This is a genomic window from Lactobacillus hominis DSM 23910 = CRBIP 24.179 (assembly GCF_000296835.1).
Classification (GTDB): domain Bacteria; phylum Bacillota; class Bacilli; order Lactobacillales; family Lactobacillaceae; genus Lactobacillus; species Lactobacillus hominis.
In genome coordinates this window covers 1-113974 of the sequence record NZ_CAKE01000004.1, presented here as the reverse complement: position 1 = coordinate 113974, position 113974 = coordinate 1, and the positions used below count along the sequence as shown (strand labels likewise).

142 protein-coding genes, 2 tRNA genes, 3 pseudogenes and 1 riboswitch (1 of these 148 cut by a window edge) are annotated in these 113974 nt (G+C 34.7%); of the genes and pseudogenes, 16 read left to right on the top strand and 131 right to left on the bottom strand.

Going from position 1 to position 113974, the window contains the following annotated elements; translation table 11 throughout:
* The 73 genes and pseudogenes from BN55_RS09565 to BN55_RS03420 all read right to left on the bottom strand — a co-directional run.
* A protein-coding gene (locus BN55_RS09565; RefSeq protein ID WP_008470476.1) for a phage tail spike protein crosses the window boundary here: on the bottom strand, positions 1 to 1304 show its start. The gene continues 1579 nt to the left of window position 1, outside the view; only the first 1304 of its 2883 coding nucleotides appear in the window; its start codon is at positions 1302 to 1304; its stop codon lies beyond the left edge, outside the window.
* A complete protein-coding gene (locus BN55_RS09560; RefSeq protein WP_008470474.1) occupies positions 1305 to 2063 on the bottom strand; it encodes a phage tail domain-containing protein in 759 nt (252 codons plus the stop codon).
* 10 nt (positions 2064 to 2073) lie between these two features.
* Positions 2074 to 9393 (bottom strand): phage tail tape measure protein, encoded by a 7320-nt coding sequence (locus tag BN55_RS03740; protein ID WP_008470473.1) that lies wholly within the window; start codon positions 9391 to 9393, stop codon positions 2074 to 2076.
* Positions 9394 to 9421: 28 nt separating this feature from the next.
* Positions 9422 to 9574 carry a Protein of unknown function gene (locus BN55_RS09720; RefSeq protein WP_008470470.1) on the bottom strand — a complete coding sequence of 51 codons (153 nt, stop codon included), beginning with the start codon at positions 9572 to 9574 and terminating at the stop codon, positions 9422 to 9424.
* A gap of 53 nt (positions 9575 to 9627) precedes the next feature.
* Positions 9628 to 10041 carry a hypothetical protein gene (locus BN55_RS03730; RefSeq protein WP_008470467.1) on the bottom strand — a complete coding sequence of 138 codons (414 nt, stop codon included), beginning with the start codon at positions 10039 to 10041 and terminating at the stop codon, positions 9628 to 9630.
* Positions 10042 to 10113: 72 nt separating this feature from the next.
* A complete protein-coding gene (locus BN55_RS03725; RefSeq protein ID WP_040469212.1) occupies positions 10114 to 10365 on the bottom strand; it encodes a hypothetical protein in 252 nt (83 codons plus the stop codon).
* A complete protein-coding gene (locus BN55_RS03720; protein WP_008470462.1) occupies positions 10334 to 10990 on the bottom strand; it encodes a phage tail protein in 657 nt (218 codons plus the stop codon). Before BN55_RS03720 ends, BN55_RS03725 begins: the two co-directional genes overlap by 32 nt.
* On the bottom strand, positions 10990 to 11373 hold the full coding sequence (locus BN55_RS03715) for a hypothetical protein (RefSeq protein WP_008470461.1): 384 nt from the start codon (positions 11371 to 11373) through the stop codon (positions 10990 to 10992). Before BN55_RS03715 ends, BN55_RS03720 begins: the two co-directional genes overlap by 1 nt.
* Before the next feature lies 1 nt (position 11374).
* Complete coding sequence (locus tag BN55_RS09555) at positions 11375 to 11815, bottom strand: hypothetical protein (RefSeq protein WP_008470459.1); 441 nt, start codon at positions 11813 to 11815, stop codon at positions 11375 to 11377.
* Positions 11808 to 12173: a phage head closure protein gene (locus BN55_RS03705; RefSeq protein WP_008470458.1), complete on the bottom strand. Its 366-nt coding sequence runs from the start codon at positions 12171 to 12173 to the stop codon at positions 11808 to 11810. Before BN55_RS03705 ends, BN55_RS09555 begins: the two co-directional genes overlap by 8 nt.
* 2 nt (positions 12174 to 12175) lie before the next feature.
* The gene (locus BN55_RS03700; RefSeq protein WP_008470457.1) at positions 12176 to 12535 is read right to left on the bottom strand and encodes a head-tail connector protein; all 360 of its coding nucleotides are present in this window, start codon (positions 12533 to 12535) and stop codon (positions 12176 to 12178) included.
* Positions 12536 to 12537: 2 nt separating this feature from the next.
* Positions 12538 to 12630: a hypothetical protein gene (locus BN55_RS10215; protein ID WP_260319454.1), complete on the bottom strand. Its 93-nt coding sequence runs from the start codon at positions 12628 to 12630 to the stop codon at positions 12538 to 12540.
* Between the two features lie 278 nt (positions 12631 to 12908).
* A complete protein-coding gene (locus BN55_RS03695; RefSeq protein WP_008470456.1) occupies positions 12909 to 14057 on the bottom strand; it encodes a phage major capsid protein in 1149 nt (382 codons plus the stop codon).
* Entirely contained in the window at positions 14054 to 14854 is an 801-nt protein-coding gene (locus BN55_RS03690; RefSeq protein WP_008470455.1) for a head maturation protease, ClpP-related, read from the bottom strand. Before BN55_RS03690 ends, BN55_RS03695 begins: the two co-directional genes overlap by 4 nt.
* The gene (locus tag BN55_RS03685) at positions 14787 to 16118 is read right to left on the bottom strand and encodes a phage portal protein (protein WP_008470454.1); all 1332 of its coding nucleotides are present in this window, start codon (positions 16116 to 16118) and stop codon (positions 14787 to 14789) included. Before BN55_RS03685 ends, BN55_RS03690 begins: the two co-directional genes overlap by 68 nt.
* A 24-nt stretch (positions 16119 to 16142) precedes the next feature.
* The gene (locus BN55_RS03680) at positions 16143 to 16448 is read right to left on the bottom strand and encodes a hypothetical protein (protein ID WP_008470453.1); all 306 of its coding nucleotides are present in this window, start codon (positions 16446 to 16448) and stop codon (positions 16143 to 16145) included.
* 101 nt (positions 16449 to 16549) lie between these two features.
* Positions 16550 to 17257, bottom strand: coding sequence for a DNA-methyltransferase (locus tag BN55_RS03675; protein WP_236699144.1), 708 nt, complete (start codon positions 17255 to 17257; stop codon positions 16550 to 16552).
* Positions 17258 to 17310: 53 nt separating this feature from the next.
* Positions 17311 to 19107: a terminase large subunit gene (locus tag BN55_RS03670; RefSeq protein ID WP_008470449.1), complete on the bottom strand. Its 1797-nt coding sequence runs from the start codon at positions 19105 to 19107 to the stop codon at positions 17311 to 17313.
* On the bottom strand, positions 19085 to 19531 hold the full coding sequence (locus BN55_RS03665; RefSeq protein WP_162129588.1) for a phage terminase small subunit P27 family: 447 nt from the start codon (positions 19529 to 19531) through the stop codon (positions 19085 to 19087). The genes BN55_RS03670 and BN55_RS03665 overlap by 23 nt, the downstream gene beginning before the upstream one ends.
* A gap of 241 nt (positions 19532 to 19772) precedes the next feature.
* The gene (locus BN55_RS09715) at positions 19773 to 20108 is read right to left on the bottom strand and encodes an HNH endonuclease (RefSeq protein ID WP_040469210.1); all 336 of its coding nucleotides are present in this window, start codon (positions 20106 to 20108) and stop codon (positions 19773 to 19775) included.
* A gap of 564 nt (positions 20109 to 20672) precedes the next feature.
* Positions 20673 to 20927 carry a hypothetical protein gene (locus BN55_RS03655; protein ID WP_008470447.1) on the bottom strand — a complete coding sequence of 85 codons (255 nt, stop codon included), beginning with the start codon at positions 20925 to 20927 and terminating at the stop codon, positions 20673 to 20675.
* A 19-nt stretch (positions 20928 to 20946) separates the two neighbouring features.
* A complete protein-coding gene (locus BN55_RS03650; RefSeq protein ID WP_008470446.1) occupies positions 20947 to 21693 on the bottom strand; it encodes a hypothetical protein in 747 nt (248 codons plus the stop codon).
* 25 nt (positions 21694 to 21718) lie between these two features.
* On the bottom strand, positions 21719 to 22144 hold the full coding sequence (locus tag BN55_RS03645; RefSeq protein WP_008470445.1) for a hypothetical protein: 426 nt from the start codon (positions 22142 to 22144) through the stop codon (positions 21719 to 21721).
* Between the two features lie 36 nt (positions 22145 to 22180).
* Positions 22181 to 22417: a hypothetical protein gene (locus BN55_RS03640; protein WP_008470444.1), complete on the bottom strand. Its 237-nt coding sequence runs from the start codon at positions 22415 to 22417 to the stop codon at positions 22181 to 22183.
* A 102-nt stretch (positions 22418 to 22519) separates the two neighbouring features.
* Positions 22520 to 22918 carry a hypothetical protein gene (locus tag BN55_RS03635; RefSeq protein WP_008470441.1) on the bottom strand — a complete coding sequence of 133 codons (399 nt, stop codon included), beginning with the start codon at positions 22916 to 22918 and terminating at the stop codon, positions 22520 to 22522.
* A 185-nt stretch (positions 22919 to 23103) separates the two neighbouring features.
* On the bottom strand, positions 23104 to 23322 hold the full coding sequence (locus BN55_RS03630; protein WP_008470440.1) for a hypothetical protein: 219 nt from the start codon (positions 23320 to 23322) through the stop codon (positions 23104 to 23106).
* A 15-nt stretch (positions 23323 to 23337) separates the two neighbouring features.
* On the bottom strand, positions 23338 to 23682 hold the full coding sequence (locus BN55_RS03625; RefSeq protein ID WP_008470439.1) for a DUF8033 domain-containing protein: 345 nt from the start codon (positions 23680 to 23682) through the stop codon (positions 23338 to 23340).
* A 220-nt stretch (positions 23683 to 23902) separates the two neighbouring features.
* Entirely contained in the window at positions 23903 to 24142 is a 240-nt protein-coding gene (locus BN55_RS03620; protein WP_008470438.1) for a Protein of unknown function, read from the bottom strand.
* Between the two features lie 13 nt (positions 24143 to 24155).
* On the bottom strand, positions 24156 to 24527 hold the full coding sequence (locus BN55_RS03615) for a hypothetical protein (protein WP_008470437.1): 372 nt from the start codon (positions 24525 to 24527) through the stop codon (positions 24156 to 24158).
* Positions 24528 to 25105: 578 nt separating this feature from the next.
* A complete protein-coding gene (locus BN55_RS03610) occupies positions 25106 to 25378 on the bottom strand; it encodes a hypothetical protein (protein ID WP_008470435.1) in 273 nt (90 codons plus the stop codon).
* Between the two features lie 3 nt (positions 25379 to 25381).
* Entirely contained in the window at positions 25382 to 25729 is a 348-nt protein-coding gene (locus tag BN55_RS03605) for a hypothetical protein (RefSeq protein WP_147614478.1), read from the bottom strand.
* Positions 25730 to 25766: 37 nt separating this feature from the next.
* The gene (locus BN55_RS03600) at positions 25767 to 26054 is read right to left on the bottom strand and encodes a hypothetical protein (RefSeq protein ID WP_008470433.1); all 288 of its coding nucleotides are present in this window, start codon (positions 26052 to 26054) and stop codon (positions 25767 to 25769) included.
* A 165-nt stretch (positions 26055 to 26219) separates the two neighbouring features.
* Positions 26220 to 26414, bottom strand: coding sequence for a hypothetical protein (locus BN55_RS03595; RefSeq protein ID WP_008470432.1), 195 nt, complete (start codon positions 26412 to 26414; stop codon positions 26220 to 26222).
* Positions 26415 to 26446: 32 nt separating this feature from the next.
* Complete coding sequence (locus BN55_RS03590; RefSeq protein ID WP_040469206.1) at positions 26447 to 26653, bottom strand: hypothetical protein; 207 nt, start codon at positions 26651 to 26653, stop codon at positions 26447 to 26449.
* Positions 26654 to 26956: 303 nt separating this feature from the next.
* Positions 26957 to 27529: a hypothetical protein gene (locus BN55_RS03585; protein ID WP_008470429.1), complete on the bottom strand. Its 573-nt coding sequence runs from the start codon at positions 27527 to 27529 to the stop codon at positions 26957 to 26959.
* Positions 27530 to 27543: 14 nt separating this feature from the next.
* The gene (locus tag BN55_RS03580; protein WP_008470428.1) at positions 27544 to 29250 is read right to left on the bottom strand and encodes a hypothetical protein; all 1707 of its coding nucleotides are present in this window, start codon (positions 29248 to 29250) and stop codon (positions 27544 to 27546) included.
* Between the two features lie 12 nt (positions 29251 to 29262).
* The gene (locus BN55_RS03575; RefSeq protein ID WP_008470426.1) at positions 29263 to 29847 is read right to left on the bottom strand and encodes a hypothetical protein; all 585 of its coding nucleotides are present in this window, start codon (positions 29845 to 29847) and stop codon (positions 29263 to 29265) included.
* The gene (locus BN55_RS03570) at positions 29848 to 30330 is read right to left on the bottom strand and encodes a hypothetical protein (RefSeq protein WP_008470424.1); all 483 of its coding nucleotides are present in this window, start codon (positions 30328 to 30330) and stop codon (positions 29848 to 29850) included.
* 12 nt (positions 30331 to 30342) lie between these two features.
* Complete coding sequence (locus BN55_RS03565; protein ID WP_008470422.1) at positions 30343 to 30774, bottom strand: phage transcriptional regulator, RinA family; 432 nt, start codon at positions 30772 to 30774, stop codon at positions 30343 to 30345.
* An 18-nt stretch (positions 30775 to 30792) separates the two neighbouring features.
* On the bottom strand, positions 30793 to 30927 hold the full coding sequence (locus BN55_RS10315) for a hypothetical protein (protein ID WP_260319448.1): 135 nt from the start codon (positions 30925 to 30927) through the stop codon (positions 30793 to 30795).
* Positions 30928 to 31615: 688 nt separating this feature from the next.
* Positions 31616 to 31697: transfer RNA gene (locus BN55_RS03560), tRNA-Tyr, on the bottom strand.
* Positions 31698 to 32390: 693 nt separating this feature from the next.
* Positions 32391 to 32465 (bottom strand) — tRNA-Asn (locus tag BN55_RS03555).
* Positions 32466 to 32582: 117 nt separating this feature from the next.
* Positions 32583 to 33146 carry a RusA family crossover junction endodeoxyribonuclease gene (locus BN55_RS03550; RefSeq protein ID WP_040469205.1) on the bottom strand — a complete coding sequence of 188 codons (564 nt, stop codon included), beginning with the start codon at positions 33144 to 33146 and terminating at the stop codon, positions 32583 to 32585.
* A complete protein-coding gene (locus BN55_RS03545; RefSeq protein ID WP_008470418.1) occupies positions 33124 to 33501 on the bottom strand; it encodes a hypothetical protein in 378 nt (125 codons plus the stop codon). The genes BN55_RS03550 and BN55_RS03545 overlap by 23 nt, the downstream gene beginning before the upstream one ends.
* A gap of 10 nt (positions 33502 to 33511) precedes the next feature.
* On the bottom strand, positions 33512 to 34249 hold the full coding sequence (locus tag BN55_RS03540) for a hypothetical protein (RefSeq protein ID WP_008470417.1): 738 nt from the start codon (positions 34247 to 34249) through the stop codon (positions 33512 to 33514).
* Positions 34246 to 35383: pseudogene (dcm, locus tag BN55_RS10370) on the bottom strand (DNA (cytosine-5-)-methyltransferase). The gene BN55_RS03540 and the pseudogene dcm overlap by 4 nt, the downstream one beginning before the upstream one ends.
* A gap of 77 nt (positions 35384 to 35460) precedes the next feature.
* A complete protein-coding gene (locus tag BN55_RS03530; protein WP_008470412.1) occupies positions 35461 to 35814 on the bottom strand; it encodes a hypothetical protein in 354 nt (117 codons plus the stop codon).
* Complete coding sequence (locus BN55_RS03525) at positions 35814 to 36077, bottom strand: hypothetical protein (protein WP_008470410.1); 264 nt, start codon at positions 36075 to 36077, stop codon at positions 35814 to 35816. Before BN55_RS03525 ends, BN55_RS03530 begins: the two co-directional genes overlap by 1 nt.
* On the bottom strand, positions 36077 to 36238 hold the full coding sequence (locus BN55_RS09950; protein WP_155817377.1) for a hypothetical protein: 162 nt from the start codon (positions 36236 to 36238) through the stop codon (positions 36077 to 36079). Before BN55_RS09950 ends, BN55_RS03525 begins: the two co-directional genes overlap by 1 nt.
* A 194-nt stretch (positions 36239 to 36432) precedes the next feature.
* Positions 36433 to 36921: a hypothetical protein gene (locus BN55_RS03515; protein ID WP_008470408.1), complete on the bottom strand. Its 489-nt coding sequence runs from the start codon at positions 36919 to 36921 to the stop codon at positions 36433 to 36435.
* A 10-nt stretch (positions 36922 to 36931) separates the two neighbouring features.
* Positions 36932 to 37090, bottom strand: a complete 159-nt coding sequence (locus BN55_RS09945) for a hypothetical protein (RefSeq protein WP_008470407.1) — start codon at positions 37088 to 37090, stop codon at positions 36932 to 36934.
* A gap of 142 nt (positions 37091 to 37232) precedes the next feature.
* Positions 37233 to 37814 carry a hypothetical protein gene (locus BN55_RS03510; protein WP_008470406.1) on the bottom strand — a complete coding sequence of 194 codons (582 nt, stop codon included), beginning with the start codon at positions 37812 to 37814 and terminating at the stop codon, positions 37233 to 37235.
* A gap of 111 nt (positions 37815 to 37925) precedes the next feature.
* Positions 37926 to 38354 (bottom strand): annotated as a pseudogene (locus BN55_RS03505) (phage/plasmid primase, P4 family); the annotation flags it as partial.
* Between the two features lie 12 nt (positions 38355 to 38366).
* The gene (locus tag BN55_RS10210; RefSeq protein ID WP_008470404.1) at positions 38367 to 38603 is read right to left on the bottom strand and encodes a hypothetical protein; all 237 of its coding nucleotides are present in this window, start codon (positions 38601 to 38603) and stop codon (positions 38367 to 38369) included.
* 11 nt (positions 38604 to 38614) lie between these two features.
* Positions 38615 to 39055 (bottom strand): single-stranded DNA-binding protein, encoded by a 441-nt coding sequence (locus tag BN55_RS03495; RefSeq protein ID WP_008470403.1) that lies wholly within the window; start codon positions 39053 to 39055, stop codon positions 38615 to 38617.
* Between the two features lie 5 nt (positions 39056 to 39060).
* Positions 39061 to 39375 carry a hypothetical protein gene (locus tag BN55_RS03490; protein ID WP_040469203.1) on the bottom strand — a complete coding sequence of 105 codons (315 nt, stop codon included), beginning with the start codon at positions 39373 to 39375 and terminating at the stop codon, positions 39061 to 39063.
* A gap of 222 nt (positions 39376 to 39597) precedes the next feature.
* Complete coding sequence (locus BN55_RS09940) at positions 39598 to 39756, bottom strand: hypothetical protein (RefSeq protein WP_008470398.1); 159 nt, start codon at positions 39754 to 39756, stop codon at positions 39598 to 39600.
* Positions 39749 to 39985 carry a hypothetical protein gene (locus BN55_RS03480; RefSeq protein WP_008470397.1) on the bottom strand — a complete coding sequence of 79 codons (237 nt, stop codon included), beginning with the start codon at positions 39983 to 39985 and terminating at the stop codon, positions 39749 to 39751. Before BN55_RS03480 ends, BN55_RS09940 begins: the two co-directional genes overlap by 8 nt.
* 10 nt (positions 39986 to 39995) lie before the next feature.
* Positions 39996 to 40790, bottom strand: coding sequence for a DNA-methyltransferase (locus BN55_RS03475; RefSeq protein WP_008470396.1), 795 nt, complete (start codon positions 40788 to 40790; stop codon positions 39996 to 39998).
* On the bottom strand, positions 40790 to 41605 hold the full coding sequence (locus tag BN55_RS03470) for a DnaA ATPase domain-containing protein (RefSeq protein ID WP_008470394.1): 816 nt from the start codon (positions 41603 to 41605) through the stop codon (positions 40790 to 40792). Before BN55_RS03470 ends, BN55_RS03475 begins: the two co-directional genes overlap by 1 nt.
* A 12-nt stretch (positions 41606 to 41617) precedes the next feature.
* Entirely contained in the window at positions 41618 to 42448 is an 831-nt protein-coding gene (locus tag BN55_RS03465; protein WP_008470393.1) for a hypothetical protein, read from the bottom strand.
* Between the two features lie 3 nt (positions 42449 to 42451).
* Entirely contained in the window at positions 42452 to 43210 is a 759-nt protein-coding gene (locus BN55_RS09550) for an ERF family protein (protein ID WP_008470391.1), read from the bottom strand.
* Complete coding sequence (locus BN55_RS03455) at positions 43207 to 43695, bottom strand: hypothetical protein (protein WP_008470390.1); 489 nt, start codon at positions 43693 to 43695, stop codon at positions 43207 to 43209. The genes BN55_RS09550 and BN55_RS03455 overlap by 4 nt, the downstream gene beginning before the upstream one ends.
* A gap of 120 nt (positions 43696 to 43815) precedes the next feature.
* On the bottom strand, positions 43816 to 44715 hold the full coding sequence (locus tag BN55_RS03450) for a DUF1351 domain-containing protein (RefSeq protein ID WP_008470388.1): 900 nt from the start codon (positions 44713 to 44715) through the stop codon (positions 43816 to 43818).
* The gene (locus tag BN55_RS03445) at positions 44681 to 44998 is read right to left on the bottom strand and encodes a hypothetical protein (protein WP_008470387.1); all 318 of its coding nucleotides are present in this window, start codon (positions 44996 to 44998) and stop codon (positions 44681 to 44683) included. Before BN55_RS03445 ends, BN55_RS03450 begins: the two co-directional genes overlap by 35 nt.
* A 63-nt stretch (positions 44999 to 45061) precedes the next feature.
* Positions 45062 to 45217 carry a hypothetical protein gene (locus BN55_RS09935; RefSeq protein WP_008470386.1) on the bottom strand — a complete coding sequence of 52 codons (156 nt, stop codon included), beginning with the start codon at positions 45215 to 45217 and terminating at the stop codon, positions 45062 to 45064.
* Between the two features lie 16 nt (positions 45218 to 45233).
* Entirely contained in the window at positions 45234 to 45377 is a 144-nt protein-coding gene (locus tag BN55_RS10205) for a hypothetical protein (protein ID WP_156408983.1), read from the bottom strand.
* The gene (locus tag BN55_RS03440; RefSeq protein WP_008470382.1) at positions 45370 to 45708 is read right to left on the bottom strand and encodes a hypothetical protein; all 339 of its coding nucleotides are present in this window, start codon (positions 45706 to 45708) and stop codon (positions 45370 to 45372) included. The genes BN55_RS10205 and BN55_RS03440 overlap by 8 nt, the downstream gene beginning before the upstream one ends.
* Before the next feature lie 2 nt (positions 45709 to 45710).
* A complete protein-coding gene (locus BN55_RS03435; protein WP_040469199.1) occupies positions 45711 to 45911 on the bottom strand; it encodes a hypothetical protein in 201 nt (66 codons plus the stop codon).
* Positions 45905 to 46195, bottom strand: coding sequence for a DUF771 domain-containing protein (locus BN55_RS03430; protein ID WP_008470379.1), 291 nt, complete (start codon positions 46193 to 46195; stop codon positions 45905 to 45907). The genes BN55_RS03435 and BN55_RS03430 overlap by 7 nt, the downstream gene beginning before the upstream one ends.
* Before the next feature lie 177 nt (positions 46196 to 46372).
* Entirely contained in the window at positions 46373 to 46549 is a 177-nt protein-coding gene (locus BN55_RS09930; RefSeq protein WP_008470377.1) for a hypothetical protein, read from the bottom strand.
* A gap of 58 nt (positions 46550 to 46607) precedes the next feature.
* Complete coding sequence (locus BN55_RS03425) at positions 46608 to 47387, bottom strand: phage repressor protein/antirepressor Ant (protein WP_008470376.1); 780 nt, start codon at positions 47385 to 47387, stop codon at positions 46608 to 46610.
* A complete protein-coding gene (locus tag BN55_RS03420) occupies positions 47387 to 47602 on the bottom strand; it encodes a helix-turn-helix domain-containing protein (RefSeq protein WP_008470375.1) in 216 nt (71 codons plus the stop codon). Before BN55_RS03420 ends, BN55_RS03425 begins: the two co-directional genes overlap by 1 nt.
* Positions 47603 to 47870: 268 nt before the next feature.
* Between BN55_RS03420 and BN55_RS09545 the strand changes: the two genes are divergently transcribed.
* The 5 genes from BN55_RS09545 (at position 47871) to BN55_RS03395 (ending at position 50758) form a co-directional block, all read left to right on the top strand.
* Positions 47871 to 48263: a helix-turn-helix domain-containing protein gene (locus BN55_RS09545; RefSeq protein WP_008470373.1), complete on the top strand. Its 393-nt coding sequence runs from the start codon at positions 47871 to 47873 to the stop codon at positions 48261 to 48263.
* Positions 48264 to 48267: 4 nt separating this feature from the next.
* Positions 48268 to 48696: a M48 family metalloprotease gene (locus BN55_RS03410; protein ID WP_008470372.1), complete on the top strand. Its 429-nt coding sequence runs from the start codon at positions 48268 to 48270 to the stop codon at positions 48694 to 48696.
* Positions 48697 to 48891: 195 nt separating this feature from the next.
* Positions 48892 to 49107 carry a hypothetical protein gene (locus BN55_RS03405; protein ID WP_008470371.1) on the top strand — a complete coding sequence of 72 codons (216 nt, stop codon included), beginning with the start codon at positions 48892 to 48894 and terminating at the stop codon, positions 49105 to 49107.
* 136 nt (positions 49108 to 49243) lie between these two features.
* Positions 49244 to 49447, top strand: a complete 204-nt coding sequence (locus BN55_RS03400) for a hypothetical protein (protein WP_008470370.1) — start codon at positions 49244 to 49246, stop codon at positions 49445 to 49447.
* A gap of 150 nt (positions 49448 to 49597) precedes the next feature.
* Entirely contained in the window at positions 49598 to 50758 is a 1161-nt protein-coding gene (locus BN55_RS03395; protein ID WP_008470369.1) for a site-specific integrase, read from the top strand.
* Between the two features lie 164 nt (positions 50759 to 50922).
* Here BN55_RS03395 and BN55_RS03390 read toward each other — a convergent pair.
* From BN55_RS03390 to BN55_RS03365, 6 genes and pseudogenes are all read right to left on the bottom strand, one after another.
* Positions 50923 to 51564: pseudogene (locus BN55_RS03390) on the bottom strand (DNA-processing protein DprA); the annotation flags it as partial.
* A 50-nt stretch (positions 51565 to 51614) separates the two neighbouring features.
* Positions 51615 to 52373, bottom strand: coding sequence for a ribonuclease HII (locus BN55_RS03385; RefSeq protein ID WP_008470365.1), 759 nt, complete (start codon positions 52371 to 52373; stop codon positions 51615 to 51617).
* On the bottom strand, positions 52370 to 53209 hold the full coding sequence (gene ylqF, locus BN55_RS03380; RefSeq protein WP_008470364.1) for a ribosome biogenesis GTPase YlqF: 840 nt from the start codon (positions 53207 to 53209) through the stop codon (positions 52370 to 52372). The genes BN55_RS03385 and ylqF overlap by 4 nt, the downstream gene beginning before the upstream one ends.
* Positions 53210 to 53220: 11 nt before the next feature.
* A complete protein-coding gene (locus tag BN55_RS03375) occupies positions 53221 to 54648 on the bottom strand; it encodes a S41 family peptidase (protein ID WP_008470363.1) in 1428 nt (475 codons plus the stop codon).
* Positions 54649 to 54657: 9 nt separating this feature from the next.
* Positions 54658 to 54888, bottom strand: coding sequence for a YozE family protein (locus BN55_RS03370; RefSeq protein ID WP_008470362.1), 231 nt, complete (start codon positions 54886 to 54888; stop codon positions 54658 to 54660).
* A 6-nt stretch (positions 54889 to 54894) separates the two neighbouring features.
* A complete protein-coding gene (locus BN55_RS03365; RefSeq protein ID WP_008470361.1) occupies positions 54895 to 55746 on the bottom strand; it encodes a DegV family protein in 852 nt (283 codons plus the stop codon).
* 127 nt (positions 55747 to 55873) lie between these two features.
* Here BN55_RS03365 and trhA point away from each other — a divergent pair, with 127 nt between their 5' ends.
* On the top strand, positions 55874 to 56539 hold the full coding sequence (trhA, locus tag BN55_RS03360) for a PAQR family membrane homeostasis protein TrhA (RefSeq protein ID WP_008470359.1): 666 nt from the start codon (positions 55874 to 55876) through the stop codon (positions 56537 to 56539).
* A 33-nt stretch (positions 56540 to 56572) separates the two neighbouring features.
* On the opposite strand, the gene BN55_RS03355 is transcribed toward trhA, so the two are convergent.
* Complete coding sequence (locus BN55_RS03355; protein ID WP_008470358.1) at positions 56573 to 57772, bottom strand: CCA tRNA nucleotidyltransferase; 1200 nt, start codon at positions 57770 to 57772, stop codon at positions 56573 to 56575.
* Positions 57773 to 57856: 84 nt separating this feature from the next.
* Between BN55_RS03355 and BN55_RS03350 the strand changes: the two genes are divergently transcribed.
* A complete protein-coding gene (locus tag BN55_RS03350; RefSeq protein ID WP_008470357.1) occupies positions 57857 to 58750 on the top strand; it encodes a YitT family protein in 894 nt (297 codons plus the stop codon).
* Positions 58751 to 58777: 27 nt separating this feature from the next.
* Here the strand turns inward: BN55_RS03350 and BN55_RS03345 are convergent, their stop codons facing one another.
* The 16 genes from BN55_RS03345 to dnaE form a co-directional block, all read right to left on the bottom strand.
* A complete protein-coding gene (locus tag BN55_RS03345) occupies positions 58778 to 60037 on the bottom strand; it encodes a tetratricopeptide repeat protein (protein WP_008470356.1) in 1260 nt (419 codons plus the stop codon).
* A gap of 93 nt (positions 60038 to 60130) precedes the next feature.
* Complete coding sequence (locus tag BN55_RS03340) at positions 60131 to 60406, bottom strand: HU family DNA-binding protein (RefSeq protein ID WP_008470354.1); 276 nt, start codon at positions 60404 to 60406, stop codon at positions 60131 to 60133.
* Positions 60407 to 60582: 176 nt separating this feature from the next.
* Complete coding sequence (der, locus tag BN55_RS03335; RefSeq protein ID WP_008470352.1) at positions 60583 to 61890, bottom strand: ribosome biogenesis GTPase Der; 1308 nt, start codon at positions 61888 to 61890, stop codon at positions 60583 to 60585.
* A 79-nt stretch (positions 61891 to 61969) separates the two neighbouring features.
* Positions 61970 to 63175, bottom strand: coding sequence for a 30S ribosomal protein S1 (gene rpsA, locus BN55_RS03330; RefSeq protein WP_008470351.1), 1206 nt, complete (start codon positions 63173 to 63175; stop codon positions 61970 to 61972).
* Between the two features lie 62 nt (positions 63176 to 63237).
* Positions 63238 to 63903 carry a (d)CMP kinase gene (cmk, locus tag BN55_RS03325; protein ID WP_008470350.1) on the bottom strand — a complete coding sequence of 222 codons (666 nt, stop codon included), beginning with the start codon at positions 63901 to 63903 and terminating at the stop codon, positions 63238 to 63240.
* Between the two features lie 107 nt (positions 63904 to 64010).
* Complete coding sequence (locus BN55_RS03320; RefSeq protein ID WP_008470349.1) at positions 64011 to 64604, bottom strand: ECF transporter S component; 594 nt, start codon at positions 64602 to 64604, stop codon at positions 64011 to 64013.
* A 76-nt stretch (positions 64605 to 64680) separates the two neighbouring features.
* Positions 64681 to 64795, bottom strand: a riboswitch (FMN riboswitch).
* A gap of 84 nt (positions 64796 to 64879) precedes the next feature.
* The gene (locus BN55_RS03315; protein WP_008470348.1) at positions 64880 to 65554 is read right to left on the bottom strand and encodes a LysM peptidoglycan-binding domain-containing protein; all 675 of its coding nucleotides are present in this window, start codon (positions 65552 to 65554) and stop codon (positions 64880 to 64882) included.
* 81 nt (positions 65555 to 65635) lie between these two features.
* Positions 65636 to 66352 carry a pseudouridine synthase gene (locus BN55_RS03310; protein WP_008470346.1) on the bottom strand — a complete coding sequence of 239 codons (717 nt, stop codon included), beginning with the start codon at positions 66350 to 66352 and terminating at the stop codon, positions 65636 to 65638.
* A 1-nt stretch (position 66353) separates the two neighbouring features.
* Complete coding sequence (scpB, locus tag BN55_RS03305) at positions 66354 to 66959, bottom strand: SMC-Scp complex subunit ScpB (RefSeq protein WP_008470344.1); 606 nt, start codon at positions 66957 to 66959, stop codon at positions 66354 to 66356.
* A gap of 4 nt (positions 66960 to 66963) precedes the next feature.
* Complete coding sequence (locus BN55_RS03300; protein ID WP_040469196.1) at positions 66964 to 67692, bottom strand: segregation and condensation protein A; 729 nt, start codon at positions 67690 to 67692, stop codon at positions 66964 to 66966.
* Entirely contained in the window at positions 67679 to 68047 is a 369-nt protein-coding gene (locus BN55_RS03295; RefSeq protein ID WP_008470342.1) for a hypothetical protein, read from the bottom strand. The genes BN55_RS03300 and BN55_RS03295 overlap by 14 nt, the downstream gene beginning before the upstream one ends.
* A 10-nt stretch (positions 68048 to 68057) precedes the next feature.
* Positions 68058 to 68948, bottom strand: a complete 891-nt coding sequence (xerD, locus tag BN55_RS03290; RefSeq protein WP_187117692.1) for a site-specific tyrosine recombinase XerD — start codon at positions 68946 to 68948, stop codon at positions 68058 to 68060.
* Positions 68938 to 69828, bottom strand: coding sequence for a CvfB family protein (locus BN55_RS03285; RefSeq protein WP_008470340.1), 891 nt, complete (start codon positions 69826 to 69828; stop codon positions 68938 to 68940). Before BN55_RS03285 ends, xerD begins: the two co-directional genes overlap by 11 nt.
* Positions 69829 to 69945: 117 nt before the next feature.
* Positions 69946 to 71715: a pyruvate kinase gene (pyk, locus tag BN55_RS03280; protein ID WP_008470339.1), complete on the bottom strand. Its 1770-nt coding sequence runs from the start codon at positions 71713 to 71715 to the stop codon at positions 69946 to 69948.
* 35 nt (positions 71716 to 71750) lie between these two features.
* Positions 71751 to 72710, bottom strand: a complete 960-nt coding sequence (pfkA, locus tag BN55_RS03275) for a 6-phosphofructokinase (protein ID WP_008470338.1) — start codon at positions 72708 to 72710, stop codon at positions 71751 to 71753.
* A 178-nt stretch (positions 72711 to 72888) separates the two neighbouring features.
* A complete protein-coding gene (dnaE, locus tag BN55_RS03270; RefSeq protein ID WP_008470337.1) occupies positions 72889 to 76008 on the bottom strand; it encodes a DNA polymerase III subunit alpha in 3120 nt (1039 codons plus the stop codon).
* A 102-nt stretch (positions 76009 to 76110) separates the two neighbouring features.
* On the opposite strand from dnaE, the gene BN55_RS03265 reads away from it, so the two are divergent.
* On the top strand, positions 76111 to 76308 hold the full coding sequence (locus tag BN55_RS03265; RefSeq protein ID WP_008470335.1) for a YjzD family protein: 198 nt from the start codon (positions 76111 to 76113) through the stop codon (positions 76306 to 76308).
* 64 nt (positions 76309 to 76372) lie between these two features.
* Here the strand turns inward: BN55_RS03265 and BN55_RS03260 are convergent, their stop codons facing one another.
* The 8 genes from BN55_RS03260 to uvrC form a co-directional block, all read right to left on the bottom strand.
* Positions 76373 to 77938, bottom strand: coding sequence for a bifunctional metallophosphatase/5'-nucleotidase (locus tag BN55_RS03260; RefSeq protein WP_008470333.1), 1566 nt, complete (start codon positions 77936 to 77938; stop codon positions 76373 to 76375).
* A gap of 48 nt (positions 77939 to 77986) precedes the next feature.
* Positions 77987 to 78178, bottom strand: coding sequence for a 50S ribosomal protein L32 (rpmF, locus tag BN55_RS03255; RefSeq protein ID WP_008470331.1), 192 nt, complete (start codon positions 78176 to 78178; stop codon positions 77987 to 77989).
* A gap of 107 nt (positions 78179 to 78285) precedes the next feature.
* Positions 78286 to 78657 (bottom strand): lipopolysaccharide assembly protein LapA domain-containing protein, encoded by a 372-nt coding sequence (locus BN55_RS03250; RefSeq protein ID WP_008470329.1) that lies wholly within the window; start codon positions 78655 to 78657, stop codon positions 78286 to 78288.
* Positions 78658 to 78666: 9 nt separating this feature from the next.
* A complete protein-coding gene (locus tag BN55_RS03245) occupies positions 78667 to 79461 on the bottom strand; it encodes an SDR family NAD(P)-dependent oxidoreductase (RefSeq protein ID WP_008470328.1) in 795 nt (264 codons plus the stop codon).
* The gene (gene rnz / locus BN55_RS03240; RefSeq protein ID WP_008470327.1) at positions 79454 to 80395 is read right to left on the bottom strand and encodes a ribonuclease Z; all 942 of its coding nucleotides are present in this window, start codon (positions 80393 to 80395) and stop codon (positions 79454 to 79456) included. The genes BN55_RS03245 and rnz overlap by 8 nt, the downstream gene beginning before the upstream one ends.
* A gap of 10 nt (positions 80396 to 80405) precedes the next feature.
* The gene (locus BN55_RS03235) at positions 80406 to 82331 is read right to left on the bottom strand and encodes an acyltransferase family protein (RefSeq protein ID WP_008470326.1); all 1926 of its coding nucleotides are present in this window, start codon (positions 82329 to 82331) and stop codon (positions 80406 to 80408) included.
* Positions 82332 to 82350: 19 nt separating this feature from the next.
* Positions 82351 to 83640 carry a GTPase ObgE gene (gene obgE, locus BN55_RS03230; RefSeq protein WP_008470325.1) on the bottom strand — a complete coding sequence of 430 codons (1290 nt, stop codon included), beginning with the start codon at positions 83638 to 83640 and terminating at the stop codon, positions 82351 to 82353.
* 74 nt (positions 83641 to 83714) lie between these two features.
* On the bottom strand, positions 83715 to 85517 hold the full coding sequence (uvrC, locus tag BN55_RS03225) for an excinuclease ABC subunit UvrC (protein WP_008470324.1): 1803 nt from the start codon (positions 85515 to 85517) through the stop codon (positions 83715 to 83717).
* A 144-nt stretch (positions 85518 to 85661) separates the two neighbouring features.
* Here uvrC and BN55_RS03220 point away from each other — a divergent pair, with 144 nt between their 5' ends.
* Positions 85662 to 86588, top strand: a complete 927-nt coding sequence (locus BN55_RS03220) for a nucleoside hydrolase (protein WP_008470322.1) — start codon at positions 85662 to 85664, stop codon at positions 86586 to 86588.
* 24 nt (positions 86589 to 86612) lie between these two features.
* The gene (locus BN55_RS03215) at positions 86613 to 87230 is read left to right on the top strand and encodes a DedA family protein (protein WP_008470321.1); all 618 of its coding nucleotides are present in this window, start codon (positions 86613 to 86615) and stop codon (positions 87228 to 87230) included.
* Between the two features lie 57 nt (positions 87231 to 87287).
* On the opposite strand, the gene BN55_RS03210 is transcribed toward BN55_RS03215, so the two are convergent.
* The gene (locus BN55_RS03210; protein WP_008470320.1) at positions 87288 to 87935 is read right to left on the bottom strand and encodes an SDR family oxidoreductase; all 648 of its coding nucleotides are present in this window, start codon (positions 87933 to 87935) and stop codon (positions 87288 to 87290) included.
* A 247-nt stretch (positions 87936 to 88182) separates the two neighbouring features.
* Here BN55_RS03210 and BN55_RS03205 point away from each other — a divergent pair, with 247 nt between their 5' ends.
* On the top strand, positions 88183 to 89544 hold the full coding sequence (locus BN55_RS03205) for an APC family permease (protein ID WP_008470319.1): 1362 nt from the start codon (positions 88183 to 88185) through the stop codon (positions 89542 to 89544).
* Positions 89545 to 89585: 41 nt separating this feature from the next.
* Here the strand turns inward: BN55_RS03205 and BN55_RS10340 are convergent, their stop codons facing one another.
* Both BN55_RS10340 and BN55_RS10335 read right to left on the bottom strand, forming a co-directional pair.
* The gene (locus BN55_RS10340) at positions 89586 to 90065 is read right to left on the bottom strand and encodes an alpha/beta fold hydrolase (protein WP_008470318.1); all 480 of its coding nucleotides are present in this window, start codon (positions 90063 to 90065) and stop codon (positions 89586 to 89588) included.
* The gene (locus BN55_RS10335) at positions 90046 to 90363 is read right to left on the bottom strand and encodes an alpha/beta fold hydrolase (RefSeq protein WP_008470315.1); all 318 of its coding nucleotides are present in this window, start codon (positions 90361 to 90363) and stop codon (positions 90046 to 90048) included. The genes BN55_RS10340 and BN55_RS10335 overlap by 20 nt, the downstream gene beginning before the upstream one ends.
* A 78-nt stretch (positions 90364 to 90441) precedes the next feature.
* Here BN55_RS10335 and BN55_RS10310 point away from each other — a divergent pair, with 78 nt between their 5' ends.
* Positions 90442 to 90573: an SPJ_0845 family protein gene (locus tag BN55_RS10310; RefSeq protein ID WP_008470314.1), complete on the top strand. Its 132-nt coding sequence runs from the start codon at positions 90442 to 90444 to the stop codon at positions 90571 to 90573.
* Positions 90574 to 90638: 65 nt separating this feature from the next.
* Here BN55_RS10310 and BN55_RS09540 read toward each other — a convergent pair whose 3' ends face one another.
* From BN55_RS09540 to BN55_RS03170, 6 genes are all read right to left on the bottom strand, one after another.
* Positions 90639 to 91373, bottom strand: coding sequence for a Rib/alpha-like domain-containing protein (locus tag BN55_RS09540; protein ID WP_008470313.1), 735 nt, complete (start codon positions 91371 to 91373; stop codon positions 90639 to 90641).
* 293 nt (positions 91374 to 91666) lie between these two features.
* On the bottom strand, positions 91667 to 91939 hold the full coding sequence (locus BN55_RS03190; RefSeq protein ID WP_008470312.1) for a hypothetical protein: 273 nt from the start codon (positions 91937 to 91939) through the stop codon (positions 91667 to 91669).
* A 1-nt stretch (position 91940) separates the two neighbouring features.
* Positions 91941 to 92345 carry a hypothetical protein gene (locus BN55_RS03185; protein ID WP_008470311.1) on the bottom strand — a complete coding sequence of 135 codons (405 nt, stop codon included), beginning with the start codon at positions 92343 to 92345 and terminating at the stop codon, positions 91941 to 91943.
* An 89-nt stretch (positions 92346 to 92434) separates the two neighbouring features.
* Positions 92435 to 92815, bottom strand: a complete 381-nt coding sequence (locus tag BN55_RS03180) for a DUF1828 domain-containing protein (RefSeq protein WP_008470310.1) — start codon at positions 92813 to 92815, stop codon at positions 92435 to 92437.
* Positions 92816 to 92940: 125 nt separating this feature from the next.
* Positions 92941 to 94521 (bottom strand): ATP-binding cassette domain-containing protein, encoded by a 1581-nt coding sequence (locus tag BN55_RS03175; protein ID WP_008470309.1) that lies wholly within the window; start codon positions 94519 to 94521, stop codon positions 92941 to 92943.
* On the bottom strand, positions 94521 to 96098 hold the full coding sequence (locus tag BN55_RS03170) for an ATP-binding cassette domain-containing protein (protein ID WP_008470307.1): 1578 nt from the start codon (positions 96096 to 96098) through the stop codon (positions 94521 to 94523). The genes BN55_RS03175 and BN55_RS03170 overlap by 1 nt, the downstream gene beginning before the upstream one ends.
* Positions 96099 to 96648: 550 nt before the next feature.
* On the opposite strand from BN55_RS03170, the gene BN55_RS03165 reads away from it, so the two are divergent.
* Both BN55_RS03165 and BN55_RS03160 read left to right on the top strand, forming a co-directional pair.
* Positions 96649 to 97479: an AAC(3) family N-acetyltransferase gene (locus BN55_RS03165; RefSeq protein ID WP_008470306.1), complete on the top strand. Its 831-nt coding sequence runs from the start codon at positions 96649 to 96651 to the stop codon at positions 97477 to 97479.
* A 225-nt stretch (positions 97480 to 97704) separates the two neighbouring features.
* Complete coding sequence (locus BN55_RS03160) at positions 97705 to 100326, top strand: cation-translocating P-type ATPase (RefSeq protein WP_008470305.1); 2622 nt, start codon at positions 97705 to 97707, stop codon at positions 100324 to 100326.
* Positions 100327 to 100378: 52 nt separating this feature from the next.
* Here the strand turns inward: BN55_RS03160 and BN55_RS03155 are convergent, their stop codons facing one another.
* From BN55_RS03155 to BN55_RS03125, 7 genes are all read right to left on the bottom strand, one after another.
* Positions 100379 to 100975 carry a histidine phosphatase family protein gene (locus tag BN55_RS03155; protein ID WP_008470304.1) on the bottom strand — a complete coding sequence of 199 codons (597 nt, stop codon included), beginning with the start codon at positions 100973 to 100975 and terminating at the stop codon, positions 100379 to 100381.
* The gene (locus BN55_RS03150) at positions 100975 to 101424 is read right to left on the bottom strand and encodes an ASCH domain-containing protein (protein ID WP_008470303.1); all 450 of its coding nucleotides are present in this window, start codon (positions 101422 to 101424) and stop codon (positions 100975 to 100977) included. The genes BN55_RS03155 and BN55_RS03150 overlap by 1 nt, the downstream gene beginning before the upstream one ends.
* A gap of 46 nt (positions 101425 to 101470) precedes the next feature.
* Positions 101471 to 102685: an ATP-binding protein gene (locus tag BN55_RS03145; RefSeq protein ID WP_008470302.1), complete on the bottom strand. Its 1215-nt coding sequence runs from the start codon at positions 102683 to 102685 to the stop codon at positions 101471 to 101473.
* Positions 102686 to 102811: 126 nt separating this feature from the next.
* Positions 102812 to 103576 carry a nucleoside phosphorylase gene (locus BN55_RS03140; protein WP_008470301.1) on the bottom strand — a complete coding sequence of 255 codons (765 nt, stop codon included), beginning with the start codon at positions 103574 to 103576 and terminating at the stop codon, positions 102812 to 102814.
* A gap of 28 nt (positions 103577 to 103604) precedes the next feature.
* The gene (locus BN55_RS03135; RefSeq protein WP_008470299.1) at positions 103605 to 104366 is read right to left on the bottom strand and encodes a nucleoside phosphorylase; all 762 of its coding nucleotides are present in this window, start codon (positions 104364 to 104366) and stop codon (positions 103605 to 103607) included.
* Positions 104367 to 104468: 102 nt separating this feature from the next.
* On the bottom strand, positions 104469 to 105284 hold the full coding sequence (locus BN55_RS03130; protein ID WP_008470297.1) for a phosphotransferase: 816 nt from the start codon (positions 105282 to 105284) through the stop codon (positions 104469 to 104471).
* Entirely contained in the window at positions 105281 to 105787 is a 507-nt protein-coding gene (locus tag BN55_RS03125) for a kinase (RefSeq protein ID WP_008470296.1), read from the bottom strand. The genes BN55_RS03130 and BN55_RS03125 overlap by 4 nt, the downstream gene beginning before the upstream one ends.
* 84 nt (positions 105788 to 105871) lie before the next feature.
* Here BN55_RS03125 and BN55_RS10200 point away from each other — a divergent pair, with 84 nt between their 5' ends.
* Both BN55_RS10200 and BN55_RS09710 read left to right on the top strand, forming a co-directional pair.
* Positions 105872 to 106141 (top strand): hypothetical protein, encoded by a 270-nt coding sequence (locus BN55_RS10200; RefSeq protein ID WP_008470295.1) that lies wholly within the window; start codon positions 105872 to 105874, stop codon positions 106139 to 106141.
* 40 nt (positions 106142 to 106181) lie between these two features.
* A complete protein-coding gene (locus BN55_RS09710; protein WP_081497837.1) occupies positions 106182 to 106484 on the top strand; it encodes a type II toxin-antitoxin system YafQ family toxin in 303 nt (100 codons plus the stop codon).
* A gap of 46 nt (positions 106485 to 106530) precedes the next feature.
* On the opposite strand, the gene BN55_RS03115 is transcribed toward BN55_RS09710, so the two are convergent.
* From BN55_RS03115 to BN55_RS03060, 11 genes are all read right to left on the bottom strand, one after another.
* A complete protein-coding gene (locus BN55_RS03115; RefSeq protein WP_008470293.1) occupies positions 106531 to 107244 on the bottom strand; it encodes a coenzyme F420-0:L-glutamate ligase in 714 nt (237 codons plus the stop codon).
* 2 nt (positions 107245 to 107246) lie between these two features.
* Positions 107247 to 107642 carry a cytidine deaminase family protein gene (locus tag BN55_RS03110; protein ID WP_008470292.1) on the bottom strand — a complete coding sequence of 132 codons (396 nt, stop codon included), beginning with the start codon at positions 107640 to 107642 and terminating at the stop codon, positions 107247 to 107249.
* Complete coding sequence (locus tag BN55_RS10195; protein ID WP_008470291.1) at positions 107632 to 108825, bottom strand: MFS transporter; 1194 nt, start codon at positions 108823 to 108825, stop codon at positions 107632 to 107634. Before BN55_RS10195 ends, BN55_RS03110 begins: the two co-directional genes overlap by 11 nt.
* 25 nt (positions 108826 to 108850) lie before the next feature.
* Positions 108851 to 109633 carry an alpha/beta hydrolase gene (locus tag BN55_RS03100; protein WP_008470290.1) on the bottom strand — a complete coding sequence of 261 codons (783 nt, stop codon included), beginning with the start codon at positions 109631 to 109633 and terminating at the stop codon, positions 108851 to 108853.
* Between the two features lie 12 nt (positions 109634 to 109645).
* Positions 109646 to 110263 carry an NUDIX hydrolase N-terminal domain-containing protein gene (locus BN55_RS03095; RefSeq protein ID WP_040469216.1) on the bottom strand — a complete coding sequence of 206 codons (618 nt, stop codon included), beginning with the start codon at positions 110261 to 110263 and terminating at the stop codon, positions 109646 to 109648.
* Positions 110264 to 110530: 267 nt separating this feature from the next.
* On the bottom strand, positions 110531 to 111013 hold the full coding sequence (locus tag BN55_RS03085; RefSeq protein ID WP_008470288.1) for a GNAT family N-acetyltransferase: 483 nt from the start codon (positions 111011 to 111013) through the stop codon (positions 110531 to 110533).
* Between the two features lie 2 nt (positions 111014 to 111015).
* Positions 111016 to 111549 (bottom strand): GNAT family N-acetyltransferase, encoded by a 534-nt coding sequence (locus BN55_RS03080; RefSeq protein WP_008470286.1) that lies wholly within the window; start codon positions 111547 to 111549, stop codon positions 111016 to 111018.
* A gap of 292 nt (positions 111550 to 111841) precedes the next feature.
* Positions 111842 to 112630 (bottom strand): tyrosine-protein phosphatase, encoded by a 789-nt coding sequence (locus tag BN55_RS03075; RefSeq protein ID WP_008470285.1) that lies wholly within the window; start codon positions 112628 to 112630, stop codon positions 111842 to 111844.
* Between the two features lie 44 nt (positions 112631 to 112674).
* Complete coding sequence (locus BN55_RS03070; RefSeq protein ID WP_008470284.1) at positions 112675 to 112851, bottom strand: DUF3923 family protein; 177 nt, start codon at positions 112849 to 112851, stop codon at positions 112675 to 112677.
* 22 nt (positions 112852 to 112873) lie between these two features.
* A complete protein-coding gene (locus tag BN55_RS03065) occupies positions 112874 to 113167 on the bottom strand; it encodes a hypothetical protein (protein WP_008470283.1) in 294 nt (97 codons plus the stop codon).
* Between the two features lie 34 nt (positions 113168 to 113201).
* Complete coding sequence (locus tag BN55_RS03060; RefSeq protein ID WP_008470282.1) at positions 113202 to 113921, bottom strand: hypothetical protein; 720 nt, start codon at positions 113919 to 113921, stop codon at positions 113202 to 113204.
* Positions 113922 to 113974 lie beyond the last annotated feature (53 nt).

Here is a 113974-nt window from a genome sequence, read left to right as displayed (position 1 = left end):
TCCTTAGTACCGTTAACAGATAAAATACCGTGCGTACCGTATTGAGAATAGTCAGTAACTTTATCAAGTTTGAGATATTGACCATCTATCCATTGAGTACGACGGTTACCCAAGCAGTACCAAGTTTTGCCGTTGTAATCAACTGCTTTAGCAAATATCTTCCATCGACTACCATTTTTACGATAACCGGTTATGGTGTGTCCTGAAAAAGGACTAGTCCATAAAGCAACTTGTCCTTTTCCAGCATAAGCAATCGTACCAACACCGGCATAATCAACGATTAAACCTTGCCCCTCAGTGCTATCATCAGGTACATAAACAGTACCTTGAGCCTTAACTTTGTTAACGATGTAAGCGCCTGTTTTATCAAAACTGAAAAAGTGTTCATCGATCCATTGCCCATTTCCAATGAGATACCAAGTATCATCATTGACAGTGTTATCTTTTGCCACTTTTTCAACATGATAAAAAGTTCCATTCTTAACGTGTCCATTAACGGTATGACCTTTATATGGACTGTTATAGGTTTCTGCACCTCCAGAACCAACATATTGAACAACGCCTTGCCCGTCAAAGTCTTCGCCGCCTTCTTCTGCTGCTACCGTGTTAGGCGAATAAGTAGAATAAGGGAAGATCGCATTATAGGTATTATCAATGTTGGTATCTTGAGTCAGAGATTTAAGCCGCCTACCATACTTGACTACTAGTCCAGTATCATCTCCGCCATGTTGAACCAAAGAGAGATTATAGTTATCAAATAGCCATTCTCCTTGATACATAGCTTCCATAGTATTAGCAACTGTATCCCCCTCTTGGTCTTCTCCAAGCAAAATACTAGTTACTGATTCAACCGATTTAAACTCCCAACCTAAGTTGGCTACTTTTAAAATATCTGAATAAAATGAAAGCCCTGGCACGGGGTCGGCTAGAGCTTCTTTTATTGCTTCGAATGCTTGTCCTGCTGACGCATTGGCAATACTAATATCTTTAGTGATAACGTTATACGCTAGATCGCCTGCTATATGGTTAGCAGTAATTGATAAAGACTGCAGTTCATCTCCACCAATTTCAGTAATTCTAAATTTTTGTTCTTTCTCATCATTACGCGGGCCCATAGTTGTTACAATGATTCGTCCCTCTTTTATTTGAGGTGCTAATTCATCGTCTTTATCATAGGTCATAGTAAGGACAGGAATTTTGTTTTTATCTCTTTGTACTTGAGCATTAATTACACCTTTCATAGGGCCAAGCCCCATGGTTGAAGTGTCATCCGATGCTCGGTTATACAAGCGTGGATATTTCAACTAAGCTAACCTCCTCCAGTTAGGTTTGTATTCTATCTTTTGAGCAGTTCCAGATTTTAAGTAGATCTTATTTTCTCCTGGCTTTAAACTGGGAAAATCGTTATTTGGAAATACAGCGCATGATGCTCTATTTTCCTTAAAATCATGCTTATAAATCCATTGCTCTTCGCTATCTACAAATATTTCTCCATCAACCCCATTAAGTTTGAAGTCTTGGTCATTTATGGATAAAACAAAATCGCCAGATCCAACAATATGAATTATTGGTTCTGCCGATTCTTGCTGTTTATTAATAACTTTTTGTGATGACGGTAACGGTCTGAATTTCATACTATCTGTACTCCGCATATATGGCTTGCAGTTAAAAGTAACTGTAGCCGTGGCTTCAGAGTCGTTCTGTGGGGTAAAGTTGGCAGGCTGTGAGAGGATTGCCTCCCAGTACCATTCGTGCATTGTATCTAAGTAGAGTGGTTGATACTTATCACTTACTAGCCAATCATTAATAGCCATACTCAATTGAGACCAAGTAGAATACTTGGTACTTTCTCGAGTAGCATATAAAGTAAAGGACTGAGAAATATTTTGAAAGCGATGGTTCTTCGTTAGCAAATCCCCACTATGTCCGGGAATTGCATTGGATGTGACATCAACTTGCGGATGCGTAATTACGATAGGATATTGGATATAGACGCCGAAATCTAAAGTTGACTGTTCATTCACAATCAACTTGGCGACTAATTCTTTAATCATTCCTGCCATTTAAACCTCCTTAAATATTACTAAATCCTAAATTGCCTTTAAATTGAGCTTTAGCATTTTCTCTTCTTGAGTACTTAGATAAACCACGAGCCATCTTACGTCCATCAATATTAATTGAAGTTTCAACGTATTGGTCACCAGTTACTAATTCGGTAAGCAAAGTGATCAATTGATCTAATTTTTCATTGCTTACTTTACGTTGCTTGTTAGCTTCCAATTGTTGAATGGTGGAGTTATTAGTAGCATCGCCTTTCATGTCAGCAATTATTTCTGACATTAATTGGAGAGCGCGTGGACGTTTTTCCAAGCTAAGCGGAATAATTGCTTCAGGATTATTTCCTTCTGAAATTTCAGCAAACTTATGAGTGAATGAGTAGCCACCATTAGCAAATCTTCTGTGACCTTGAGGGCCTGAATGTAACCAATCCATCTTTGGCGTTCCCCAAATAACAGTTGGTCCAATTGAATTTGCCCAGTCAGAGTTATTGAAGAATGCTAGTAATTGATCATAAGCATTCATTCTATTTGTATGTCCCGGCATAGCAAAGGCTCTAAATGTTCCCGGCGTGTATTGTAAGATACCACCAGCTTCATTACCGCCAGAGTTCATGTCATGAATTTGTTGCATAATAGAGCGGTTTCCTGATTCGCTCATGATTACTTGCATTAATTTTCTAGCGAAACCAGCCGGTAATGATACTTTCATTGCTCTAGCAGCACGTTCAATTAAGCCAATAGATGCGGCACCAGCTTTAATATCGCCTAAGCCTGAATCATCAGCTTCTTTCTTGAACTTGTTTTTAATAGATACTAAGAACGCATTCGCCATAGCTCCACCAAAGTCTGCAACAACTTGAGAGCCATTGAATTTAGCCTTACTGTAGAAAGCTTCTTTCAAAACTTTAAGTGGATTCTTGTCGATGCTGTCAAGCATCTTGTCAATCTTCTCAAAGTCTTCTTCAGTACCATCGGCATAAGCATAAATGCCGTGCTTAGACATCAATCTATATGTATCATCCCCGTTTATTACCTTCGTGCCTTTAGGTGCGTTTGGTATAAACGTATCTTTTTGGTCAAACATAGTCCAAGGCTTACCAGGAAACTTAACAAGTTCTTTCCAGTGTGGCTTTTTACTGTCGTTAACCAGCATATGACCACCCGGATGTCCCTTGTCAGTACCGTTAGCATATTTGATGGTAGAAAGCTTCTTATCTCCACCGAATTCGCCAATAACAGCATTAACACCACCGATACCTCGGTTCATCCTGCTAATAACCGAATTCATAGCACTGGATGCATAACCAGGTAGTTTGTTCATACCATTACGGAATAAGTTAAGTACTTGATTAATCCAGTTCTTCCATCCGCTCAAGAAGGTTTTTGAAAAACTTTCGCGTCTACTTTGAATAGATTTAAAGTTGCGGTAAGTATAGGTATCAGCTTTATCCAGCCCTTTTTGGACAGGCTTAGCAATGTTGTCCCACAAGTCTTTCCAGCTCTTGTTAAACGAACGCTTAAAACTAGTAAGTGCCTCTTTAATATCTTTAACCGCATCAGAGAATAATGTAGCAAAATTTCTACCGGATAATGATTTTTCAGCATATTCAGCTTGTTTCTCCATTTCTTTACCAAATGGATATTTCTTCATTGCTAGATATAGATTTCTGACTTCAGTTGTGATATTTGAAATTGAATCTGTTTTCTTACTCTTAAATAAATTAAGGGCACTATCGAATTTCTTTAAACTAATTGACGCTTTTTCTAGTGGCTTGCCTAAGCCTTTGACATAGCTAGCCATCTTCTTAAGTGGTTTATTGATGTCATTTAAAAGATTGTCTAATGATTTAGACTTACTCTTGCCAGTACCGCCTTGTAAAGCTTTAACAAAGTCTTTTATCTTGGTAACAACACTATTTTTACCGCTAGTTTTGAGAGCTTTATCTAAAGTCTTAAAGCCATCAGCTAAATTATCAAGAGGATTATTCTTCTTGGATTTACCACCAAAAGGTTTCATTGCTTTACTGAAAGCAACTACAGGCTTTTGTAATTGCTTAAATGAAGAAGCTACATTTTTAAGTGGTTTGTTTAAATCAGTAAATGCACTAGCAAGTCCAGTCGTTTGTTTTTTACCTTTACCCTTACCACTTGTAGCGCCACCCATAGCTTCAGATAATTCTTTTAATTCATTAGCTAGAGTATTATTTTTTTTGCCACCAAGAGCTGACTTTAGAGCTTTTAATCCATTTGCCATTTCGGTTAAAGGATTCTTCTTTTGTGTTCCTCCGCCAATCTTATTTACCGAAGAAACAAAGCTTGAAAATGGCTTATCCATAGTCTTGAAAGCAGAAGCAACAGAGCCAACATACTTAGAAACCTGCTTTAGACCATCAGCAAATCCCCAGTTCTTTTTACCTTTACCACCAAAAGCAGTAGATAGGGCATCAAGTTGTGATACAAGACCGCCTTTAGACTTTACATCACCTAAAGCAGATTTAAGGCTCTTCAATCCATCAGCAATTGTTGTAAATGGATTAGTTCTTGAATTGGTAAATTGTTTTGTCGATTTAGCTAAGGAATAAAATGAACTAGATACATGATCTAGTGGCTTATCCATAGATTTTAAGTAACTAGTTATATCCTTAAGAGGAGTTTTTAATCCATTTAAGAAAGATGAAAGCTTAGACTTTTTAATTGAGCTTGCTACGCTGTTAAGAAGATTACCAATCGAGTTCTTACCACGAGTAATGTGATAGAACTTCGTTTGCATTTTATCTAGCCCATTACCAATTTTTTCGAAAATTGTACTTTTACCAGATATCAACCTTTTAGCTTGAGTAGCTAGGCTCTTAAATGAGCTTGCAAGAGAAGAAAGAGATTTAGGTAAACCTTTAATTTTGCTTTGAAGCTTACTCAATGCATTTCCAATAGAACTAATGTTACTAATTAGTCCGGATTTACCCTTACCTTTTCCACTAGAAAATGCACTATTTAGCTTTTTAAGACCATCTTTAATCTTGCTTGCATTGTTCTTCAAAGCAGAAGCTAATTTTGGCAGGTCTTTAGTAAGCGCACTAAACCCGTCTTTTTTAGCCATTGAAGCTGTAAATTTGGCTAAAGTACTAAATGCTTTACCAAGCTCCTTGATTGGGCTTATTGCTTTCTTCCAGCCTTTAGTTTGCTTGATAAGTCCAGAATTAATCGCTTCTAGTTCTTTAGTTGGATCACTCTTTTTAATTGCACCCTTAAGTTTTTCAAGAGTTCCAATATAATCTTTAACAGCTTTATTCATTGCTTTAATATTGGCAATGTCTGTCTTAGAATAGTTGTTTCCACCTAAAGATTTAATCTTTTGCGATGAAGGGGTCTTTGACTTGGTGGATTTTGATTCTTTGGGTTTTTTACCACGGAAAGTTTGATCCCACCAATCACCCATTCCGCCCCAGAATTGATTCCAACCTTTTCCAATACTCTTAAAGTCCATACTCCAATCGTGCTTTTTTACACCTTTGTTGAACCAACTTTGAAAGCCTCTGGCAAATTTACCACCAGTTGGACCAGCTACTTCTCCAATTTTTGATCCTAACATACTACCAGCAATTGTCCCGAATGGACCTAAAGTGGTTCCTAAGGCACCGCCAATTAAGCCACCAGCAGAACTACCGATACCTTTCCACTTTTTATCAGGGTTTTTTTCACGTAAGGCAGAAATAAGATCGATGGCTGAAAATGCTACATTAGCAATTCCGCCCATCTTGCCAAACACGCCTTTTGCCATTCCAGTTAGTTTAGGAAACTTAGTTGCGAATTTGCCTATAAGTCCTTTACTCCCCGCTTCACCAGCTTCCGTTGCGGCGGGTGTAACTCCCTTAAACCAGTTTTTAGGATTAAGGGAGTGTGGAATAGCTTTTATCTTCCCTAATACACCAGTGGATGCTTTAGCACCTGCCTCTGCACCAGCTTTACTTGCGCCTTTAAACCAATTCTTAGGATTAAGCCATTTAAATAAGCCTTTGAATTTACTCCAGAATCCTTTACTTGCGTCGGCTCCTGCTTCTTCCGCGGCTTTAGAACTGCCCTTAAACCAATTCTTGGGGTTGATTTTTGATGCTTTCATTTTCTTGGTAAATGAACCATTAAATGTTGAAGCCCATTTATCACCTAAGTTGGCCATAGTTTGGATAGGACTCTTAATGAACTTACCTATACCTTTAATTGGAGCAACGATTGCCTTTACTAAGCCACTACCGATTTTGGCACCGACTTTATAGATTCCTTTGAACCATGTAAGAGGATTGATGTAGTGACCGATTGTCTTAAGAGACCTTAAGAATTTTGCTTTAAATGCTCCTCCGGACTTATCGCCTAGATTTGCCATTTTTTGCATTAAATTGTCGGTAATATTACTTGGAGAAATAATACTTAAGAGTTTCTTACTCCATCCTATAAATTTACCTAGCCAGCCTTTTTGCCAGAAACGGGCATGTTTAGCTCCCATTTCTTCAACATCTTTAGCAATCTTTGCGCCATTACCACCTTTGGCAGAAGCTACGATGTCTACGGTATCAGCAACTTCACTTGCTACATCAGCTGTCTTTTCGGCTTTAGAAGCAGTTTTAACCTCCTTAACTGGTCCATTGCCCGCAACATCAGTTGCAATATCAGCAATATCTCCAGTGGTTGAATTTCCATTGCCACCTGTAGGTTTGGTATTTTGTCGGTCAAGTTCAATCTGTTCTTTGGTAAGCTTAATTGATTGCTCTTGCAGTTCAATCAACTTTTGCATGTAAGCATTACGTTCGTTTACATACTTGTTACCCTTAACCCAGTCTTTGAGTTTGCCTAGGTCTTTACCAATTGCAATTGTTCCTTGGAATGCTTTTTTTAATGCAGCAAGAGGAACAGCTAATACAGCTAATGCGCCTACTGCTATACCTACAAATTTAGCAACAGGATTATCTTTTTTGCCACCACCTAATTTCTTATCTAGCCAGCCGATGAAATTTCTAATTGGAGTCGTAACTGTTTTTAAGAAGTTAAATGCATTCTTAGCGCCATCAACTACTCCGCTAAAGAAGTCCATGATATCTTTGGTATGATTTGCAAGATACTGTGCAAATCCTTTCGCCGCACTAGTCATACCATTGATAGCTTCTTTACCCTCTTTGGAAACCGTCCATTTAGAAAATGCTTCTGTAACAGAGTTAATTGCTGGCAACATTTGTTTACCAACGTTAATAGCCATGTCTTGGAATGTCATCTGCAGCTTCTTCATCTGCATTTGAGTAGTCTGCATGTTCTTTTGGGCTAATTGGTGAACATAACCTTGTCCCTTATTGGCTTTTTTAACTTTTTGAACTAATTCACCTAGATCTTTATTCGATTGAGCTAAAATAGCACCAGCTTGTTGACCAGTTGTACCGAATAAACTATGGAAAATGTCCATTTTTTCAGCTTGAGTAAGCTTTTTCTTATCCATAGCGTTTTCAATCTCTTTGAAGATCTGTGTGACTGGCTTTAATTTACCAGCTTGAGTTCTAAAATCTTTGGTAGAAAGGCCGATACTTTGTAAGGCATCACTCGCTCCCTTAGTAGGACTAATTAAAGAGTTCAATACTTTACGTAACCCAGTACCAGCACGAGTTCCTTCAACACCAGCGTTTGACAATACACCTAAAGCCGCTGATGTTTCTTCAACACTAAGCCCAGCTTGTGAAGCAGTTGAAGATACGAAAGACATCCCTTCGCCTAAGTCCTTGAAGTCTGTCGCCGTCATATCAGCAGCATAAGCCATGGAGTTTAAAACCCTTTTGGTGTTTTTAGACATTTGTGCGACATTATCAGTACGTAATCCAAATGCATCTAATGCACTAGAGGCATTGTTAACAACATCTTCGAAGTCATCACCAGTAGCTCTTGTAGCTTCCAGCTCTGACTTCATAGCACCTAAAGCCGCTTTAGAATCATAACCACGTTTTACTAAGTTGGTATATTGTTCTGCAATTTCTTTTTGAGACAACCCATATTCTTTAGAATATTTGGATGCATCTCTTTCCATCAGCCCAACATTTTGTACGGCTTTTCCTGCGCTTTCGCCACCAGTAACTAATAGGTTTTTTATGTTAACCCATTGAGTCTGCATGTCAGCAGCCATTTTTGTAGCTTTGCCGACACCAGCGCCAACGGCGGTCATTCCTGCACCAGCAGCAACTAAACCACCTTTTAAAGAAGAAGCCCACTCCCTAGTATTGGAAGTGGACTGTTTGAGTCGTTGATTAAATTGTGAAATTGATTGACCAAAGCCTACTACTTGGGCTTTAGCATAACTAAACTTAGTGTGACCTAAAGCATTATCAAGCGTACGTAATTTGGCAGAAGCCGCACTAGCTTTTTGAGCTTGCTCACTGTACTCTTTACTTACGTTAGAAATACGTTCAGGAAAGCCACTAAGAACACGTTTTTGTTTTTCATAAGATTCATTTAAACTATCAAGCTTTGCTTTGGCTTTGGAAGCTTGTTGGCTTTCAGCACCATATTTTTGGGTTGCCTGAGTTAATTCATTTTTTGCTCTTGTGCGAGCAGAGGTCAAGGAGGAAAGTGTGGCTCTCTCTTGTTTGTATTTTGTAAGTAAGCCTGATTGCTTAGTTTCTAATTGACTTAGAACTTCTTTTTCTGCCTTATATTGCTTTGATAAAGCTTCTTGCTCAACTTTAAGTCCCCGAATACCAGTTCTATTAGCTTTAAAATAATTACCACTTTCTCTAAGACTAGTAGTAAATGATTTGTTAGCTTTAGTAATAGCTTCGGTTTCTCTACGATAGTCATATAGACCAGTTTTCATACGCTCTAGCATTTCACGAGCTTTTTCTTGCTGTTGTCGTGTTTGAGCTAAGCCAGCATCGTAGCGGTCAAGTACCATTTTTGCCTGACGGACTTCATTGCTATAATGCTTTAAATCTTTTTGAGCTTGGTCATATGCTTTAGCGGCTTTCTTTACTTGGTCACTATTTTCTTCGTATTTCTTTTTAGCATCTTCAAGATTGGCTTTTTCTTCTCTTACAGAATTTTGAGCTTCATCAAGTTTGGTTTTATAGTCAGAATATCTAGCCGATAATTCATTAATATTATGTTGATATTCTTTGATGATGTTAGCAGACTCTTTTAACTTAAAATTATAAGCTGATAGTGTACCTTCGCTTGCTTGGAATTGTTGAAAACCAGTACGCATTTCGTTTTTAAGAACTTGCATAGCTTGTTTCATACCACGTAAGTTTTTCATAACACCACGGTCTTGCAAATCCATGACGAAAGTATAACCATCAATTACAGGCATATATTTTTACCTCCTTTCTCTTTAGAAATTACAAAGCACCAAGTTGCCGAGCAATATCAAGAGGATTACCTACTCTATCTTGTGGTGACTCGGCTCTTTGTGCTGAAATCCAATTAGACATTGATTGACCATAAAACGCATCAGGCATTACGCCTTTTTCGTTAAGCAATTGTTGTGCCATATAATCAATGTCTTTTATTAATTGTTGTAATTGCCAAACGATTTCTCTTCTAGCTATTTTGGGTCTTGTTCGTTACCTTTTTCACTAACGTCGCGTTCTGGTACTTGACCATTTACACTATTAATGGCTTCCTTAAGACGTTCAGTTGATGGAACAGTCATATCACAGAATTTATCAGCTAATTCTTCATAGAATTTAGTAACATCTGATCTACTCATGTTGTCCAATTTCTTAACTCCTTTTGCATCAAGACCTAAGATACGAGCAACATTTTTCTTAACATATCGATTAATAAGTTCCCCATATTCAATAAAGTTCATATCTGGGTTTTTCTTTTCTTCCTTATCGATAGCATTTAACATATCAATTAAGCTTTGAGCAACAATCTTTACATTGTTGTAAGTATCGATAAGTTCATAGTTTTTGCCTAAAGTATCTTTTGCATCAAAATTAACTTTTATTGCCATGTATTTAAAATCCTCTCTTAAAATTCGTCTCACATTTCTCGTCTCTGTCCGCTATTAAAATGTTTTTATTAATTATTCAGTTGCGTGATCTGAATTGTTAGTTGCTTCTTTTTGGTCAGAAGAAGCTGTAGATTGTGCTTTTGCATCATCATTTTCTTTATGATCTTCTGATTGATCTGGAGTAGTTTCTTTATCAGGATCATTAGATTTGTCAGCTTTATTTTCTGATTTATCTTTATCTCCAGTTGGTATAGTTTCTGTACCACTAGGTGTGGTAGTAGATGGATTAGTATTAGGCTTTACTCGGGGTACCTGATTGACCATCAGTAGTGGTTCCACTATCAGTTACCAAAGTTTGACCTGGAAATACCAAATCAAACATTGCCTTAGCATTAAAGCCTTCATTCTTTTCCCAAAATACTGCGTAAGGCTTCTTGTTGAACTTGTCGTATGACAAAGCTGTGAAAGTTAAGTTGTCATCTTCACGAGTTTGTGCAGTATCAGTGTTAGTTTGCATATTTTGAGTAGCTTGAGTTAAAGTACCTCTACCAAAGCACCAATAAATTTTTGAATGAGTGATAGGGTCTACAGAAACACCAATTAAACCAATTTCTTGAGTTTCTTCTCCTTCAGTCCAACCACCGCCAGTTAACTTTTGACGTCCTAACAATTGGTTAAGTTTGATTGGGTTAACCATGTTAGAGTCAATTGCTACTTGGGGAGCAGCTGGGCCCTTAGAGATATCTACAACTTCGTTGTTACCTGAAATCTTGGTATTAGTACCTGATAAGTTGGTAATGTTAAAGGTTTTTGAACCTAAGTTGTAGTGTGACTTGTCAGTGTCGATTTCAAAAATACCGGTCTTATCGACACCGTTTTCGCCGGTAATTACAGAACCATCTAAGTCCTTTAGTCCTGCGTAAATAGTTGTTAAACCTACTACGGCCATTAGATATCCTCCAATTGATAATTAAATTTGAGTGTATTTGTGATATTTTGATTATTCGGCGTAATTACATGCCCTCCATTTGAATAGCAAATGTATTTTTGGGTAAATAAAAAAGCCCGAACAGAATGTTCAATGGCTTCCATATCTTTTGTGTAATTTTTCGGATAATAAAATTGAATCTGGAGTCGCCTTCTTTCAAATATCGGTACTCCGTTACCATAGGAGTGACGACCTCCAGGCGCTTCTTGAACCACAATAATTGGTTCAGTTTTCGTTTGATCTTGTGGACTAATCATATAAGCGTGAATATGTTTTGCTTGAATCTCTTCAAGCTGATCCACATTTTGTTTTAGTAATGTGACTACTTTTGCTGCAGGAGTCATACTAACCACCTAGCTTTCGTCTCATTACTTCTTTTGCTGCTTTAACCATTGCAGCAGTTACAACTTTTTCTGATTCATCAGTTGCTTTTTCCCAATAATGTTCACCTTCATGATGCCCATACGGTCCACCATGCTGGTTATATTCTTCCCAACCGTCATTAATAAAGCGAGCAATATAAGCTTTCTTCCCTTCTTTAGAAAAGCCGATTTCTTCGCTACCATCGTATTTATCGTTGGTAACTAGTGTATCTGCCATATGGTCTGGATATCCAACACCATATTTACCAGTAGTTCTATGCTGGTCTATTTTACTTTTTAAGATGGGCTTAAAAGCTTCCATACCTGCTTTATTAACAACAAGACGATCCATTTTAGTCCATCCTCTAGCTAGATCATCAATTTTTTGGTCAAAGTTTTGTTCATTTAAAATTTCACTAGCCATGCTTGGTTACCTCTCTATGACAAGTAACTAAATCAAAACTGTTTGCCGACAGGCCATCATCATATTTAATACTGTCGATTTTGTAATCATTGTCTTCGAAACGGATGGTAAAGTCACTTGTAATATTAGGATTGTGACGAATAAAGAAAACAACAGCATCTTTTATACCAGCACCAGCTAAAGATAATAATTCAGCTTGGCTAATAGACCATTTACCCGCCCATAAAGTATAAAGTGGTAAGAAACTGCTAATTTTTTCTCCCGTATTTGGATTAATTTCGCCGGTTGTGTCATCGTATTTACCAAACTCTAAGCGATATCTCATTCTTGCAATGTTAATACTGGTATGCTTAGTCACTGTTATTCATCTCCTTGTTCGTTAGCTTTTTCTTTTTGATATATCAATAAACGATAATCATCTTTCATAGCATTAATGGTTGAGTTGTACGTATCTTGAATTTCAAAAGTCATTGCAATTGAGCTAGTATCACGGTTGTTATAACTGTGATATACCTTTAGCCAAACTGCATATTTAAAATTCCAATTATTATCGTAAAAATCATCAATTTGTGAGCCTACTTGCCCAATGATGTCCTTGCGAGCGCTCAACATCATCCCTGTAATGATTTCATCTTCTAAATCTCCATCAACCTTACAAAAGTTCTTAACATCATCTAAGTCTTTTGGGTCAACAGTAGTTAATAGAGTTGATATTGACATAATTAAGCACCAGCTTTAGGAATTAGTTTTAACAAATCATCTTTTGTAGCATTGGCTGGGTAAGAAATCTTTTTCTTATCTAGCCAAGCTTTGATTTCAGCGACAGTATTATTGGGAGTTGGGACTGTTTCTACTGAATCAGTTTTTTCATCACTGCCTGTATTAGATGCGTGTTGAGAGGACGCTTCTACGGTCTTTTTACCATCATTACTTGATAAAGTATCAATCTTTGAAGCGTCATCCTTCTTATCATCACTAGGTTTAGTGGATGGATCAGTTGCATGTTTGTTATCCCCGCCTGTAGTTGATGGATTTACAGGTGGTTTTGATGGATTACTCCCCTTGTTGCCACCTTTATCATCTGACGGGGAGTCTATTTTCCCGCGTTACCAGAAGCAACGTCAGCAATTCTAAATGCATTTGCCAACTTGATTTGGTGGTCCATCCATGCAGTCACAACAAAGTAGTTAATACCAGTATGAACATCCTTGTCTTGGTCATATAAGGTATTGATATCGTAGTTGTATTGTGAGTATGAGAAGTCACCGATAATTGGCTTAGATGCTGCATCAGTAAATACAACTGGCTTGCCCAATACAGCTTGTGGTTGAGCACCATATAAAGTAGATGAACCATTTGATAAGGTCTTGATGATTGATAAGTAATCCTTGTAGCTCATTACGATTGTTGCGTTTTCACGATATGATTCGTGTAAATCAGCAACGGCAGAAGTAATAGCATCATATAAGTCCTTGCCTGATACTTTCTTAATACCAACTGAATCATCATAGAAACTCATATGCTTTTCAGCAGCCTTAGTTGGTGCGGGATTAAATGCAACGCTGCGTTCCTTAACTGTTACACCGTTAGACAATTCTTGATTTACATAGTTGTTCAATTGAACGTCTGAACCAAGTAAAACAGTTTCAGACATAGCAACCATTACCTTGAACTTGTTACGAGTGAATTGTACGGTATCACCCTTTGCCTTAATTTCCTTTGCAGTATCTCCATCTTCAATGAATGAATCATCATCTAAAGTAAATGAAAGACGAGGTACTTCAAGATTGGGAATTTGAGTGATTGTTGAAAGACCACGCAAAGCATTCTTTTCTGCTGGTGCAGTGATAATGTTAGTAGATACGGTCTTAGGCAAGAATTTGTTACCACCGGTTTCGTCGTTATCACCTAAAGCTTCATAAATATCTTTACCAACAGATTCTTTTGCCATAGTGTTACGTACTAATTGAGCAAAGGCGTGTTGTTTCTTTTCTTCTGGAGTTTGAGTTGCATTCTTCTTAACTGGTTGTAATGCCGCTTTTTGTTTCTCTTCAGCAATTTCAACTTGTTGTTTTAATGCATCATAACGTGCTTGGTAATCTTCACGTGCTGATTGCAAATCCTTAATTAACTTAGCAGCGCCTTCCTTTGGGCTGGTGGCTGCTTCACTGATTTTCTTATCAGCTTCTTCAACCTTTTGACCGATATCGTAAAGGTTTTGTTTCATTTCAAATAAATTCATCGATATAATTTTCCTTTCAATTCTTGTAATTCGTGAGAAATTTTTTGAGCGCGAAGATTGGCTTGTTCTGCAATAGTTTCAAAGTCCATTTCTTCGTGTTCTTCTGGATTATTGCTTGCTACTGGTTCTTGCTTTTTAGGCTTGTTCTCCTCAGTAGCAAGTTGCTTTGGTATATGCTTGAAATGCTTCATAGCATTGCCATCTAAAACAGCGACTGCTTGGTTTGCAGGCAAGATTTGATCTGCTAAGCCGTAGTTGACAGCTTCTTCAGCTGAAAGCCAGCTTTCGTTATCCATAAGCTTTTGCACTTTGGCTTGATCTATCTTTCCATTAGCCTTGTTTACATAAGCGCTAACGCTTAATTGGGTTATCTTGTCTAGTGCATCAGCTTCTTTTCGTAATTCGTTTGCATTTCCAACGACTCCCTCAAATGGGTTATGGATCATAAGCATTGAATTTTCGGGCATAAAAATAGCGTCACCGCTCATTGCGATAACGCTTGCTATTGATGCAGCTAATGCATCGATATATACATTTATTTTTGCTTTATTTTGTTGAAACATGTTATAGATGGCTACACCCTCAAAAACATTGCCACCAGGACTGTTGATGTGTAAATTAATTTCTTTAACATCGCCTATTGACTGAAGTGCATCCCTAAAATCAATGGCTGAAACGCCATCTTCACCTTTAGTGGTTATCTGATCATAAAGATACAAATCAGTTTGATCAGCTTCTTGCCTTACTTCCAGTTTGCTGTTCGTTTGAGTCTTTAGTTTCGTGATCTCCGTCGGCATTTTCCTTTTCACCTCCTTCCAAATTGTTGTTTGAAGTAGGTTGTGGTTCAGCTGTAGTTGTAACGGCATTGATCTTATCTGCTTGCTCTAAGAGCGCCAAATCTTTGCTGAACCATAGTTTGTCCGCATTCTTATCCTTAGCTATAGGTAAATCTTCTAATTTGCGTAGATCATTAGGCGTTGCAATACCATTTCTGATCATCATTTGATAGAAACTAGTTCTGGACTGGGTATCCCCACGCATAAGTCCATTGACATTGAACTTAAAATAATAGCCCCTTGACCGCTGATTCTGCGTAAGGAGCTTTCTATTAAATTCTGATTCATATTGCTTAACAATTGGCAGGAGCGTCATTTCAACAAATTGCGTCATAACACTTTCAGTGCTTTTAGCATTCTGACCTGTCTCACCTAAAAAAGTTAATGGCACGTTATAAACATTTGCTATTTTCTTTTTAGTTATTTCAGTACTTGTTCCTAAATCGCTAGGTTGAAATTTGCCTTCCCAGCGTTCATACTGCATTCCTTGCTCTTGAACAACCGCACCACCATGGTCGTTGACCATTTTTACGAAGTCCGCAATTAAAGCCTCACGTCTCTTAGGATCTAAAGAGCGGTCATATTTAATGATATATGCGTCTTTTTTCTTCATTTCCTTTAAAGAAAAGTCTTTTACAGCTTTATCAAAAGTTAGTGCATTATTCAAAACATCCAAAGGGCTGATGCCATAGTATTCAGATAAAGGTGAAATATGCTTAACATGAATAATTTCTGTATTAAATACTAAGAAATTAAATTGTTGCCCGGTCACTCTATACCAAATTGACCCGTCTTCGATATTTCTTTCTATTGTTACGGTTGCGGTATCAATAGGCCATAAGTTAATTGGCACTCCAGTCTTAGGATCACGCTCAATAAAGATATATCCATTTCCATCAACGTTTCTTGACACTTCTGTAGAATTAATCAACTGATATGAGGAAAGTGAAGGATTAGCTGAACCATTCAATAAGTCAGATGGCGTTTTGTCTACCTGCTGATATTTTTGATATAAGTGGATTGGCAACCCAGCCATGGTATTTGATAAACGGCTAATAACGCTATAGACATCTTCATTCTTTCTCAAAGCACTATAACGTGATTCAGTGAGTCCCAGTCTTGACCATTGAGAAAAATCATAGCCAGGACCAACAAATTTGCTAGGAACAGACTGGGTTTCTTGACGAGGATTAAACACTCGTTTTAAAGATTGTAAAAAGCTCATGTATTCACCCCCTCTCTAGCCTGTTTACTGCAACCATGATGTGAGCTTAGATTTTAAAATATTCAATAAACCAACTTTAGGTTTGTTCTTTCTAAGCATGGGCTTAAGAATAGGCCTGCCCCCTGGTAAGTGAGCAGGTAAATCTATGCTTAAAGAATGATTTTTATTTATAAAGCACAAAAAAATGCAGACCTCTGTAAAAAGAGCTTGTCCGCTTTTACCTTTGCTTTTTCTGGTTTCTGCTAATTTGAACATATGGCTTGAACCATATCTATCATAAAATTTCTGAAAATCTGCTTTTAGCAGTTTTACTTGTTGTCTTCTATTCATAATTCATCTCGATTTGTTTTAATAAGCATGTTGATCTATCATTTAAATAGATCAATCCCCTCACTTATTGGATACGTCCTATCGTGAGGGTTTTTATATGCTTAAAATAAAGAATTATCGGCTTGAGATTTTGCTGAATTAATCCGCTCATTAGCAATATCAAAATACTTTTTATCTTTTTCCATACCAATAAATGATCTATTGAGGTTCGCACAAGCAACGCCTGTTGAGCCACTGCCCATAACGTTGTCTAGGACAGTCATTTTAGGATCGGTATAAGTTCTAATTAGGTATTCCAATAAGGCAATCGGTTTTTGCGTTGGATGAAATCTCTTTTCGCCATTATTTATTACTCCATTAAATCTAATAGTCTTAAGTGGATAACGTGTTCCGTGATTATCAGTTGAATAATTAGTGGTATATTTACCGTAATTCTTACTTAAACCATTATTATGCACATTATATGGCTTTCCGCCTGTCATTTGAGGGTTATATAGTGGTAATTTTTTATAAAAAATGCTGATTGTTTCAGTATTCTTCAAAGGCATACGGTTTGCATTCAAAAAGCCAGTTGGATTAGATTTGATCCATATCCAATCGTAGCGATAGAGCTTTTTATTGCTTATTCTTAGCTCGCTAGCAAAGGGCTCATCGCCAAACAGTGCAATCACGCCGTGTTCTTTGATAATGCGCTCATATTGCTCCCAGAGTTTATTTAAGTCGATAACCGAATCCCATTTATTTTTAGTTGTTCCATAAGGTAAGTCAGCCAAAACCATATCTACTGAATGGCTTTCAACATCCCTCAATAAATCTAAGCAATCACCCTGTTTTAAAGAAATTTTGCTAATTTTTAACACCTCTAATTAAATGAGATAAATCTAGAAATAGGTTCATCACTGTTATCTGGCTCTACTAGCATGTCAATTACGCTTACATGAGCGTCTAATGCGGCTGCAAAGCCATCAATCTTACGAGATTTAGAAACTTTGGTAGGTAGCCAGTTATCGTTTCTGTCTTGTCTTAATCTAACGTTGTTTAAGTACCACTTGAACATTTCTTGTTCATTGAATACTACTTTGCCATCAAGCAATAACTCCTTAAAGTTTTGCATTGGTCCGCCTAAAGTGAAGAAACCCTGACGTACCACTTCGGTAGTGAAGCCTGCTTCTTCTAATTCCTTATTTAGTCGAATAGCCTTAGCAGGGTCGTAATTTATTTGCAAAATGTTGTAATAATCTTTCTTTTCCTCAAACCACTGTAAAACGTAAGAAAAATCGACAAAATCACCCGGAATTATGGTTAATTGCCCTAATCTTTCCCAATTTTTAAGTCTTTCTGGGTTCTTATCACGCTCATATCGTTTCTTAGGAATCCAAGAATGAGACATAATAAAAACACTACCGTCATCAAGAGGAAACTCTAAACATGCAGACGTAAAGTCTTCAGTATCAGAAAGGTCATAACCTCCGATACATTCTCTGTCTAGTAAGCCCTTAACAGGGTAGTGTCTATTGTTCTTTTTAAGTGTTTCAGGTGTAATGAAACTTAATTCATCAGTTTCAGCAAAAATATTAAATTGCTTAGTGATCCAGTCAGCGTACTCTTTAGGCGAACGTTTGTCCTTTTTATAGTCATTTACCATGTCAGCAAGCTGCATAAGACCTAAGTTAGGGTTAGCTTTAACCCACATATTAGGATCATCAGCTTCCTCTGGCTTATCTAAGCTAGCTAAAAAGTAAAATGTACGTTCATCTATATTTTGATCGTAGTTCTCCAAGCAATCTTTACCTTGCTCTATAAAGTCGACTAGTGGGCCGTCTAAGACGTTACCAGCAGTAGTAATATAAACAATCAATGGTTGCTTACGAGTACCACGTGAACGTTTCATAACGTTAATCAAGCTATAGTCCTCGTATTCGTGGATTTCATCGAAAACGCCAAAGTGTAGGTTTTCTCCATCTTTGTTGTTCTTTTCAGCTGACATAGCCACGATTTTGCCGTTTGAAGCAGGAAAACGTATTTCAGAACGGTTTGGTACATAACGTTCCTTTAGCCATTCACTAGCATTAATCATGTTTCGGGCTTCTTCATAAAGAATTGAAGCTTGTTTTTGTGAGTTAGCTAAGAAATAAACGTTTGGGCCTTTTTCTCCATCAAAGCCAACCATATAATCAGCTAAGCCTGATTCCAGCGTGGTTTTACCATTTTTTCGGCCGAGAAATACTACAGCTTCACGAAATCGCCTTACGCCTGTTTCTCGATTTACCCAGCCGAATACACATCCAATAAAAAAATGTTGCCAGGGCTGTAAGACCAATCTATCGAAATCACCTTTTGATGGCTTAATTCTTTTTTCGATAAATCGAATTGGGCGCCAAGCTTTTTCTTCATCAAATACCCAAGGATAATTAGGGTCTTCTTTTGATCTCTTTAGGTCTTTTAAGTGTCTCTCACAAGCTTCTTTAACCTCTTTATTGGTTAAAATGGATCCCTCTTCGACCATTTGAGCATATAAGGTGGTCAGCAGAACTGGAGCTGGCTCTTTTAGGATATGTCCCAATGAGGCTTCTCTCTCTTTCCACTCTTCAGCCCATTTAACGATACCTGCATAGTCGAGATCAAGTACGTTTGTTTTAGAAGTCTTCGTCTCCGTCATCATCGCCTACCTTTTCATCTTTCTTACTTATTGCAAGGGATGCTCTAGCAGCAGGAGTCAGTCCAAGGTCTTTAGCCAGTTTGTCTAACTCGGCTGATAATTTTAATTTCAAAGCAATATCAGGGCTTAATTTACCTGTTTCTTGATTAATACGACCGTATTTAGTCAATCTTCGATCAGCCTTGACATATTCACCCCACAAATCGGCATATCTTGCCAAAGTTGTGATGTCAGCTTCATTCAAAAGGTCAGAATTTTTAAACAGCTCAACAATACGGTTGTATTCCTTTTTCACCACCGCATTAGTTGAAATTGGTATATCCATATTTTGATCAGATACGTGCAATTTCTCTTCTTGCTTAACTCGTCCCTTTAATTGCTCTTTTGTTCTTCTATTTGTATTACCGTTTAGCACTTGTAACATAGCGCTTTGAGCTCTTCTAGGCATAATAAAATTGGTCTACCTCCTTTCTGATGAATTGGGCTATTTTATCACACGTGCGTGTAGCATATTTTATCTATATAGCAAGATTGGTATACCGCCAAAATCGCTAAAAAAACGCTTTGAAAAGCGAATTTATCGTGAAGTCTTGGCCTGCACCGCTCCACCGATGTTGTCATATCAACGTTTTTGACCCCGGGGGGGGTACCTATACGATTTTCGATTAAAAATTGTCCGGGTTTGGTCTAAACGTTTTAACAGAATTGGTATAATTTTTTAGCTGCCTATTTTTTTTGCGCAAATCCATCGGTTTTTCACGGTGTAAAGAGTTGTGACAAGCCGGACAAACTGTTAAAAGGTTATCTAGCTCAAGTTTTTGCCCTTTAAAGGCTCGAATGGGCTTTATGTGGTGTACCGTCGTTGCGAATGTGAGTTTGCCTTTGCGTAAGCATACTTGACACAATCTATGATCTCTATCTAATGCTTGCTTGCGTAGTCTTCGCCACTCTTTGGAGTGATAGAATTCGTTATTATTTGTCTTATACTTGCGTTCTGTCATGATCTAATCGCTTGATATACTTTTCATACTTAAGCAAAATAAAAAGCCTTAAACGCGTTTATAATGCGTTAAGACTTAAGAAGAAAAATATTAAATTTATTTTGCTTTACTTACAAAACTTTATGATACAAATATAACACAAAAATGTGTTCTGATTTTCTCAAATTTTTCTCAAAGCAAAGATACAAAAGAACAACATGTATATAGTGACGTGCTTGCCACCACATGCGACATGACACACACAGTACGTAGATATATACTCACTTGCTTAGCGTGCTTGCGTGTATGTACTTAACTATATACACTTGCTTAATATTACGAATGTATGTTCTATAAATAGGCATAAAAAAAGACCAGCCCACCGAGCTATATAACCTCCGTGAACTGGTCTTATACTTATCTACCTTACTTATCATATAGTATATATATGAGTCTACATACAAAGTATATGCTTGACACAGTAACCAAGACACTTGCTATAGTACTAATCATCACTTACACCTTCTAGCTCTCTAACTCTTGCATCTAGCCACGTTTTGACTTGATCTAACTCTTGCCCGCTTTTTAATTAAAAATCTTCTCTCTAAACTTCGCTAAAACTTTGTTAATTTGCACGTTGTCTATATTTTCACAGTATAAATCTTTTAGCGTCATCCACTCCAAGCCGTTGCCCTCATAGCCTGCCTGCCAATCAATACGGACCTTGTAACAGCCTCTATAGCTTGCATCCCTTTCAACGGTCAAGCTGTCTTCGTTATCAAGGTTTATAACTTGTGTTGCCTTATCTAGTGCTTGTGCTAACTCATCATATACAGTCATAATAATAACCCCCGTTTTTTTACCACACGCCACTTTCACTGGTGTTGATCTTGTCTACTACTTTATAACTTTCCTTGCGCTCTTCATCTTTCTTGCTTGCTGGTGGTATGATGACATCGTCACTCTCTTCATAATCGCTCACAAATTTTTTCTTGCTGTAAAAGGTGAAGTTGTACGTGTCGCCGTTGTCGAAGTCGTTCCCTGCAAAAGCTATAAAGAAGATAGAAACGCCATTTTTCTTGTCTACATAGTTTACACCGTTTTCGAAGTGGAAGGCTTGCACCTTGTCCCCGTCTATCTCGGGTAGTTTCTTAAGCTTGGTACTTTCATCAGTTTCTAGGCTCACACTAGTGGCAAAGCTCTGCCCATCTTCGTTATCGTTCTCCCCGTAGTCGATATATGAGGCGTGTATGCTTTTGATGATAAAGCTATATATATAGCCGTCGCCAAAGTTATCTTCTTTTTTTAGCTTAAAAGATAAACCACGTTTAGTGTCTACATATGTCACGCCCTTTTTAAAGTGGAAGTGTCGGCAAACATTCGAATTCCAAGGGTTACCCGCTGAATGGTCATTTGTATCAGTGGCTAGATCTGGGTAAAAACCAAGTTCGCCCGCTTCTTTTTGCGTTGCTCTTGCCCGGTCCTCTTTAAACTCGTTCGTTATTTCGTCATCTGTATATGTATCAGCTTGTACCACTGGACTTAGTGCACTTAAACCCATACTTAAAATTGCTACACTGCTTAAAATTATATTTTTCAATTTCATTTTTAATACCTCTTTTTTAAAATTTTTAGTATGCGTTAAGTTGTACGCTGTAAACCGAACCCGCTTCAGGATCGCTTAAAAGCTTTAAGTTAAAGTGATACATCGGTTTATAGTAGCTGACTTTAAAGATGTAGTAGTTGCCCACGATGTGAACTGTGATAAGTCTATCTTTACCACTAAACAAGATTAGCTTTTGTTCTTTGTGCGTTTCAGGTGTTGACCAAGCCGCGGTAAGTCCTTTAACACTTCCGTCGGTGTTTTTATCAAGATTGTAAGAAAAGCCGTTTTGTCCGAGTGAATCGAAATTAAGGATAGAGTTATTTTGTTGTTGTGCAACTGTACACCAATCATCGTAATAAGCGCCGTCATTGTCTACCGCTGCATGTGCTTGACTATTTAAACCGAATAATAAACCAACTAAAACAACTAAACTTAATACTAATTTTTTCATTTCTATTTACCTCACTAAATTTTTATTTATTATTTTTTAAAACCACATTGCCTCGTATAAAGCGCCTTGCTTTATACCTTTAACTACTTTACTTAGATAAGATTTTTCGCCGTTGTTCAAGTCTCTTGATAATCCTAAATTCGAGCAGTCCGTATAAGCTCTTGCACATTTTATATAGATAAAATATTCACACGTTTCCGCCCTTAATTCTTGTGCTTGAATTCCGTTACAATATTCACCGACAAATTTTAAAGCCATTCTTTTATAGTCCATAGTTAAAACCCCACAAATTCTCTAAACTTCTTACTTCCGACAAACAAGCCAGCAACAAACGAACATATAATAATTAACAAAATATCTAGCATGCTTGCACCTCTACATTTCATTTAATGCTTCTTTAAAGTATTTAACGTTTTGCGGTGTTAATTCGCTATCAAAATTTAAAAATCCAGGTGCATTGATTAAGCATGTATCAAAAACACGGTTTGCAAGAATGTAGGCTAAAGTGTTTGCTACCTTTTCAGAGTCGGCGTAATCTGTTACCCATTTACCATAGTTTTCTAGGTCAAATTGTTGTACTTCTTTCAGTGCATCGAACACGCCGTATTCTTGTAAAGCTTGTTCTGCTTCTTCATATCCGATAATGTATTCATCAATATTAAAAACATCGTCTAGCACGTCTTGAAATGTGTAGTTATAAATTCCTGTACGTCCATCAAGATTATTTTTAATAGTTTCAATAATTGTTTTTTCAGATAATAAATATTCGCTCATAATAAAAACACTCCTAATCTTTTCTACTAGACCAGAAGTGCTTTTTCTCTATTTTAAAAGTCTTCTGGTCTGCTTGCGTTTTCCTTTAAGTTGAAATTTAAGATGTTCCCGCATCTTTTTCCTCTATCAACTTACACATATATCATATATCCGTTATAACGGATTGTCAATACTTTTTTTGAATTTTATTTTTGCATTTGTTCAGCATAATAATTTTTATAATCTTCTTCTAAGTCTTCAGTATATGTCACACCTTCATCACCAGTGGAATTGTCCCAGTACCACAGAGCCCACGCGTTTTGATCTTCATCAAAGATCAATTTACCTATATACTCTTTTTCGTGATCGGGATTTATACAGTACACTTCTTTACAGCTGCTATCATCTAAAAAAAGCATTTTCATTTTTAACGCCTCCAATTATCTATATTTACCTTCTAAGCTCAAGCGCTGGTATATATCTCCTGAAATTGGATCTCCAAAAACATCATCTAAAAAACCGATTTGATGCCTTCTTGTGGTAGCACTGTAATTCCAGTAGTACTTACTTACGTGTAAAATATTTTTCAACTTATCATATACACAAATTAATGTGTCATAGCTATATAAAGCTTCATATCTTTTTGTTACAGTCTTATACGCCTTACCGTAGAAACTGTGACGGTCACAGTGATTTAAGTCTTCCATATCATCATATTTAGCAAACTCGAACTTTTTTTCTAATTTAGATTTGTCTAAGTCCATATGTACACTAATTTTTTCCATTTTAAAAACCTCTATTCTATTTTTCACTAGACTAGAGGCTTAATTTTTGTTACTATAAATGTGTTCAAAATTAAAAGACCTCTGGTCTGCTTGTGTTTTCCGATTTAAGTTTTTGAACATGCTGGCTCAGTGTTCCCGCACTGGGCTTTTTTTGTTGTTCTTTCAACTTACATATATATCATATATCCGTTATAACGGATTGTCAATACTTTTTTTAAAATTATTTTTGTTCATGCTTTAAGCGCTTATCTATCAAGCCTTTTAGCTCTTTTATATCTTCAGTTTTACCGACCTTATTTATAAAAGTTTTAGCTGTACTAAATTTTTGGTTATAGCGTCTTTTAGCTCTATATGCGATTGCTTCAGGGTCGCCTGCTTCCGCTCGTTCATTTATTCCGCTATTCCACTTACTATTACTTTTTCGATGGCGCTTAATCATCTCATTTTCTGATAAAACCAATAAAAAACACCTCTCATAATTCATTTAAAGCTTCCTTAAAAGCCTTAACATTTTCTACACTCAAACAACTATCAAAACCAATGAAAGCCGGCGCATTTGTAAAGCAAGTTTCAAAAATTGGCTCCGCATTTACATATAGTAGTTGTCTTGCTAAGTCTTCAGGGTCGGCCTCAATAATAAGGCCTTCTGCTTTAACATCTTTTAAAGCATTCCAAATACCATATTTTTGTAGTTCGTTTTTTGCTTCTTGTGAGTCAAGCACAAGACCACCGCCAAACATATCTTTAAAAGCATCTTCAAAAGTATGTTCATCAACACCTTCATAATCATCAATATTATTTTTAATAGTTTTAATAATTGCGTATTGTGTAAAAATATTTTCCATTTTAAAAACCTCTTTTTCTTGTGTTTTCCTTTAAGTTGAAATTTAAGATGTTCCCGCATCTTTTTCCTCTTTCAACTTACACATATATCATAAATCCGTTATAACGGATTGTCAATACTTTTTTTGAATTTTATTTTCGCTGAAAATAAAAATCACATTAAATATTGAAAATATTAGATATACGGTTTTTAGTTTTTGAACATTCCGCCCGTGTTCCGTCTCACGTGAGAACAGCTTAAATATAGAGCGGTATTATAGGGAAGTCAAGCACTATTTTTAGCTAAAAATGCATTTTCAAAATTGGTCTAAAACTATATGCATATCTATACGAGTTTTAATATTTTTTTAATTTTTGATGATGTAAAAAAAGAAAAATGTCGATTTTTGGCTAATTTTGCCTATATAGGCCCTCTTTAAAAAAGCATGCTTTTTTTACTTTTGAAAATTTTTGTTTTTTTCGTTTTTATTTTGAAAAAGCATGCTTTTTTTAGAAAAATTTTGCTTGTGTATTGAAAAAGCATGCTTTTTTTGGCTTTTGTCCCTTTGAAAAAGCATGCTTTTTTAGTTTTGTTAAATTTTTATAGTTTATAGCTGTTATGACTTTCTAAATTGTAAATATCAATAGCAATAACATTTTCTGACGCAATATAAGTAGCCTCAATGATCTTATTACTTACTTCGCAAGGGTCCATATACGCATCAAAGAAAAATACCATCTTGTTATTACCAGCCGTGTAGTTATACCAAATCACTTGTGGTTTATAGTCGTACTGTTCTCTCAACTTGCCAGGCATCCCTAGTTGACGCCAAGCCTTAGCAACAGCGCCAGATAAAAACATGTTATATTGCATTATTTAGCTCCTAGTTTCTTTTTTTATATATTGCATTCTCTTTTTGCTACTAGCATTGTTTAAGCTACTAGACATCTTTATCTGTGAAAGAGCTTCACTAATCATATCAATCGATTGTTTCAACCTTTTTGCTCTTTCATGGATCATATCAATTATTGATTTACTTGCTTTAAATTGTGAAAAGTTGGGTTTATCCTTTTTAAGCTTTTCAATCGGCCTTTTAGTTTTAATCCTCTTCGCCACTTCTTGCAACTCCTTAATTAAATCTTTACCACAAATACATTTAGGATATTGGAATTCTATGTCGTAATCTTTCCATTTGAAATGATAGTGCCAACCATAAGGCGACATTATAAAGTCCATATCATCATTGAAATGCATTGCACGATCAAATACAGCGCAATACATCAATTTTAACAGGGGGATGCAAGCTATAGACATTTACTTCCTTGTATGGCAAGTAAGGCTCATACTCTTTTCTGTATAAATCACGAAAAGCACATAACCAGCAATGACCAGCTTTTACAGACAGTAATCTTATCTTATCGTATGCATTATCAAAAGCAAGCTTGCATAAAAATGCTTGTTCTTTGTTGTCTATCTCTTTGTCTATTGCTTTATATGTGACATTCAAAAAAGAAATGTTAGGTTTTGTCAAAAGTACTCCCCCGTTCAAAAATATCCCCCCTATTAATTTTTAAGCTGACAAAAATAGCCCCCATCAAAATTTAAGGGGCTTAGAAAAATTACTCCTCGGTGAGAAAATACCCCCTATAAAAATTAAGCACGGTATTTTTTCAAAAATAAAAATACTCCCCCCCGTTTAAAAAAGAATGCTTTTTTATCTTGATTTATAAGCAAAAATTCCTAAATCATCATTAATGATAAAAAATCCATCAGTTTTTTTGCCATTTTCTTTCTCGCGAACACTCATAAACTTATCTACATATTCTTGGGGCACTTCAAGATAGAAGCTATTATAAAAGCCATAAGCTCTTACGCAACCATTTTTCGATATACTAGCTATTTCTTTCATTTATTACTCCCTACTAAAAAAGCATGCTTTTTTTACTTTTTAAAATCTCTTTCTGGAATTACATGAGCGGGCTTTTTAAGGATTTCAAGACTTGAACCTGTGATAATTATTTCATTTCTTAAATCATCAAGGTACACATCCAACTTCCCTATATCTCCTCCAGCATCAGCATTCATAACAGTCGCATTATCATTTTCTAAATCATCAATATTAGCAATCAAAGCGTTTTTTATATTCAATTTAATATCCCCCATTTAAATAAGTATCCGTGAACAAATCCAGTACCAAATGATGCCATACAAGACATAAATAATAAGCTTGTACCTGAATTTTGCACCACAAACATCTAAAATGTTTTGAATATTAAAAAATAGTCCAACGAATAAACAGCCACACCAAAAATATATCCATGTACTTTCCACAAATACATCCCCACTATTTTTCTCTTTAGCGATTATTTCTTTTCTGCCTGTCCGGTAGCAATTAACTAGTTCGATTAATTATTGACCTAATCAAATTTTAAAGACTGTATAATTGCTCTCTCAGCACAACATTTCAGAGCTAAAACGCATACCTATAAATATTTGGCTTATTTTTTCAAAGTTATCATTACTTAAGATTCTACTCTGCCTTTTAGCATCTTTTGCCAAATCATAAATTAATTCGGCTGAAACAATATCATACAATTTAATAACTTTAGGATAAGCCTTATATTTAACAGGCACAGAATAGTTATTAGATCTATCTTTTATCCAATTACTTGGATCTATAAAATTACCCCTAAAATTGTTAAAACGAAACTTATCTATAATCCTCTCATTAAAAATGCCCGTAACAAAATTCATATAATCAGTATTTAGTCGAGCTAATTTAATAAAACTATCTATGCGTTTTTTAGTAAAGTCCATTCCATGAGAGAGGGCATAAAATGTTTCGTCTTTAGTTTTGACCTTTATTACTTTGCCACCGTATTTCAAAGCTAATACAGCTAAAGAATCATAAGCAGATGCTCTGCAATGCATAATTGTTTGCTTTAATAGAACTTTCTTAGCATCGTCTATTTTCTTGGCTTCTTCTTCGATACTTTTGCTTTGAGTTTCTTTTTCTTCTGACATAAAAATAGCCCCCGTTAATTTTTCAATGTCTTATTTTCTAAGCTTGAGATATTACCAATTGATTTACCATTAATCACACTAGCTTTAAAAGATAATTGATCTCCAGGTCTAATTAAGTTGGCAAAATCATAATCATTAGTATTAACCGTGTAAATGGTATTGCTACCTTTTAGCGTAAACATAGCCTTATTCTTACTTGAAACAATTGCTACTCGGTCTACCACACCAGTTACCCTCTTGAAGGATGCTTTAGCTGTATTGCTATTAACTCCCCCGTTATTTACTAACGCTTGTCTATAATCATCTAACGCACTAATTGGAGTAGTTCCCTGAGCGTAAATACTTTGATCTGATGCGTTTAAGTAATAGTATCCTCTAATTGCATGCGTTGAATCTAAAATGGTCATAACCCATGTAGGATTGCCGTTGATGTTGTATAACACTGGCATATTAGCTTTCCATTGTTGAGCTTTGTAATCTTGGTTAGCATTATGAATTGCACCATCGCTATCCATCAAATTACTTGCCTTATAGTAAGTTAATTTACCGGTACGAGCATTAATCATTGAATAGCCCATAGCACTATCAGAGCCAGTCTTATCTGTAGTGAAATCAGTGAAGTAAGAAATTGAGCCATCTCTATTAAAGATTGAAGTTACTCCATCTTCTACGCCATTTCCAGTAGGTTTAATTACATCTGTTTTACCAAAATGAGCATTCCAGAAGCCGTGCTTATATTTACCGAAGTCTCTGTTGATTAGATCGGCTGTTTCAGTGGTAATACCCTCATCAATGAATTTAGGCATCCCTTTTAATGAGTAAATCTTAACGTCGCCTGTTTGAGCATCCAATACAGCTACATGGAGCTTTTCAAAGTTAACTCTATGACTTAAAAACTCCGATTTATAAACGGTTTGTACCCAATATGGTTTACCATTATCGTTAATTTCTAATTGTGGAGCGCCTAAAGATAACCAGCTATTAGCTTTTCTATAAATTTGACGGCTAGCATCTCTATTGAAATAAGCACTAGTAGCATATTTATAAGGCTGTTTTACAAACTTAGGCGTAGCATTTTGCTTTGTGGCATCAATAATGAAATACCCTGGTATTGTTTTAGCATTACGCATTTCAAAGAATCCATTATATTCAATTGGGATCACATATACCGGCTTACCCTTATAATATTGCGCCTGAACGTTCTTGGATACTGAATAGTACTGGCTATGCGGAATATCTGAAGCGCTCTTACGCACCCTGTTAAGCACTGTTACAGGCGACAATGCAATAGGTGTTTCTCCACGCTTAAATGTTGGTGCCTCAGTTGACTTTGAATATTCTTTGCTGATTGAGTCATAGGTTGGTCTTACTGACATAGACGAATGCAAAGCTCCACCAATCCAGATTAAAAAACAAAGTACTACTGGAACGACTGAGCATAAAAAGATAATTGCTTTATGGTCATCAGAGTCATTATATGAATCGTCGCTAACAGTGTAGATAATCCAATAAATTATGCCAAAAATTAACGTATAAAAGAAATTACCACCAATAATACTCAACAGATTCTTAGATGGTAGCAAGAAATATGTATTAAACGCAGCCAATAAAGCAGGACCGATAAAAGACCAGATGCTTCTTTCCCATTTTTTTGTAGTTAATCCCAATACCACCATTGCAAGACATGGTACTAGCAAATACCAATAATATACTTCTAACATTGTTTCTCCTTATCAATCAGCCATAGTTGGATTTATTACTTTGCCGTCTTTTACTTTCTGCTTCACCATCATGATACGGTTTGGATAAAGCACTATATCAGCAGTTTTATAGTCATCAACAGAAAAGGATGTGTTATCCGGTAAAAGCTTAGGTTCAGCGTAATATTCATACCATTTGAATGCTGAATATACTATTTTTCTTGCCTCATTTTCTGACCATGTTCTAGTAACACTTCTACTATGACTAAAAATCTGATGAAATACTTTTGCTTTCTTTGAGCTTTCAATATAAGCAATAAAATCATTTAGTTCTTTTTTCGAAGATACATCTATGGCTGCTAAATGATCTTTTTGTCCCCAATCATAATAAATAGTGTAAACATTATTTATTTTTTCTTGAGCTTTGGTGGAAGCCATATTTTGTAATCGCTTATTTACAATCGATGTTAAGTCATCAATTTTTTGCTGCTGAAGCTTTATTTTGGTATTCAAAAATTTATTTTTCATTTCAAGGTGGTCAAGTTCTTTATTATTAATATATGTATCTGATACGCCACCATAATCATCTTTCTTACATTTCTTGCTAAATAGCCCCATTTATTTATGCTCCTCCAAAATCAACTTACCGTTTTTTACTATTTGCCGAGCGCTAGTAACATAGCCATCCTCAAAGAACGTTGGAACTGCTTTATATTCCGCTACATGTCCATCATTATATTTAGTTTTAAAGCCTTGAACCCATGTAGTCCAGTTGAAATAGTTATTATGTATCAAAGTATATATTTCATCTACTTTCTCTATATAGTCCAATTCTTTTATGTCTTTTGATGTAGCAATATCTAATTCTCGCTTTTCGGCAAAATAATCAGACAATTCAACATGATAAATATTAGGAGCAGGAAATTTGGGTAGAGAACTTTTTTCTTTTGGAGTTTCTTGCTTCTTTTTTAACCGCTTAATTTCACTTTTTAGTTCGAATATTTTTTTATCTTTTTCCTTAATTTCTTTATCTTGCTTAATTTCTTTATCTTGCTTAATTGTTATCTTATTTAAATCATTCTTGGTAATAAAAAAACGCATTTAAGCACCTCCCTAAACATGTAATCCTAGTTCAATAGCCACTTCCTCGAGAAACTGATTAAATTCACGATATGCTGTGGCTGAACTACAGCTTAATTTATTGTCTTCTGCTAATTCTCTAATTGAGTAATACTTGCGCACTTTAGCATCAGTAAAGAATAGATACTTAACGATTTTTTGAACATCTTCTGTAGCTTCTTCAAAACATACTTGAATAGCAAAGTGTTCACGCCATAAGCTGTTTAAACGCTTATCCTCGTCAATAGTAATCAGCATTCTATCTACAGCATCGTTTTTCTTGAATTGAGCTTTACCTCCCCCTACATTTTCATCTCGTTCTTGATAGGGATGTCTTAGCTCAAATTCTCTTTGTGCTTTGTACATACTGTAATGTGGATAATCTTCTAAAAGTGCTTCAATGTAGGCTTTTGTTTGTTTTTTCAATTTATTCTTCCTTTGTGCTTATTTCAAAATGCCATTAATTAACTTGAGCAGACATACAATTGCTGTTAGTCCAATTCTAATTGCGTAAAAAATAGCCCATATATTAAAGATTGCGACCGTAAAAGGCCAGATTGCAGTTAATGTAGATGTCAAAACGTACGTTCTCCCTTTTTGTATGAAAAAAGCCCAGCCTAAAGCCGAGCTCATGATTGAATTTGAGGCTAGACCGAAAAAAAGATGTCTAATCAATTGAACAAACATAAAAATATTTTATTTTTGCAGTGTCAATTAAGTCTAGCTTGTATGATAGCAAGTGATGTGATGTGTATGCTCTGGCACCACTTGCTACCGGTGCAAAGATTTTGTAGTCGGCAATCTCTACACATGAGGGCTACCATCAAAGAGAATCTTAACTCTGACCTTCTCCGTGCGACTAAACCACGATGGATCACGGCACGTAGCCATTAGTCGGAATGGCTACACTCCTCTAAGAAGATATAAGGTATCGAACCTAAACCAAGCTAAGGCAACTTGATGTACACCTGTACTACCTTCAAAATGCACGGATCACCGTGACTAACTTGGTATGAATATACGAATTACCAATTCCGCATATTCTCGCTTTCTTTTTACTTAGTTGTAAAGCTCTCGAAAGATCAACTACTATAGCAACAGGTGGAATCGAACCACCTCGCAACCGTTGATTGCTACCAATCTGTCAAATAGTTTTGATTAAGAACTATTTCACAGCATATTTCTATTCGTTAAATATGCAAAACTAGAATACTTTTTCTCCGAACTTATAGTGCACATCATTCAGACCCGCAGGTATTCAAGCGTATGGCGACGAAAGGACTTGCACCTCTGAAACCTTTCGGTGGCGGATTTACAGTCCGCTGTCGTTGCTACTGGACCACATCGCCAAAATAATGGTGGAGTCTTATTAGGACTCTGATGACTTACATCATGACTTTATTAAGCTACTATCAACATATCTCGTACCCACAAGAGCGACCTGTGAGCTGACATGCGCTTTCTAAGGATAGAGCGGAGACTGGTTACTCCCTAACTTTCACCCGATATACGAATACTTTTAATTGTAATATTTTTCTGTAATATTCATATTAAAAAAACTGACCGTTTGAGCTACTCGCACAACGCTGGAACTTTATGGTCTGTTACCAGACTTCAAGATCAGTAGGCATTCTTACTATCGTTCTTTCGAACGGCACGCTTGGTTCCAAATAGACATAGATAATCTATCTGTTTGCTACGGAGGACTTACTTGTAACCGAAACATCACAATTCGTCCTTCTGATTTGCCCAATTCCGCGCTTGCTTTAAGTCAATGATGCGCCTTTCCTTGCTTCTCCCCTAAGAGCTTTCTTTCACTCTGTCCTTGCGAATTACCGCCGGGATTCAATTGAATAAAAAAGGTAGCAGCCTTATTTACGCAACTGTAGGCTTTTTGAAAGAAGTATTGCTGGAGGGATTATCAGTCCCCGTTGCACCAGCGTCACCATAAAAATGGATACTTGCACAGCGGATAACACGGACAAAGAGGAGATTCCTTCTTTCTCTTGTTAAATTTGATGTGCTTATGTGCAAGCATCCTATAAGCCTAAAGGGATTCGAACCCTCATATCTACTTCAGTAATAGTAGAGCGTTCTACCAATTGAACTATAGGCTTACTGAGATGTTTTCTTTTTGTTATCGTTAGTACATTAACTATCTTAGCAATTAATTTATTGAACCATTATGTAAATATAATCAAATAGCTATTGACTTTTGCGTCGGTATTTAATATTTAAGCGCAAAATTTCTTAACCAGTTCTTTAATAACTGCTTTAGTAAGGTTTTCTCTGAATTTAACTTTAGCTTCTACTCTGGGGAGATCACTATAATGACATTCAACATGCAATACAGTAACTTGACCATCATCTTTATATAGCCCTGTTTCAGGGATCACCTTATTGCCCATTTTTTGTGGGTTAAGTAAATCCATGATCATTTTAACGACATTATCTATATCAGGAGTTCCTTTACCTTTTTTATATGGTTCGACAATACCGGCTAAAGCAGCCTTTTTCATATACTTGGGCCAACTCTTAGGAACCGGATAGTACACCTTCAAGCTTAGCTCAGCTTCATCTGGTATATCGTACGGGCCATCATATGCTTTATGCCAAGCTAAACGTCCTTTATTTTCATACAATCGGGTTTTTGCTTGCTTAATACCATGAGGGCGACCATATTTATAGCCCACCACTTTTGGACGTTGTTTGCCAAAAGGATCTCCTGGAATGACGACATTTACTTCTTTAGTGGTCCTTAATTCATCTAGTTTTTTACTTAGTGTGGTCAGTGTCACTTGAAACCTCACTATTAAAATCTAATAATGGTTGGATGTTTCTTACCCATTGCATAGCTACATAATTGACTAAATCAATACTAGTATCAGTCGCAGAACTTGCTAGTTTATGGACTTCTTCTTGGCTCATTTTGTCCTTGTCTTGAAGCTCTTCAGCTAAAGTAATCAAGCGCGAGGCTTTTTGAACAACTGGCCAAGTAGATACCATAACCTCATTCTTAGATGAATACATGCTGATAGATCTTTCAAATGCAGATTTGCCACCATTGTCATAGTTCTTACCACGTTCATTTTTGATTTCTAATGCTTTTTCAAAGAATTTTCTAACATCTTGAGTTTCTTTTGTTTCTTCCATGTTTACCTCATTAAATCATTAATTCTGGGATACTTACTTGCATAAAACTTTTAGGATCAGTCTTAACATAGGTAGATAGCTTATTCTTAACCCTATAAAAGACGCCGTTCGGCAATTCGAACCAATACCACCTATTTTCTTTTAGTTCATACTTGGTATTGCTACCTTTCAGTAAAGAACTAAACGATGCTCGATTGTAACGACACCAGTTTCGTAAAGTGGCTTGCGTTTCAAAGTAAATCTTAACTTTGGTTTGCTTATTAATTAAACAATTGGTAAATAGCGGTGGATGAGATACCCCTCTTAGCCACATTGATATAGTTGCTTTAGGAATATCCATTTTAAGGGCTATCTCCATAGTAGGAATACCTTTTTTAGCATCCGCTATTGCCATCAGTTTTAGCTTTTCTGTATAAAGACTAAATTTTTTCTTTTGTGGCATTAATTGAAAAGCAACAGCTTCATCAGTCTCTAATACAGATTCTTCTTTAGGCTTAGCTTTTTTGGGTTGGGTTACACGCTTTCTGGTTTTACTCTTTACAGCCGTTTTTCTTTTAGACTTAGAAGATGCTTTTTTGGCCCCGTCCGAATATAAGGCTTGCTCACCTATTGCTTGTACCTTAACGATCTTATCCAACGCCAGTTTATCTGGATCATCAGGCGGGCATTTAATCACTGAACCATACTTTTCTTCAATACGATTAGTCAAAAGTACTATAGTGTTAACACTCTTTCGTGTGCTAGTCATTCTCCTATCACCTCTAGCCTTTTTCCGATTTGCTCAATGACTGGAACAGTTACAGCATTACCAGCCTGTTTATATAGTTGGCAGTCACTCACACCAGCTTCTTTAGCTTTTTCAAACTGTTCATCGCTAAATCCTTGCAAGCGCCAGCACTCTTTAGGCGTCAATTTTCTAATAGCAATAAATTTGCCATTATCTAATAAAACACCATGCCTATCTTGACCAGTCAAGGTAAATTCAGGCTCATCAATATTTTTAAATCTACGTCCGTTTTGCCGCTTATTAATCCTGTCAGGTGTTAATACTGCGCTTACTAAAACTTTAGGTTCACGGTCGCCACCTTGCATTGTAGTTAAAGTAGGAGATATACCATTAAGATCATATACTCGCCCTCGTTGTGGATTGCCTCCAAAACTATTGGTTTTCACGAAGTTTCCAATTTGTTTTACTGCAACTTTATAAGGACGTTTGTAATCAGTTGCCGTAAGGGTTGGACTTTTCCCTTGATCAGAAACAACAATTTCAGATTGATGTTTGGGCTGGTTTATTTTAATTACATTTGTTCGAGCAAAGCTTTGACTTTGTCTGTTGATAGGAAATACTTGTCGGGTACGTACCCCCCCCTCTAAGATGTCCGACAATATATACTCTTTCTCGGTTTTGAGCGACGACATCGGCAGAGTTGATAACTCCCCATTCGACATCGTACCCGACTTGGTCCATTTCAAGGAACACCCTTGCAAAATCCCATCCTCCATTGCTGGATAGCAAAGCTTTAACATTTTCCATGAGTAGATAGGCAGGTAGCGTCTTCTTGTTTTCAATCCTTTCTTTAAGGCATCTGATAATCTCAAAAAACATGGAGGATTGACTACCTTCAATGAGTCCTTTTTGCAGTCCTGCAACGCTGATATCGGTGCATGGGCTTCCGAAAGTCCAAATAGTTGCATCTGGTAACTCTTCTCCTTTAACTTCTTTGATGTCATTTCCGTTATATTCTCCTTCAGTGTTATACATTGCTTGGTAACTCATGCGTGCATATTTATCCCATTCAACATATCCAACGCATTCATGCCCTGATTTTTCCAAACCAGATCTGAAACCACCTATTCCGGCAAAAAAATCTATAAATTTCACTCTTTTCTCCTCATTTTAAAGAACTCATGTTCGAATGATAATTAAAAAATAATAAAAGGCATACTTTTTCTGCCTTATCATTCAACTACAACAATCCCAGTTGGATGTCGCTCAAACATATCTTTTGATGCTTTTAAAATATATTTAGCACCGTCGACAGTTGAAACTTCTCCATAGTCACGCTGAAACTGTGCAATTAACTTGCCATATTTTTTCTTGAGATCTGCATCTAAGCCATATACCTCTAAAATATATAAGCTTTGCACAACATACGGAATCAAATCTTTTGCCATTTTTCCTTGCCAGTCTCTTTCATACCCACAAGGCAATCCAGAGAAAAGATTACTGTAATTCCATGAGCAATGAACACCATCGTCATCTAATGGATAATGCTCTTTAGTATTGCTAACCAAACTAATCCAATAGCTCACTAGATTTCCTCTCTTTCTACTTCGCTGAACCGAAATGTATCACCACCATATTGAATGAATACATGTTGATCTGTTAAATCTAGTCTTCGGCATTTAAAGAAATTACCATCATAAACTTGGTCACATTCTTCATTGTCAGCTAGTTCTTTTCTAAATTTAGAAACAGCCTCTTTCTTATTAGGCGCAATGATAATAGCATTTTGAATTGCATTTTCTATCAACGTGTCGTCAGCTTGAATTAAGTAAACTTTATTTGTTTTCATTATTTATTACCATTATTTAGAGTAAGTATCCAATCATTTGACGGGTCAACTACCACATTATCCCAGTTTGCTCTATATTCCTGCACTACTTCGTCAGCTGTAGCTAGCGCCTGTGTGTATTTAGAATTTTTTCCATCTGGTGTCACAGTGCCAGGAGACATATGCAAGTCCCCTGCTAAGAAAGCTCCACTATACTCAGCACCCCATGGGTTATTGCTGTTCCGAATTATCACTGATGCGTTAGTATCGGCATCTCCGTTATTCCAAAACGTAATAACATCTCCTTCTTTAAATGAACTTTTTTTTCTATGTGTAATAAGACTTAATCTCATCTTTATTTTCCCTTCTTTATCTATTATTTAGTTCTGCCGTAAGCAGATAAAATGCACCAGTTAGTTGGAGTATCATATTGCTTATACCATTTAAATTCAGTAAATTTTACATGCAACCACTGCTCCATAATCGCCATAGCTTCTTCTTTGCTATATTCCAGAGGTAAACCTAAATGATTGTAGGGTGCTGGTTGTTTGATATAAGGCATTTCAAAATGCGTCAATTCATTCGAAATGTGCTGCTTTTTTGAATTTATTTGTTCCCCTAAATACCTGCCGCATTTAGGGCAAAAGCTGATATCGGTTGAGAATCTTTCTTGAATGCCATTGATAGGATCGGCTGTATCATTAACAACGATATACAAGCAATATCTTTCATGACTTTTGATAATAGTTAGTTCTTCTTCTGCAAAACCTAAATCGTAAATAAATGACTTACCCTCATCGCCATCAAATATACAGTACTCGCAATTAAGTTGATTCCATTTATGAAAATTAAGTAAATCTTTCATCAAGTTTCTCCTAATCTTCGTACATAATAAGAGCCAAAAAATTGGCACCGTCTATTTCATCAAAAAAACTACTGAATTTAATATCAACCACATGCTTATCTCTGATAAATTTGTTAATTTCAATGTCAAGTGTATTGGTATCAAATGCGCCTACTGTTTTAACCTTCATCAAATCACCTAATCTCTATAAATAAAATCATTGTTTATTCTTTCATCGCTTTGCTTTAAAGTCATAGTTTGCTATTATTTATCCTCTTTATGATAATAAATAAAACCTAACATAACAGCTCCTTTCCTCGTTGCCATTCTTTCTATTTAACTAACTTCGCTAAGATCTTTTGCTTATTTGCAATTGATAATTGGCTAATATCATCAACTAATTGATTGAATTTCGCATCCGCTTTCTTTTGACGGGCTTCTTTTTTACACTTAGATATTGTTTCATCTTCCGACTTAATCAATTCATCAAGGACTTTAAAGTTAAATTTTATAACTTCATGCTTCGCATACTCTTCATTTACGCCATTAGATTCAATATCATAAGTCAAAGTATGGATGGATCGGATATTTTTACAATTACCATCCTGATACGCTTTCAGATAATTTTCCAGATCTCTATATTTATTAGAAAACTTACTATCATCAGAAGATAGATCAAGTTCTGTAACTTCAAAACCTGGAGTCGGATGCTTCCAATATCCATGATCGCTAGTAACCCAAGGTAAACGTAAATATTTATGAATTAAAGTGGGTAAAATAATCTCAGGCGAATTGGATAAAACTAAGTCGTAATCACTTACAACGCAATCCGCCATATCCCTCCAACCAGTTTTCACAATATAAAATTTAAAATTTCCATTATCGATTTCAGATTTAAATTCAAGAATATCCATAAATAATTACCTCCACATCAGCGATTTGTATCAATTCATATTTTATATATTTTTAGCACTATAATTAGTAGTTTGCTAACAATGTGACGACTTGCTTAAAAATGTGACTAGTTTGTGACGGGTTTTGCCAGGAATTTTGCCTTTAAAAATTGCGTGAATTCCTGTACCTGATTGACTAACTTCCATATAGGTGTTGTTAGTTAAATCTTGAAATTTATTAACCAGATTATTAGGATCAGTGTCGCCATTTTTCCAGTCTTCAAGATTACTATCTATATGATCGATATCTAAGCCTACATATCCATTAGCAAAGTAAAATGCTAATCCATCTGCACGCTCAATATTATTTAAAGCCCGAATAGCCGTATCAAAGTCTGACCAAGTACTCACATCATTAGACTTACCAGCCGAACCATCATAAGGATTTATAGGGATTTTTGTATTTTTCTTACGTGCTGGAACCCATTTGAGTTCGAAAAGTCCCCATTGCCTAAGCTTGCGTAATTCCTGAGGTATACCTTCATAATTAAATTTTGCCATTTACCTCACCTTTTAATGTAATAGGCTAATAATCCATTGAATTGCTGCTCCAATGAAATTAGGCAATAAAGCTATAATCAAAGCGATTACTGTAAAAATTAATGCTGGTATTATGTCATGAATTAGCTTCTGTCTTCTAATACTTTTTGGAAAAAATACATTAAATGCATCATAAAAAACTATGTATAATGATACGAGCCAAAAGATTCCAATCAGCAAATACCAAGCTATCGACATTACTTTAATCATTTATTAGCTCCCTAAAATGGCAAGTCAGCATCGCTGATATCTACAGATGATTGATTAGTGCCAAATGGATCAGCATATGATGCATTATTTGCATTTCCACTAGTATTACTATTACCTTGTGTCTGTGAATTCGCTCTTTGAGTAATAGGGAATCCTAATTGGTTAGCAATAATTTCTGTAACAAATACTTTATTGCCATTCTTATCATCGTAAGATCTGGTTTGAATGCGTCCTTGTACTTGAATCGCATCCCCTTTCTTAAAGTAGTTTTTAAGAAACTCGGCAGTCTTGTTCCAAGCTACAATGTTGATAAAGTCAGCTTGTTGCGTACCGTCTTTTCTCTTGGGTCTATCAACTGCCAAAGTAAAACTAGCAACTGGCGTACCATTTCCTGTATTTCTCAATTCTGGATCTTTTGTTAATCTACCTTCTAACAGTGAAAAATTGAACATTATTTCTAATTCCTTTCTTGCTGTAACTTCAATTCGTTTAATAAAATCGCGTGACTCAATCTTTTGCTAATTTCTTGCAAGCAATTAGAATACTTAGTCAGGTCTTTTGCAATTTGGATATCGCCTTGCAACCAAGTGGGTTCGCATAAATTATTAAGGTTTTGCATTGCCTGATAAGCGTGATGCGCATCCCCAATCATAAGTGAGTCCATAAACAGACCTCTATTCATATTGATATCGTTGTTCCATTCTTCAAGTGCATCCAAAAACTTATTTGCCACCTCAACAGCAATATCATTTGTTTGTTCTTGGTTTTCCATCTTTTTTCTCCTCATATTCAATCTTGACTAGCGAATCGTCTTCCATGACGTAATACCATTCGCCTTTCTTGTACTTAACGCTCTTGATTTTCATAAAACGAACACTACTAACCAAATCAAGCCTAAAATCATCCCACAGATGATCGATAGAACGGTTAATGCTACCCAATCTATATCTGCTTGACGAATCTTCTCAATCAAATTCATAAGTGTTACCTGTTTCTAGTGGTTCCAAGAGTTGCTGTCTAACGTAACCATTTGCAATAGTGTTAATGCTTGATTAATCAACCGTACGCCTGATTTATTCAACTTAGAGGGATGTTCTGTTAACGCAAGTAAAGTATCGCTAGCTCTTTTTATTTTTCTTAAATCATCATTCATCAGCTTTTCTCCAAAAAGTATCGTCATCATATAGCGTATTGAGCAAAGTGGGAATAACACTCCTTATTTGCTTATTTCCCTCTTCAGTAAGAACATCGTCTTCTAAGATATCTATTAAGTCGTAAACCAGACATTTAAAATTTTCTTTATCTAAATAACACATGTCCTTAAATGATAAATTGGATGGTCGAGCGATTACTGTTTCAATTTTTGACCAATTGTATTTCATTTATTTCTCCTCACAAGATTAAATTCAACTCCACATGATTAAGCATCTGGCTTTGTGCTTTGTTGTAAATATCACGTTCAACTTCAAAGCCATAAGCATTTCTACCTAATTCAGATGCAGCTCTTAATGTTGAGCCACTACCTGCTGTAGGGTCGATCACTACATCGCCTGGATCTGTAAACAGTGAAATTAATCGTTTTAAGACAGGAATAGGCTTTTGAGTTGGATGTATTTTTGGATATCCATCATCAACCTTCCATTTCATGTGATCTAATACCATGTGCCCGTGATTGTTAAATTTAGGTAATTTATCACGATATAGTACAAGCGCGAACTCAGTTGCTCCAACAATACGCATATTTGCTTTTAGCACTTGAGAACTAGTCTTTTTAGTGAAAAACAATGGATATGCATGCTTGAACCCCTCTTCTTTAGCTTGATCTATAAGCATAGGCATTTGTTGCCATGAGCAAAATACAATCATAGCTGGTGCTTTACCTGTCTCTTTTGGTTCTTTGATTAATAATTTACGTGCAAACTTCATAAAGTTGACAACGTTAAATCCCTCATCACGATTAAAGAAATTGCTATTAGCCAACTTGCTTTCTCCGTTTTCAATTTCTCCATCTTTATACCATTGAGGATTAGAAGCATAGGCGTTGTTTCCTATGTTATAGGGAATATCAGCGATAATTAACTGTGCTTTCGGTATTCCATAACGCTTAAAATTTTCAAAATTGTCACAATAAAGCTCGCATTTCAAATTTTCAATTTTCTTATACTCAATTTGATCTTTTGAAAGCATTATTTCTCCATTCTTTTATCTGCTAAATTAGTAAAATCTATTAGATGTCCTTTGCCACCTTCAAGAATCCTAGAGATTAGTCGTTCGTGGTACTTAGCTTTTAGCTCATTCATCGATAGGTTAGTTGTTGTGATTACTCGCTGATTTAATTCGTACAAACTAAATATCGTGTCTTGAATAAAGTTGTTAGCTTGGGATGCTGCACTCTCTGCGCCTAAATCATCAAGAACAACCAAATCGGCATCCTTAATGACTCTCTCTGTATAATCTTTTGACCATAAATGGTTAACTGGATCATTAAAGTAATCTCTTTTAGCGTCAAGCAATTTAGTGACGCTAAAGAACAAACATCTTTGCATGGGTTGTGCATTTAAATTAACAGCATTCAAGATAGCCATAGCTAAATGAGTTTTACCTGTGCCAGACTTACCAAAGAATAAAGAATTAAATTTCTTATCTTTATCTTTATAGTATTCGCCAGCAATCTTACGAGCCATGTTCTTAACTAATTCTTCTTTGCTATCTTTGGCTACTTTGAAGTTGTCAAAAGTGTAGTTAAGTGTGTCTTTCCTATCAAATAGCGAATAAATTTTTAAGTAACTCAAATATGAGTCTTTTTTGACCTTATCTGCTAATTGGTCTAACTCTTTTTCTCTGGCTTCAGATTCGCATTTAGGACAATAGGGTTCTATTTTTATGCGTGATCCTATAACTTTTATCTTATTAATGTGATGGATAGGACATATTTCATCACTGGGAATTTGTTTAACTCCTAGCATTCTTGAATAAGGTGCATCGTTTTCGGCGTTGACCATTCATATCACCTCTTAAAACGGCAGATCATCGTCATACATGCTTGAATCATTGTTGTTTGCAAACATATCTTGATTAAATCCACCATATTCTTGTTTAGGCATGCTTACCTCTTCTTCATCATCGAAGCTACCGTTAAACCATGTAGACCCATTTTGGATGAATTGTGGGTCAGTATGCTCGCGCTCTAGACGTGCAATGTATAAATCTAGCTTGTGAGATATATAAGCATTAGTGTGTTTCTTAGATGCTTTACGCCATGCTTTGTAATGACTCCAAGCTTGTTTCTTGCCACGTTTCTTAGGGTATTTAGCCCATACTGTTTCAAAATCCTTTTGCCATTGTTCTAATTGCGAACTTGGTTCAGGGGCGTGTGCATCGTCAGATGCACTATTATATTTATTCTCTGAAGTAGTCTCTGGATAATCTCTGGTATTGGTCTGCCCATTTTGGGCTTCTCCATCTACCCATTTTGGGCAGACCGTCTGCTCATTTTGGGCAGATCGTCTGCTCATTAGTTCATTGAGCTTTGTTTCATCAATTGAATACCATCGAGTGTTGTCAAACCCGGCTTTGTTGAAGTTTCCAGTTAAAACAATGCCTGATTTTTTGAGCTTACTAATAGCACGTCTAATTGTGTTAATGCTCCAAAAAGGAAAATTATCTTTTTTCCAGTTATCGTAAGTGTTGTATACCCAGTACTTCCCGTTAATTTCTTTTGCTGACTTCGAATGGAGCCAATAATTAAGCTGTTGCAAAACTATTGCTTCATTCAGCCCGAGTGCAGTTGCAATTTTTGTGTCAACCACAATGGGATGCTTATCAAATAGCCAACTTGCTTTCATTGGTTAACTCTCTTTCTTAGCTTCTTTGGCTTTCTGTGCTCTTAAATAAAATTCAGTGAATTGCCTAATCAAATTTCCTTGTGGTGTTGTTGGTTGATTAAACCAATTTCTCCACCACTTGCTTGCGTTCTCATGATCTTTTGATTTCTTATCAAGCACTTGGGAGTAAACGTTGAAAATATTGGTAGTAGCACCGTTGTATTTGACTTGCTGTCTAGTCAATTCCTCATCGGTGTATTTCTTAAGCTCATTTACATTGCTTTGAGCTTTTGTTGGAGCTTGTTTTGGCGTTCTAGCTGGCTTAGTGGTTTTAGCTTGTTGGGTGCCATGATACTTGTTTGAGTCAGGATCAGTTGAACCATCGTCAATTAAGAACAAATTAGCTAATGCGCCCTTTTTGGCATAGCTAGCAGCAGAGCCAGAAATTTGCGGTGCGTCCATACCTTTCTTTTGTGCATCCTCACGGGCTGCATAGCTGGTTTCAATCTCAAAGTCGGGATCAATATATTTAGCTGTGGCATTTTGATAAAGATAATTGCCAACTGTCATCGGTTCTGTTTTGAGCACTAGACGAGCATTATGCTTTGCTAAGAGCGGTTTTAATACATTCAAGACAAGTTCTAGGTTGAAGTAATCAAACTTACCGTATGAATTGTTTAAGGTCTTTGAAACAGACATCTTTTCTTGAATAGATCTGAATGCTGAATCATTTTGCTTGGTTGATTTTGCCTTACTAGTGGAATCTGCTTTGGTTGCCGTCATTCTTTAATTAACTCCTTTACTTTCTCAATGCCATAATCAGAAAAGTAGAATTGCAACATCACGGTGCTTCTTAGCTTTCCGTTGCACATATACGTGTACTTTCCTTTACGCCATTCACCAAAAACATTGTGCGATTTTTCAAACTTCGCTGGGAACATTTTTCCGTGTCTCGCTCTACGTCCTATGAATTGTGTAGTTACGTTGAGTGCTCTAGCCAAGGCTCTCATAGAAAGTCTTGGCTTGGTCCTTTCTTGAGTAGGTAGCTCTCTCCAGTGAGCAGTAGTGCCATCATATACAGGGCTATCATCTTTGCTATCTTTACTGTCTTTCAGAGAATGGGACGCATTTGAAAGATTATCTGAAAACAATTCCGCAAGCTTTTTAGGCTTAATCTTTTTTGGTCTCAAAATTTCTTTTTGCTGGTCGATAATTGCATTTTGATTACTAAGGATGGCATCTTGCTTGTGAGCTATCCCAGAAAGCAAATTTTTGATCTCTGAGAGTTTTTTTGCGTCGCTAGGTAGATTAGACGTCCACTCATAAAATCTTCTGTAAGTTGCTTAAATTTTTGATCTAAGTATTCTTTCTCATTTTCACTAAATTCTCTATTGAACATCACTATTACCCTTGAGTTTAGTGATCTTACCCTCAATTCCGTTGTCTCGCAGATAGCGCATAAGGTTATCGTATTGGTACTTAGTAAGACTTATTTTGAGCAAAAACGTATGGATTTCATCAACGATTTCACTAGTTGAGGTATCAATCACTTTGTTGCCAACCACTTTGTGATTAGCATTCTCATATTCCTTTCTTCTCTCTGTTTTTTCTTTTTCAATATTAATAAGATCTTGCTTATAGTTTTCCATGTTGGTTAATACGTCAGATAAAGACTTGGTTTTTAATTGGTCTAAAAATGGTTCAGATCCAATTGCAAGCTTTTTAGCTTGACTAATAACCGTTTGACGCATCTCTTTTTGCATCTCTTGTTCTTTAACAAAAGATTCGCAGCGAGATTTAATATCTCTAACCATTCTTGGATATGACCAAGTCGTCTTGTTATAGTCGGGATTATAAGAAACTTGTTCCTCTGTTACACCGTATGTATCTAAGATCTTGAGATATTGAGGATATAATCCGGCTTGCCTATTCTTTCTTGCAGTTTCTTGAAATTGCTTGATTTGAACGTCCAAACCATGCGATGTAGCATCAATCTTCTTAATCAATGCATCAACGTGATTTTTAAAGTCCTCAATAGGTTCTTTAGCTTCATTAGACTTATCTATGCGGTATCTGTTTAAAGCTTTGCTAACCTTGCTTAAATCCGATTTAAGAGCCCTTGACTCTTTATAATTCTTTGTAGTAACGACTAATCCCGTATATCTCTTAGCCATGTCATCAACTATTTTGTCTAGAGCTTGACCATTTTCAAACTCAATACTTGCCGGCTTAACGACAACTTTGAAATCGTCTTTATTTATTGGGACGAGACTTTCTTCTTCTGACAATGTATCCTCCTAAATAGTTTTCAATGAACCATCTAGCATAGCTGAGGTTAAAATTGCGTTTTAAAAACATTGTTGCTAAGAGCTGTGGCTCTATATCATAGAACTCACAAAACTCTTCATAGCCCATTTCATTGAGCTTGTCTTGCACAAACTTAATAGGATTAACAACGGCTTGCATAAGATGATCTGAAATAGGCACTAATAAAGTTCCCTCTGGCAAATATCTGTCAGCTATGAATTTGATTCTTGAACTTTCTGAAACATTAAATTTATTCTTCGTCATAATGTGTTATACTTACCTTGTTATACCTTTAATATTTTTATTTTTGTTGGAGAAGTAATTGAGTTATTTTGTAATCTCAATCATTTCTCCTTTTTTGATGCGATCAGAAATTACGCTTCCAAAGAATAATTGATGATGTCCTTGCTGCTCCCCGTCTGTCATCGCATTGCTTGAAAAAAATAATCCTCTTTGTGTTTCAAATGAAAGCTTGCTATCCATTTGTATTACCTCCCTTTTAAAGTCCAAATTTAACTACTCCAATTACTACTCGGATAACTGATACTAATAATGTCACGCCTGTTAACAGCACGATTGCTAAAGCCCATACAGCCCAGAATGTACTATTGGTTATCAAAAAATTCTTCATCCACTTAATCATTTTGTTTGCCTAACTGTTGATTTAAATCTTCTACTTGAGCTCTCAAGTTATCGACTTCGTCTTGCAATTCAAGATTTTCATCATCACGCATGCTAATTTGAGTATCCATATCCTCCATTTCGGCCTTTAAATTAATAATTTTTTTCTTAAGATCTTCCTTTTGTTGTGTTACTGTCTCAGATACCTCAACAATTAGAACATTAACTAATCCAGCTAATGCTTCAGTTTGCTTAGCCGAAAGATCCGCATCAACTATAAAATTCTCAATTTTGGTTCTATATAAAGAATCTACAGATTGCATCAGTGTTAGAAGCTCTCGTCCATCTACCATGTTTATTCCTCTTCCTTGTTGTGAAGTCCACCAATTTTGACATAGTTCATAATATTGGCTTGTACCCAAGACTCCATATCTGCTTTGAGAAATACGCCTAAATCGTTCATTAGCTTTTTAGTGTCTAAATCAAAATCAAATGACATGTTTCTTAGATCGTTGATTTTGTTTTTGGTTTTTTTATCTAAACTCATATCTACCAAGGCAATTTCTCCTTATTCTTTTCCATCCAATTAGCGGCTTGCTTTTCATAAATGCGAAATGAACTGCCTGTACCGGGATGAATATTTGCTACAAAGTCTGGCTTGTATTTATAAAAGATCTCTGTCTTGATCCAATCCAAACTCTTGCCAGGACAATATTTCTTTTTGAATTGACCTAACGTAATTGTTTTGCCTTCAATGGATTCTTTAGGCACAAAACCCATTTCATCCATGATTTCAACAATGGCTTGCTTAAGTTCATCTTTAGAAATGGTCACTTGCATATTTGCCACCTCACATTTTTATCTGTCTGCACTCATTAGCTCTGCCACTAGCTTTGCAATTTGCTCTGGCGACTTATTAGCTTTCATTTGCTTAATAGTGTAATCTCTTAATTCTTTCAAAAATTCTTCGTCCATTTTTTAATCCTCATCTTTTTACTCTGCTAAGGTAGCTTTAAATTAAAGCTTTGTTTTGCTGAGTAAATGGTTTAAAAGTGCTTGATTGACATAATCAAGTGCTTTTTTTGCATCCGTATAATTTGTATGATGTTTTTTTAAAACATTAATGAGTTCCTCGGTTAATTCGTTAGATTTCATTGGTATATCATTGCCTTCGCGCACTGAAAATATAATCATTTTTTTCTCCTTTTCATTTGCTGAGGATCTTTAGTATTTTTCGCAAATAATGTCATTCTTAATACCTTTGCTCTTTCAAAAACTTGTTAATGAAGTATTGCTGACCTTTGCCTGTTACTTTTGGAGTCTTGTTAATTGAAGTTGCACCATTTGAGTGGTTAATGGTAGTTTCCTTAATTTTGAATAAGCCTAAATTCATTGACTTTTGCGTTGGCATATTCCAATCAGAACCTTTTCTTGAAATTAAATATCCGTGTTCTCTAAGCCAACTAAATAATCTGGTTGCACCGATCTGAATTCCATTGCCACGCAAGATCTTGGCTAAATCTCCAATTAAGATTGTGGTGTGACTAGTTGCTACTGAATCAGCAAATAAAGCTTTAGGCTTCATTTCTTCGATTTGAATATCCTTTTGCTTAAGCTGGTTAGCAGCTTGCTCAAGTAAATCAGCCAGTGTTTTTCCTGAACGGTCGTGCGTTATGTCATATGCTTTCTCATCGGTCATATAAACGCCGGTCTTATTGATAGCCGGTAGAACTTCATGAGTTACCCAACGCTTAAATTTATGAGCATTAGGTAATTTACTTCCAAGGATCAAGCTGTACATCCCTGACTCATTAACAATAGTTTGGTTAGGATTTCCTCTTGTAATACCGTCGCGAATTGCGACGGTATTCTTATCATCATCATCGACATGCTTATTTAGCGCATCTCTAGTATTTGAATAGCCTAGAATTGTTGCCAAATCTTTTCCAACAAACCATGGCTCGCCATCAATTTTTAAAGCTCTGAATCCTTTTCCTTCAAAATTAAATAGCTGCATTTTGTTTTTCATCATTATTCACCTTCCATTCCCAAAATCTTATAGATCTTTCTTCTAGTCTCGACAGATTGAGGATTTGCATCTCCATTAATTGCTCGACTAACGACCCCTCTATTTAATTGAAGAGTGTCAGCAATCTCCGCCTGTGACCATCCTTTTTCAAGCATTTTCTTTTTTATTGCAATTGTTAAAGCTTGCTTTGCTTGATCTAGTTGTTCCTCTAATGGCATTATTAATTCACGTCCCTTCATTTTTTGTGCAAAAAAGTTAATATTTAATTGATAACTTCACACACATGGTGTAATATCTAGATATAAGAAATAAGCATTAACAAGTAATCATCACACACAATTTGACAGATCGTTAGATGTTTGCGGTTAATATTTTCTTATTACTTTTACCTGACAGAAATAATAATAGCACACACTGTGTATTTTGCAACAGATAAATATTAATTTATGTGTGCTTTTATCTGTCATAATCTAGGAGAACCTTGATATGACAACAAAGAATGGATATGTAATTTTTTCAAAAATTCAAGAAATAGCTAACAAACGAGGAATGAGTATTAGACAAGTTGCACTCAAATCCGGATTTAACAGCCCAAATGCTATTTACCGTTACAAGCAGGGCGTTTCACCTCGTAAAACCACACTCAATGCAATTGCTGAGGCACTTCACACTACTCCTGAATATTTATTGGGAGAAACGGATGATTGGCAAAAACATAAATCTGCACAAACAAAAAAAATTAATCTTGATGAATTAGAAGATGATACTGTACTTGCTACACTAAATGGTAAGCCACTTAGTGATAATACGAAAAAAAGGTATTACGCTCTTCTTAAAGCATTAGATGAAACGGATAACGAAAATAAGCAAAGAAAGTGATTAGATGATTGACGGTCATGAATTAACGATGGAATACTTAAAACAGTTCGCCGATAAACACGGCATCCGAATTATTTGGGATTCTCATGGGGAGCCTTATGATCTACCTGCATCTGATTCTAAACGTAATGCAGTAATAATGAATATGAATTGGCATGATGTAAACGATCTTTGTAGACATTTATCACATGAAATGAGTCATGTTATTCATGGAGATTCTACTGCCCTATATGAAGCCAGCGATGGTAGTAAAGCTAGAGCAGAAAGTGACGCTGATAAATTAGCTGCTATTATTTTAATGAGATATTATTTTGAAGAAATTCCAGAAAGTGAATGGAACGTCGATCAATTCATGCATTATTACAATATTCCGGCTTACTTACGAGATCATTGTGTTCGAGTAGCAAAAGATCTATGCAAAAGATCTATATAGTAGATTTTATTTTTAAGAAAAAAAGCTACCCTTTCGGATAGCTACAGGATATGAAAATAAAAATTGGAGGTTTGTTAATGACTGAAAATCATAACAAATGAATAAGTAAAATTGATATTACTAGTTAGGAACCTTCATGTATATTCGTCCAAAGGTGTCAATGACGTTAAACTTATACACTACGGAGGAATAATAATGAAAAAGAGATATATAATTTCAGCTACAGCCTTAGCTTTGCTAGGATTAACAGTAAGTGCATGCTCTAATCAAACACGATCTACTACTAGCTCAGCTAAAAGTGCCAAAACAGTAAAAAAAGCTAAACACAAAGTTTCTAAGAGAATTAAACAGAATAAGAAAAAGTCTGTAGCTAAAAAAGATTCTAAGAAGAATAAAAAAGGCAAAGGCTAATCAACCAAAGCCTCAGAATAAGCAGGCTAATAATCAGCAGAATGCCAATTCAAGCCAGCAACAACAACCTCAGCGTCAGCTAACTCAAGGTGAGATTAATAGACAGCGAGGATACGATCCTAAAGGTGCCCCTACTTTGCAAGGACAAGATCATGCAGCTGGTGCAAATCCTAATGGCTCTCCAGATGCTTGGGTACAAGGTCAAATTGATTGGGCTAAGCGCAATGGATATATGAATGCCGATGGCTCTTATACTCAGAAAGAAAAAGACCTAGACCAACAAACGCAAAATGACGACTATAGTTCCGATATTCCGCAGATGCCTAATCCTGGAGAATAAACAAAAAGCTCCGTGACTAATCACCCACATCACGAAGCCAGAGAAGCGCTAAGCCTAATCAACTTAGCACAAAAAGTAATTTTCGAGACAAAAAGATCTCTCAGAGTCCTTTTGTCTCCTCTATTGTAGAAGATTGGGGGAAATTTATCAATGGGCGTTTACAAACGTGGCAAAACATGGACTGCTAGAGTATTTTGGCGTGACCAGCATAAAGCCCGTCATAGCACATCTCAAGGCGGATTTAAGACCAAGCGAGAAGCTACTCTTTGGTTTGATGAAAAAAACACCCAGCTTAATAAGGGTGTGAGCATTGGTTCTGATCCTGTCTTCGTAGAATACTTTTGGAAATGCTACAAGGTGTTTACTGAACCTCACTGTCGCCCTGAGACAAAAAGGTCTTTTGGATCAGCTCGCAAAGTACTTGAATCCTATTGGGGCGACACTAGAATTAAAAGTATTACCCCTATGAAGTGGCAAGCATTTTTAAACTATTTAGCTAAGCATTATGCTAAATCGAGTATTATAATGTATCACAAAAAATATCATGTTGCCGTTAAAAGAGCAATTCAAGAAAACATCATACTTAGCGATTTTACTTATGGGTCTAAAATCAGTAGAGGATCACATAAAAGAACTAAAAAAGACAAAGTCAAGCTTCCATCTTTAGCACATATACAAGACATCTTAAATAAGCTCTTGGAAAGACGCTCCCCTTTTTTGATGTCAGCATCAGAAATCACTAAATATGGGCGTAAGGCGGGCAAAGATAAAGGTAATATTTGTGATTATGTCTTAATCATGCAAATCTTGACCGGCGCCAGAATTGGCGAAGCATTAGCGCTTAGGCAGAAAGATCTGCATCCCCAAAATAATACAATTGATATACACCATTCCTTTGATAGTATTACCCGAGAGCTGGGCCCAACAAAAACTGCACACTCTTATAGAACTATTGTGGTTCCACCTCAAATATTTTCATTATTTGATGAACTGCAAGAGCATAATCACTCAGAGTATGTTTTCGGATCTCCAACCACAGGACTTCCTCCAGCCGAAAGAAGCGTAGGATTCGAATTAAAGCGTGTATTAGCTATTTTAAATTTGCCTATGGATGGTTTTACCACCCACACTTTAAGACACGCACAAGCTGCTATATTGCTTCATAAGAAAGTCGATTGGTATTATGTCATGCAAAGAATGGGACATAGTAGTTTACGAACAACGCTAGATACTTATGGATATTTGATTGAGGAATCTAAGAAAATCGACGAGAGTCAAATAGTCGGGCTCTTTGAAAATACATTCTTTTAGAGATATAATTAATCCGTTAACACAAAAAAGCTATTGCGATAAAATCGTAAATAGCTTTTTTTGTGTGCCAAATGTGTGCCAACTTTAAAACTTTTATATATTTCTATAGTTTTATGTTTATCATAAATACTGATAAATCAATATTCTGGTTCTCCATATTTTTATATTATGTTTCGCTCTGGAAATCTGAAAGGCAATGGCGGAGTATCTGGTAAATATTCACTTAATAATAAACCATGTTTAATAATTTCTTTTTGTAATTCCATGTTTTGTCGTGGATAAAAATGATTCAAACCATTTCCAACCACGGCAATAGTTTCACCATTATTTTTTAGTGTTTCTTCGTGAGCAATTCCATCTACGCCTTTCGCTAAGCCGCTGGCTATAACAAAATCTTGTTTTATAAGATTAGGCACAAGTTCTTGTAAAACCTTGCGACTATATTGCGTAGGAGTACGTGAACCAACAATCACTGTTATCTTTTTCTTTAGTAACTCTAAATCTCCTCTAGCAAATAACACTATTGGTGGATCAAAAGTTTCTTTCAGTTTATCAGGATATATTGGATCAAAAATGGTAATTACTTCACATTGTAATAAAATTCTTTCAATGCATTTTTCAAAACGAACATCTGTCATTGCATCAAAAATTTTATTACGTAGATCAGATGATAACTCTAATTCATTAATTAAGTCAAAATTTATTTTTTCTTCGTAATATCCCAATTGATCAATGACTTTTTTAATAGACGCATATCCTAAGCCTTTTTGTAATTTTAATCTTAGGCAAAATTCTTTTGGATTCATCAAAAAATACCTCCATAGTGTATTACACAAATTGAAGATATTTTTATTAATTAATTTTTATTAAATTCGCTCACTGGAGCAAAAGTCATTCGATGTATTGGAGTTGGACCATATTTTTTTAATGCTTCAATATGTTGTTTAGTGCCATATCCGGCGTTTTGGTCAAAACCATATTGCGGGTATTTTTCGCCATATGCATTCATTAAGCTATCTCGAAAGACTTTAGCTACAATACTTGCTGCCGCAATTGAATTAGACTTGCTATCGCCCTTAATTAAAGATGTTTGGGGTAAATCAACAGGAACATTCATGGCATCAACAAGTAAAGCATCAGGTTTTATCGTTAAGCCTTCGACTGCATGCGCCATTGCTACGCGATCAGCTTCATAAATATTTATTTGGTCAATCACATCATTATTAGCTAATCCTACACTGACTGCAACAGCCTGATCTAAAATTTTAGGAAAAAGTTCTAAGCGCCTTTTAGGTGATAACTTTTTTGAGTCATTAACATCAATTAAGTCAAAATCTTCTGACAAAATGACAGCTGCTGTTACGACTGGACCGGCCAAAGGACCACGCCCTACTTCATCAACTCCGGCAACTTTTAGTCCTTTATCCCAATACTTTTTTTCAAAAGAAAAACGCTGCAAAAAAGCTTCTTTTTTTACAGCTAATTTTTCTTGCTTTTTTAAATATGAGTTAATCAGTTTTTGGACACCTTTTCTAGGGTCCTGGCTTAACTCATCTAATTGCTCTTTTGAAACGTGACAAGAAGCTAATAATTGCTTAATTTCGGTAACTGTCATCTTAAATCAAAAGTTATCCTTCCTATTCGTCCTTTTCTAAGACGCAATAACATAAATTTAGAAAAACGTTCATAATCGTCTCGCATCCCATAATTTTGAGTCATTTCTAACAATAGATCTGGATCTGACAAATCATTAATTTGGTCAATATTAAGTCGTGCAAACTTTTCAAGATCTTTAGTGTAGTTTTCTTTTAGAAAATTAATTGCAAATAATGCCACGTCGTCCGCGTGAAAAATATCTTCTTTAATTGCCCCACAAGCAGCTAGTTTATAACCAACTGTTTGATCAGAAAATTTAGGCCATAAAATACCTGGAGTATCAAGAATTTGAACATTAGTTTTTGTCTTCAACCAGCTTTGGCCTTTGGTGACACCTGGTTTATCGCCGACAATAGCTGCATTTCTTCCCACTAAACGATTAATAATAGTGGATTTACCACAGTTAGGGATGCCGGCTAATGCAACTCTAATCACTGGATTAGAGGCGCCTTTTTGTTCAAGTTTTTCAGTTTTTTCTTTTGCAGCTAATTTAATTAGCTTAAACAAAGCTGTCATATTGGTATTATGTTGGGCATCCATTGACATGACAAAACTGCCCTCTTTTTGGAAATATTTAGTCCATAGTTTGGTTTGAATAGGATCTGCTAAATCAGACTTATTCAAAATTACAATATGCGGCTTTTTCTTAGTCAATTGTCCAATCATAGGATTACGTGAAGAAACTGGAAGTCTTGCATCTAGAACTTCGATCAATACATCAATTAAATCTAAATTATCTTCTAATTGATTTTTAGCCTTATTCATATGACCTGGATACCATTGAATATTAGCCATTTTTATCCCTCCTAATAATTTAAATTTAAAGCCTTCTGCATTGCAGGATCATTGGATTGCAATTTTTGTGCAGCAGCTAAATACAAACTCTGACGCAAACTAGCATCTACTTGTCCTGTAGGCTTTAAATTATTAGCCTTTTGGAAACTAATTACCGCATTTTCAGTTTGCGAATCAAATACTCCAGTTAAATGCGTAGTCATATAGTCTAAAGCGGTTAAATACTGCTGCAAAATTGCTACATCTAATCCCATCGTATTTTTCTTTAAAACCTGACTAGTTTGAAATTGTGGTAAATCAGCTAAAGAAGATATCTTAACAGGATAAGTAGGCTTGATACCTTTATGATTAATCCAATCTCCATTTGGAGTCAACCATTTTGCAATAGTGTATTTATATTCTACATTATCGCTAGCGCCGACTTCTTGTACTGTACCTTTGCCAAAACTAGTTTGTCCCACAGTAACTGCACAATTATTTTGCACCAAAGCCGCAGTAAAAATCTCACTAGCACTGGCAGTATTACTATTAATCAAAATAATTGGTTTCAGCTTAGTTTTAAAATTACCTGCTAACTTATTTGAAGAACGAATAACTTTTTTGTCTTTTCTACTTTGGTAGGTCATGATTTTCTTACCATTAGGTAAAAAGTAAGAGGCTGATTCTAATGCACCAGACATTACGCCACCAGGATTATCTTGCAAATTAATAATCAATTTTGGATATTTCTTGGTATTAATATTTTTAAGAGCCTTTTTAAGGTCTTTGCTGGTATTGGAATCAAACTGACTAATGGTAATAATCGTTGCATTTTGATCATTTTTAACAGAAACACTAGATTGCTTGATAGTTGCACGAGTTAAAGTGACTTTGAATTCTATGTTATTGCGTTTAAGCTGCAAAGTAACCTTGGTACCCTTTTTACCTCTAACTAAACCAGAAACTTTTTGAAACTCATTAGCAGAAATTTTTTTACCATCAACTGCTATGATTTCATCTCCCGGCCTAATATTGCTCTTAGAAGCAGGAGAATCGCTGACAATAGAATTAACTAATATTTTATTGTCTTTAACTTGCATTTGAATGCCAACGCCGCCAAAACTATTGCCTTCCAAAACGCTATTGACTTGATCTTGACTACTTCCAGATAATTGCTCTGAATAAGGATCATTTAGACTGCCAAGCATCCCATTAATTGCACCTTGCTGGAGTTTACTTGTATCAACTTTTCTGTAATAGGTTTTTTCAAGCTGATTATAAACTTTTTCAACACTAACTAAAGGCGAATTTTGACTCTCATAGTATTGATAGCCATATACTGCGCCGCCACCAATCAAAGCGCCACAAATTCCGGTTAATATAAATTGAGCTGGTTTAGAAAAATAAAATTTCTTGTTGCTTGTTTGTTTTTGAAGTTGATCAGATTCATTCTTACTCATTATTTTTCCTTAATTGCTCATTTTATCTAAATACATTTGATATGCTTCATCAAAAATTGTCATGCTTGGTAAATATGGAGCATTCAATTCTAAATATTCAGATAATTTTTCATAGTCTTGCTCTTGTTTTGGAAATTGACTGTCATTTTGCGCATTATTTGCGAACTGGGCAACATCATTTATAGAATCAGGATCTTTTTGAGTCATCAAAAAACGATAAAAACTCTCTCTATAAGCCATTTTTAATTACTCCACATAATATAAAATTGCATAAGCCCCATTGCCTGCGTGAGTAGCAATAATTGGGCTAGTTTCTTTAACTAAAACATCGATATTGGGGTTAATTTCTTTAATCTTGTCTGCGAACTCTTGCATTACTTCGGGAGTATCAACATAAGAAATTCCCACTTCTTTGATGCGATCTTTATTTTTTTCAATATCAGCTAAGACTTTTTCATCAAATGCCTTTGAAAACTTCTTGCCGCGACCTTTTTTAGCTACCTCTAGCTTTCCGCCTGGCATCTTCAATGCAATTCTGATATTAAGCAGAGTAGCAATGCGTCCTGACAAAGCACCTAAGCGTCCACCTCTAATCAAGTTCTTCAAGTCAACAACCATCATATTTAATTTTTGGCTTTGTTTAATTTTGTTAACATGGGCCAAAATTTCATCCATTGACTTACCAGCTTGTGCGTCTTTAGCGGCTGCTAAAACTTGGAATCCTTCTGCTCTATCAGTTAGTTCAGAATCAACTAAAACAATATCATCGCTTTTACCAATTATTTCTGCTGCTTGACGGGCTGCATCGATTGTTCCGCTTAAGCTTCTAGCCAAAAAGATCGCAATAACTTGACTACCATCACTAGTTAAATCTTTAAACGTTTTCTCAAATACTCCAATTGATGGTTGGCTAGTCTTTGGCAATTCAGCAGCTTCATTCATCTTTTTAACAAAATCAGCTCGTGTAATATCTACCCCATCTACGTAATTTTTACCGTCAATAGTTATGGTCAATGGAACTACAGTAATTCCATATTTTTCGATTTCTTGAGAAGTTAATTGTACTGAAGAGTCAGTAACTACTTTTATCTTTGTCATATTTGTCCTTCGTTTCTTAGCTTGATTTTAGCAATCTATTCAATAATTTTATGTTAGAATTTAGCTAATAGATACAAGCACTAGTATATCAAAAATATAAAAATCAGTTAAAAGGAATTATAATTTTATGACATTAAAAAATATCTGGACTGAACAACCTGAACGTTCTAGGGCCTATAAGATTGTTGATAATACTTTTTCAGCAATCACTCATGGAATCGGCTTTGGTTTATCTGTTGCTGGATTAGTGATTCTGATCATCAAAGCAGCTCAAAGCGGCAGTGCTCTAAAAATTGTCTCTTTTACTTTATATGGTGTAAGTTTAATCTTACTCTATTTATTTTCAACGCTATATCACAGCCTAATTTTTACTAAGGCTAGAAAAGTATTTCAGGTCTTTGATCATTCATCAATCTTTATTTTAATTGCTGGCTCTTATACACCGTATGCTTTAGTGGCTATTGGCGGAGCCAAGGGATGGATTATTTGGAGCATCATTTTAGCTTTAGCAATTACTGGAATTTTGTTTTACATCTTTAATCAAGGTAAACATGTGGTTTTAGATACTATAATCTATGTCGCAATGGGCTGGTTTGTTATTTTAGCTTCCAATTCCCTAATTCCTGTTTTAGGACCAATTGGATTTGCACTTTTGGTTTGGGGCGGAGTTGCTTATACAATTGGTGCGATTTTATTTTCAATGCGTCGAATTCCATTTATTCACGTCATCTGGCATTTATTCGTAATGCTCGGTTCAATCTTGATGTATTTTTCAATTTTATTGTACGTATAAAAAGAGTTGACTTTCTGAAAATCAACTCTTTTTTTAATTATTTAGTTCTAATAAAAACTGACTGATTTGTGCCTCATCATTATCAATCTTACCTTCAGTAACAGCTTTTTTAATGTCTGTTAGAATTTCGCCAATTCTAGGTCCAGCTGGAATACCATTTTTTAACAAAAAACTACCATCGATAGCTAATTCTTGTGCATTTTTAATTGGAAGAGCTTCATAGCGATCAATCAAGGCTTGACCATTAATTGGCTGGCCTAAAATATGCGCTAAATCTATTGTTGAAGCAATAGTCTTTAGATTTGAATTAAATAAGTCAAAATTAGTTGGATCCTGAGCACTCACAAGGTCAAAGAATTCTACAATTTCTGCTACTTGTCTTTCCATTGCATTTGAATTTTTCCATTTTCTCATGAAGCGCGCAATTTTGTTAGTTGGAATTTTTAGCAAAATAATCATCAATGCCCATAGATTAGCTTCAGTTGTTGGTGCAAAATTTAATTTTGGAAAAATGGACAAGGCATCTTTTTTACCTTTAAAACACGGTACTTGCTCAGATAATTTGGTATCTAAAAAGACCTGAAATGCAGCCTGACTGCCCTTTCCTAGCCCCATTTTTACAAACTCGTCTCGAATTCTTTCTACAGAAATTTTAGATAAGAGTTCATGATTATCCGCAATTGCTTTTTGCGTTTGATCTTCTAACTTAAATTGTAATTGGCTCATAAACCGAACCGCGCGCATCATTCTTAGTGCATCTTCATGAAAGCGATTTTCGGCCTTACCAACAGCTTTAATTAATTTTAAGTCTAGATCCTTTAGTCCATCAAAATGATCAATTAAATTGCCATCAACGTCCATTGCTAATGCGTTAATGGTAAAGTCACGTCTTTTCAAATCTTCACTCAAATTTTGAACAAAGGTTACGTGATCGGGACGGCGAAAATCTTGATATCCTGATTCGGTTCTAAACGTCGTAATTTCATAACTGTTATTTTCAAATAAAATTGTAACTGTGCCGTGTTTTATCCCGGTATCGATAGTTCTATCAAAAATTTCTTTAACTTCCATTGGATAGGCGCTTGTTGCGATATCAACGTCGTGAATATGGCGATTCAATAATAGATCTCTAACGCATCCTCCAACAAAGTAAGCTTCAAAACCCGCCTCATTAATTTTTCTTAATACCGGCAGCGCGTTAATAAAAACATCTGGTAAAGTTTTGATTCTCATTTTTTCCTCTTCTTTATTTTTATATTTAAAAATTTAGTGGTCAGATTTTGTTAAAATATATATATGTGGAAAGAAGGCATATTTATGATAAAAAAATATATGAATAAACAACTATTAATTCAATTGTTTATGATCGCCTTGGGATGCAGTATTTATGCTTTTAGTCTGGATAAAATAAGTATTCCCAATAGATTAGCCGATGGAGGCATTAGTGGGATTGCATTGCTGTTAAGATACTGGTTTAACATTAACCCAGGTCTTTCCACTTTAATTCTAAATATTCCTTTAATTATAATTGGTTATCGCTTTATGGGCAAACGGCTATTAGCATTAACCATGTGGGGAACAGCCTGTCTTTCATTTTTCTTATGGTTTTGGCTGCATATATCTATTATAAACCAAATTAATCTTAATCATGACCTTTTTATTTCAGGTGTTTTAGCTGGTCTATTTTCTGGCTTTGGGATTGGTTTAGTTTTCAAATATGGTGGCACAACTGGCGGTACAGATATCATAGCTAGAATTTTAGATCTAAAGTTAGGTGTTCCAATTGGCAAATCTCTCCTAGCCTTAGATGCATTTGTTCTTACTATTTCTCTTACTTATTTGGATATTGAACATATGATGTATACTCTTTTAGCTAGTTTTGTTTTAGCTAGAATTACTGACTATGTTCAAGAAGGATCTTATGCGGCTAAAGGGCTCTTAATCATTTCTGATAAAAATATGGAGATTGCCAAGATGATTGATCTTCAATTAGATCGTGGCTATACCTTCTTAAATGCCGAAGGCGGCTATAATTTGACTCCTAAAAAAGTTATTTATTGCGTTGTATCTCCTAGAGAAATTTCTAATGTCCGCAATTTAATTTTAAAAATTGATCCACATGCCTTTGTTTCAATAATAGATGTTCATGAAGCTTTAGGACAAGGGTTCAGTTTTGAGCGAAAGAAACACCATATTATATTTAAAGATTAAATAAAAAGATCTCGTTGCGAGATCTTTTTATTTTTCCATTGATAAATCGTCATACAATGCCTGCATTTCACTATCTTCTGGAACTAGTTGCAAGTATTTTTCTAACAAAGCCTTAGTAGTATTGTTATCGGCAATCTCTCTAAAGAAAGTTAACATCTGTTTTAAAAAGTCAGGATTGTTTTGGAAACTTGGATATGCGAGTAGGAATTCACTCTTAGCTTTGTCATATTTTTCTAAACGTTGGTAAGACAAAGCCATATTCCAGTGGGCTTGTGGTTCTATTTGATCATCTTCTAAATCTTCAAATAACTTTAGGTTTTCAAGATCTTTATTTTCATGTAAATAAAGATTTGAAAGTTGCAGACGCAAATCGCTATTGTCTGGAGCAACTTTAAGGCCCTTCTTAAGTAATTTTTCCGCCTGTTCTTTATCGTTTAAGTTAGCAGCAGCTCTTGCTCCTAAGCTATATAAAGTTTCATCAAATTCATTATAGGAAAGTCCAGTCTGTGCTGCTTGAAGGACTTCTTCATTGTTATTTTCATTAGCATAAGCTCTAGCAAGCAATGGATAAGCGTTCACATAATCGGGTTGAGTTTCAATAACTTGATCCAAAAACTTAATAGCTTCTTTATTATCGCCGTTAGCAAGCATAATTAATCCAGCCTCATATTGAGCGTCGATGGTCAGCAAGTCTGTGCTATTTTTCTTAATAATCTTGCTTGCCTCCTCATAGTCACCGATTTGAGCTAAACAGGCTGCAATACGTTGTGAAATAACAACTTCGCCAAAAGTTTTAGTAGTTTCAAACAACTTACGATAATTTTTTAAAGCTTCCTCAAAATTACCAGACATATAATCTAGTTCAGCTAAACCAAATAAGATTGCTTCTTGATCTGGAGCGTTATTTTGAGCTTCTAAGAGCTTTTGCTTGGCAGCCTCTATAAGACCATTAGTTTGATAGTAATCTGCTTGAGCAAGCAAGCTTTCAACGTATGCGTCGCTTTCTTTGCTGACTCCGTATAGCAAAGTTAAACCATCGTCTTCTTGACCATCATTCAATAATATTTCTGCTAGATATACTTTAAAAATATCTTCATGAGGAAATTTAGCTATTAAAGCACGATATACTTCTTTAGCCAAATCAGAAAAACCAAGATCAGTTAAATTTTCAGCTAAGGATGCTAAAGCTTCCGGCTCATCGTTATCAAGAGCCTTTTTTAATAAAATATTTGTTTCTGAAAAATCATGATTTTCAATGGCATCTAACAATTCTTGTGAATATTTCATTTTGTCACCTTATCTCTATAACTAATCTTATTTTACACAAAAAAGACATTAAGCCAAAAAACTTAATGTCTTTATTTGCAATAATTTTGTTAATTACTTAACTGCATCCTTAAGAGCCTTACCTGGCTTAAATGCAGGAACCTTAGAAGCTGGAATTTGAATTTCAACACCAGTTTGTGGGTTACGACCCTTACGAGCTGCACGGTTACGAACTTCAAAAGTACCAAAACCGATCAATTGAACTTTTTCACCTTTTGCAAGATCTTCTTGAATTGAGCTAAAAATTGCGTCAACTGCAGCAGCTACATCTTTCTTAGTTAAGTTAGTCTTTGAAGCAACTTCAGAAACTAATTCAGCTTTATTTGCCATTCTATTCACCTCCTGAATTGAACCTTAAGGGTTCAAAACTTACCTCGAAACTTTGAGATAAGGAAGAATGATGACTACCAATCATTGTCCTCTGCAATTAAAGTTATCACACCAAAGGCGTCACTACAAGCTTTTTCAAGAAATTTTTGTTTAAATTAAACATTTGCATGTAGCAATTATTTTCTTTTACGTGCCAAAATTTTAATTGGCGTTCCCGTAAAATCAAAATTTTGTCTTAATTGATTGATTAAAAATCTCTTATACGAAAAGTGCAATAATTCTGGATCATTGACAAATACTATAAATGTTGGAGGATTTGTAGCTACTTGAGTCATATAATAAATTCTCAGTCGTTTACCATTAACTAGTGGAGTCGGAGTAATTCTAGTAGCTTCTAGCAATAGATCGTTCAAGACACTAGATTGAATTCGACGATTTTGATTATGGTAGACTTTATCGACTAAGTTTAATATATCAGGAACTCTTTTGCCTGTTTTTGCTGAAACAAAAATAATGGGCGCGTAGTCTAAATATTGAAATTCACGTCTAATGGTATCTTCAAAGTCCTTCATACTTGAAGAGTCTTTTTCAGGCAAATCCCACTTATTTACCACAATGATTACACCACGTCCAGCGTCATGAGCATAGCCAGCAACGTGTTTATCTTGTTCGCGAATACCTGTACTTGCATCAAGTACTAAAAGAGTAATATCGCTGTTTTCAATGGCTGATACTGCACGTAAAACAGAATATTTCTCGGTTTTTTCATAAACTTTGCCACGTCTACGAATACCAGCCGTATCAACAATCGTATATTTTTGACCATTATGATTAAATGACGTATCAATGGCATCTCGAGTCGTACCTTCCATATCGGCCACGATAACTCTTTGCTCGCCTAAAATAGCATTGACTAATGAGGATTTACCTACATTAGGACGTCCAATGACACTAAATCTAATGGCATCATCTTCGTGCTGGTTAGCTTTATCGCCAAATTGGGCAACAATTGTATCTAATAAATCACCAACTCCAGTTCCATGACTTCCGGAAACAGGAATTGGATCTCCGAATCCTAAACTATAAAAATCATAAATATCATTTCTTTGTTCAGGATTATCAGCTTTGTTGACTGCCAAAATAACTGGCTTTTTAGTACGATAAAGCATCTTAGCGATTGTTTCATCCATTGAAGTCAAATGATTGGTTACGTCGCCTAACATCACGATTACATCAGCTTCATCAATAGCTATTTCAGCTTGAGCTTTGATTTGCTCATCGATTTCACCACTGTCTAAAGTAATACCACCAGTATCAATGAGAATAAATTCGTGTCCCATCCATTCTGCTTTAGAATAGATTCTATCACGTGTTACACCGGGTTCGTCTTCTACAATGGCCACACGAGATTTGATTATTCTATTAAAGATGGTTGATTTTCCTACATTAGGACGTCCAACCAAAGCAACAATTGGTAAAGACATTATAAAGCTCCTTTCTTTATGCTAAAAATTCTAGGTAATAAAAAAGCTGGCCGGAGCCAGCTTTTTAGATTAACAATAATTAATCCTTGTCCTTAAGTTGATCACCGATGATGTCACCCAAAGCAAATCCATTATCATTGTCATTCATGTACTTCTTAACGGTTGAGTCTTCGTGACGACGACGTGGACGTGCATTTGATTCTTCATTGTTTGCGCTTGGATCAGCTTGTTTAATTGACAATGAGATTCTTCTATCACTTGGATCGATGTTCAAGACCTTAACTTTAACAGTTTGGCCAACTTTCAAAACATCGCTAGGCTTTTCAACATGTTTGTTTGAAATTTCTGAAACATGTACTAAACCTTGAATTCCATCAGCAACTTCTACAAAGGCACCGAATGAAGTTAAAGTCTTTACTTCACCTTCGATAACTTCGCCTTCAGTTAAGCTTGAAGTAGCTTCTTCAAATGGTGATGGCAAAGTTTGCTTAATTGAAAGGGAGATGCGGTGTCTGTCGTTATCAATTCCAATAACCTTAACCTTAACATCTTGACCAACCTTTAATACATCACTAGGCTTATCAATATGCTTGTAAGAAATTTCTGAGATGTGAACTAAACCGTCTACACCACCAACATCAATAAATGCACCAAAACCAGTTAAACGAGAAACTTTACCTTCAACAGTGTCGCCAACAACTAATTGGTTAGCTACGTTTTCAAAGGCTTCTTCACGTTCTTTTTCAATTAAATCTTTTCTGGAAAGAATTAAACGATTCTTGTTAGGATCAATTTCAGTGATCTTCAAGTTCATCTTCTTACCAATGTAAGGTTTAAGATCTGAAACGTAACGGTTTGAAATAAGTGAAGCTGGTAAGAATCCTCTAGTACCAACATCAACCAATAAACCACCACGAACAGCACCAGTTACAGTACCTTCAACAGTTTTGCCTTCTTCGAAGACCTTTTCTAATTCAGTGTATGCTTCTCTTTCCTTCAAACGAGTTACTGAGAAGAAGAATTCACCGTTTTCCTTGTCGCCACCAGCTCTTCTGAGAACCAAAGCCTTGAACTTATCACCTGGTTTTACCAAGTCGCGTAAATCTGCGTTACGATCTGCAGTAAATTCGCGCTTAGTGATGACTCCTTCAACACCTGCGTTTTCTACACCAACAGCAATTTGACCGTCTTCAACATCTAAAACTTCAACATCTACAATGTTTCCGACTTCAACTCCTTGCATTTGCTTTAAAGCATCTAAAAATTGATTACTATTATCTGACATAAGTACCTCCCAATATCAAACTCCATTTTAAAGTAAATGAAAGCTTTTTTCTACTCTTTTGATTAATTTTTTTTATTTTTTTCAATTAATGCAGTAATTTCTTGAACTACTTGATCAATATTTAAGTTTGTTGTGTCCAATTCAATCGCATCATCAGCCTTTTTTAAAGGCGAAATTGCCCTATGAGAATCTTTATAATCTCTAACTTCGATATCATGTTCAATATCAGCTATGTCTTGATGAATACCCTTTTCTTTGAAATCTAGAAATCTTCGTCTAGCTCTCGATGCAACACTAGCAATTAAAAAAATCTTAACTTGCGCATCAGGCAATACTGTAGTTCCAATATCTCTACCATCCATGATGACATTATTCTTGCCAGCCATTTCTCTTTGTAAATTAACCATTTTTTGGCGTACGCCTTTTAAGGCAGATACTTGAGAAACATTCTCGGTTATTTCAGGGGTCCTAATTGCAATGCTTGCGTCTTTACCGTTAACGTAAACTTTTTGCTCATTACCCTCATTTTTAAACTCAATTGTACTTTGATCAATTAAATTTAAAATAGCTTTTTCATCCGAATAATCTACGTTACCATCACGTGCAATCAATGTACATGCGCGATACATGGCACCGGTATCAATATAAATATAATTTAAGTTTTTAGCTACAATCTTAGCGACTGTACTTTTTCCAGCAGAAGCTGGTCCATCAATAGCAACCTGCATTAATTAATAAAAATCCTTTCATTTCATTTTTCTTTCTTTCAAAATTCTAACATAAATTGTATAAAAAAAGCAGACGTTACAATAAACGTCTGCGAGTTAAATTTTTTTTAGAAATGCTTTCTTACGAAACTCTTAAATGGTGGTAATACAGTTTTAGCAAGTAAAACAACTAAAATCCCGTTCACACATCCCTTAACAATGTTAAATGGAACGATTGCCGAAACGATATAGGTCAACATATTAGAGCCTAACTTAAATCCTGCAAATTTAATATATAACGGAGTTAAAACAAAATAATTAGCTGCTGCCATCACAATTGTTAAACAAATAGTACCGACAATTAGCCCTAAAATTTGGTAACCAATTTTTTCATCATGGTTTTTACTAATATAATAAAAAGGCAAGATATAAGCTAAACATGCTAGAAAGGCTGCCACTTGACCTACTAAAGAAAGTAGGTTAAATCCTGAAATTGCTAAACTTAAGATACCCTTAAATAATGCAATCATTATACCACCAATAGGTCCAAATACTAAAGTACTTAAGGCTACTAAGGCATCAGAAAAGTCCATTTTTAAATAATTAAAGCCAGGAATAATTGGAACTTCTAGCTTCATAATTAAGAAAGCTAAGGCTCCAATCATAGCCCATGACAACCAATAAGTTAAACTATATGAACTAACATTTTCTTTTCTCTGCATTTTTATTCTCCTCACAAAGAAACAAAGGTCTGTTGCTTCAGCAACAGACCTTTAAATAAAACCTTAGTTATTTATAGTCTGTCTTCTCTCATCTAGACTTTACTATCGGTACCAGAATATCCTGGTTCGGCCAAATTGGCTCGCGGACTTTTACCGCCGGTCGGGAATTTCACCCTGCCCTGAAGACAACATCCTTATATTTAATTATTACACTTCTTATAATAAGACTTTACTAATAAATTGTAAATAAAAAGATGTACTTTTTGTACATCTTTTTACTTTAGCCTTAATTCTTGACCTAAACTCAGGGAATCTCCACTAATACCATTCAATTGACGTAATTGATCAACACTCATATTATTTTGAGCTGCTATTGCCGATAAAGTATCACCGCTTTTAACGGTATATGAACTGCCTGAATGACGACTAGTCGTTTGTTCAGAACCAGCATTTTGTGAAGCATAGCTATTTTGATAATTGTTTTGGTTGTAAGAATTATTTTGAGTATTTGTATTCTGAGTATTAGTTTGTTGAGTATTTTGTGTAGTTGAAGTTTGCGATTGTTCAACTCTTCTTTGAGGAGTCGACTTTACTGCTGACTTTTTACTTTGAGAAGACTTAACACTACTACTCTTTTTAACTTTCTTTGAAACCTTAGACTTCTTCTTATCACTACTTACTTTCGAAGAACGCGGTATTTCTTTTTCAGCTAAATTCTTACTGTGATTACCGAATTGTGAAAAAATTAACGGAAATGCAGCAATTAAAATAATCGCAACAATTATCAAACCACTCCAAAGAGAAGTCATATTCTTATTTTTCTTTTTCTTTTCTCTAGAGCTATCTAGCTTATTATCATCAACAAATCGATGACTATGGCTCTGTCTTCTAGAGGTACTGGGTCTTTCAAAATGTTTATAAGGACCTTTTTCCGGTGCTTGGTTACTCATTATGATCCTCCAATGTAATAGATTCAAATAAATTTTAGCATAGCTGCTGCTTTGTTGCATCCACTTTTAAAATTAAATTAATTATTTAAGATTTTTAAGCTGTTTAATTTCAGAATGTGATAATTCTCTATATTGGCCAGAAGTCAATGATTGTAGCGTTAAGAAAGCATATTTCTCACGTGACAGTTTTTCAACTAAATGATTAACTGCTTGGAACATTTTCTTTACTTGATGATAATGTCCTTCGTGAATCGTTAATTGAACTATTTGGGTTTGTTTTTTATAATCAGTCTTTCTTACTTTAACTTTAGCTGGCGCACTCTTTTTACCGTCTATTTTTACGCCATGCTTTAAGCTATAAATTTCTTCTGGCTTTAAAATACCCTTTATTTTAGCGACATAAACTTTAGGCACTTCATTACGTGGATGCATTAGCTTATTAGCTAGCTCACCATCATTAGTCATTAGTAATAATCCTGAAGTATCGTAGTCTAACCGTCCAATAGGATACAAACGGTATGGGATATCTTCAAAAAAGTCCGTGACAGTTTTTCTTCCTTTGTTATCTTTAGCCGAAGAAATTACGCCACGTGGCTTATAAAACAGATATGTGTGTAAACTTTCTTTTTCAATAGGAACACCGTTAACTTCAATATCATCCTCATTATCAACTTTTGTTCCCAATTCAGTTACTAACTTACCATTTACTTTGACTTGGCCGTCAGTAATCAATTTTTCCGCTTTACGTCTCGAAGCAATACCTGCTTGAGCGATGACTTTTTGCAATCTTTCTGACATGTTAATCTCCTAATTTATCATTGTTTTCTAAATGAGCGTCAGCTTTTCCTTTACTTTCAAATAAGTCAACTTGTCCATTTTCGTCAATATCTTCAGAAAAGTTTTCAATAAGCGGCAAATCGGCTAAGCTCTTATATCCAAAATATTGCAAGAAATAATCAGTAGTGACATAAAGATTAGGATGTCCTGGAACATCTTTTTTGCCATCTATTTTAACTAAACCGCGCCAAATCAACGTTTGAATGGCACCAGAAGAGTTTACGCCTCTTATTTCATCGATTTCAATTCTAGTAATGGGTTGACGATATGCAATAATAGATAAAATTTCTAAAGCTGATTGACTCAAACTTTTATTGACATCTTTTTGAAAGAACTTAGAAATTACATCAGCACATTTTGGACTAGTAGTTAATTTAAAAGTATTATTTATCAAAATCAGCTGCAGCCCTGAATCCGCTCTTTTATTTAGATTATCTTTTAAATGATTTGATAATTCACGCAAAGCAGGTTGTGATATTTCTAGCAGCTGACACAAAATTTCTTGTTCAACGCCGCTATCTCCAGCTGCATACAAAACTGCTTCTAATTCTGCTTGTTTATTTGCCATTACTTCACTCTTTTTCTAAAGTTAAATCTCCAAAATCTTGACTCTGTTTAACTGATATTTTATGATGCCGACACAATTCTAAAACAGCTAAAAATAAAGATATTACTTGATCTAAAGTTTCAAAATTTTTTAAACATGCAAAAAAGCTTAATTTTTTAACATGTTCCATTTTTTCATGCAAATAAGTCGTCATATCTTCAATAGATGTTTCTTTTACTTCAATACTGCCAGCATTTGGCTGTCGCATTTTAAATCTATGAATGATCAAAGCAAAAGTATTTGCCAGTTGATCACTACTAACCTCTCCTAGAGGCAATGGATCAATGGCTTTTTGCTTAGCTACAGATGGTTCTTTAGAAATCGTTATTGGTACTTCAAGATTTCTTTGTTTGAAATATTCAGAAACTTTCTGGAAAACAGAATATTGAACAAGCTGCTCTACTAATTCAGAACGTGGATCTTCAATTTCTTGCTCTGGCTCAACAAAATCATTTTTTGGTAACAAATATTGTGATTTTATACGCAATAATGTAGAAGCCATCACAAAATATTCGCCTGCAATTTGCAAATCTAATTCTTGCCACTTAGCCAAATGAGCAAGATACTGACCTGTGATTTTAGCAATCGGAATATCATAAATATCAATTTTTTGAGAACGAATCAAATGAAGCAGCAAATCTAATGGCCCGGTAAAGTTTGGAAGGTCTAAAGTTAAATCACTATCTGGCTGCATTTTTATCGTCCCGTTCAACGTATTTTAATAAGTAAGTATAATCCGGCATTGCTGAAATCATCTTATCAGGATAGGCATGTTGAAGCTCTGTGATGACTTCTTTTTCGACATCAGCTGTTCTAAAACTAGGATCAAGCGATAAATATCGAATCACAACAAAATCATCGCTTTCTTGCACAGCGATAATGCCTCTGCAATCTTCGTCGCTACCTTTAAATATCAAAACTTGGTATTGATTTTCTTCTTTATAAAGTTTCATCTCTTCTTGAAGATTTTCAAGATTTTTAAATTCAGGAATATAAGAAAGAAAACCCATAACCTGCTTTTCATAATTTTTCTTAAATTTACTAAGCATAAAAATCCTTCTAAGTTCGCGGATGCGATTTATTATATACTTCCATAATATGTTTTTGCGTTAAATTGGTATAAATTTGAGTAGTAGAAATGTCGCTATGTCCTAAAATTTCTTGTACAACACGTAAATCAGCACCATTTTCTAATAAATGAGTAGCAAAAGTGTGTCTCAAAGTATGTGGTGTAACATTTTTAGTAATTCCCGCTTTTTGACAATATTTCTTTATAATCTGCCAAATTGCTTGCCGCGTCATCTGTTTGCCATGACTATTTAAAAAAATAAAATCAGTATATTTACCTGATTTTAAAATTTGCTTCTGCCGAACTTGTTGATCATATTTATTAATCCAAGACGCAGCAACATCGCTAATTGGAATCAATCTTTCTTTTGATCCCTTTCCCAGTACTTTAACTAATTTTAAATCAGTATGCAAGTTTCCCATTTCCAAGTTTATTAATTCGCTTACTCGCATTCCAGTTGCATAAAGCGTCTCTAAGATTGCCCTATCTCTCAATCCTAGTGCCTTATTAACATCAGGGCTATTAAGCAAATCTTCTACTTCAGTAGAAGATAATGCAACTGGCAATCTTTTTTCTTTTTTAGGAGCATCGATCATAATTAGAGGATCTTTTTCAATAATATGTTGACGCAGAAGCCACTGGTAAAACTTTCTTAAGCTTGAAAGCATCCTACTGAGCGTTGATGTAGCCTTGTTTTGATCTCTTAGTGCAGCAAAAAAAGAATTGACTAAGATCGGATCAACTTCCCAAGTTTGTTCATCATTTTCTTGTAGAAAATCATAGTATTCTATTAGGTCTTGATGATATGAATTAATGGTATTAATGCTTAAGCCACGCTCAACTTGCGCGTATCTAAGATAATCTTCTAAATTATCCTTCATCTGATTCATTGTCATTATCTTCTACTAAAGTTATCGTACCAGCATCTTTATCTTCAGTGATTAAACCAGCTTTTAATAAATGACCAATTGCGCGCTTAAAAGCAGATTTTGAAATGCCAAAATAATTTTTGATTTCTTGAGCATCGCTTTTATCATAAAATGGCAACGTTTTTGTTTCTTGACGACGCAAACTAACTAAAATCATTTGTGCATCATCGTCAATTTCTTCATATGCTCTTGGCATGACGCTCATATTCAAACGACCGTATTGGCTAATTCCAATGACTCTTGCTTTAACTTTTTCTCCTAATCTTAATGGATGATAAGTTTCAGAATTATGAACAAAGGCTAAGTAATATTGGTCCGTAATCAAAAATGCACCAATCTCATAAGTTTTATAGACACGACCCACTAAATTTTTATTTTCTAGATTACGTGGGAAATTGGTAGCTAATTGTTCAAAGACATTCTCATCTGCCATTTTGCCCCAAATACGATTCTTTTCGTCCGTTTCTAGTCTAATTAATAAACGATCATCTTTTTTAGGCCATAAGTTTTTATCTTCTGGTAAATCATCCAAAGAAACAACTACGTCTTTATCATTTAAACCAATATCGACAAAGACACCTAAATCTCGACGTACTTCAGTAACAGTTCCCCATCCATATTGATCTTTTTGACAAAATGGATAAAATTGCGTCATTTCTTTTTTACGGTCTTTATTTTCATAGATAAAGCCTTGTACTATATCCCCAACTTTAATCGGATCGTCTTGCGTTACTTCAATTTTTTTAAGTTCGTATGTAATACCTTGTACTTGAACATAAAATGCTTCTTGATTTTCATCAATTACTTTACCTTTTTGGATTTCGCCTAGCATCTTATCGTTATCCTTCCGTCTTCTAACATTTCTATTCATTAGTTAGTATAAAGTAAAAAAGGCAAAAATAAAATAGCCAGCACTTGCTGACTATCTTATTTATATTCTCTTTAAAAATTAAAGGTTAGTTGCTTCACCTTGGTAAACAGCACCACGACGAGCATCAACAGTAATCTTAGAACCTGATTGGATCTTTGAAGTTGCATCAGTAGCACCAACGATAACTGGGATACCAAGTGAAAGACCAACAACTGCTGCGTGACTAGTTAAGCCAGAAGCTTCAACAACCATACCTGAAGCCTTCTTAATAGCTGGCATGTAGTCCTTGTCAGTAGTCTTAGCAACTAAGATATCACCATCTTGCATCTTAGCATTTGCCTCTTCAGCAGAAGTTGCAACTACAGCGTTACCGATAACTGATTGATCGCCAACACCTAAACCTTTAACAAGTTGGGTACCGATTAATTGTAACTTCATTAAGTTAGTAGTACCAGTTTCACCCAAAGGAACACCAGCAACGATAATTACCAAGTCGCCGTCTTTTGCAAGACCAGTTTCTTTAGCAAGTTCTGCTGCCTTGTCAAACATTTCTTCAGTAGTCTTAGGCTTTTCAACAAGCATAGGTTTTACGCCCCAAACAATACCTAATGAGTGTTGTACTTTTTCATCAAAAGTCATTGCAATGATATCTGCGTTTGGACGGTATTTAGAAATCATACGAGCAGTGTAACCTGATTCAGTTGCAGTAATGATAGTCTTAACACCTAATTCTTCAGCAGTTCTAACAACTGATTCACCGATAGCTTCAGTAACGTTTGAGCCTTGGTATTCTTCGAATCTTTGAAGAGCTAAAGTGTTACGTTGTGCAAGTTGCTTTTCAGTACGCATGTCAATATCAGCCATAGCCTTAACAGCTTGAACTGGGTAAAGACCGTTTGCTGATTCACCTGAAAGCATAGTTGCATCAGTACCATCCAAGACAGCGTTAGCAACGTCAGTAACTTCGGCACGAGTTGGACGTGGGTTTTCTTGCATTGAGTCAAGCATTTGAGTAGCAGTAATAACTGGCTTACCTAATGCGTTACATTTTCTGATTAAGTCTTTTTGTACAAATGGTACGTTGATAAATGGAATTTCAACACCCATGTCACCACGAGCAACCATCAAACCATCTGAAACCTTTAAGATTTCGTCGATGTTGTCAATACCTTCTTGTGATTCGATCTTAGGGAAGATCTTAACGTATTCACAGCCACCTTCTTCAAGCAATTGACGAATGTCTAAAACGTCTTGTGCTTTACGAACGAATGAAGCTGAAATAAAGTTAATACCTTGCTTCATACCAAACTTAATGTCGTCAGTATCTTTTTCAGTGATACCTGGAAGGCGAATTTCAACGCCTGGTGCGTTAACACCCTTCTTAGAACCGATAACACCAGTGTTTTGAGCTTGACATACAAGTTCACGGTTAGCATCATCTTTGTCTAGAATAAGTAAGTCAACTAAACCATCATCGATTAATACGTGACCACCCTTTTTGGTGTCATCGTATAAACCATCGTAGGTAACGTAAATCTTGTCTTTGTTACCCTTCTTAGTTGCGTCCATTGAAATTCTGATCTTGTCACCAGTGTTAATAGTGAACTTGCCGTCTTCTTGTCCGGTAGTTCTGATTTCAGCACCTTTAGTATCAAGGTCGATACCAAGTAACAAACCAGTCTTCTTTTCAACTTCACGAACCATCTTCATACGAGAAGCGTGTTCTGGGTGGTCACCGTGTGAAAAGTTAAAACGGAAAACATTGGCACCTGCTTCTGCCAATTTAGTAATAGTCTCAACGTCATTTGAGGCTGGCCCTAAAGTACTAACAATTTTAGTTTTCTTCATCTGAAAAAATCTCCTATAAAATTAAAAATCAAAAACTACTTGGCTAAGTCTTTGTTCAATGAGTATAACGAATAATCACCGTGGTGCTTTGCATCAAACAAATCAAGCATGTTATGTGATGACAATTTGTTATTTTCGATACCGACAGCTAAACCGCCCTTACCATCTAATAACAATTGCACTGCATATGCACCCATCTTGCTTGCTAAAACACGATCACGAGTTGTTGGACTTCCGCCGCGTTGCATATGTCCTAAGACATTTGCTCTTGCATCAAAATCACCATATTTAAGGAGCTCGTCTTTAAACTTATCAGCGTCCATAACACCTTCAGCTAAAACAACAAGTCCGTGCTTCTTACCATTAGCAAAACCTTGCTTCAAGTTTTCGGCAATTTCTTTAATGTCATATGGTTCTTCTGGAACAACGATAGCGTCAGCACCAGTTGCGACACCAACATGAAGAGCGATATCTCCACATTCACGACCCATAACGTTAACAACAAACACACGTTGGTGACTTGTTGCAGTATCACGGATTTTATCAATTGCATCCATTGCTGTGTTGCATGCAGTGTCAAATCCAATTGTATAATCAGTATATGGGATATCGTTATCAATTGAACCAGGAAGACCAATGGCATTGTAACCATGTTCTGTTAATCTTAACGCACCATGGTAAGAACCGTCTCCACCAATAACAACTAAGGCATCGATACCGTGTTTCTTTAATTGTTCAATTCCCTTTAATTGAGTTGCTTCTTCAGCAAACTCTGGGAAACGAGCAGAATAAAGGAATGTACCACCACGGTTAATCTTGTCGGCAACAGTTTCTGAAGTCATTTGGAAAATATCACCAGCAACTAAACCAGCGAAACCATAATGAATTCCGAATACTTCGATGTCGTTTGCCAAAGCTGTACGAGTGACAGCTCTGATAGCAGCGTTCATGCCAGGAGCATCTCCACCACTAGTTAAAATACCAATCCGTTTCATGAATTCACCTCTACGATAATTCTGTTTTACTCACATCGGTTCAATAGTAACATTTTTTACAAGCATTGTCTGCAATAAAAACACTAAAATTTTGCGTTTAAATCAGACATGAAAGAAATGTTTTCGCTTACAATGCTTTTACATTGTGATTTTCTTAATTAAGACCAATTTTTATAAATTATTCTTTAAAATTCACTTTTCGCACTGAGTTTAACAAATATTGCTTCTTTGATGAGTCAAAACGATCTGATTGCGTCCGAACTTGAAGTAGATAGATATCGCCAATTTTCAAAATATTTTTTATTTTTTCATATGCATTTGGAAATATCGTAAATTCTTGCTGACCTTGACTATCTGCAAAACTCGCAAATGCCATAGTTTGACCCTTTTTGGTAGTAATTGGCTTTAATTTAGTTAATTTTCCTACTCCAACGCCTGTTTCATTTATATCAAAATCAGCTAATTTTTTAGCATTAAATCTTTGGGCATATTTTTGGACCGCTAGAAGTGGGTTTATAGTTGTAGCAAATCCCATAGTCTCAATTTCCATATCAGCTTTTTCTTTATTATCCGGAGCTTTTTTCTCAACTGCTTTAGGTTCTAAAGTTTTAAATAAAGACAGATTATGTCCAGCCATACTTACCGTATCAACCAAATCTTTGCTGGTAGCTAATAAGCTATTTCGATTAGGATCAATGCTATCAAAAACTCCTGCTTTAATTAAATTATTAATCGCAGCTTGATTTAAGAATTTGGGATCAATTTGCATTAGAAATTTTGATAAAGACTTTATCGGCTTTTTTAAATTAATGATTTCATCTACAAAATCATTGCGTAACCCTTTGATAGCACGCAAGCCGACTAAAATTTTTCCATCTTTTAAGCTGAACATTTTTTTTGAAGAATTAATATCCGGTGGCAAAATCTTAATGCCCTGATCCTGAACCTGCATTAAATAATCGTTGATCTTATTTTTATCGCCTAAATTGCTATTAAGTAATGCTGTATAAAAAGCAGCAGGATAATGTACTTTGAGATATGCTAGCCAAAAGGCGATTTTACTGTATGCCACTGCATGCGACCTATTAAAACCATAATTTGCAAATTGGGCAATATAATCATAAACTTTTTCAGCGACACTTTTGGCATGTCCTAATTTAACAGCACCTTGAATAAATTTCTCTCTTTGTTTTTGAATAACCTCAAGATTCTTTTTGGACATCGCACGTCTAAGTAAATCGGCTTGGCCTAATGAAAATCTAGCTAAAACTTGTGCTGTCTGCATTACTTGTTCCTGATAAACCAAAATTCCATATGTCGGTCCTAAAATCTGCTTCAAACTTTGATCGGGATAAGCAACTTTTTCTTTTCCATGTTTACGATCAATAAAATGCGAAATATTTTGAATTGGGCCTGGACGGTATAAGGCGTTAACTGCAACGATATCTTCAAAACTGTCAGGGTGCAATCTTCTCAATACTTGCTTAATACCATTTGACTCAAATTGAAAGACCGCATCAGTATTTCCTTGCTGGAACAATTTTAAAGTTAGCGCATCATTTAATGAAATTTTTAGTGGATCTAGATCAATTCCTTGAGATTTTAATAACTCTAAGGTTTGACCTAAAATAGTTAAATTTCGTAATCCTAAAAAATCGATTTTTAAAAGTCCTAACGACTCCACATTCAATTTAGTTTGCTGAGTTACAGGAATACCCAAAGGACCTGCTTGAAGTCCAACTAATTTTGCAATTGAATCATCGGTAATAACAAGACCTGCGGCGTGAATCGAATAATGACGTGGCAAGCCCTCCAAATGAGTAGCAGTCGCAAACAAAAGCTTATTTAAATCAGATGCATTGACTAGCATCCTTAAATCAGACGATTTTTCATATGCGTCCTTAAGAGTTAATTTCTCTTTTGAATATGGTAAAGCCTGCGTCCATTTACTTGCTTCGAATTTATTTAAGCCAAAGATTCGTGCTACATCGCGTAGCACTTGCTTAGCAGCTAATGTACCAAAAGTAAGAATTTGCGCTGCATGATCCATGCCATATTTTTTAAACATATAGCTAATTACTTCATCGCGTCGATCGTCTGGTATATCTAGGTCGATATCAGGCATTTGCTGACGAGCTGGATTTAGAAAACGTTCAAATAGCAAATTATATTGGATTGGATCAACTTCCGTGATTCTTAAAGCATAAGAAACTAAACTTCCAGCTGCCGATCCTCTCCCAGGCCCCGTCGTAATATGAACTGAATGAGCAAAATTAATTACATCCCAAACAATTAAGAAGTAATCATCAAATCCCATCTCATTAATTACTTTCAGTTCATAATCTAAACGATCTTGATAATTCTTTGGAATTGCTTTGTTAGGAAACCTTTCCTGCAGACCTTTATTAGCCAAATAATGCAAATATTCTTTCGATGTTGGAAAATGGTTTTGCTTAAATTTGGGCAATTGAGGATCTTGAAACTGAATTTCAGCACTGCACATACTTGCAATTTTGCTAGTATTTTTTAAAGCATCATCTAGTCCCAAACTTAAATATGATTCTTGTAAATCACTTTCAGATTTTAAATAATGCGATCCCGTTTTTTTTGCAAGTGCTTGGACATCTTCTAAATTATTATTTTGTTTAATTGCTAAAAGAGTTTTACGCAAAAAATGGTCTTGTTTATTGATGTACTGCACATCTTCAGTGGCTACTAGTTGTAGATCAAATTGTTTAGCTAAAGATTGGGCAAAATTAATATAATTTTTTTGATTTTTATCCGCATAGACTCCCAAAAACAGGTCCGAACTTTGAGGAATCAGATCTTGCAATTGTCTAATAAAATCTGAAGCCAAATTAGGGTTTTGATCCATCAAAAATTTTAATTCGCTGTGATCATTAGCAGGAATAATAAATACTAAATCTGATAAATATTTGGTTAGCTCTTTTAAATTTAAGACTTTGTTATTTTCACCATTTTCAGTTAATAAATTAATGGCGCTAGATAACCTAAAAATGTTTTCAAGTCCCTTTTGATTTTTAGCTAAAACTACATAATCAAATTTACGAGATTCATCAATTAAGCCATTTATTCTTACTTGCATCCCTAATAATGGTTTTATCCCCGTATTTTTAGCTGCTTTATAAAATTCTACTAAACCATAAGTGACATTGATATCAGTCAGTGCAATTGCTTGATAGTTTCTTTGTTTAGCTTGCTTAACTAGCTGATCAACTGTAATTGGGCTTTGTAATAAAGAAAAACTAGATATATTTTGCAGTCCTGCAATCGCCATTTGATTCACCCTTTCTTAACTTTCAGTATACCAAAACTCACAATACTTGCTTGCGCAAAGGCGTATTTTTTGCTAATATACCTAGCGAAAGAAGGAGATTTTATGCGCTATATTGTTACTACTATTTGGTCAGTAATCTTTATGGAGATTATTGGTTTTATTGCAGCTTCATTAACTCAAATGAAATTTGATCCTATACAATCCTTAATTATCGGCGTTGTTTTTGGTATTTTATTTGCAGCAATTATTCCTACAATCACAGCTAAAAGCCATAAAGATAAGTCAGTTTACGGAAAATAAATTATAATTATTAGTTTTGATCTTAAAAAGAGCTATTTCAAATGAAATAGCTCTTTTTTCTTGTTTAATAAAATTTAAAGTTAGGCTTGGTATCAACTACGACATCATTTTGCGTTAGATATTCACCAAACATTTGCACGTAATCTTGATCAAACGTTTTTTCAATCTTATCCATGCTGTAGCCTGGGTAAAAACCGCCACCCAAAGCACGATAATTATTAACGGCTAAACGGTACATTTTATCATCGTCAATATCTTTGCCATGCAATTGCAACTTGGTCAATCTATGGCCTACTGGTTTTGATAAATCAGCTTCATACTGAACTGGATAAAACATATCGTAATGATAAAGCATTGGCTTAGGTGTAATCCAGCGATTAATAAACTTGATATTGTCGTCTTTATCTTTTTCTAAAAATCCGCAGGCGTATTCAATAATCTCTTTCAAGTCTTTGCCGCTAATATCAACGATACATAATTGATTTGCATATGGATAATTGAGCAGCACTTCTCTCATAGTTACATTCTTAGAAAAACCTTTAGCAGTTTCAGACATAATTGCTGTAGCTGAGATATCAGCATTGGTAAACCATAGCTGCATCTGCTGAATCAAATTAACAAATGGTGCCCCCTTAATTCGGCCCTCAATTGCATTTTCAATAGGTGCTGGCGCAGACATATGAGCAATTGGCTGGTCTAACCAGCTTTGCGTCTTTTTATCTAATTCTTTTACAATGGCTTCAATTTTTGGATCTGGAGCATAATCTTTTGTATCAACTAACTCAGTAGTCATATCATTGATTTTGACATTCCCATCACTAATCTTATCAAAATCAATAATTACTTTAGCTACGGCTTCTCCACGATAACCAGGTTGAACGATCGCAGTATTATTTTGAACTAGGTTTAAGCGACGATGCTGGTGTCCTGTTAAAAATGCATCTATTTCAGGAATTTGAGTTAAGATCTTATATCCTTCGTTTTCACCAGTATGTGGTTCTGTAGCTTCCCCACTGACGGGATCAGATTCGAATCCGCCATGATAAAGAGCAACTAATACATCTACTTGAGGACGTAATTTCTCAGCCAGCTTGGATAAAGCTTCATAACCCGAAACAAATTTCAAACCTTTGATATGTTCTTCAGGTTCCCAATGAGAAATATATTGAGTTGTAATCCCCATGACGCCAATTTTTATACCAGCTTTTTCAATAACTTTGTATTCTTGACCTAAAAATGGCGTATTAGTTTCAGCATCTAAAACATTATCATTAATAAATGGTGCCTTATTATTATCGACATAATAACTTAAATAATCGAGCCCATAATTAAAATCATGGTTTCCTAAAACTCGAGCATCATAACCCACTTCATTATAGGCATCGGTGAAAGCTTGCAATCCTTTTTCTTCAGGTAAAGTATGACAATAACTAGCAAGTGGAGAACCTTGAAGACAATCTCCAGAATCCGTGACAAGCACGTTTTCAGCCCCGTATTTTTCTTTCTCACTCTTAATCAAGCTACTTACCCTACTTAAAGAAAACGGAGCTTCATACTTGTTTTTGTCTTGATAATCAGTTGGCATTAAAAAGCCATGAGTATCACTTGAATGCAAAATAACTAGTTTCATTATTTTCTCCCTTTTTCAATAAAAAAAGACACCTACCGGTGTCTTTAATTAATCATTGTTTTGTTGTTGAGTCTTTTCAACAACTTGACGGCCTTTGTAAAAGCCCTTTGGTGAAACACGGTGGCTTAAACGGTATTCACCAGTAGTTGCATCATAGTGCATTGCTGGTGTAGCCAACTTAATGTGACCACGACGTGAACGTTTTCTTTGCTTAGAAGTTTTTCTTGCAGGAACTGCCATTCGTTAGATCTCCTTTTTTATAGAATTGAGACTTTACGGACTTAAATAATTAAGTCACTAAATACTCACGTATTTCAATAATACAATCTACTAACTGATAAATCAAGTTAAATCTTGTTTTTATCAGCAGAAGTTTGATTTTTTTCTTCTTGCAGACGATCAACTTTAGCTTCCAATTCAGAAATTTTCTGATTTTTATCAGCCAAAGTTTTTTGAAATTCTTTTTCTAACTTTTGTTTTTGTTCAGCTAAAGCTTTTGCATTTTCTTTGCTTTTGCCTTTCTCACCATTTCCCAATAAAAGTGAGACTAAGGCACCTAAAAGCATCATAATTACTAAAATAATAATTAGCGGCATTTGTGGTTGGAAAAATCCAAAATTAATAGCTACTGGCTCAATGTTTAAGCATGCAAAAATTACTAAAATTAAGACTATTACCAACCCAAAAACTAATTTACTTTGCTTACTGTTTTTTTTCATTAATCATTCCTACTTTCTACTAGCAAATTTTAAACTTGCCCAATCGCCAATGGTAGGAAAAATTTGATATAGCTTAGCTAAAACTGAGAGACTAATTGGTAAATTTAATTCTCGGCGATTTGAACCAAAGAAATGTACTACCTGCCATGCCACATCATCAGGATCAAGCATAAAACGTTGAACATTCTTTTCGTAATTTCCAGTTTTATCCGCAATATTAAAGAAATTAGTGTAAACAGGACCAGGATTTACAGTCATAACTTTAACGTCGAATGGTTTTAATTCTAGACGCAAAACATTTGAAAATTGAATTACAGCAGCCTTAGTTGCGCTATATACTGCTGTCTTAGTTGTAGGCACAATACCTGCAATAGAACCAAAATTAATAATTTGTCCTTCTTTTTGGTCCATCATAATACGTGCAATTAAGCGCGTAAAATACATTAGTCCTAAGACATTAGTTTGAAACATTTTTGGAGCAAGTTGCGGATTCATTTTGAGAAATTCATCGAAAACTCCAAATCCAGCAGCATTTACCAAATAGTCAATATGATCCACATTTTTAATTATTTCGTTAAATGCGGCATCGATTTGGTCCGCTTTGCTCATGTCTGTAGGAATTACGAAAGCTTGACTACCAGAAAGTTTTCTAGCTTCTTCAGCCACTTCATTTAGTTTATCTAGACTTCGAGCAAGCAATACAACACAGGCCCCACGACTAGCACTTTCTAAAGCTATCGATTTACCAATACCACTTGATGCTCCTGTAACTATTACAACTTTATCTCTCAAAGAATTACTCATTATCTTGCTTCCTTATTTTAATTTCATAACTATCTAAATCATTCGCTAGGCGAGTATTTTTAAAAACTTTTCTAGCTTGTTTTTCAAGTTGCTGTCCTGCTTTGCCAGTATAACGTGCTGAGATATGGTTCAAATAAAGCTGAACCACATTATGACTAGCAGCAACTTTCGCTGCATCAATACAAGTAGAGTGGAAATAGCGATGCGCCATCTTGCTATCTTCACCATCAAAAGTAGATTCGTGAACTAAAACGTCTGCATCTTGAGCCAATTGCCCAATACTTTTAGTTGGTCTTGTATCATAAATAATCGTTACAATTCTACCTGGTCTTGGCTCGCCTAAAAAGTCTTTGCCATTTAAAGTGGTTCCATCATCTAAAACTACTGTTTTTCCGGCTTTCAGCTGACCCAATAATGGACCATTAGGAACATGATATTCAGCTAACTTATCCATTAAAAGTTCGCCAGGTTTAGGTTTTTCGACAACTCTAAAGCCATAGCTTGGTACTCTGTGATCCAATTTTGCAGTAAAAACAGCAAAACTACTGTTTTCAAATATCAGTCCATCATCGGTTAAATTAACGTATTTAATCGGATAAGAAACCTTAGTTCGAGAAACTTTTAAAGATGTTTGAACAAATTGCTCGATTCCTGGAGGTCCATAAATTGTTAAGGGACCCCCATCACCTTGAAATGATCTAGATGATAATAATCCAGGTAGCCCAAAGATGTGGTCTCCATGATTATGAGAAATGAATATTCTTGTAATTTTGCGTGGTCGAATATTGGTCCTTAAAATCTGGTGTTGGGTTGCTTCACCCACATCAAATAGCCATATTTCATTTAATTCATCTAAAAGTTTAAGTGCTGTACAAGAAACATTGCGCCCTTTTGAAGGCTGTCCGGCGCCTGTACCTAAAAATTGTATTTCCATGAAAAACTATCTAATAAAGACCTTTCTCAACGATTATTTTTGCGATTTGTGCAGAATAGTATTTTGATCCAGTTGGATTTGGATGCGTAAGATCAGTGTAAAGCCAATTGTTATGCTGATGTGCCATATCATACCAGTCAATTACAATTAAATTCTTATATTTTTGACTAGCCTTTTGAAGTAATGCATTCATAGGACGTTGCCAGTCTTTTGAAGGAACATGAATATTAATCCAAAAAATGCGACGCTTGTTTCCTACGATGCTCATCAAATGGTCAATATCCTTCATGGTAAATGGGCCATTAGTCCCTAAACCTACCAAGACATTAGAATTCAATGCACCTTGACTCTTGTATTGTTCAAAAAGCGCAATTGTTGGAGCTAATTGACGAGAAACTGCAGCATCAACAATCATATTAGGCATTAATTGCTTCAAATTCTGGCTAGAACCAGCCATAACTGAATCTCCAATTGCAGTAACTTTTATCTTTTGAGCTAGTTGTAGATCAACTTGTGAGATACCGTATTTTTCAAATTCTTGATTAACTGGATGCGTTTTTGCCAAAACTTTGGCCTGTCTAAGAATTTCAGCTTTACTTTCTTTTTTACCTTTATTGCTCTTTTTCGCTTGCTTAATCAAGCGCTTATTGTCTTTAAGCTGCTGACTACGGTTTTTCTTAATTTGACGCGCTAAAGGAGAATCATTAACATTTTCTGCTTTAACGCTAGGTGCTTTAATAATTGCCGCACTACCTAATACAAATACAATTGCAGTTAAAACAGCAACTGCTTTTTGTATTAAATAAGTATTTTGTAAATTAGCAACTTTCCCAAAGAATTCCTTAGTTTTAACCCAGGTAATCTTACCCATTGGCTTTTCAATATAACGAAATGAAAGTTCAGAGATAATTAAAATTAAAGCCACTTCAATCAAGCGATATAAAACCACATGATCAGCCATATCTTTAACTTTATCTTCAAAAAAGATCATTATTGGAAATTGCCAGAGATAAATACCATAACTTCTTGAACCAATCCATTTAAAGATCGGATTAGTCAGCCATTTGTTCCAATGACTTCCGGGATGAGCAATAATCGCAACAAAAATCGTTGTTACTACAGAAAATAGGAACATCCCGCCACGATATACAAACCCTTGAACTGGATTAAACAGGGGACTCATTGCCATCCATAAAATAGCAATTAAGCTAATGCCGCCAACGATATCAAGCAAGCGACTGTCTTGCGGTCTAACTTCTTGACGTAATTTCCAAGTTGGCCACACCGCTGCTAGCATTGCACCCAAACCAAGTGAGAAAAAGCGCGTATCAGTACCATAATAAATGCGACTAGTATCTACGCCTGGCTTAAATAAGGCTGCCATTTCAATAGCAGATAAAAGTGTAAAGAAAGTTAAAATCCAAAATCTAACATTTTTATGTTTAACGAATTTTACAAGCAAAAAAATAACTAAAGGCCAAAGAATATAGAATTGACCTTCAATTGACATCGTCCATAAGTGAACAAATGGAGATTCATTAGCAGCAAAACGTTCAAAATAAGATTGTCCATTAAAAATTTGCCAAAAGTTATAAACATTGAGCAAGTTAGTAATGACAATTTGATTTAACTTATTGAGTAAATTTTGTTGAAATAAAAGAATATAGGCGCTACATACCCACAAAAGTGTAATCATTTGCGGATAAAGTTTCTTAATGCGACGAAGATAAAATCCTTTATTGTTGTAACTGCCTTTTTGCTCATATGAATGAAACATATGATCTGTCACCAAGTATCCAGATAAAACTAGGAAAATTGGTACACCTAAATATCCACCCATAAACCTGTTAGGATCAAGGTGATATAAAATGACTCCAATAACAGCTAAAGCACGTAAGCCTGCATATCCAGTGATAAAGCGGTTTTTAGTCTTCAATATTCTTCCCTCAATTTTTTTAGTCTACGAATTCAAAGGTAAAGTCGACAATTGTGACTTCATCTCCGTTTTGAGCTCCTTTATTTCTCAAGGCTTCATCGACGCCCATACTCTTCAACTTACGAGCAAGCAGCATTATACCATCTGTGTGGTCAAGATTAGTTCTTTGAACGATTCTTTCAAGCTTTTCGCCAGTAATGTTAAAGCTGTGTTCACCAGTTCTTTCAATCTCAAACTTGTCATCAAGAGGCTTGCTATATACATATTCTTTTTCATCCACTTTGATTTCGGCTGTTTTTTCAGCTTGCTCGCGTGAAATTTCATCCACTAAATCAGCAGCAGCATTCATTAGCGGACCTACTCCTTGGTGAGTAACGCTTGAAATTGGATAAACAACCACATCTTTACCGAGTTTCTCTTTGAATTTTGCCAATTTTTCTTCACTGCCAGGAATATCCATCTGCGAAGCGACAATCAATTCCTTCTTATCGGTTAAATCAGTTGTATAGCCGGCAAGTTCTTTTCTAATGGTTTGGTAATCTTCATAAGCATCCCGACCATTATTAGGATCCATTGAAACAAGATGCAAAATTACTTTTGTTCTTTCAACGTGGCGTAGGAACTGAATCCCTAAACCGACGCCTTCAGAAGCACCTTTAATTAATCCTGGTAAGTCAGCCATTGAAAAATCACGTCCATCAGGTAAAACTACCATCCCCAAATTGGGAGTCAAAGTAGTAAATTCATAAGCTGCAATCTTTGGCTTAGCTTTAGTAACAACTGATAGTAAAGTCGACTTACCTACTGAAGGAAAACCAACTAATCCGACATCAGCCAAAACCTTTAGCTCTAAGCGTAATGTGCGATATTCTCCAGGTTCTCCATTTTCAGCAATTTCAGGAGCTGTGCGGGTACTTGTAGCAAAGTGAATATTGCCACGGCCACCACGTCCGCCACGAGCAACCATCAATTGTTGACCATTTTTTACCAAGTCACCTAACAATTCGCCAGTATTAAAGTCATAAACACTGGTTCCCATTGGCACTTTCAAATAAACATCCTTAGCGCCCTTTCCGTATTGGGATTTAATGCGTCCATTTTCTCCATTATCAGCTTTAAATTTTCTTCTAAAACGAAAATCCATTAAAGTACGTAACCCAGAGTCAGCCACAAGATAAATGCTACCTCCGCGACCACCGTCGCCTCCAGCAGGACCACCAAGCGGTACATATTTTTCATGACGAAAAGCAACTGCACCATCGCCGCCTTTTCCAGCTTGAACGTCTACTTTTGTTTGATCGACAAACATCTTATCCCTCCTTTAATAAAATTTTCTACATTCTTTTATATGATAACACATCAGCCATGCTCTACATAGCGATTTTATAAACTTAATTTTACTGTTTGCGCTTGTGGCAAAGTTAATCCAGCTTGTCTTAATTCATCGATTGATGCTTCTTTAATTTTCTTCATTGAACCAAATTCTCTTAATAATTTATTTCTACTCTTTGGACCAATTCCTTTAATATGATCTAACTTACTCGAAAGTGCATTTTTAGCATGCGTTTTTCGGTGAAAAGTAATAGCAAAGCGGTGAACCTCATCTTGAATACGAGTCATTAAATAAAAACCTTGAGATTTTGGATTCATAGGAATTAATTTTAATTCTTGTCCCTTTGTTGGATCTCCATAAAGCAAGTGATTCGTGCGGTGATGATCATCTTTAACCATTCCGGCCACAGGAATATTTAAGTCTAATTCATTTCTTAAAACATCTAAACAGGCATCAACTTGAATCTGACCACCATCCATTAAGATTAAATCAGGCATGCGCTTTTTTTCTCTTTTTAAACGACCATAGCGTCTGCGCACAACTTCACGCGTATTTCTAACTTCATCGCCACCATTTTGATGCTCGACTTCTCCTTTTAGCTTAAATTTTCGATATTCATTTTTATCTGGTTCACCGTCAGTAAATACAACTAATGCGGAAACTGGGTCAGTTCCTTGAATATGCGAGTGGTCAAAACTCTCAATGCGATGGCCATAATCTAAGCCTAAGGCTTTAAAAATTTCAGCCTGAGCGCCTTTAGTCTTACGATTGCCTAATTCTAACAAACGGAATTTTTCATCGAGCTTTAATTTAGCATTATCATGAGCCATGTCTAATAAAGCCCGTTTTTGACCTCTTTGAGGCGTACGAACTGGCGTCTTTAAAACTTCGCTCAAAGCCACATTATCTAGTCCCTTTGGAACTAATACTTCTTTAGGCAAAACTCTATTTCTTTGATTGTAAAATTGAGCAATAAAAGAAATAAATTCATCTTCTGGTTCACTTACATCTGTCAATGGAAACATTCTGGTTTCGCGACGCAAAAGTTTAGCTTGACGCAAAAAGAATATTTGAATTGAAATCCATGACTTATCAACGTAGAAATTAAAAATATCTCTTTGCGTATTATCATTGGAAATGATCTTTTGTTTTTCAACGGTTTGTTCAATATAGTTTAGCTCATCGCGAACTTCAGCTGCCCTTTCAAATTCTAAGTTTTCACTGGCTTTTTGCATTTGTGCAGTCAATTCACTTTTCGCTTCACTAATATCACCATTCAAAAAGCTCTTTATCTTTTTAATTTGAGCATTATATTCTGATTTTGGCACTTCTTTAAAACAAGCTCCTAAACATTGTCCCATATGATAATAAAGACACGGACGGCCCTGTTTTCCATGACAGCGTCTTAATGGCCAAACTTTCTGAATAAACTTCAAGGTTGCTTGCGCAGCATATACATTTGGATACGGGCCAAAATAATAGCCACCATCTTTTTTGACAATCGAAGTTAATTTAGTCTGAGGATCTCTTTCATTAGTTATTTCGATATATGGATAGCCTGTACCTTGCTTAAGTTGAACATTGTAATAAGGTTGATATTTTTTAATTAAAGTAATTTCAAGCAAAAATGATTCTTTATCCGAAGAAACAGTAATAATATCGAAATCTCTAATTTCTTTGACTAATTCTGCTCGACGACCAACCTGTTTGCTTTTAAAGTATGAACGAACTCGATTTTTCAAGTTTTTAGATTTACCAACGTATATTACATTGCCGTTGATATCTTTCATAAGATAGCAGCCAGGCTGTGATGGTAAAAGTTTTAATTTATTTTCAATGTATTGCGTTGCCATCTCTCATTCTCCTTCATATTTTTAGCATTTAATAGTTTAACACGTTGCACACAAATAGTAAGTATAAAAGCTTGTGTTTTAGTTTACGACTACTAGTATTTTTAGATAGAATGTATTTAACTATATTTAAATTGAGGCATAAAAATGAAAAATATCTATTTTAATCACGACGGAAATATTGACGATTTAGTTTCTTTGCTGCTACTCTTGCAAGCTCCTGATATCAAATTAATTGGAGTTAGTGCGATTGATGGCGATGGCTATATTGATCCTGCTATTGAAGCATGCCGTAAAATGGTCGATAAATTTAACCTCCGTAACGACAAGCTTGAAGTAGCACGTTCAGATTCAAGAGCTATTCACCAATTCCCAGAAAAATGGCGCATGGCACCCTATTCATTTAACTACTTTCCTATTTTAAATGAAAATGCTGAAATCAAAACACCAGAAGCAAAACTTCCAGCATATTTAGACATGATTGATAAAATTAAGCATACCGATGGTTTAGTTGACCTAGTAATGACTGGCCCTATCACTGATTTGGCTAAGGCTTTAGATGAAGATCCAACTATTGAAGATAAAATCGACAAAGTTTACTGGATGGGTGGCAGTTTAGATGGTCATGGCAATGTAATGGCTGTTGACGCTGATGGCAGCCAAGAATGGAATGCTTTCTGGGATCCTGAAGCTGTCAAACGAGTTCTCGAATCAAATTTAAAGATTCAAATGGTAGGTTTAGAAAGTACTGAAGAAATTCCTTTAACGGATGATCTTCGCCAACACTGGGCAAGTTTGAGAAAATATCCTGCAATCGACTTAGTTGGTCTGGGCTATAGCTTAATTGTTTCTGTCCCAGGTGCTGAGCTATATTTGTGGGATGTTTTAACTACCATGTCGTGTTTAGATCCAAAATTAGTCGCCAGCAAACAAGTCAAGGCTAAAGTTATCACTCATGGTCTTAGTGCTGGAAAAATGTATGAAGCAGATGATGGTAAAGAACTAACTTTAGTTACTGGCACCAACAAAAAAGCATTCTTTGACGAAATGGATGCAATTTTAAAAAGACAATAGAATTAGGCTCAGGTAAGCAAATATATGACAACATGGTTAACTTCATTTATTGAACAATTTGGCTATTTTGCCATCTTATTATTAATTGCAGTTGAAAATATTTTTCCTCCTATTCCTTCTGAAGTAATTCTTACTTTAGGTGGATTCTTAGTTCACATTACTAATTTAAAATTGCTTGGTGTAATTATCTTTTCAACTCTAGGCTCGTTACTTGGTGCAATTATCTTATTTGCCTTAAGTCGAAATCTAACTCTAAGTCGTTTAGAAAAATTACTATCTACTAAATTATTTAAGATTTTAGGTTTTAAAAAAGATGATGCTCAAAAAGCTATTAATTGGTTTGACAAACATGGCATAGGAGCTATTTTTTATGGACGCTGTATTCCCGTTGTGCGAAGTTTAATTTCTATACCAGCAGGAATTGCCCGCGTTAGTTGGGCAAAATTTCTGGTTTTAACTACTTTAGGCTCGTTAATTTGGAATAGCGTGCTAATTTACCTAGGTTTTCACATGGGTAAAAATTGGCAAGTTATTGTTAAAATCTTTGACGATTATACATTAATCATTATTGGCTTATTGATTATATTGTTCATTTGCTTTGGCATTAAATGGTACAAAAACAGAATCAAAGCCAAAAATTAATATTAAAGTGCAAAATAAAGGAAGTACAGATATGCGTACTTCCTTTATTTCTATCTTCTAATACCAAGCAGGCTTATCACCGTCAGTATTTGGCTTATTTAAACCTACATTAGCTTTAATTTCTTTTTCGGGATGTTCAATTAGATCTACAACATGCTTAGCCACGCTTTTTCTTGAAACCTCTGTTCCTTTAAATGCAGTATTAGCGCCGAGAGTTTCTTCATAATCTATTTCATCTTTATTTGTTAACCAAGCCGGCCTAATAATTGTGTAATCCAAATCACTAGCTGTAATTACATCAGCTGCTGCGCGGTATGTCGTTAAATAAGATCCAAGGACGTCTTTATTCCATTTACCAAATTTACCTGGAACTTCATTATATATGCCTAATGATGAAATCCAAATTAAGCGTTTTATTTTTTCTGCATCCATCGCTTTAACTACAGTCTTAGCTTGTCTTTCAATATTTGATCCAGCTAAATTAGCATAGACGATATCGGCACCCGCCACCGCATTTTTCACCTGATCATAATTACTTGCATCTCCGACTACTATTTTTTCACGTTCGTTATCTATTTTACTTTGATCTAATTTATTTGGATGGCGCAAAAATAAAATCAATTCATTATCTTGATCATTTAATAGCATCTTTTCAGCTAATACAGCAATTTGTCCCGCAGCACCTAAAATAGCAATTTTTTTCATAATAAACCTCCGAAAAATAAAAATAATTATTATTTGATAGCTAAAGTGCAAACTTGAATAATTTCAGTCATTTTTGAAACTCCTTATTAGCTTTTATCTTTCACATGTATAGAATATCACTTATTATTAGTAAGTCAACAGCAAACTGTTAAAAAGTAAGTAATATTCAAAAATTATATTTATTTGCTTCGTTAGATCAAAAAAAATATACAATAGAACAAAGAAAGGCACAAAAGAGGTTTATTTTATGAAAAATCAAAATACTGTACCTAAAAAGCTATCTTTTATTTCAATCTACTTTTTGGGTATTAATGCTGTTATTGGTTCAGGAACTTTCTTACTTCCTTCTACCATTTATAAATATATGAATTTATCTGCGATTTGCGTATTGTTATGTACAGCAGTTACTGTATCAATGATTGCGCTATGTTACGCAGATTTATCTAGTCGTTTCACTGGATCTGGTGCTGCTTGGCTGTATTCTTACAACGCCTTTGGTCGTTTTGCAGGCTATGAATTAGGTATCTTTACTTGGTTTTTAGGCTGTACAACTTTATCGGCTGAAGTTGTGGCATTACTGACTGTTTTAAAGAGCTTTTTGCCAGCATTTAAGAATAATACAATTTACATGTCTGGCATTGTCTTTTTAGTTCTTCTATTTTCGATCATTAATTTTTTCGGTCGTTCTTTAGTCAAGCTAGTTAATAATATTTCAGCAGCCGCTAAAATTATTACTTTAATTCTATTTATTGTAATCGGAGCTTTCTTTATTAAAAAGGCAAACTTTACTCCGGTAATTCCAGCAGCTGCACTAAAAGGTCCAGTACCGTTTTTCAAACATTTCGGTGAAGCATTTACACCAATTTTTTACTTATTTACTGGCTTTTCGTTCATTCCAATTGCTGCCAAGCAAATGAATAATCCAGAAAAAAATATTCCACGAGTTTTAATTGCTGTTATGACTTCTGTCACAATCTTAGATTGCTTGATGTTGTTAGTGGCTATTGGTTTATCCGGATATAAATTAGGTTCATATTCTAATCCCTTAGCTTCAGCTTTAAAGACAGGCGTTGGTCAATGGGGATTTGCCTTAATGATTGTTGGAATGCTGATTTCCATTTTCGGAGTAGCATTTTCTGCTTCATTCAATACACCATCATTGATTTCATCATTAGCGACAGAACATGCAATGCTGCCAAAGTGGATTGGCAAGAAAAACAAGTATGATGCACCTTGGGTTGCAATTATTATGACTGCTATTTTGTCATTAGCATTATGTACGCAAAGCTATCTATTCTTAGTAGCATGTACGGTTTTGGCATCATTTGTCCAATATGTCCCATCAATTTTGGCGGTAATTAAGTTCAAACATAGTAATGAATACCCTACTCATGGGTTCTCATTACCTGGCAAATATACTATTCCCGTAATTGCTTTAATTATTTCTTGTTATATGGTGACGAACTTTACTCCTAAAACTTTATTAGTTGGAGCCGTCGTAGGCGTTGTGGCTGCTGCTTGTTACTTCTTTATCGATAAAGATAAGGATGAAGAAAAGAAACATGAAGATTTCTTAGCTTCAATTCGAAATAAAGATTTTAAATTTTAAAATAGTTGAAAACAAAAGTGTTGATTTTTGATCAACACTTTTTAATTTACAAATTTTTCAATAATCGTAGCCAGTTCTTGAGGCTTTTCAGCTTGAATTAAATGACCACAATCTTTAATTACTTTATATGAAATTAACTTATTCCATGAAGCAACTTCTTTAGCAAAATTATAATCAAAATAAGGAGAATGATCACCTACTAGAATTAATAAAGGAATAGTCAAATTCTTTAAAGTATTTCGCCAGTCCTTACTTGCATGATCTACCAAGAACCTATAGTTTTGCTTTGGATCATAGGGAAAATCATGATATTCTTTTTTAGCACGAGCCACCATCTGATGATTTAAATGAGCATAATGCGCTTTCCCAAAATCCAGTTTAAGATACTCGGGAAAATTATCTACATTTAAATCCTTAAAGCCGTATTGCCAGCTTGGATCAGCGATCATTTTAGGTGATTGATCTAAATCAACCAGACGTAAAAATCTATTAGCACCATATTTATTTATATAAGCGAACAAAGGTTGCAGCTCCCATTGAATTGCCCATTCCAACGGCTTTATCTATTTTCAAATACTCTAATAATTCTTCAAGATCTTGTGCATGACGTTCAATTGTTTCACCCTTTGGTGTCCTTTGAGATAAGCCCTGATTACGTGGATCAGTTACAATAACGCGATATTGTTCTTTAAGCAAATCGACTACTTGATCCCATAATACATGTGAACCGCCAATTCCGGGAATACAAATTAAAGTTAGATTACCTTTTTGCGTATCGGTATAAAAAAGTTTTACATGATCGCTTGTTTCAAAATACATTTCTACCTCTAAAAACTTAACAATGCAAAATAAACAATTTTCTTTTATAATAAAATAAAAAAGTAAAGGAGATCAATTATGGGTTTAACTTTTAAAAAGAACGATGAATTAGAAAAAATGTTAGATAAATTTGCCATCATGCCAGATGATCCAAAAGAAAAATCTAAGAAAAAGCCTACTAAAGACGAAAAAGACAATAAAGAAAAATAATGCTTTTGAAAAAAGACCTTGTCAAATAAGACAAGGTCTTTTATGTTGCATTAAACAACTATAAATTAATTTCTTTCTTTGATTAAGTTTCTAGCAATTAAACTTAAGCTGGCAATAATGGTCATAACACCCATCATCATAATAACTACTGCATTTTTAGCACTAGTTTGTGGTAATTTAGCATCTCCTGCAACATGAGCAGTTTCATCACTAACCACACTGCTTTGTGATTGAGGTGCAACGGTACTATTTTCTTTAACATTATTGTTACGTGCATTAGTTTTAACGTTATTAGCATCTCTAACAATTACTGGAGATTGTACGCTACTTTGATCATTTTCTTTTTCAGTATTAGCAGGTTGTTGTTCATCTTCAACTGGAGCTTGTTTGGAAGAATCAGAAGCAGTGACATAAACAGCTAAATTAGAAGCTGATCCATCCGGAAATGTTACGATAATTTGACCATAACTAGTTCCAGCTTTTGATACATCAGGTTCCATATTCCATTTAGCAGTTGTGCCTGCTGGAAGACTATCCCAGTTGCTTACGCCTAATTGTGCTTGTGGCACTTCATTTACAGGAGTAGTTAAACTAGCTGCAATTAATGGATTACGGTAAGCCTGCAAATTCTTATGATCTTTTAAGTCTTGATCCATTGAAGCGTTGTAAGTTGCCTTTGAATCTTCCTTAACAGTATCAGCTTTAACTACGCTACTTTGAAAACCAACTCCAGAAATAATACCTGCAGCAGTAAGTGTCAATGCCAGTTTTTTAATTGTTTTGTTTAATTGCTTAATCATAATAATATCTCCCTCTAATAGGTCCCAGCTTTACTTCGATCTATTAATAACTTTATAAAGATATTATACCTTAACTTTACAATTTTATTACAGAAAAAAGTCTTATATTTCAAAATTTGTAAAACTTATTTTTCCTTTATTGTTGGTATTAAATCAACATTTTTAAAGCCAAAATGTTAAACAAAATAAAAAGAATCAAACATCTTATTATGCTTGATTCTTCAAAATAATATACAAATAGCGTTTTAAGTAGAAAAAATTACATATCTTTCTTTGATTTTAAATTCACATTTCTAATTATCGATCATTAAAGCAAACCGTAAAATTTCAGCAGGAAGATTCTCTTCCTTAATATTATTGACTTCTAAAATTTTCTTTTCTTTTTGATAACGCATTCTATAAATGCCATCTTCATCAAAGAAAAGATTAAAACTTATTGGCTTATTATTACGAGTCATAAATTTAGTTTCAACTAAATAATTATTATCTTGCACATATTTGAAACTAACTAAATTTTGACTCCATTCATTCCAAATGTTTTTTAATCGAGCTATTTCTTGATTCATTTTATCTCACGTTTCGTGCAGCATAATCCATTACGTCATAAAGCATTCTTTCAAAATTATACATAGCGCTAGACAAATTCAACTGCCCTACTTCTTCATTAACAAACTCGCCTTGATTATTCAGCAAAATACCGTATTGGGCAGCAATGCGCGCTGCTTCATGCTTGATAGCATTGAAATCACCGATCTCACGGTTAACTGAATTAACAGTTAAAACTCGATCGCTCAAGCTATAAGTGCCGTCAGAATTAGTTTTTAAATAAAAGTATATTCCTTCATTTAAGTCATTAGTTTGATCAGTAAAAACTATATATTCATTCGGATTAACAGCCTTGACAGAAACACTGGGATTATCCCATTTCTTCCAACTTGCTTGCAATATATTGAGTAAACTATCATTAAACATTCTGCTACCTCTTTCTAGCAATCGCTTTCATAGTACTAGTCTAACGCAAGTTCTCATAATTATACAAAGATAGCTGTTCTAATTTACGACTATTTAATAAATGATAGTGCCACTTCAAGTTGAGCTAAATTATTAACCATCATTGCTAATTCTGCATAAGTCACATCTTGAAAAATTTCACCGGTTTGATCGTCATAATCAAAACCAGATCCTAAGACAATATCTTGTGCAGCTTCTTGGAAATCTTCATCTTCTTGCATCGGATCTAATTTATAAAGCATCCAAGAATCATCGCTTACTCGATATCCTTCGTCTTGCTTCATAATAAAACAATAAATCTTTTGACCAAACGCATCAATCAGTGGAGTTTCAACTTCAATTGTGCTGGGCCCAATCCGATAAAACTTTAAATTGTCCTTTACCCAATTAAGTCCTTGCTTACTAATTTTATTTAATTCTGCATCATTCATTTTTACACCTACTTAACATAATTTTATTACTGTAATATTAGTCATCCATTTAACTATATCTTATCAAAAAAGTTTCCTTCTATATATTATCTAATATAGAAAGAAACTTTTCTTTAAATATAAAATTATCTATCTAATTTAATTTCACGATCAAATAACTTACGCATTTCTTCATTAAAGTTATGAGCAATGAAAACCACTGTCGCATTGGTTTTCAAAACTGCTTTTAAAATCTGCATCGTTGCATGTTGATCAATCGCACTAGTGGCTTCATCAATTAAGACTAATTGACTATCATGCACGCGACTTCTAGCTAAAACGATTTTTTGTTTTTGACCGCCTGACACATTTAATTTGTCTAAATTAATCTTTGTCTCAATTCCAGCCGGGAATTTATTAATATCGCTAACTAATTGAACTTGTCCAACAGCCGGAATAACCAATTTATCTAACTTTTGTTTAAACATAGTAATATTATCTCTAATCGATACCGGAAAAAGAATTGGCTCTTGTGGTAAATAGCCTATAGTAGATAAATCAGGTGAAATTTCTTTGTTATCGAAACCGAAATACTTTATACTGCCCCGACTAGGCTTTAATTCTCCCAATAACAACTTGAATAACGTGGATTTTCCTGTACCAGAATCTCCAGTTAAAAGAATATGCTCACCATTTTTTATAGCTAAATCCGCATAAGAGACACCTTCTCCATTATCAAAATCAATTGCTAAATCATGAATTGAGAAACTAGTAACGATCTCAAGATTTCTATCTTTTTTTGAGGTTATTTGTTTTCGAGCCTGCCAAATCTCTTGGCGCAGCTTCTTAGTTGAACGCATTCTTCCTGTATAATTTGCAATTCCTTGCAAAGAGCCAAATAGAGCCGAATTAAAATTACCAATGCTTGCTACTAAACCAAAAGCCGCTAAATGATTTACAACTAAAAATCCTGTTAACAAAAAGATCAAGGCATCTCCTAAGGAGTAACTCAGCTGATTTAAATAATCTAGTTTTTGATCAACCTTTTCTTTTTCAACATTTGCATTTTCTAAATCTTTTGAACTTTTCGCAATTATCTTAAACATTGTTGGACTTGCAAAATATCTTCTGACTTCGCTCAAACCAATTAGCCAATCCCCTAAAGTTTTTAAGTATTTTTTATTAGCGTTAGAAACATGGCTAACAGCTTTTTGCAATGACTGATCTAATAATTTAGGTAAATATATTTGAACAGCTGCGAAAATTATACATGCGACTAATAAGCTCCATTGAAATGTTAATAATGAAAAAGCTACACTAAAAATTGCCGCAAACATTCCTATAATATAGCGAAATGAATCGAAATAATCACTATGAATCAAATTAATATCATTTGTTAAACGATTTTGTACGTCTGAAGAACGATGATGTTTTTGATCTTCAAAATAATGATCAGCAATTTCTTGCCGCACCAGATGAAAATATTGCTGCAGCAGCTTTTGCCAAACAATACCTGCAAATTGATAAGCAAGATAAACATAAACATACAAAATTAATTGAACTAAAGCATAAATTAAGAATAATTCTAAGTGATGCTTGCGAATAGCATTAAATTGCAAAGTCAGTACATATGCAACACCTACTTCGCTAATTCCTCCCGTAAGATGCAACAAAACAACTAAAATAAATTTCCCCGGTTTAAACTTAAATAATTCTTTCCAACTCATTATTTTTCCTCCAGATGAATTTCACGATCAAATAATTGTTTTTGATTTGAATTCAAATTATGTGCAATCATTAAAACGGTTTGTTTGGTTTTAACAATTTCTTGCAAAATCCTAGTTGTAGCTCCTTGATCAATTGCACTAGTTGCTTCATCTAAATAAACTACAGGTTTGTTAAAAAGCATTTCACGCATTAAAACCACTTTTTGTTTTTGACCACCAGAAAGTAAATTCTTTCTTGGATCAATCTGCGTGTCTAATCCTTTTTTAAAGCGATCTTGATCTGTAGAAAATTGAGTAGCATCAACTAAAGTTTGCACGCTACTATTGAGTTTTTCATCAAACATTGTAATGTTTTCCTTGATAGTGCCCGGAAACATGATGAGATCTTGCGCTAAATAACCAATCTGCCTTAGATCGGGATGAATAACTTTTCCATTAAAGTTACGATAAATAACTTCTCCACTAATCGGCTTTATTTGTCCTAAAAGAGTCTTAATTAAAGTTGATTTTCCAGTGCCGCTATCACCTGTAAGCAATACTTTCTCACCTAAATTTATAGAAAAATCTGGATAGAAAATCTGCTGTCCATGTTTATATTTAATGCTTAATTTTCTAATCTCAATTGATGCAACTTCATCAATCGGATCATATTTTTCTTCATTGCTTGTCTTTTGCAATTCAAGAATTATATTTCTTAAAGTCTGCGTTGATTTTAGTTGAACATAATTAGAAATACAATTTTTTACGCTCCAAAAGATACCATTAGCAAAATAACCAGCTGTCAAAATTGCTCCCAAACTTACTTGATGATTGATAAACAAGATCCCGGCAATAAGTGGCACACCAATTCGCCCCGTTATATCAAATATAGAAGACACAAGCTGAACGTAGCTCATAGTCTTACTACGTTTAAATTCGCTATCTTCAAGTTTTTGACTATCTTGACCAATCACTTTTTTTAAAACAACCTTATTTTTGTATCGTCGTAATTCATCTAGTCCGTCAAACCATTTTTCAATCGTATTTAAAAATTGAGCATTCTTACTAGAAACTAATTCAGTTGCCTTATTTGTGTATTTTTCCATTAGCTTGGGCACAAGGACTGCTAAAAAAGTTACAAATAAAGTAAATGCTACTAAAACCCAGTGAAAAGTAAACAAAGTTCCGATTGTTAAAACAATATAGATCGCATCACATAAAAAATAAAAGTAAATATGATAGTAACTATCTTGAATTATTTGCAAATCATTGCCCAGATGATTCTCCATTTCTGAAACTTTATCAGGTTGCTGATAATAATGATGCAGAATTCTTTGTCTTACTGAATGAAATAGATTCTGAGTTTGTTTGGTATTTTCTACACTCGCTAAATTGAAACTAACATTACAAATTTGACCAAAAACAAATTGCATCCCAATCAATTCTAAAAATAAAACAAACTTTCCTTTAGAAATAGCATCCAATTCAGGACTAGTCAAATAAGTATAAATCGTGGTCATTACTTGTGTTAATGTCATTAAAAACAAGACTAACAAAGCATGTTTTTTATTTTCTTGAAAGTATTCTTTTAAACCCATCAATAATCCTCATTTTCTTTGAATGTTAAATATCAGATTAAAAATTAATTATCTTCAATATCATTTTTTGCAAAGAAAAAAGTGCTGTTAATTGGACTCACAATCAATTAACAGCACCACAAATAAGAGGTTGATTTTACGGAAAGATCACCTTAAATTCGTTTACTGTTAATATCTAATTGTAAGCAAATTTGGGGTACAACAAATAAGCGTTTTGACCCACACTTTTTACTAAAACAATAAATTAGATATTAAAGATTCAATAAACGAATCATATGGCAATTTTCCTCTTGTTTCTATAAGTTAATTAAACTATATCATATTATTTTAATTTAGCAAAACTTTTCTACAATTTTTTAATTATTATTTTTAAGTTTTATTGTTTCTATTGTTCTTATCTTTTATAATTTATAATAAAATACTTAAAAATAGGATAAGGAACTAAATTATGAGTAATAAGAAAATAACTATTAATAATTCTAATATCAAAGCAAGAGTAATATTTTTCAGACCAAGCCAATAATTTTTATTTTAGAAAAAGGAAAGAAAAATGTCTGAAAATTCAATTACAACTGTAGTTACTAAAAATGACCTAAAACATGCTTTTAAAGAACTAAATATTAAAAATAGTGATGTTTGTTTCGTACATACTGCCATGAGGAAATTTTATTATTTGCCTGGTGGTAGCCAAACAATTGTCAGTGCATTAAAAGAAACTTTGCCAAATGGTACTCTAATGATGCCCTCGCAAGTTTCAAGCAATTGTGATCCAGCTACTTGGGAGTATCCGCCAGTAAAAGAAAATCTAATTCAATTAATCCGCGATTCAATGCCACCTTATAATCCTCAGACTTCTCAAACGGAAGGATTAGGAATTACGCCAGAATACTTCCGCACTTTGCCTGATGTTGTCAGAAGTAGCCACCCTTATCTGCCTGTTGCTATTTGGGGTAAAAATGCACACCAGATTGCTAAAATTCAGCCACTTGACTTACCATATGGCGTAAATAGTCCACTTGATTATGTTTATCAACATCACGGTAAAACCATCTTTTTAGGAACTGATTATGAAACTTGCACCATGCTTCATTACGCTGAATCAGTGATTAATAGAAAGACTGAAGCATGCTCTGCAGCAACGGCTATTTCTGAAAATGGCAAAACGATCTGGACCAAATATCAAAACGTAGACCTAGATTCTTATGATGATTTTAATGAATTAGGCGCAGCTTTTGAAAAAGAATTTCCTACTGAATGGCAAACTCTACAACTCGTCTCTGGAATAATAAAAGTAATTAATACTAGGCCATTAATAGATTTTGCTAAAAAATGGTTTATTAAAAAAGATCGCAAATTTGGGAATACTGCTAATCAGTTGTAAAAAATATTAATAATTTTAAAAAGATATTGCCCCATTTTTCCTAATATGGTTTAATTTTAAATACGATATTTATAGGGAGTAACCGGCAAGATATTTTTGTATTTACGGCGTCATATCACGAAAGCATTTTCCGCTGTAAATTTAAATGGTGAGACTATGCATAAACTTTTAGAGTTTAGCATAGTCTCTTTTTTTGTCTAAACTCGCCTAATTTATGGAGGATTTATGAAACAATACTATCTACAGCCAAAAACTGAAGTTTTAAAAGAATTTAAAACAGATAGCACTGGTTTATCATCTACCCAAGCTAAAGAAAATCTTGAGAAATTCGGCAAGAATACTTTAGTTGAAGGTAAGAAGAAAAATGCTTTTCAGGTCTTCTTAGAACAATTTAAAGACTTGATGGTAATTATCTTAATCATTGCGGCGATAATTTCTGCTTTCACTGGAGAATTAGAAAGTACTTTGGTTATTATTGCAGTGTTGATTTTAAACGCAGTTTTAGGAACTGTGCAGCACATTAAAGCTGAAAAATCACTAGAATCATTAAAATCACTGTCTTCTCCTAGCGCAAAAGTTTTGCGCAATGGCGAAAAAATTGAAATCGATTCTAAAGATGTCGTTCCAGGCGACATTATGCTTTTAGAAGCCGGCGATATGGTAACAGCCGATGGGCGAATTATTGACAATTTTTCACTGCAAGTTAATGAAAGTTCATTAACAGGTGAATCAACTAACATTGATAAGGCAGATATCGATATTGATGAAGAATTGCCAATTGGCGATCGCATCAACATGGTTTATTCCAGCTCTTTAGTCACATATGGTCGAGCAAATGTCTTAGTTACTGCTACTGGGATGAAAACTGAAATTGGTAAAATCGCCTCTTTGATGAATGAAACTAAAGAACGTCGCACGCCACTTCAGGTTTCTCTTGATAACTTCTCATCTAAATTAGCAATCACAATTTTAATCATCTGTGCCGCCGTTTTAGGTCTACAAATATGGCGCGGGCAACCTTTGCTTGATGCATTGCTCTTTGCGGTAGCATTAGCCGTAGCCGCAATTCCCGAAGCATTGAGTTCAATTGTAACGATTGTTCAAGCCATGGGTACACAGAAAATGGCTAAGGAAAATGCTATTATCAAAAACTTAGCAGCTGTTGAATCCTTAGGTTCTGTTTCGGTAATTTGTTCTGATAAAACTGGCACTTTGACCCAAAATAAAATGACTGTTGAAGATATATACATTGGTGGTCAAGTTCTAAAACCTAACCAATTAGATCTAAGCAATCAATTGCACCGCTACTTGTTATATGATGCAGTTTTAAACAATGATTCAAGTATCAAAGATGGTCAAATTATCGGTGATCCAACTGAATCAGCCTTACTTGAAATGTATCATCAAGTTCCTGGTATCGACTTAGGCAATAACCAACTTGGTTTATCTGAAAAAGATTTGCGTGACTTGCTCACTCGTCAGCAAGAATTACCATTTGATTCTGAACGTAAATTAATGAGTACTAAGCACCTCATTCATAATGAACCCACTATTTTTGTCAAAGGTGCAATTGACGTCTTGCTTGACCGCTGCGAAAATATCCGTATTGGCGATGAAGTGCGTCCTATGACTACTCAAGATAGAAATGAGATTTTAGCTCAAAACACTCACTTTTCAGAAAATGGACTTCGTGTTTTAACTTTTGCTTATAAAGAAAAAGATGAAGAATTATCTATTGAAAATGAAAATGGCTTTACATTTATTGGTTTAGTTGCAGAAATGGATCCGCCAAGACCCGAAAGTGTAGCCGCAGTAGCTCGAGCTAAAAAAGCTGGTATTCGCACCGTGATGATTACTGGTGACCACAAAGTTACTGCTGTTGCCATTGCTAAGAAGATTGGCCTCTTCACTGATGGTGATATGGCTGTAACAGGTTTAGAATTAGACAAGATGAGTGATAATGAGCTCGCAGAAAAAATTGATAAAATTGCAGTTTATGCACGAGTTTCTCCTGAAAACAAGATCCGCATCGTTAAGGCTTGGCAACAAAAAGATCATATCGTATCGATGACTGGGGATGGTGTTAACGACGCACCTGCTCTTAAGAAAGCTGACATTGGTGTGGCCATGGGAATTACTGGTACGGAAGTTTCTAAGGATGCAGCCAGCATGATCTTGGCAGATGATAACTTTGCGACGATCATTAAGGCAGTCGCAAATGGAAGAACTGTTTTTGAAAATATCAAAAATGCGATTATGTATCTGTTATCAGGAAACTTATCTGCAATCATCACTGTTTTGTTTGCTTCAATTGGTGGCTTCCCGGTTCCATTCGTCGCAGTTCAACTTCTATTCATCAACTTAGTAACTGACTCACTTCCAGCATTGGCTATCGGAATGGAGCCAGGTGCTAAAGATGTTTTAGATAAAAAGCCACGTGATCCTAAAATTGGAATCCTTGATAAACAACTAGTATGTAAAATTACTCTTCAAGGTCTTTTGATCTCAGTTGGCGTAATCACTGCATTCTTAATCGGGCTTCGGACAAATGCGGCGGTTGCGACAACTATGGCTTTTTCAACTTTAACTTTTGCTCGTCTGCTTCACGGCTTCAACTGTAGATCGGAGCACAGCATCTTCAAAATAGGATTCAAGAATAATTGGTACAGTTTAGCAGCATTTGGATTAGGTACTTTGCTTCTTGCACTAATCTTGTTTATTCCTGCTTTACACGACTTATTTGCAGTCACTCCATTAACAATTAATCAATTGATCTGGATTGGGGTATTGGCATTAATTCCAACAATTATTATTCAAATCGTTAAAGTCGCTAATAACCATCGATAAAAACGAAAAGGTTCATACTCAAGTTTATAGAGTGATGAACCTTTTTTGCTATTTAAATATTTTTGTAAGGACAAAAATTTACTCGATCAATTATGTAGTTGTCGCCTTCTATTGTCCATTCATGGATACATGCATCCCCACTTCCAAATTTGATTTTAGAATCTATGGGAAGTTTTAATAATGCATGATATAGCTGCGTAATTGCTCCACCATGCGAAACAATTACAATTGTTTTATCACCAGAATTTTGGCTAAGAATTTCAGATAAAATTGATTCTATTCTCATCCTAAAATTCAATTTACTTTCCTGTCCATAACGTGAAGCATGAATTGGAAGCTCAACTTTCGGATACTTTTTATATGCTTCATCATATGGTAAACCTGCGCGAAGTCCATTATTAAATTCTTTTAGTTTATCTGTTTTTATTGCACGAATTCCAATCAATTTTTCTAAATATTGTGCAGTTTGGCACGCTCTTTTTAAAGAACTAGTATAAATTTTATCTACATGATAATGTTTTGATACATATTTGCTCATTGCCTCAGCTTGTTTATGTCCACGTGGAGTTAAACTAAAGTCTGCCCATCCTTCACAAACTTTTAAAATATCTGCTTCACTTTCACCATGTCTGATAATTAAAAGCTTCATTATTCTACCTTCTCAAAAACTTCACACACCATTGGTGCTTGCGGGTAAAATTCTTTCCCTACTTCCTTATATTCACGCGTAAAAAAATCATCATGAACTCTGCGCCAGTGTTCATAACTGCGATCTCCTTCGCCTTCATGATAAGCATGTTCTTTCGAAATCAAATTATAAGGAATAATCTCTACACAGCATTCTCTAATTACGCAAACTGGCTGCTGGTTACCATCTAAAATAATGCTCCACTCGCCTGTTTTAGGAACTGTTTCATCTTTGCTATACAATTCATATGCTGAAGTAGTAGCCGTTTTAATGCCTTTATCTACCAAAGAAGCTAGTTCATCAGCATCTTTTTGGGTTGCTCCAAAAGCCCAAGCTTCAACAGGAGTTTCATAGTCTAAATTATGTTTTTGACAAAATTCATGCCAATATTGTTTTATTTGTTCATTCATTAATTCTACCTTTTATATCAAATTAGCTAATTAAAAAAATTGATATCTATTTATCCAGTAACCAATTAATTAAATTCAGCTTTTGAATGCCATTATAATTAGCTGTTTTATTAAAGGTATCGAGTGTAAGCAAATATTTCGGATATGAATCTTTGATTAACTCTAAAGAGCGTAATTCGCGTTCCAATACTTTTTCATCTAAAGTTGAAAGTGCAACTTGGTAATAAGATGGATTATTATCATCATCAATTCCAACAAAATCAACTTCGTATTGTTTATTCTCGCCAACATAAACCGCCTTAAATCGGCGCAATAGCTCTAAATAGACAATATTCTCAATAATATGTCCAAAGTCCTGCTGATGATCAGGTAAAAGAATATTTCTGATTCCCATATCAACACCATAATATTTACTTGGGCTGTTTAAAAGATGGCGCCCATGAACATCATAACGTGGAGCCTCATACATCAACAAACTGTCAATAATTCCACCCAAATAACGGTCAATTGTTTTGTTACTGGTACTGTATCCTCCACTTTTTAGTGTATTAGTAATTTTGTTAATAGAAATTTGACTTCCGATATTAGAATATAGACTTTGAATCAATCTTTCTAAAACAGGAGTATCTTTTACATTTAATCTTGAAACAATATCTGTCAAAACAATGGTTGAATAAACACCTTGCAAATATTCATTTCTTTCTTTGGAATTATCAGTAAACAAGGTATAAGGAAATGAACTTTCAAGATATTTATTGAACATATCATTATTATCTGTGAATTTATCATTTTGCTGATGCCAGGTCACAAATTCTGAAAAAGATAATGGTAAAATTTTAAGTTCAACGTATCTTCCAGTTAGTAATGTAGCAATTTCACCACTTAAAAAATATGCATTTGATCCGGTTAAATAAATATCAACATTATCTTTAAGAAAAAGCGAGTCCACTACACGCTCAAATTCTTTCACATGTTGGATTTCATCCAAGAAAATATAATATTTTTTATCTTCAGTAATTTTTGATTCTAAATAATCATATAACTTATATGGATCACGAAGCTCATCATACTTCATGTTTTCAAAATTAATATTAATTAATTGATTATCGTTTATTCCTTGATCTTTTAATTGTCTTCTAAACAAGTAAAACAAAGTAGATTTTCCCGCTCTTCTAACTCCGGAAACCACTTTGATTACTTTTTTATCTTGCCAGCGAGTTAAAAAATCAAGATATTTAGGTCGAGAAACATATTTTTCCATAATCTACCTCATAATTTCGTACTATCTATACCTAATATTAGCATACTCTTTGGAGTTAACTCCAAATTATAGCTAAAAAAGTAAAAAGTTTGGAGTTAACTCCAAGCTTTTTTGATATATAAAATACTATTTAATCTTAGTCAGAACTTTAGATCCAATTTCTAAACCAAGGCTATGTGATTCACTACCCCAATCACGTTCATCATAATTTTCCATGTCAGCTAGCGTATCAGCGGTAAATAGGATTTGTGCAAAATCTACTTCTCTAAACTTCGCACATGCTGCTAAACCAGCACATTCCATTTCAACAGTTGCTGCTCCTAATTGACGGAACTGTGCTACTTTTTTAGGCGTTTCTCTAAAGAAACCATCGGTTGTCCAAGTAGTAATCTCATCATATTTCAAATTTAATTCAGACAATACACTTTCTACTTGATTCAGAAAATTACGGTCTAAGTCAATAAACTGCCCTGGTTCCATATAGTGAAAAGATGTGCCTTCATCTCGGATTGCTCGTTTAACTAAAAACATTTCATTTTCTGGTAAATCATTCAAGGCACCAGAAGTACCAAACGTTAAGACTTTCTCTACACCATAGGCGATTAACCACTCAAGCAATTGCACAGCAGCTGGTGCTCCCAAGGGTGCTTGACACAAAGTAAAAAATTCATTGTCAATTCGAACTTCATAGATTTTGGGGTTAAAGGAGCATGATTCAAATTCACCTAAGGCCCGATGAAGATGTTGATCTAAAAATGCATTAATTTCTTTTTCTGGAACAAACGCGTAAAGTAATCTTGGATGAAAATGAAATGGTTCTTGATCGTGATTTGGCTCAAGAACAGCATGCGAATTTTTGTCAAAGTCTAAAATAAATGGTTCTTCATTCATATTTTCCACTCCATTTTTTGTTGAAATATTATAAATTTACTAATACCTGAGATCCAATATTCAAACCAGCGCTAGATGAATCATGGCCCCAGTTACGTTTATCATAGTTATCCATATCAGCTAAACTATCAGCCGTAAACAAAATTTGCGCAAAACTTATATTTCTAAATTCTGCACAAGCAGCTAAAGCTGAGCACTCCATTTCGACAGTTTTGGCACCTAATTCTTTGGCTTGTAAAACTTGCTTGGGTGTTTCTCTAAAAAAGCCATCAGTTGTCCAAGTTGTTCCCTCTTCATATTGAAGACCTAAATTTTTTATTTCATTCTCAACGCTTCGTACAAACTTTTTATTTAATGTAATCATCTTACTTGGTTCTTTGTAATAAAAGGATGTACCCTCTCCGCGAATCGCTCTTTGTGGAACAAATATCGTATTTTCAGGAAGATTAGCCAGTGCTCCTGCATTTCCAACAGATAAAACTTGTTTAACTCCATAATTGATCAACCAATCTAAAAACTTTGTTGAAGCTGATGCTCCCACTGGAGCTTGACACAAAGTAATTAATTGATTGTTGACTTCCACTTCATATATCTTAGGTCTAAATGAAACAGTTTTAAATTTACCCAGAGTCTTATGAGAGTGTTTATCTAAAAAAGAGTTAATTTCATCATCTGGGACAAATGCAAAAAGCAATTTTTCATGAAACTTATACTGTAAATCTTCGACTCCGGGCTCTATTACAGCTTGTTTACTTAAATCAATATCTAAAACAAATGGTCCTTCACTCATGTATACCCTCTCCCTTAATCAATAAATGGATAGTCGCCATTAAAGTAATTGGTTCATGACCAACTTTTTGACGTAAAGTTTTAATGTAGTTTTGAGCCATTGCTAGTCCTCCATACTGGCGAGCATTTGTTCACCAACTTTTTTAAAAGCCAGATCTTCAATTTTTTCAGTATAATTAAATATTCCAATTGCTGTTGTGAAAATTAGATATTGTTTAGTCAAACTCAATAATTGATAGTCCAAGTTTTTAGTAGAATATCCTTTTAAAAATGAGTCAATTAAATCTGGATTCAATGAGAAATCTTGATAAAAAAATTTGATAAAGTCTTGATATACAGGACCAAGACGTGCCTTTTCAAAATCAATTAAAGTTAACTTCCCGCCGATATACTTATAATTTCTGATTCCTACATCTCCGTGTAAAACAAAATGTGAATTATTTTTCAGATCTTTTTGAATTTCATTTTTATGCATCATAAATTTTTCAGCTACTTTATTTAACTGACTTTTATAGAAAGAATCTTGAAAAGTATTTATCTCTGACATGTAGTCATCAAATTGATTTTGGACAACCTTAATCTTAGAAAAAGGCTTAATTTGCATATGAAATTTACCTAAAACTTGTCCCATTTCAAAAGCTAAATTTTGATCAATAGTTGAGGGAATATCTCGAGGCTCAACATCTTTTAATACTAAAGTATATCTATTATCAATTGAGAAAGTCGTTATTACTCGATCGTTCATTTGCCTTGTAACTGCTTCTTCTGTATAACATCCTTGCTTTTTTGCAAATTGTTTTACAAAGATTGACTGCTGATACAAATTACTATAACCTACAAAGGTTTTATTAAGAGATTCATGGTTGATTGGTTTCAGATTACTTTGTAACTTTTGATTTAATTTTTCAAGCAAAATCATTTTTGGTCTCCTGCTTGAATATCATTCATTATAATTGAGATTTCATCGTCTAAATGCATTTGACTGGTAAAAGCATACTCAGAAATAAAACCAATATAATCCTTTTCATTCCACCATGAGTGCATTTTTTCTTCACCAAAAGAATATTCATGGCGAGTTTTATGTCGCCTTATTGTTTCTTCAAATGGAATATCAAAATAATAAGCATAAATTTGGCTACCAAAAAGTTCTTTCGCTTTTTTAAATAAGTCAGCATACCATTTTGCATTTAGGATTCCTTCTAAGATAGTGTAAGAACAGTGATGATAACCATACTCAAGCAAGTTTTCTAATAGTGGCAAAGCTAGAGTTTGTTCTCCGTCTTTAACATTCAGCATTTCTCTTCTAACTATATCTTGCGGGATCAATAATGTATTGCGCGGCAATCGATGATGAATTTCTTTTGATAATGTAGTTTTTCCACTGCCAGAGTTTCCACGAATTATAATTAGTTTTGATGTCATTAGAATTCCCTCTACAATAATTAAATAATTTTGATATATTTGATAAATGTAATACAGTGGTATTACAAATAAGGAGATGATTTTATGGATAACATGATAGTAAGAAACAGTAGTGCATCTACTCGTGTATCAAAATCTGTTAAAGATAAGGCCATAAAGAATTTAGCTAAACGAGGAATAACACTTTCAGAATTTCTAAGATTCGCAGTTGGAAAAGCTGCTGATGATGATATTGAGTTACTTAATTTTCTCGATACACCAGAAGCTTTACAAGGAAAATCTGAAGTAGAAAATGGCAATATTGAAAAAATAGGTTCTTTAGACGATCTAGATAAATGGATGGATAACCTATGAAACAAGTAGAAGTCTATTTTTCTCCAACTTATAAAAAAGAATTAAAAAACTAAAAAAGAAAAACTATCCAATTAAATTAATTACCCAGTGTTTAAAAGCAATAATTGCTCAAGATAACAAAATTCTAAAAAAAATTAAGCACCATTCTCTGCAAGGAAGCTGGAAGGGATTTAACGAATTTCATCCTGGACGGTTAAGTTCTAATAGTAATCCGAATTACAATCAATGGATTGTAATTTATACTTTTTCAAAAAGCAAATTAATACTTACCTTAGTTTCTACAGGCAATCATGAGATTCTTACTAAACATAAGCCAAAGACACCATTAAATAATAAACCTTAAAGATCAATTTCAATCAGAAGTTGATCTTTTTATATATGATAAAAAATTAATTCACTGCATCCCTAATTGTTGCAGACTTATCAAATACATAATCTATACCGTGAATTTTAACAATGGGTAACATTTTTCCTTTTTGCCCCATCAATAATCCTGCAGAGGCGGCTAACATGTCACAGATAGTTTCAACACTAGTTTTATCTTCATGCTGACTTTTTCTTATACCAGAAATACCATACAATCCAACTGCTACTTGAGTGGCACCCTTTTTATCAATTCTTCCATCACTATCTGTAATTATGACAGCTACTCTGACTTTTAATTGATCGAAAATATCATCACTGATTCTCTGAGCAATTTCGTCACAATTTTCGGGTAACACTACTGCCGTATCAGCATCTATCTTATCTACTCCTGCACTAGTTAAAAACAAACCATTCGGTAGCCACCCACCAATAAAGTCCTTAGATATCTGCAGCTTCTTACCACTCTTATCACTGGTTTGATCAATGATAATTTGAATTAGTCTCGGATCTTTTCGGGGTATTTGCTGATGTAAACATAAGGCTAATTGACTTGGATTAATAGATTTTAAATCAACAAACAAACCTGCAGATTTAGAAATCAACTTAGAAGCAATACACAAAACATCATTATTATGAAGAATAAAATTTTCATTTTTGATTGTTTTAATTATTTCTGTACCTAAATTGCACTTTTTCTCTATCTTAGGGAAATTATGCAATGCTTCAATTGTAATCATGACTATAACCACCAATCAGGTGTTAACTTCCCCAGAGTAGTAATTTCTTCCCTATCGTAATCCATCAATACTTCAATATTTTTATAGTCTTTTTCCATAAGCTGCACCATAAATTCACGACAAGCTCCACACGGTGCGCCATTCTTTCCATTAGACATGATGGCTAACACTCTCTTGAAATGATTTTCACCACAAGTGGTCATGCTAAATAAAGCATTGCGTTCTGCACACACTCCTAAAGTACAGGCGGTATCAATACAAACTCCCGTATAAATTTTTCCTGTATTACTCAAAAAAGCAGCTGCTACTCCGCCTGCTTCTAGATGATCAGATATTTGTCTAAATCCCTGTACACTTTTAGCTTCTTCATACATCTTTTGCCAAGTTTTATCTAACATCTTGTTTCTCCTTTATTAAAGGTATTGTTAGCAAAACAACACCAAAATACACTGCGGAGACAAAAAACATTACTTTTAAATCTTCAAATACTTTCATAATACTATTACTTACGAATAATGAAGCACTAACCAAGATCTCTGCAATAAATGAAACAGTTGAAAGCATAGTCGACTTATTGCTTTCTCCATAAATAGCTTCATTACTAGTAGCTGAAATTTGTCCCGACATCATTCCCATCAATAGTTCAATTAATAGAAAAAGGCAAAGCAGTAAATACTTATTTTTTAGAGTCCCACTTAATATAAATGCTCCAATCATACTTCCAGTATTCAACAAAGTAATCCCTTTTGAATTAACGAAAGTAGATATTTTGCTGAACAAAACTGATCCTAAAATTAGTGCACACATAAATAACGTGTAAACCAGTGAAAGATTAAAACCTAATTTTTCGACATAAATAATTGACCAATAGATAAGAATAAACTGCGTTCCACAATCATAGCCCACATTCAGCAACAATAATATCCAAAAGTTTCTTTTTCTAAAAAAGCCAACAATATTTTTAATATTATATTTATCTTTCTTTTTACTAAAAGCTCTATTATCTGAAAAAGATAAGAAACTTGTCATAAGCCAAACAAAGGCTGGGTATAACGCAAGTCCAAGCATTGCAAACCATATCGGTGCAGTATCTTTAATTCCAAATAGCCAAGTACCAATATTTCCACCAATTAATGTGGTTAAATTCAAAATAATTACTTGCATCCCCATTAATCTGCTACTAGGAGCAATTTTATTTTGTTCCTGTAAATCAGTTACGTAAGCAAGCAAAGTACCTGAATTAAGTGCCAAGCCAATACCATATAAAAGTTCTGCCATTGAAAAGAAAAAGAAGTTTCTAAATAGAATTAGAATGAAAAAACTCGTGGCAATAATTAAAGATGATAAAGTTAGAACTTTCAATCTTCCAATTTTATCCGCCAAATATCCGGCTGGAAGAAGCCCAACCATAATACCAATATTTTGAAAAGACTTTATTGAACTAATATTTGCATTTGGGATTCCATTTTTAGCATAAAATAATGAGAAAATTCCTGACATTGATGATCGGAAAAGTGTAAAAACTGCTGTAAAAACTAAAAATAAGATTGTAATTTTAAAACTTACACTCTTTAATCTCATGACCATCAACTCCTATTGTTTTTTCTTAAAAATCTATAACCTCTTCAACTATTTCTGCAATCTGCTTTGGATATTCAAAATGGATATAGTGTGAATCACCCATAACTACAACTTTAGATTGCGAATTATTTGAAACGTATTCTGACCGCATATATTCATTTTCACGATACTTCTCTGTAATAACAACACTTGGTGTTTTATCACTTATCCTGGTAGTATTTTTCCAAAACGAATCATTTTCGTAGGCTGCTTGTGCTTTTAAATTATCCTTTTCATCAAATTTCTTCGCATTTTGCTCTGTAGTTGTCCAAAACTTTTTATTTTCTTCTGGAGTAAAAATCTCTCTAAGATCAGCTTCAATTTTTTCTTGAAGTTTTGCCATGTTTTTATTTTTCTCAATATAAGCCGGTTCATTTGGAGGATTTAACATGATTTCTCTAGTAGTTGGCTCAATTCCTACAAAAGCCTTCAAATTATTTATTTTATCTTTCATTTGCATGGCATACACACCGCCAATGCTATGAGCCAAAATAACAACTTTTTCTGCTTTAAAATCGTTAATAATTTTTGCTAATTCAGTAGCTTCGTCTGATACTGTGTAGTCTTTTAAAGACTTACCACTAAAACCGCTATTCAAATAATCCGGTGCAAAATAGCCATACTCATTTGGCAAAGACTCAATTACCTTTGAAAAAGATTGTCCTGTATCAAAGCTACCAAAGCCATTCAAGAAAACAACTAATGGGTTTTCTTTTCGATATGCAAAATTAATTTTTCCTAACTCAGTTTCAATATCTTTTCTCTGCATAATTTTTCCTCTCTATTCAAATTCCGCTTGCCAGTTAGGATTATGATATGCCTTAAAGCACATCTCTACTTGCTTTTTTGATCCCTTGTCTTCACTTAATTCAGGCAAATTATCCAATGCAAAGTACTCACTACCAATCGTTTCATCATTTTCTGTGAAACTGCCACCTGTTGGTTTACATAAGAAAAATACCGTTGTAATTCCATAAGGATACATTCCCTTATAATGTTTATTACTGTCATGGATCGCAATTAATTTCTCAACAGCAATGTCAATACCAGCTTCTTCCTTGATTTCTTTGACTACATTTTCCTTAACAGAAAGATTCACTTCACACCAACCGCCTGGAATTGACCAAGTACCATCATTTTCCTGAACGAGCAGAATTTTATCATCTTTGAAAATAGCTGCCCGAGTTGCAAGCTTAGGTGTTTGATAACCAACTTCGTTGCAGAAAAGCTCTTTCACCTTTTCAATTGGCAAACCAGATTTTTCTGCCATCATTTCCGCTGAAATATCGCGAATTTCTTGATATCGCTCTAAGTCAAAATTATCTTTTCCATACGTTAAGCCGGCTTGTGCCAAACTTTGAAGTCGCTTTGCCCAATCAATCAATTTGTCCTGTTTCATTGATTGCTTCTTCTCTTGTTTATCCAAAATGTTATTCCTCCATAAAAAAGAGTAAAAATTAATAAACTAATATAAAAATTAGGTACAATGCTGCTCATCGTTACAGCTCTTCCTTTTGACACGTCAATTATTAATTGTACGCCGAAAAGATTAGAGATTTTAAAAACATTAAAATTGATGAATAAATTAATCACAAAATAGAGCATTAATAGGATAAACCATATTCCCACTCCTTTAATCATTAATTTAAATAAGCTTTTCATAAATTTATTTCTCCAAATCTAAAACTAAAACAACTTCTTCTTCAATTTTTTCACCATTAGGCACAAAACCAGCAGCCTTGTATTGCTGTTCAGCAGCAACATTTGAAGGAACATAAGAAAGATACAATTTATTTCCATTTCCTAAAGGCATCGTTTTTATATATTTAATAAGCGTACCTAACGCATCTACTCCTAATCCCTGATCTTGATATTTTTGATCAATCATAAAACGCCACAAGCAATAATTATTACGAGCAACTTTTGGTGCACCTTCCCAGTGGTATACATTAAAGTTAATCATTGCAAAGCCAACTAAATTCTCTTTTTCATAAATAGCAAAGGTTTCAACCTTTTCACCTTCATTTTGAGTTGCGTATGCTTCTAGTAAACTAGTCGCATTATCTGCAACATATTCTTTTTGATCTGACTTAACTTTAAGATTTACAACATCCCAAAGATTTTGATTAGTTACCTTTTTTAATTCCATAATTATCGCCTACCAACATTATTTCTTAAGACAAATTTTTTATGACCATTATCATCAATTCCTTGATACTCAAATCCACTTCGCTTAGCCACATTCTGACTTGCAAAATTCTGAGGATGAGTTCTCAAAATTAAATATTTGAGTCCTAATTGTTCAAATGCATACTTTTTAAGAAATTCGACAGATTCAGTCATAATTCCTAAATGCTGAAAATCATTCGACAGCCAATATCCAACTTCGCCTGACTCTGAATTTAAGTCATGTAAGTCAATCATGCCAGCTGGAATTTCATCAACTAAAATCACCAAATTAAATGCCGTACCATCGACCATTTTCTGTTGAAATTGCTTAATTGAATCTACTTCTTTTTGAACAGAATCAATTTTGTCAGCCCAAACTAACCATTTAGAGAATTCGAAAAGATTTTTCTGAAGCTGATCAAATAAATCTTTTGCTTGCCAAGTTTCAGGTAAAACTAACTTAACATCATGTTTACCAGTTACAAAATTATGTAAAATAAACGGATATTTACTCAATTCGTTCACCTCATTTTTATATTTTGATTTAAATTAAATATTACTTAAGTATAATTAATTTTTCAATAGATTACTTATATTTTTTTCAGTTATCAAAAAAAGCAGGCTCATACAAGAACCTGCACTAAACTCACTAGTTATTCCTCAAACTTACCCAAGCTAGTTTAACTTTATGAAATCACTACGGATTAATCAATTTATTCGTTTATCTAAGTTTTCTTGCTCATAATCTGTCACTAAACTCAATAAATGATTCATAATTATCTTTAATTTATGCTTGTCTAAACTTTTATTATTTCTTCAAATAAAGTTCGCGTAATTTATTTTCTAATTCAGGAGTCACATTTAGAACATCCCTTAAATAAGTTTCTAGATCTCCATATTCTTTTTCAATAGTTAAAAGAATTGTATCAAAAAGTGAATCAGATGCTGAACTTAAAATTCTCATGTTAGCTCTAAAAGTTAAACTTTTACCAGCTTCTTGAAATTTCTTATCTCTGACTGCGCGATATTCAGTCAAAATCTCATTTGACGCCAGATAATCCTGTCGTATTAATTCTAAGTCAACGCCTAAAATATATAAAACAAATAAGGCAACAAATCCGGTCCGATCTTTTCCCTCGGTGCAATGAAAAATAACTGCTCCTTCGTCAGTCTCAGACAGTATTTTCAATACTTGACGAACAGTTTCTTGATCATGTGCTGCAATAACATGATCTCTATAATGATCACACATCATTTTAAATGCAGCATGCGGATTCTCATTATATGACTTTGCTTCTTGAGTTAAATTACTTTCTCCTCCTAATGTTCCTTCTTCACTGGAAAGAGGCAGAGAAATATTTTGAACGCCGTCAATTTGAGGATCAGGATGAGAAATGCTTTCTGATTTTGAACGTAGATCAATAATTTTAACAATACCGTAATTCTTTAGAAATTGCGTATCTTCTGGCGACATTTTACTAAGATCACCAGTTCTAAGTAAACGATGCATCTGTAGTTTATGATTATTAAAACCAGTTAATCCACCTAGTTCACGCGGATTAATAGCTGTTCTGATTGGTAATAGATTTGAGTGCATATTGTTCCTCTGCTATTTGTTATGCTTTAAAACTGCTAACCAAATTAAATATAGCCTATTAAAATGATTAAACCAAATACTCCCCAGATAATTAAAGTAATATTTCTCATTTCAGGTGTTTGTACTACACCTGCTCCGTCAACTTTTCTAACGCAAAGAAATATACTAATCACTATAAATAAGATCAATACAATACTGCCACTAATTTTCCATGCTTTCATTTAGCATTACCTCTCAGAAATTCTAACAAAATATCAAAATTGCCATTAATAATCCCGATAATAAAAATATACCCAAAGTAACAGGCACACTTAATTTTTTCGAAAAAGCGTGATAAGCCAATATTAATAATAATGATTCTAAAATAAGTCGAATGATATTAGCATGTATTTTTAAAGGAAAAACTATAACTACAATTGGAATAATAACTGCTGCGGATAAATACCATTCTTTTGGAATTTTCTTAAACCAATCTTGGAATAAAAAATATACGACAGCTGCTAAATAAGGGAAAAATGCATTTACATCTACTTCCATAAAAATCTTCTCCTTAAAAATAAACTTATATAATCTACATGTGTCTCTTAAAAGACTCAAAAGCCTGCAAAGCCAACTTTAATCGTGGAATATACCCCAGCCAGTCATAATCATTTCTACCTTTGTTATATTGAAAATTAAATGGCAGAAATGAAACTTCATTATAATTAACTATTATTTGGCTGTCTTTACAAATTAATGGCCATTCTGTATCCGTTAATATTTCTGTAGAATTTTCGGCGATTACTTTTCCGACATTACTATCAAACGCGCAACAACCTGCTAATAAATCAACATTATCAATTCCGAAAATTTTTACAGCAACTTTATTAGTAATTCTTTCTGTTTCAACCCAAGTATCTGGATATGATTCAAAATCTTGACTATTTCTTCCTACAATTCGATATTCATTCTTTAAATTTAATTTCGAAATAAAATTTTTTAATTCAGAATTTCGATTTAACAGTGCAACAATTACTTTATCAAAATCACAATAAAAATAATTAACTTTTTCACTAACATTTTTTAATGCGAACTTTAAAACTTTTCTTCTAGCATCTGCTGCACCATTTGGGGAAATTGTAAGACAATGAAAAGACTTTTCGTTAAGACTACTTTTAATTTTTGATGATGTTACATTACTTATTGTTAAGTAAACCTCATCAAAAATTATTTGTAATTGTTCACAAACAGACTCTAAATTCTTTAAAGACACATCGGGATGATGAACTGTCGATAACAAAATCTTTTTCATTTAGCATTACGCATCCTTTTCAATTACCTTCTCAACAGTCGGCGCAATTAAAC

Coding starts and splice junctions, on each gene's coding strand:
- BN55_RS09560 (WP_008470474.1), bottom strand. CDS start 2,063: ATGGCAGGAATGATTAAAGAATTAGTCGCCAAGTTGATTGTGAATGAA.
- BN55_RS03740 (WP_008470473.1), bottom strand. CDS start 9,393: ATGCCTGTAATTGATGGTTATACTTTCGTCATGGATTTGCAAGACCGT.
- BN55_RS09720 (WP_008470470.1), bottom strand. CDS start 9,574: ATGGCACAACAATTGCTTAACGAAAAAGGCGTAATGCCTGATGCGTTT.
- BN55_RS03730 (WP_008470467.1), bottom strand. CDS start 10,041: ATGGCAATAAAAGTTAATTTTGATGCAAAAGATACTTTAGGCAAAAAC.
- BN55_RS03725 (WP_040469212.1), bottom strand. CDS start 10,365: ATGGTCAATCAGGTACCCCGAGTAAAGCCTAATACTAATCCATCTACT.
- BN55_RS03720 (WP_008470462.1), bottom strand. CDS start 10,990: ATGGCCGTAGTAGGTTTAACAACTATTTACGCAGGACTAAAGGACTTA.
- BN55_RS03715 (WP_008470461.1), bottom strand. CDS start 11,373: ATGACTCCTGCAGCAAAAGTAGTCACATTACTAAAACAAAATGTGGAT.
- BN55_RS09555 (WP_008470459.1), bottom strand. CDS start 11,815: ATGGCTAGTGAAATTTTAAATGAACAAAACTTTGACCAAAAAATTGAT.
- BN55_RS03700 (WP_008470457.1), bottom strand. CDS start 12,535: ATGTCAATATCAACTCTATTAACTACTGTTGACCCAAAAGACTTAGAT.
- BN55_RS03695 (WP_008470456.1), bottom strand. CDS start 14,057: ATGAATTTATTTGAAATGAAACAAAACCTTTACGATATCGGTCAAAAG.
- BN55_RS03690 (WP_008470455.1), bottom strand. CDS start 14,854: ATGCCGACGGAGATCACGAAACTAAAGACTCAAACGAACAGCAAACTG.
- BN55_RS03685 (WP_008470454.1), bottom strand. CDS start 16,118: ATGAGCTTTTTACAATCTTTAAAACGAGTGTTTAATCCTCGTCAAGAA.
- BN55_RS03680 (WP_008470453.1), bottom strand. CDS start 16,448: ATGAATAGAAGACAACAAGTAAAACTGCTAAAAGCAGATTTTCAGAAA.
- BN55_RS03670 (WP_008470449.1), bottom strand. CDS start 19,107: ATGACGGAGACGAAGACTTCTAAAACAAACGTACTTGATCTCGACTAT.
- BN55_RS03665 (WP_162129588.1), bottom strand. CDS start 19,531: ATGTTACAAGTGCTAAACGGTAATACAAATAGAAGAACAAAAGAGCAA.
- BN55_RS09715 (WP_040469210.1), bottom strand. CDS start 20,108: ATGACAGAACGCAAGTATAAGACAAATAATAACGAATTCTATCACTCC.
- BN55_RS03655 (WP_008470447.1), bottom strand. CDS start 20,927: ATGACTGTATATGATGAGTTAGCACAAGCACTAGATAAGGCAACACAA.
- BN55_RS03650 (WP_008470446.1), bottom strand. CDS start 21,693: ATGAAATTGAAAAATATAATTTTAAGCAGTGTAGCAATTTTAAGTATG.
- BN55_RS03645 (WP_008470445.1), bottom strand. CDS start 22,144: ATGAAAAAATTAGTATTAAGTTTAGTTGTTTTAGTTGGTTTATTATTC.
- BN55_RS03640 (WP_008470444.1), bottom strand. CDS start 22,417: ATGGACTATAAAAGAATGGCTTTAAAATTTGTCGGTGAATATTGTAAC.
- BN55_RS03635 (WP_008470441.1), bottom strand. CDS start 22,918: ATGAGCGAATATTTATTATCTGAAAAAACAATTATTGAAACTATTAAA.
- BN55_RS03630 (WP_008470440.1), bottom strand. CDS start 23,322: ATGAAAATGCTTTTTTTAGATGATAGCAGCTGTAAAGAAGTGTACTGT.
- BN55_RS03625 (WP_008470439.1), bottom strand. CDS start 23,682: ATGGAAAAAATTAGTGTACATATGGACTTAGACAAATCTAAATTAGAA.
- BN55_RS03615 (WP_008470437.1), bottom strand. CDS start 24,527: ATGGAAAATATTTTTACACAATACGCAATTATTAAAACTATTAAAAAT.
- BN55_RS03610 (WP_008470435.1), bottom strand. CDS start 25,378: ATGCAATATAACATGTTTTTATCTGGCGCTGTTGCTAAGGCTTGGCGT.
- BN55_RS03605 (WP_147614478.1), bottom strand. CDS start 25,729: ATGTCGCCTTATGGTTGGCACTATCATTTCAAATGGAAAGATTACGAC.
- BN55_RS03595 (WP_008470432.1), bottom strand. CDS start 26,414: ATGAAAGAAATAGCTAGTATATCGAAAAATGGTTGCGTAAGAGCTTAT.
- BN55_RS03585 (WP_008470429.1), bottom strand. CDS start 27,529: ATGTCAGAAGAAAAAGAAACTCAAAGCAAAAGTATCGAAGAAGAAGCC.
- BN55_RS03580 (WP_008470428.1), bottom strand. CDS start 29,250: ATGTTAGAAGTATATTATTGGTATTTGCTAGTACCATGTCTTGCAATG.
- BN55_RS03575 (WP_008470426.1), bottom strand. CDS start 29,847: ATGGGGCTATTTAGCAAGAAATGTAAGAAAGATGATTATGGTGGCGTA.
- BN55_RS03570 (WP_008470424.1), bottom strand. CDS start 30,330: ATGCGTTTTTTTATTACCAAGAATGATTTAAATAAGATAACAATTAAG.
- BN55_RS03545 (WP_008470418.1), bottom strand. CDS start 33,501: ATGGAAGAAACAAAAGAAACTCAAGATGTTAGAAAATTCTTTGAAAAA.
- BN55_RS03540 (WP_008470417.1), bottom strand. CDS start 34,249: ATGACTAGCACACGAAAGAGTGTTAACACTATAGTACTTTTGACTAAT.
- BN55_RS03525 (WP_008470410.1), bottom strand. CDS start 36,077: ATGAAAACAAATAAAGTTTACTTAATTCAAGCTGACGACACGTTGATA.
- BN55_RS09950 (WP_155817377.1), bottom strand. CDS start 36,238: ATGTCTCCTGGCACTGTGACACCAGATGGAAAAAATTCTAAATACACA.
- BN55_RS03515 (WP_008470408.1), bottom strand. CDS start 36,921: ATGAAAGATTTACTTAATTTTCATAAATGGAATCAACTTAATTGCGAG.
- BN55_RS09945 (WP_008470407.1), bottom strand. CDS start 37,090: ATGAAGGTTAAAACAGTAGGCGCATTTGATACCAATACACTTGACATT.
- BN55_RS03510 (WP_008470406.1), bottom strand. CDS start 37,814: ATGGATATTCTTGAATTTAAATCTGAAATCGATAATGGAAATTTTAAA.
- BN55_RS10210 (WP_008470404.1), bottom strand. CDS start 38,603: ATGATTAAAGTAATGTCGATAGCTTGGTATTTGCTGATTGGAATCTTT.
- BN55_RS03495 (WP_008470403.1), bottom strand. CDS start 39,055: ATGTTCAATTTTTCACTGTTAGAAGGTAGATTAACAAAAGATCCAGAA.
- BN55_RS03490 (WP_040469203.1), bottom strand. CDS start 39,375: ATGGAAAACCAAGAACAAACAAATGATATTGCTGTTGAGGTGGCAAAT.
- BN55_RS09940 (WP_008470398.1), bottom strand. CDS start 39,756: ATGAATGATGATTTAAGAAAAATAAAAAGAGCTAGCGATACTTTACTT.
- BN55_RS03480 (WP_008470397.1), bottom strand. CDS start 39,985: ATGAAATACAATTGGTCAAAAATTGAAACAGTAATCGCTCGACCATCC.
- BN55_RS03475 (WP_008470396.1), bottom strand. CDS start 40,790: ATGCTTTCAAAAGATCAAATTGAGTATAAGAAAATTGAAAATTTGAAA.
- BN55_RS03470 (WP_008470394.1), bottom strand. CDS start 41,605: ATGGTCAACGCCGAAAACGATGCACCTTATTCAAGAATGCTAGGAGTT.
- BN55_RS03465 (WP_008470393.1), bottom strand. CDS start 42,448: ATGAAAGCAAGTTGGCTATTTGATAAGCATCCCATTGTGGTTGACACA.
- BN55_RS09550 (WP_008470391.1), bottom strand. CDS start 43,210: ATGACGGCAACCAAAGCAGATTCCACTAGTAAGGCAAAATCAACCAAG.
- BN55_RS03445 (WP_008470387.1), bottom strand. CDS start 44,998: ATGACGAAGAATAAATTTAATGTTTCAGAAAGTTCAAGAATCAAATTC.
- BN55_RS09935 (WP_008470386.1), bottom strand. CDS start 45,217: ATGGATAGCAAGCTTTCATTTGAAACACAAAGAGGATTATTTTTTTCA.
- BN55_RS10205 (WP_156408983.1), bottom strand. CDS start 45,377: ATGATTAAGTGGATGAAGAATTTTTTGATAACCAATAGTACATTCTGG.
- BN55_RS03440 (WP_008470382.1), bottom strand. CDS start 45,708: ATGGTAGATGGACGAGAGCTTCTAACACTGATGCAATCTGTAGATTCT.
- BN55_RS03430 (WP_008470379.1), bottom strand. CDS start 46,195: ATGCAAGTGACCATTTCTAAAGATGAACTTAAGCAAGCCATTGTTGAA.
- BN55_RS09930 (WP_008470377.1), bottom strand. CDS start 46,549: ATGATTATATTTTCAGTGCGCGAAGGCAATGATATACCAATGAAATCT.
- BN55_RS03425 (WP_008470376.1), bottom strand. CDS start 47,387: ATGATGAAAAACAAAATGCAGCTATTTAATTTTGAAGGAAAAGGATTC.
- BN55_RS03420 (WP_008470375.1), bottom strand. CDS start 47,602: ATGCCATTAGAGGAACAACTAGATCAAGCAAAGCAAGCTTTAACAATT.
- BN55_RS09545 (WP_008470373.1), top strand. CDS start 47,871: ATGACAACAAAGAATGGATATGTAATTTTTTCAAAAATTCAAGAAATA.
- BN55_RS03410 (WP_008470372.1), top strand. CDS start 48,268: ATGATTGACGGTCATGAATTAACGATGGAATACTTAAAACAGTTCGCC.
- BN55_RS03405 (WP_008470371.1), top strand. CDS start 48,892: ATGAAAAAGAGATATATAATTTCAGCTACAGCCTTAGCTTTGCTAGGA.
- BN55_RS03395 (WP_008470369.1), top strand. CDS start 49,598: ATGGGCGTTTACAAACGTGGCAAAACATGGACTGCTAGAGTATTTTGG.
- BN55_RS03385 (WP_008470365.1), bottom strand. CDS start 52,373: ATGACAGTTACCGAAATTAAGCAATTATTAGCTTCTTGTCACGTTTCA.
- ylqF (WP_008470364.1), bottom strand. CDS start 53,209: ATGGCTAATATTCAATGGTATCCAGGTCATATGAATAAGGCTAAAAAT.
- BN55_RS03375 (WP_008470363.1), bottom strand. CDS start 54,648: ATGAGTAAGAATGAATCTGATCAACTTCAAAAACAAACAAGCAACAAG.
- BN55_RS03370 (WP_008470362.1), bottom strand. CDS start 54,888: ATGGCTTATAGAGAGAGTTTTTATCGTTTTTTGATGACTCAAAAAGAT.
- BN55_RS03365 (WP_008470361.1), bottom strand. CDS start 55,746: ATGACAAAGATAAAAGTAGTTACTGACTCTTCAGTACAATTAACTTCT.
- trhA (WP_008470359.1), top strand. CDS start 55,874: ATGACATTAAAAAATATCTGGACTGAACAACCTGAACGTTCTAGGGCC.
- BN55_RS03355 (WP_008470358.1), bottom strand. CDS start 57,772: ATGAGAATCAAAACTTTACCAGATGTTTTTATTAACGCGCTGCCGGTA.
- BN55_RS03350 (WP_008470357.1), top strand. CDS start 57,857: ATGATAAAAAAATATATGAATAAACAACTATTAATTCAATTGTTTATG.
- BN55_RS03345 (WP_008470356.1), bottom strand. CDS start 60,037: ATGAAATATTCACAAGAATTGTTAGATGCCATTGAAAATCATGATTTT.
- BN55_RS03340 (WP_008470354.1), bottom strand. CDS start 60,406: ATGGCAAATAAAGCTGAATTAGTTTCTGAAGTTGCTTCAAAGACTAAC.
- der (WP_008470352.1), bottom strand. CDS start 61,890: ATGTCTTTACCAATTGTTGCTTTGGTTGGACGTCCTAATGTAGGAAAA.
- rpsA (WP_008470351.1), bottom strand. CDS start 63,175: ATGTCAGATAATAGTAATCAATTTTTAGATGCTTTAAAGCAAATGCAA.
- cmk (WP_008470350.1), bottom strand. CDS start 63,903: ATGCAGGTTGCTATTGATGGACCAGCTTCTGCTGGAAAAAGTACAGTC.
- BN55_RS03320 (WP_008470349.1), bottom strand. CDS start 64,604: ATGCAGAGAAAAGAAAATGTTAGTTCATATAGTTTAACTTATTGGTTG.
- BN55_RS03315 (WP_008470348.1), bottom strand. CDS start 65,554: ATGAGTAACCAAGCACCGGAAAAAGGTCCTTATAAACATTTTGAAAGA.
- BN55_RS03310 (WP_008470346.1), bottom strand. CDS start 66,352: ATGTCAGAAAGATTGCAAAAAGTCATCGCTCAAGCAGGTATTGCTTCG.
- scpB (WP_008470344.1), bottom strand. CDS start 66,959: ATGGCAAATAAACAAGCAGAATTAGAAGCAGTTTTGTATGCAGCTGGA.
- BN55_RS03300 (WP_040469196.1), bottom strand. CDS start 67,692: ATGCAGCCAGATAGTGATTTAACTTTAGACCTTCCAAACTTTACCGGG.
- BN55_RS03295 (WP_008470342.1), bottom strand. CDS start 68,047: ATGCTTAGTAAATTTAAGAAAAATTATGAAAAGCAGGTTATGGGTTTT.
- xerD (WP_187117692.1), bottom strand. CDS start 68,948: ATGAAGGATAATTTAGAAGATTATCTTAGATACGCGCAAGTTGAGCGT.
- BN55_RS03285 (WP_008470340.1), bottom strand. CDS start 69,828: ATGCTAGGCGAAATCCAAAAAGGTAAAGTAATTGATGAAAATCAAGAA.
- pyk (WP_008470339.1), bottom strand. CDS start 71,715: ATGAAGAAAACTAAAATTGTTAGTACTTTAGGGCCAGCCTCAAATGAC.
- pfkA (WP_008470338.1), bottom strand. CDS start 72,710: ATGAAACGGATTGGTATTTTAACTAGTGGTGGAGATGCTCCTGGCATG.
- dnaE (WP_008470337.1), bottom strand. CDS start 76,008: ATGGCGATTGCAGGACTGCAAAATATATCTAGTTTTTCTTTATTACAA.
- BN55_RS03265 (WP_008470335.1), top strand. CDS start 76,111: ATGCGCTATATTGTTACTACTATTTGGTCAGTAATCTTTATGGAGATT.
- BN55_RS03260 (WP_008470333.1), bottom strand. CDS start 77,938: ATGAAACTAGTTATTTTGCATTCAAGTGATACTCATGGCTTTTTAATG.
- rpmF (WP_008470331.1), bottom strand. CDS start 78,178: ATGGCAGTTCCTGCAAGAAAAACTTCTAAGCAAAGAAAACGTTCACGT.
- BN55_RS03250 (WP_008470329.1), bottom strand. CDS start 78,657: ATGAAAAAAAACAGTAAGCAAAGTAAATTAGTTTTTGGGTTGGTAATA.
- BN55_RS03245 (WP_008470328.1), bottom strand. CDS start 79,461: ATGAGTAATTCTTTGAGAGATAAAGTTGTAATAGTTACAGGAGCATCA.
- rnz (WP_008470327.1), bottom strand. CDS start 80,395: ATGGAAATACAATTTTTAGGTACAGGCGCCGGACAGCCTTCAAAAGGG.
- obgE (WP_008470325.1), bottom strand. CDS start 83,640: ATGTTTGTCGATCAAACAAAAGTAGACGTTCAAGCTGGAAAAGGCGGC.
- uvrC (WP_008470324.1), bottom strand. CDS start 85,517: ATGGCAACGCAATACATTGAAAATAAATTAAAACTTTTACCATCACAG.
- BN55_RS03220 (WP_008470322.1), top strand. CDS start 85,662: ATGAAAAATATCTATTTTAATCACGACGGAAATATTGACGATTTAGTT.
- BN55_RS03215 (WP_008470321.1), top strand. CDS start 86,613: ATGACAACATGGTTAACTTCATTTATTGAACAATTTGGCTATTTTGCC.
- BN55_RS03210 (WP_008470320.1), bottom strand. CDS start 87,935: ATGAAAAAAATTGCTATTTTAGGTGCTGCGGGACAAATTGCTGTATTA.
- BN55_RS03205 (WP_008470319.1), top strand. CDS start 88,183: ATGAAAAATCAAAATACTGTACCTAAAAAGCTATCTTTTATTTCAATC.
- BN55_RS10335 (WP_008470315.1), bottom strand. CDS start 90,363: ATGTATTTTGAAACAAGCGATCATGTAAAACTTTTTTATACCGATACG.
- BN55_RS10310 (WP_008470314.1), top strand. CDS start 90,442: ATGGGTTTAACTTTTAAAAAGAACGATGAATTAGAAAAAATGTTAGAT.
- BN55_RS09540 (WP_008470313.1), bottom strand. CDS start 91,373: ATGATTAAGCAATTAAACAAAACAATTAAAAAACTGGCATTGACACTT.
- BN55_RS03190 (WP_008470312.1), bottom strand. CDS start 91,939: ATGAATCAAGAAATAGCTCGATTAAAAAACATTTGGAATGAATGGAGT.
- BN55_RS03185 (WP_008470311.1), bottom strand. CDS start 92,345: ATGTTTAATGATAGTTTACTCAATATATTGCAAGCAAGTTGGAAGAAA.
- BN55_RS03180 (WP_008470310.1), bottom strand. CDS start 92,815: ATGAATGATGCAGAATTAAATAAAATTAGTAAGCAAGGACTTAATTGG.
- BN55_RS03175 (WP_008470309.1), bottom strand. CDS start 94,521: ATGAGTTGGAAAGAATTATTTAAGTTTAAACCGGGGAAATTTATTTTA.
- BN55_RS03170 (WP_008470307.1), bottom strand. CDS start 96,098: ATGGGTTTAAAAGAATACTTTCAAGAAAATAAAAAACATGCTTTGTTA.
- BN55_RS03165 (WP_008470306.1), top strand. CDS start 96,649: ATGTCTGAAAATTCAATTACAACTGTAGTTACTAAAAATGACCTAAAA.
- BN55_RS03160 (WP_008470305.1), top strand. CDS start 97,705: ATGAAACAATACTATCTACAGCCAAAAACTGAAGTTTTAAAAGAATTT.
- BN55_RS03155 (WP_008470304.1), bottom strand. CDS start 100,975: ATGAAGCTTTTAATTATCAGACATGGTGAAAGTGAAGCAGATATTTTA.
- BN55_RS03150 (WP_008470303.1), bottom strand. CDS start 101,424: ATGAATGAACAAATAAAACAATATTGGCATGAATTTTGTCAAAAACAT.
- BN55_RS03145 (WP_008470302.1), bottom strand. CDS start 102,685: ATGGAAAAATATGTTTCTCGACCTAAATATCTTGATTTTTTAACTCGC.
- BN55_RS03140 (WP_008470301.1), bottom strand. CDS start 103,576: ATGAATGAAGAACCATTTATTTTAGACTTTGACAAAAATTCGCATGCT.
- BN55_RS03135 (WP_008470299.1), bottom strand. CDS start 104,366: ATGAGTGAAGGACCATTTGTTTTAGATATTGATTTAAGTAAACAAGCT.
- BN55_RS03130 (WP_008470297.1), bottom strand. CDS start 105,284: ATGATTTTGCTTGAAAAATTAAATCAAAAGTTACAAAGTAATCTGAAA.
- BN55_RS03125 (WP_008470296.1), bottom strand. CDS start 105,787: ATGACATCAAAACTAATTATAATTCGTGGAAACTCTGGCAGTGGAAAA.
- BN55_RS10200 (WP_008470295.1), top strand. CDS start 105,872: ATGGATAACATGATAGTAAGAAACAGTAGTGCATCTACTCGTGTATCA.
- BN55_RS03115 (WP_008470293.1), bottom strand. CDS start 107,244: ATGATTACAATTGAAGCATTGCATAATTTCCCTAAGATAGAGAAAAAG.
- BN55_RS03110 (WP_008470292.1), bottom strand. CDS start 107,642: ATGTTAGATAAAACTTGGCAAAAGATGTATGAAGAAGCTAAAAGTGTA.
- BN55_RS10195 (WP_008470291.1), bottom strand. CDS start 108,825: ATGAGATTAAAGAGTGTAAGTTTTAAAATTACAATCTTATTTTTAGTT.
- BN55_RS03100 (WP_008470290.1), bottom strand. CDS start 109,633: ATGCAGAGAAAAGATATTGAAACTGAGTTAGGAAAAATTAATTTTGCA.
- BN55_RS03095 (WP_040469216.1), bottom strand. CDS start 110,263: ATGAAACAGGACAAATTGATTGATTGGGCAAAGCGACTTCAAAGTTTG.
- BN55_RS03085 (WP_008470288.1), bottom strand. CDS start 111,013: ATGGAATTAAAAAAGGTAACTAATCAAAATCTTTGGGATGTTGTAAAT.
- BN55_RS03075 (WP_008470285.1), bottom strand. CDS start 112,630: ATGCACTCAAATCTATTACCAATCAGAACAGCTATTAATCCGCGTGAA.
- BN55_RS03070 (WP_008470284.1), bottom strand. CDS start 112,851: ATGAAAGCATGGAAAATTAGTGGCAGTATTGTATTGATCTTATTTATA.
- BN55_RS03065 (WP_008470283.1), bottom strand. CDS start 113,167: ATGGAAGTAGATGTAAATGCATTTTTCCCTTATTTAGCAGCTGTCGTA.
- BN55_RS03060 (WP_008470282.1), bottom strand. CDS start 113,921: ATGAAAAAGATTTTGTTATCGACAGTTCATCATCCCGATGTGTCTTTA.